This window comes from Pseudomonas muyukensis, from assembly GCF_019139535.1.
Lineage (GTDB): Bacteria > Pseudomonadota > Gammaproteobacteria > Pseudomonadales > Pseudomonadaceae > Aquipseudomonas > Aquipseudomonas muyukensis.
Map to the genome: position 1 here is coordinate 194,469 of NZ_CP077073.1, position 114,492 is coordinate 308,960.

Below are 114,492 nucleotides of genomic sequence, written 5' to 3' on the forward strand. Positions count from 1 at the left end.
TTAACTTTCTACAGGCCTGAGTTTTGCCAGGCCTTGTTTTCAGCCAAATACCGACCTACTAGTAGGGTGAGTACAGGACAATCCGCAGATGCCTATCCGTGACGTCAGCGAAGCCGAGTTCAATCGCGCGATGCACCTGCTGGGCATGCCTGCGCTGCTGTACGTCTGGGCCCCGTGGTGTGCGCCGTGTCGCCTGTTCTCGCCGATTTACCAACAGACCGTCACGCCGTTTCCGGGCGTTGCAGCGTTCAGGATCAACGCGGCCAGCGCCCCCCAGATACAGACGGCCCTGAACCTGGCAACGGTGCCTGCTGTGCTTGCCTTCAACCGAGACGGCAAGGAAACGGGCCGGTTCATAGGGCTCAAGAACGGCCAACAACTGCATGAATGGGTGCTGGCGCACCTGACCACGCCAGCCCCGCCTTCGCCACGCTGACGACCACCCACCCTCGATGAGTACTGCCATGACAACCTGGATAACACCGCTACTGGGCGGCTTGATGATCGGCACCGCGGCTGCCGCCTACCTGATTCTGTTTGGCCGGATCGCCGGGGTCTCGGGCATGCTGGCCGACGCCTTCGGCTTCGGCGCCGGCAACGATCGGCTGGCCTCGCGCTTGTTCCTGCTGGGCATGCTCGGCGCCAGCCTGCTGGTGCTGACGCTGCATCCGGTGACCCTGCCTGCGGACCTCGGCGCGTTCTGGCCAGGCGTGCTGCTGGCGGGGTTGCTGGTAGGTTTCGGCACCCGCCTCGGCTCGGGTTGCACCAGCGGCCATGGCATCTGTGGCCTGGGCCGCCTGTCACCGCGCTCGCTGGCGGCAACCGCCACCTTCATGCTCAGCGGTTTCATCACCGTCTACGTACTTCGCCACCTGCTCGGGGTATTGCCATGAAACGCCTACTGCCACTGGCCCTGGGTGCGCTGTTCGGTACCGGCCTGGTCATCTCCGACCTGATCAACCCAGCGCGGATTCTGGCCTTTTTGGATATCACCGGGGCTTGGGACCCGACCTTGCTGCTCGTCATGGTCGCGGCGCTGATCCCTTCGCTGCTGGCCTACCGTTACATTCGCGGCCGCGCCAAGCCGGTGCTGGGCGCGGCCTACTGCGTGCCGACTTCGCGGGTCGTCGACCGCAAGCTGATCATCGGGGCGTTGCTGTTCGGCATCGGCTGGGGCATCGCTGGTGTCTGCCCTGGGCCTGCGGTGGTCCTGCTCGGCACGGCGCAGCCGTTTGCGCTGCTGTTCTTCGCCGCCATGCTCGCAGGGGCGTTGCTGCATTACCTGGTGCTGGGCCGAGCGGCGCCACGCTGAGCACCCCCACAGCGCCTGCTGCCACTCGGACACAGCTATCAAGAGGTTATCCATGAACAACGAAACGCCGAGCCATCGCCCTACCTTCAGTTTCAGTGCAAACAGGACAACTGGCGCACATCGGGTACGCTACCGGGAAGGCACCAGCGTCGATCCGCAGGAATGCGTGTTGTGCGTACCGGTCGACCAGGCGACGGCGCCAGCACAGGCCACTGAGGTGCCGTGCGAACCCCATTCATGAACGATGCCACTCAAGACCAAGGACGATCACCCACAATGGACACCTTACACATCATCGGCAAGTTCAGAACGGCCCACGACGCTTACTTCAAACTGTTGCTGGACACCTACCCGACCAAGGCTCCGATCACCGACAGCTCCAAGCTCGGCGCCCCGCAATCCTGCACCTTGGCAACCGAGGTTCAGGCCTGCCTGGTCGCGCTGGGCCCAACGGCCCAGCAACGCATGCTGCGCCTGGGCTTCGACCTGCTGTATCCGTTCAACAACATTGTCGACCAGTACAACTGGCGCGCCAGCATCATCGCGCAGAACACCAACTTCACCACCTTCGCCTCCATCGCCATCCGCATCGATGCGGAACTTCAGCTCATCGAGAACGTCTTAGAATTCAGCCAGTTCAGTGACTACCAAGGCATACCAAGCGATCTTTTCGCCGAGTCCAAGGCGCGCTACACCTCGCCTGACGATGGCCTTGAAGCCACAGCCCCAACGGCGGATGGCGACCCCAAACGTATCCGCAACGATGCTGACAGCGAGGCAGTGAAGGGCCTGCAAAAGATCGAACGGCAGACCAACATCTTCTCCAACATCGCCAACGTAGCCACCACGGTCAAAACCCTGCTGGGCATCTGACGCCCGCCCTGGCAGGGCAAAGTGCCTTTAGGACACCCGTTCTATTTCGCCATCACTGCCCCCTTTCTAGAATCCCTCCATCGCTTCGGCACCGGGTCGGAGCCCAGTGATCGAGGGAACGTCACATGAACATCCAAGGACGCCTTGGGGCCCTGCTCGTTGCACCCATGCTGCTGGCACTCGCCGGCTGCGCGGCACCTGGGGGCTACAACCCGGGCACGCAGAACATGGCCAGCGGCAACTCACCGTGCACGCCCAGTGCAACCGACAACCTGATCTCCACTGGCCGCAGCCTGCTCAGCATCGCCAACTCCGTACTCGAGACCAAGCACAGCATGAACGGCACCTCCGCCACGTACGACCAGCGCATGCAACTGGCGGAGAACGCCCAGAAGGTCAACCAGGGCAACCAGATGCTCGACAACGTCGAGAGCATGACCGCCGGGCTGAAGTCGCCCTGCGCCACCGCGCAGACCAGCGCCGCGCGCTGACATCGCTGCAAACCCTCCTGATCGAACAGGCCGCGCTCATGCGCGGCCTTTTTCTTGGCGTTTTCCGCGAAAGCAGGCACATAGCCATATCCCTTGCTAGTGTGGTGTTTTGCAAATACGACCCAAATTGGCGCGTGATTTTTTGTGCTCAAGCAAGGCGTCGCGACGAGTCGTAGCCCAGCTACGGCGAGGAGCGACAACGCAGCATGAGCGCAAAAAGCACCGCGAATTAGGGTCGTTATTTGTGAAACACCACACTAGGATACCCCCGCAGCTCTGCCCCCTTTCTCCAGACGAAGGAAGCGTCATGCTCAACGCCGTATTGGCCGGCAAGAAAAAAGGCACCGGCCTGCACCATCAGATGCTCGACTTCGAGCGCAGCGAGGGTGCAGAGGACGTATTGACCGCTACCTTGTTCGAACGCCTGGCCTACTTGCCCGATGAACAGTTCTGCGCGGTATTCCAGGCGTTGCTGGGCGAGCCCTTTGGCCCGCTGCAAACCATCACGTTCTGGCCGTCCTGGCGCCTGCCCGAAGGCAGGCAGGTAGAACCCGACGTACTGCTCAGCGATGGCAATCGCACGCTGCTGGTCGAGGCCAAGCGCCATGACCATTTCGATCAACAGTCTCCCGCGCAGCTGGCTCGCGAGCTCAGGGCCGGCTGGCATGGCGGGGCACTGGAGGCCGACAGCATCCTGCTGACACTGGGAGGGCTCAAGGACAACTCGCAAGCTGGGCGCGCGCGGCTGCTCGAGCAGGTGCACGCCGAGCTGGCCGGCCAGCCACAGCAACCCTTCAGGCTGGTTTACCGTAGCTGGCAACAGATGTTCCAGGCACTCGAGCGCGCGCTCGACAGCTCGCTCAGCGGCAGCCAGCGCCTGTTGGAAGACCTTGCCAGGTGCTATGCCTGGCACAGCCTGAAAACCCACCCGGTGCAATGGCTCAATGCCCTGAAGCCGGTTCACATCGAAACGCCCACCGGCGCTTTCGCGGCATGGAGCCTGAAATGACCGAGTCCCTGGCAAACGCACTGGTCGATGTACGCCGTGCCTACCGCCTGCTGGCTGATTACCAGCAGCGCATGTTCGAGCTGCTCGCGTACCTGCGCGACAGCCTGGGTGCACAAGACTATTACCAGACCTACGTCCACTCGCTGCCACAGCGGGTCGCCGGGCTGGAAAACCTCAAGACCAGCGGCCTGCGCTACCTGCCTTTCCATGACATGTCGGTGCTCTGGCTACGCACCCCGCAGAACCAGCCTGAGCCATGGCACAACCACCGCAAGGGCGACCTGATGTTCGGTGTGTGGGTGCGCAGCGATACGGGGTATGACAAGCACACAGGCCAGTTCAGTGATCGTGCGGTCGAAGCGACCACGAGCGAATTGATGTTGTCGGTGGTGGTCTGCGATACACCTGCCGAAGGCAACTGGTACCGAGATGCCTGGCTGACCATCGACTACCCGGAGGATGGGCAAGTCAACGACCAGGGCAAACCCGGCTATCGCTGTTTCGCCCAGGCCATTGGCCTGGAGCGCTTGGCCGACAAGGCCGCGATCGATGCGGCGCTCCAGGCGTGGTGCCTGGCCGCCAGCCACAAGCTGGATGTGCAGATCACCACGTATCCGCAGCCAGCGGCCTGAAACCCTGCCATGAACGGCGCAGGCAGGCGACTGCGCCGCCACACCGCGTCTTGCCCTGGAGCGCAGGAGCTGGCTAGGCTAGCGACCCGACTGCCGAGACCCACCATGCCAGACTCCCGCGCCATCGCCCTCGACGAAATCGACCGCAAGCTGATCGCCCTGCTGCAGATCAACGCCCGCGAAAGCGTCGCCACCCTCGCCCGCCACCTGGGCATCGCCCGCACCACGGTCAACTCGCGCCTGGCGCGGCTGGAAAAGAGCAAGGTCATCACCGGCTACGGCGTTCGCCTGGGCCAGCGCCTGCTCGGCGGCGGCTTGCAGGCCTATGTGGGGATCAAGGCGCAACCGCGCTCGGGCAAGGACATCGTGCGCCGCCTGGGCGCGATGGGCCAGGTGCAGCAGTTGTGCGCGGTGAGCGGCGAATTCGACTACGTCGCCTGGCTGAGCAGCGACTCTCCGGAGCAACTGGACCAGTTGCTCGACCAGATCGGCAGCCTCGACGGCGTGGAGAAGACCACCACGTCGATCATCCTCAGCAGCAAGGTCGACCGCGGCCAGCCAGGCTGACCATCCCATGGCCCTGAACGACAGGGCCCGTAAGAAAAATCGCGATCAGCAGCGCCTACCGACGGCCATCACCCGGGTTCAGGGGCGCCAACCGGCGAACGCCCGGCAACTGCTGGTGATCCGCGACACATCCAGCAACCCTCCTCCCCGTCCCTGCCTTCCATCGACGTTTAGGCTCAGATCAGCCCGTGCACTTGACGCGCGAGCGACCTCATCACAAACTCTACGCAGATGACGTATAAAGCATGGATGCGCTATTCGTAGAACTACCGGCTTTCGAGCGCTATCGCAGCGATTACCTCGACGACGCCGACTTTCGCTTGTTGCAGCAGTTGCTGCTCCTGCAGCCCCATATCGGCGATGTCATCAAGGGCACAGGTGGCCTCAGGAAGATGCGTTTCGCCAATGCACTGCGCCAGAAGGGCAAGCGCGGCGGCATGCGCATCATCTACTACTGGTGGTCCGCCGGGCAGCAATTCTGGCTCTTCACGCTGTATGGCAAGGAGCTCCAGGACGACCTGACCACACAGCAGTGCCAAGCCCTGAAACAACTACTCGAGCGCGAATACCTGATGAGGACGACCCATGCCACGCAATATCTTCACTGAACTGACCGAAGGCTTCGAGGCGCTGTCCGAAGCGCGCGCCGGCAAACTGACCCTGCGTTCGCACAAGGTCGCTTTCCAGGCCTTGGCCCCCTTGGCACCCGACGAGCTCATCGGGTTGCGCCAGCGCCTCAACATGTCGCGTGCGGTGTTTGCCAGCTACCTGCGCACCAATGCCCGTACCCTGGAGAACTGGGAGCAAGGCCGCTCCAAACCCAACGCCCAGGCTGTCGCGCTGATTCGCCTGGTACAGAAATTCCCGGAAACCGTCGAGCACCTCGCCGCCCTGGGCTGATTCGTCACTTTTCCACCAATAGCAGTCATTACGACGAAACAACCTCCATAACGACGCCACTCTGCCTCTTAATTACGAACCCCGCGCTTCATAAAATGGCCACCAGGCATTTTCTATACTCAGGCTCCGCCCCTGCGCAGCCTCCCTGGCAAGGTCATTACATGAACAAGAACAACCGCCACCCCGCCGACGGCAAGAAACCCATCACCATCTTCGGCCCGGACTTCCCCTTCGCCTTCGACGACTGGCTGGAGCACCCAGCCGGCCTGGGCAGCATCCCCAAGGAGCGCCATGGCGAAGAGGTGGCGATCGTCGGTGGCGGCATCGCCGGGTTGGTGGCGGCCTACGAACTGATGAAGCTGGGCCTCAAGCCGGTGGTGTACGAAGCCTCCAAGCTCGGCGGCCGGCTGCGCTCGCAAGCCTTCAACGGCACCGACGGCATCGTCGCCGAACTGGGCGGCATGCGCTTTCCGGTGTCGTCCACGGCCTTCTACCATTACGTCGACAAACTGGGCCTGGAGACCAAACCCTTCCCCAACCCGCTGACCCCTGCCTCGGGCAGCACGGTGATCGACCTCGAAGGCCAGACCTACTACGCCGAAAAATCCGCCGACCTGCCGCCACTGTTCCACGAGGTGGCCGACGCCTGGGCCGACGCCCTGGAAAGCGGCGCGCAATTCGGCGATATCCAGCAGGCCATTCGCGACCGCGACGTGCCGCGCCTGAAAGACCTGTGGAACAAGCTGGTGCCGTTGTGGGACGACCGCACCTTCTACGATTTCGTCGCCACCTCGCGCTCGTTCGCCAAGCTCAGCTTCCAGCACCGCGAGGTGTTCGGCCAGGTGGGCTTCGGCACCGGTGGCTGGGACTCGGACTTCCCCAACTCGATGCTGGAAATCTTCCGTGTGGTGATGACCAACTGCGACGACCACCAGCACCTGGTGGTCGGCGGTGTCGAGCAGGTGCCCCAGGGCATCTGGCGCCATGTGCCGGAGCGATGCGCCCACTGGCCGGCCGGCACCAGCCTCAGCGGCCTGCATGGCGGCGCGCCACGCACCGGGGTCAAGCGCATCGCCCGCGCCACCGATGGTCGCCTGGCAGTCACCGACAACTACGGCGACGTGCGCCACTACGCAGCGGTGCTCACCACCTGCCAGAGCTGGCTGCTGACCACCCAGATCGACTGCGAGGAGTCGCTGTTCTCGCAGAAGATGTGGATGGCCCTGGACCGTACCCGCTACATGCAGTCGTCGAAGACCTTCGTCATGGTCGACCGGCCGTTCTGGAAGGACAAGGACCCGCAGACCGGCCGCGACCTGATGAGCATGACCCTCACCGATCGCCTGACCCGCGGCACCTACCTGTTCGACAACGGCGACGACAAGCCGGGGGTGATCTGCCTGTCCTACGCCTGGATGAGCGATGCCCTGAAGATGCTGCCGCATCCGACCGAAAAGCGCGTGCAACTGGCCCTCGACGCGTTGAAGAAGATCTACCCCAAGACCGATATCGCCGGGCATATCATCGGCGACCCTATCACCATCTCGTGGGAGGCCGACCCGCACTTCCTCGGCGCCTTCAAAGGCGCGCTGCCTGGCCACTATCGCTACAACCAACGGATGTACGCGCACTTCATGCAGGCCGACATGCCAGCCGAGCAGCGCGGCATCTTCATCGCCGGTGACGACGTGTCGTGGACCCCGGCCTGGGTGGAAGGCGCGGTGCAGACGTCGCTGAACGCGGTGTGGGGTATCATGAACCACTTCGGTGGCCAGACCCACCCGGACAACCCCGGCCCGGGCGACGTGTTCGACGAGATCGGGCCGATTGCCCTGGCCGACTGAGCGAAGGAGTAGCGCCATGCGCATCGCCCTGTTCCAGGGCACGCCCCAGCCCCTGGACGTGCCCGGCAATCTCGAGCGCCTGCAACGCCAGGCCCAGCTGGCCGCCGGGCGCGGCGCCCAGTTGCTGGTGTGCCCGGAGATGTTCCTCAGCGGCTACAACATCGGCCTCGACCAGGTGGCCCGCCTGGCCGAGCCCGCCGACGGCCCGGCGGCGCTGCGGGTGGTGGAAATCGCCCAGGCGCAGCGCATCGCCATCGTCTACGGCTATCCGGAGCGCGGCGATGACGGCGCGATCTACAACAGCGTGCAGTTGATCGACGCCCATGGCCGCAGCCTGTGCAACTACCGCAAGACCCACCTGTTCGGCGAACTGGACCGCTCGATGTTCAGCCCCGGCGCCAACCACTTCCCGGTGGTCGAGCTGGACGGTTGGCAGGTCGGCCTGCTGATCTGCTACGACATCGAGTTCCCGGAGAACGCCCGGCGCCTGGCCCTGGCCGGCGCCGAGCTGATCCTGGTGCCGACGGCGAACATGACCCCCTACGACTTCGTTTGCCAGGTGACCGTGCGCTCGCGGGCACAGGAGAACCAGTGCTACCTGGTGTATGCCAACTACTGCGGCAGCGAAGGGCAGATCCAGTATTGCGGCCAGAGCAGCATCGTCGGCCCGGACGGCAGCCTGCTGGCGATGGCCGGGCGCGAAGAGTGCCAGTTGCTGGCGGATCTGGAGCACGAGCGGGTAGTCGAGGGGCGCCTGGCGTTCCCCTACCTGGCGGACCTGCGCCGGGATCTGCATTAACAGCCATCCCTTGCAAGGTGTTGATAATTGGCGCTGGGCTTGGCGTTGCCGCTGTTTCGCGACACAAGGCCGCGCCTACAGACGACCACGTATCCCTGTAGGAGCGGCCTTGTGTCGCGAATGGGTCGCAAAGCGACCCCGGCAATCTTGAATTCCCAAAAATCGCAAGACTGGGCCAGACCAGACAACCTCGGCATTGCGCGCTAGCATGGCGTCATGTCCGACGCCATCCGCCACCTCACCCTCGCCAACGGCCTGCACCTGACGCTGCGCCACGCGCCACGCCTCAAACGTGCGGCGGCGGCGCTGCGCGTGCATGCCGGCAGCCACGACGCACCGCCGCGCTGGCCGGGCCTGGCGCACTTTCTCGAACACCTGTTCTTCCTGGGTACCGAGCGTTTCCCGCTGGACGACGGCCTGATGCGCTACGTGCAGGGCCTGGGCGGCCAGGTCAATGCCAGTACCCGCGAACGCACCACCGATTTCTTCTTCGAAGTGCCCCCAGCAGCGCTGGCCGGTGGGCTGGAGCGCCTGTGCCAGATGCTCGTCGAGCCGGACTTCGCCATTGAGCGCCAGGGTCGCGAGCGCGAGGTGATCCACGCCGAGTTCATCGCCTGGTCGCGCAACCCCGAGGCCCAACAACAGTTCGCCTTGCTCCAGTCGGTTGCCGCCAATCATCCGCTCAGGGCCTTCCACGCCGGCAACCGCTACAGCCTGCCGCTAAGGGATGCGGCCTTCCAACGCGCGCTGCAAGCGTTTCACCGATGCTTCTACCAAGGCAGCCGGATAACCCTGAGCCTGGCCGGCCCTCAACCGCTGGAAGCACTGGAAGCATTGGCCAGGCGCCTGGGCGCGCAGTTCGCCGCGGGCACCTCGGCAGGTAGGCCCGCACCGCCGCGGTTGCTCGACGACCCACTACGCTCGCCCAGCACCCAAGACCTGCTGTTTGCCCACGAACACCTCCCGGCACAAGCCGAGCAGGCCCTTGAGCTGCTGCTGGACCTGCTCAGCGATAGCCGCCCGGGTGGCTGGCTGGCCGAACTGCGCCAGCGCGGCTGGCTGCAGGACTGCAAGGCGCAACGCCTGTACAGCCATGCCGGCCAGCTGCTGTGGCACGTGCGCCTACAACTGACGGCCCAGGCCGATGCCGCGCAAGCCCAACAGCTGTTGTACAGCTGGCTCGGTTTCATCCGCCAGCAGGCTGGGCCACAGCTGCACGTCACCTTCGCGCAGTTGCAGCAACGCCGTGAGCAAGCGGCCAGCGCGCTGGATCTGGCCCGCCGCGACAGTGCCGGCCAGCCCTACCAAGCACTCACCCGACAAGGCCTGGCCGCGCTGGATGCACTACTGGCCGATCTACCGCAGGGCCCCGCCGGCCCCTGGCACCTGCCACCGGCCGAACCGCTGCTGGCGACCACGCCAGCGACGCGGCACGCCCCCTTGCCGCAAGGCCTGACGCTCAGCGATGCCCTGCCCGCTTCGCGCCAGTTCGCCACGCTCTACCTGCGCTGGCAGCTGCCCTCGGCGGCGCGCGTGCTGCAGGTGCTCGAACGCGCCCTGCAAGCGCTGCGCGAGCGTGCCGAACGCGCCGCAGTGCAACTGGACCTGGAGGCCAGTGGTGGCTACCTGCAACTGCGTATCGGCGGCTATCCGTTGGCGGTGGTGAACGCGGCGGCAGAAGCGCTCGAGCAGATCGGCACGCCAGCCCGCGAGCACTGGCAGGCCCCGGCAGCCCGCGAACCGGCGCTGATCCCGATCCGTGCCCTGCTCAAGGCCCTGCCGGGCGCCCTTGACCCGGCAGCCGCCCAAGGGCAGCCCGCCGGCGAGCTCGCCTCGCCCTGGCAGCACGCACGCTGGCAAGGCCTGGCCATCGGCTTCGACCAAGCCAGCCGCGACGCCCTCGGCGCGGCCCTGCAGGCCATCCCTGGGCAGCCCGGCGAGCCGCCAGCCAGGCGCCACTTCGCAGGGCGCCACTGGCATCAGGTGCACGCCCCGGGCAGTGAGCCGGCCCTGCTGCTGTTCTGCCCGCTGCCAGCGCCCCTGCAAGCGTGCGGCCGTCTGCTCGCCCACCTGCTGCAAGGGCCGGTATACCAACGGTTGCGGGTTGAACTGCAACTGGGCTATGCCGTGTTCAGCACCTTTCGCCAAATTGCCGGGCACGGCGGGTTGCTGTTCGGCGTGCAATCGCCGCAGGCCGGCCAGCGCGAGGTGCTTGGCCACCTGACCACGCTGCTGCAGGAGGGCGTGCAACTGGCCGCCGACAGCCGCCAGCAACTGGCCGAGCAGTTCAGCGAAGCGGCCATGGCCAATGCCGAGGTCGCGCACTGGGCCTGGCAGGCACATATGGCGACACAAAATCCGCAGCTGGCTTGCATGAGCGAGGCTATTCTGACTGTCGAACAGCACGACTTGGACGCGCTACTGCAGCAATTACTGGCAGCCGAACACGGCTGGCTGTGCCTGGCCAACGCCCCCGCCCCAGATGCTCATTGGCACTGAACGCGGCGCGGATTGTTACCAAGCCTGCAAGGGCGCATTTCGAATAATTAACCTTTCGGTACAAATTTTTCTTGTAAGATAGCGCAATCTCAGCCAATGGAACCTCTGCCCCCAGACGGTACCCAATGATGAGCTGACCCCCAAACCCATCCGGAAGGAGCAAGCCCATGTGGACCAAACCTGCTTACACTGACCTGCGTATCGGCTTCGAAGTGACCATGTACTTCGCCAACCGCTAAGCGGCAGCGCGACCAGACGCCTCGGCCCGCCGGGGCGTCGTCGTTTTCGAATCACCGTTTCCTGCTTCAGAGGGCGCCCATGTACATCCAGATTCTCGGCTCGGCCGCCGGCGGCGGTTTCCCCCAGTGGAACTGCAACTGCGCCAACTGCAAGGGCTACCGCGACGGCACGCTGCGCGCCAAAGCGCGTACCCAGTCGTCCATCGCCCTGTCCGACGACGGCGAGCACTGGATCCTGTGCAACGCCTCGCCAGACATCCGTGCCCAGTTGCAGGCCTTCGCGCCGATGCAACCGGCCCGCGCCCTGCGCGACAGCGGCATCGATGCCATCGTGCTGCTCGACAGCCAGATCGACCACACCACCGGCCTGCTCAGCCTGCGCGAGGGCTGCCCGCACAAGGTGTGGTGCACCGACATGGTCCACCAGGACCTGACCACGGGTTTTCCGTTGTTCAACATGCTCAGCCACTGGAACGGCGGCCTGCAGTGGCAGCGCATCGAACTCGAAGGCAGCTTCGTCATCGACGCCTGCCCGCACCTGCGCTTCACCCCCTTCCCACTGCGCAGCGCCGCGCCGCCTTACTCGCCGCACCGTTTCGACCCGCACCCGGGCGACAACCTTGGCCTGCTGGTCGAGGACAGCCGTACCGGCGGCAAGCTGTTCTATGCCCCGGGCCTGGGGCAGGTCGACGCCCAGCTGCTGGACATGATGCACGGCGCCGACTGCCTGCTGGTCGACGGCACGCTGTGGGAGGATGATGAAATGCAGCGGCGCGGCGTCGGCACCCGTACCGGCCGCGAGATGGGCCACCTGGCGCAGAACGGCCCGGGCGGCATGCTCGAGGTGCTCGAGGCGTTCCCGCGCCAGCGCAAGGTGCTTATCCACATCAACAACACCAACCCGATCCTCGATGAAGACTCCCCAGAGCGCGCCGAAGTGCAGCGTCGCGGCGTGGAAGTCGCCTTCGACGGCATGAGCATCGAGCTGTAAGGAGGCCGTGTGAGCGACGCAACGCCGATGTCCCCTGCCGAGTTCGAGCAGGCCCTGCGCGCCAAGGGCGCCTATTACCACATCCACCACCCGTACCACGTGGCGATGTACCAAGGCCGTGCCACCCGCGAGCAGATCCAGGGCTGGGTGGCCAACCGCTTCTACTACCAGGTCAACATCCCACTCAAGGACGCCGCGATCCTGGCCAACTGCCCGGACCGCGAGGTGCGCCGCGAGTGGATCCAGCGCCTGCTCGACCACGACGGCGCCCCCGGCGAGGACGGCGGTATCGAGGCCTGGCTGCGCCTGGGCCAGGCCGTGGGGCTGGACCCCGACCAGCTGCGCAGCCAGGAGCTGGTACTGCCGGGCGTGCGCTTCGCGGTCGACGCCTACGTCAACTTCGCCCGCCGCGCCAGCTGGCAGGAAGCGGCCAGCAGCTCGCTGACCGAGCTGTTCGCCCCGCAGATCCACCAGTCGCGCCTGGACAGCTGGCCGCAGCACTACCCGTGGATCGACCCGGCCGGCTACCAATACTTCCGCACCCGCCTGGGCCAGGCCCGCCGCGATGTGGAACACGGCCTGGCGATCACCTTGCAGCACTACACCACCCGCGAAGGCCAGCAACGCATGCTGGAGATCCTGCAGTTCAAGCTGGATATCCTGTGGAGCATGCTCGATGCCATGAGCATGGCCTATGAACTGAACCGCCCGCCGTACCACAGCGTTACCACCGAGCGGGCCTGGCACAAGGGGATCGCCCTATGAGTTTCGACCGTCAACAGGTGCCCGCCTGGCGCCCCGGCTACCGCTTCCAGTACGAGCCGGCACAGAAGGGCCATGTGCTGCTGTACCCCGAGGGCATGATCAAGCTCAACGACAGCGCCGGGCTGATCGGCGGCCTGGTCGATGGCCAGCGCTCGGTGGCGGCGATCATCGCCGAGCTGCAACAGCAATTCCCCGGTGTGCCCGAAGTCGCCGACGACATCGAGCAATTCATGGAGGTGGCCCGTGCCGAACACTGGATCACCCTCGCCTGAGGTGCCGGTCGGCCTGCCGCTGTGGCTGCTGGCCGAACTGACCTACCGCTGCCCGCTGCAGTGCCCGTACTGCTCCAACCCGCTGGACTTCGCCGAACAGGGCAAGGAGCTGAGCACCGCGCAGTGGTTCAAGGTCATGGCCCAAGCCCGCGAAATGGGCGCCGCGCAGATCGGCTTTTCCGGCGGCGAGCCGCTGGTGCGCCAGGACCTCGCCGAGCTGATCGGCGAGGCCCGGCGCCTGGGCTACTACACCAACCTGATCACCTCCGGCATCGGCCTGACCGAGCAGAAGATCGCCGCGTTCAAGCAGGCCGGGCTGGACCACATCCAGATCAGTTTCCAGGCCAGCGACGAGCAGGTGAACAACCTCCTGGCCGGCTCGAAGAAGGCCTTCGCGCAGAAGCTGGAGGTGGCCCGGGCAGTGAAGGCCCACGGCTACCCGATGGTGCTCAACTTCGTCACCCACCGGCACAACATCGACAAGATCGACCGCATCATCGAGCTGTGCATTGCCCTGCAAGCCGACTTCGTCGAGCTCGCCACCTGCCAGTTCTATGGCTGGGCACACCTCAATCGCCTGGGCCTGCTGCCGACCCGCACGCAGTTGCAGCGGGCCGAGCGCATTACCAACGAGTACCGGGAAAGACTCAAGGCCGAAGGCAGCCCGTGCAAGCTGATCTTCGTCACCCCGGACTACTACGAGGAGCGCCCCAAGGCCTGCATGAACGGCTGGGGCAGCCTGTTCCTGACCATCACCCCCGACGGCACCGCCCTGCCCTGCCATGGCGCGCGGCAGCTGCCGGTACAGTTCCCCAATGTGCGCGATCACGACCTGCGGCACATCTGGTACGACTCGTTCGGCTTCAACCGCTTCCGTGGCTATGACTGGATGCCCGAACCCTGCCGCTCGTGCGACGAGAAGCAAAAGGACTTCGGCGGCTGCCGTTGCCAGGCCTTCATGCTCACCGGCGATGCCAGCAAGGCCGACCCGGTGTGCGCCAAGTCACCGGACCATGGCATCATCCTCAAGGCCCGCGAGGAGGCCGAACACGCAACGCTGGAGATCGAACAGATGACCTTGCGCAACGCACGCAATTCCCATGTCATCGCCCGTGGCTGAGTTCAGCGCCGCCCAGGCGGTGGCCGCCGGCACCGACTTCGCCGAACTCAAGGTTGGCGCGCAGGGGCTGTTCTGGAACGAGTTCCGCCCCGCCGATGGCGCCTGCCGGCTCTGGCATTGGCGCGACCATCAGGCCCGCTGCCTGACCCCCGATGGCTTCAGTGTGCGCAGCCGGGTCTATGAATATGGCGGCGGCAGCTTCTGCCTGGCCGACCACGGCCTGGTGTTCGTCAACGAGCACGACCAGCAGGTCTACAGCCAGGCACTGGATGGTTCGGCGCCATGTGCCCTCACCGCTAACCCCGCCTGCCGCTATGGCGACGTGCAATGGCACGCCGGGCAGGTGCTGGCGGTGGAGGAAAGCCATGGCGAGCACGTTGTCCATCGGCTGGTCAGCCTGGCCGCGGGCTGCCGTGAAGTCCTCGCTGAGGGCGCCGACTTCTATGCCACGCCGACCCTGAGCGACAACGGCCGGCGCCTGGCCTGGGTCGAATGGGATCGCCCCGCGCAGCCATGGACCCGCACCCGCCTGATGTGTCGCGAGCGGGGCCCATCTGGCGATTGGGGGGCGCCACGCTGCATCGCCGGGCAGGACGAATCGCTGCAGCAACCGCGCTTCGATGCCGCAGGGCACCTGTACTGCCTGTCGGACCGCGACGGTTTCTGGCAGCCCTGGGGTGAGGTCGACGGACGCTGGCAAGCCTTGCCCGCCGCCAATGCCGACCATGCCGCCGCGCCCTGGCAACTGGGCCCGTGCACCTGGCTGGCGCTGGGCCCTGCCAGCTACCTGGCCAGCTGGTTCGAAGAAGGCTTCGGGCAACTGGGGCTGCGCACCGACAGCGGTGAAGTGCAGCGCTACGCCAGCGCCTACAGCCGCTTTCGCAGCCTGGCCCTGGATGCCGACCACCTCTACGCCATCGCCGCCTCGCCCATCAGCCCGCCGGCGGTCATCGCCATCGACCGGCGCAGCCACGAGGTCCGGGTGCTGGCGGGCGGCGCCGAGGTGTTGCCCGCCGAGCACATCAGCCAGCCACGGCCAATTCGCTATGCCAGCGGCGATGGCGTCGCCCACGGTTTCTTCTACCCAGCGATGACCGGCCGCGGCCCCGCGCCGCTGGTGGTGTTCATCCATGGCGGGCCGACCTCGGCCTGCTACCCGGTGCTCGACCCGCGCATCCAGTACTGGGCCCAGCGCGGCTTTGCCGTCGCCGACCTCAACTACCGGGGCAGCAGCGGCTATGGCCGCGCCTATCGCCAGGCCCTGCACCTGCGCTGGGGCGAGAGCGACGTGCAGGATGCCTGCGCGGCGGTGACCTACCTGGCCGAACAGGGGCTGGTCGACCCTCGCCAGGCATTCATTCGCGGTGGCAGCGCGGGCGGCTATACCACCCTCTGTGCGCTGGCCTTGCACAAGGTCTTCCGCGGCGGCGCCAGCCTGTATGGCGTCAGCGACCCGGTGGCCCTGGGGCAGGCGACCCACAAGTTCGAAGGGGATTATCTGGGCTGGCTGATCGGCGACCCGCTGCAGGATGCCGAACGCTACCGCCAGCGTACACCGCTGCTGCATGCCGGGCAGATCGAGGTACCGGTGATTTTCTTCCAGGGTGAACTGGACGCGGTGGTCGTGCCGGCGCAGACCCGCTCGATGCTCGCGGCCTTGCAGGCCAACGGCATTGCCGCCGAGGGGCATTTCTACCCAGGCGAGCGACATGGCTTTCGCCAGGCGGCCAACCTGGCCCATGCGCTCGAGCAGGAATGGAAGTTCTATTGCCGGGTCTTGGCCACAGAGCCTCTGTAGGCGCCACGGTGCATGGCACCGGCTGCGCCGGTGTTCGCCGGCAAGGCTTGCGGTATGCCTCGCCGCTGTGGGTCTTCAGCGCTTGGCGATGATGTACACCGCATGCACGATCCCGGGAATGTACCCCAGCAACGTCAGCAGGATATTCAACCAGAATGCCCCGCCGAACCCCACCTGGAGGAATACGCCCAGCGGCGGCAGGATAATGGCGATGATGATACGAATGAAGTCCATGCGAAACGCTCCATGAGGGTGTTTCAACACAGACTCGCCTCGCTTGGCAGAGGTTCCCCATGCCGCCCTCACCCTGCGCAACAGGCAAAAAAAACGCCCCGAGCCAAATATTTCAGGCCAGGGGCGATGCGCAGGAACGCGAGACGGTTCGTTGAAATTCTGTAGGCCGGTCAGGCCGGCATCTCCCGGCGGCTGTGCTGCTGGGCATGCAGCCGGGCAAAGGCGCGGGCCAGGCGCAGGAGCATCTCGTCGATGTTGCCTTGGCTCACGGTCAGCGCCGGCGAGAAGCGCACCACGTCGGCCTGTGGAGCATTGAGCAGCAGCCCTTCATGCAAGGCGGCCTCGACCAGCTCGGCGGCCATGCCTTCACGCATCTGCAAGGCCCAGAGCAGCCCTTGCCCGCGCACCTCGCCCTGGCCATAGCGCCCCGCCAGGCGGCTCAGGCCGTCACGCAGGTGCCGGCCCCTGTCCAGCACCTGGTCGAAGAAGCCCGGCTCCAACACCGTGTTCAGCACCGCCAGCCCGGCCGCGCTCATCAGCGCATTGCCATGGTGGCTGCCCGCCAGTTCGCCAGGCGCAGCGCAGCAGGCGCTGCCCCGCGCCAGCAGCGCTGCCAGTGGCACGCCGCCGCCCAGGCCCTTGCCCAGGGTGACGATGTCGGCGCGCACCCCGTAGGTCTGCTCGGCCAGCAAGGCGCCGCAACGCCCGATCCCGGTCTGCACCTCGTCGAGAATCAGCAGGATGCCCAGCTCCCGGCACAGCCGCTCGACACCCTTGAGGTAGTCGGCGCTGGCCGGGATCACCCCGGCTTCGCCCTGGATCGGTTCGAGCATGATCGCCACGGTGCGCGAGTCGACCGCGGCATGCAGCGCCGCCAGGTCGTTGAACGGCACCTTGCTGAACCCTGGCAGGCCTGGCTCGCAGCGGTTGCACGGCAGCGGGTCGGAGGCCGACAACGCCCCCAGGCTCCGGCCATGGCAGCCCTGGCTGGCGGTGATGATGTGGTAGGCGCCATTGCGGTGCAGTTGCCCCCATTTGCGCGCCAGCTTGATCGCCCCCTCGCAGGCCTCGGCACCGCTGTTGAGCAGGTAGGCCTGGTCGCTGCCGGTGCTCTGGCACAGTTGCTCGACCAGGCTCAACAGCGCGCGGCTGTGATAACCCGCGCCGGGGTTGATCAACGCCTGGGCCTGGTTGCCCAGTGCCTTGACCAGCACGCTCGGACTGTGGCCCAGGCTGTTGACCGCACAGCCCTGGGTAAAGTCCAGGTAGGCGTGCCCTTCGCTGTCCCACAACCACGAGCCCTGGCCACGCACGAACATCTGCGCCGCGCGCTCGGCGCTGGGCATCAGCCGCTCGCGGCTGGGCTGCGCGGTGGCCGGCGCCAGCGCCGGGGCACGCTTGGGCTCGGCCACGGCAGATGCCGAGCGGCGCAGGTTGAACAGGTTCATCGAGGCTCCAGCCAATCACGGTGTCAGGCGGCCAAGGCCCCGGTCGAACGCCGGAGGGTATATTTTGCCTTGCCTATCAAAAGTGTTTTTCATCCGAGGTAACAATCGCCTGGATAAGCGCTGTAACCCGTTGGAATACGGCGATAGACTAGGCCCCAAGCCGATCTGCGGCCATTTCGTTTTTCCAGCTTTTTCGATAAGTAATAGTTATGGATTTTCGCCAACTGCGTTACTTCGTCGCGGTCTACGAGGAAGGCCATGTCGGCCGCGCCGCCGAGCGCCTGTCGCTGTCCCAGCCGGCCCTGTCGCAACAGATCCGCCAGCTGGAGCACAGCCTCGACCTGAACCTGTTCGAGCGCAGCAACAAGCGCCTGCTGCCGACCCTTGCCGCCCACACCCTGTACAACCATGCCGGCCCCCTGCTCGAAGGTTTGCAGCGGGCCCACGAGGCCATGCGCAACTTCAAGGGGCAGTCGCTGCGCACCCTGGCCATCGGCGTGCTGCAAACCGTCCGGCCCAGCCTGGTGCCGCAGCTGCTGGAGCGGGTGCGCAAGGCCCAGCCGCACCTTGTGGTGCAGATCTACGAGCTGTCAGGTTCAGAGATCGAGCGGCGCCTGCTCAACGGCAGCCTGGACATCGGCATCAGCTACCTGCCACCGCGTCAACCTGGGCTGCACGGCCTGCTGCTGTACGAAGACGAACTGCAATTGGTGATCCCCAAGACCCATCCGCTGAAGGACTTCAAGAAAGTCTCGATCCGCCAGGCGGCGGAGCTGCCGCTGCTGATGCTCGGCGAGGAGTTCCAGATCCGCCAGATCTGGAAGGCGCAACTGGCCAACCAAGGCCGCCGGCCGCAGGTGCAGGCCGAGATGAACAACATGGCGGGGATCCTCGACAGCCTGGCGCATACCGCACTGGCCACCATCCTGCCGGGCCGCGCCAAGGATGCCGCCCAGGATGACCAGGAGCTGCTGTGGAAGCCATTGAGCGAACCGCGGGTGCCCTTGAAGGTTGGCCTGGTGTTCCGCGACGCCCAGCGCCAGCAGGCCTCGGTGGAGCTGTTGCGCACGCTGCTCGAGGAAGAGACCGAGACCCGGCCCCTGGGTGTCTCGCCGCTGGATGTGCTCGGCTGACAAATCACGCGCACAAAGAAAACCCCGCCGAAGCGGGGTTTCCCAGACTGTTTCCCTTTGACATCCCTATCGCCCCGCCTCCCTGGCAGGAAATCCTTGCGTGTCCCTGTTCTGTCCATTGCGCGTCCTGCGCTACGTCCATGTGACAAAGAGTAACCGTGGATCCAATCTTAGGAAAGAGGCGAAAAGTCACCACGTCATGTAAGACAAAGCTTACAAAAGAGGGGTATTCACAAACAGGCTTGCCCTGACGAAAAAGACCGCTCCCGCCGACGGATCGCAATCCTCGGCAAGAGCGGCCTGGGCCGAACCGGGCTGTCAGCCAGCCCGCAGAGGGCTTAGAACTGCGCGGCGTCCAGCAGGTAGAGCGACTCGCTGCCAGCCTTTACCGACGCGACCAGCGAATGCACCCGCGGCAACAGGCGGGCGAAGTAGAAGCGCGCCGTGCCCAGCTTGGCGCCGTAGAACTCGGTATCACCCTCGCCGGCCTTGGCCGTGCGGGCCATCAGTGCCCACATGTAGCCGTAGGCGACATAGCCGAACGCCTGCAGGTACTCGACCGACGCCGCGCCAATCTCGTTAGGGTTGCCCTTGGCCTGGTCCAGCAGCCAGGCGGTCAGCTCGTCGAGCTGGTCGAGGGAGGCCGCCAGCGGTTTGCTGAACTCACCCAGCTCGCCGCCTGCGCTGGCGATGAACTGGCGGATCTCGTCGGCGAACAGCTTGTAGTAGGCGCCACCGCTGGCCACCACCTTGCGCCCGACCAGGTCCAGGGCCTGGATGCCATTGGTGCCTTCGTAGATCTGGGTGATGCGCACATCACGCACCAGTTGCTCCTGGCCCCACTCGCGGATATAGCCATGGCCACCGAACACCTGCTGGCCGTGCACGGTGCACTCCAGGCCCAGGTCGGTGAGGAAGGCCTTGGCCACCGGGGTCAGCAGCGCCACCAGTTCTTCGCTGCGCTTGCGGGTGGCGGCATCCTCGCTGTACTTGGCACTGTCGAGCTGCATCGCCACGTAGGTGGAGAAGGCCCGGCCGCCCTCGATCAGCGCCTTCATGGTCAGCAGCATGCGGCGCACGTCCGGGTGGACGATGATCGGGTCGGCCACCTTGTCCTTGGCTTGCGGGCCGGTCGGGGCTCGGCTCTGCAGGCGGTCACGGGCGTACTCCACGGCGTTCTGGTAGGAACGCTCGGCCGAGGCCAGGCCCTGGATACCAACGCCCAGGCGCTCGTAGTTCATCATGGTGAACATCGCCGCCAGGCCTTTGTTCGGCTCGCCGACCAGGTAACCGACCGCTTCGTCGAAGTTCATCACGCAGGTGGCCGAGGCCTGGATGCCCATCTTGTGCTCGATCGAGCCGCAGGTGGCGGTGTTGCGCGCGCCCAGGCTACCGTCCTGGTTGACCAGCACCTTGGGCACCAGGAACAGCGAGATACCCTTCGGACCTGCCGGGGCATCCGGCAGCTTGGCCAGTACCAGGTGGATGATGTTCTCGGTGAGGTCGTGCTCGCCGCCGGTGATGAAGATCTTGGTGCCGCTGACCTTGTAGCTGCCATCGGCCTGGGGCTCGGCCTTGGTGCGGATGATGCCCAGGTCGGTGCCGGCGTGCGGCTCGGTCAGGCACATGGAACCGGCCCAGACGCCGGCGTACATGTTCGGCAGGTACTGCGCCTTCAGCGCCTCGCTGGCGTGGGCGTTGATCGACAGGCAAGCGCCGGCGGTGAGCATCGGGTACAGGCCGAACGACAGGCTCGAGGCGTTGACCATTTCCTCGACCTGGGCCGAGATCACCTTGGGCATGCCCATGCCGCCGAACTGCGGGTCGCCACCCACGCCGACCCAGCCGCCCTCGGCGTAGGTACGGTAGGCCTCGATGAAGCCGGCCGGGGTGCGCACCGCGCCATTGTCCCAGTGGCAGCCTTCTTCGTCGGCGGCGCGGCTCAGCGGGGCAATGGACTTGCCGGTGACCTTGCCGGCCTCTTCCAGTACCGCCATGGCCGTCTCGGCATCGACCACCTCGGCCAACCCCGGCAGTTGCGACCAGCGTGTGGCCACGTCGAAGACTTCATTGAGGACGAAGCGCATATCGCGCAGGGGCGCTTTATATTCAGCCATGACAACCTCTCGCTATCGGGGTCGGGGCGGCCCGTCGAGGGCCGCGGCACTGGGATGACCCGCAGTGTAACCGAACAACTTTTACGAGACATAGGGTCATCATGCGACTGAATAGTCAGGCATGGTCACACCCCAGTTCACGCCATGCGCACGGCCCCACGCCGCGATTGCTGGCCGAAGGTCATCACGCAGTTACGCCCGGCGCCCTTGGCGCTGTACAGGGCCTGGTCGGCGGACTTGAGCACTTCGTCGGGGTTGCGGTGCTCGACCTGGCGCTCGGCGACGCCAATGCTGATGGTCACCGACACCGTGGTATTGGCGCCGCCCCCGCGGCGCTGCCGGCCGGTGGAGTCGTCCTGGGGCCGGCTGTTCTGGTCGCGCAGCTGGATCGCGTAGTTGGCGATCATCTCCCGTATCGACTCCAGGTGCGGCAGGCATTCCTCGGCGGTCTTGCCGGCGAACACCAGGGCGAATTCCTCGCCGCCGTAACGGTAGGCGCGCCCCCCACCGGTGACCTTGGACAGGCGGCTGGCGACCAGGCGCAGCACCTGGTCGCCGACATCGTGACCATGGGTGTCGTTGAATTTCTTGAAATGGTCGACGTCGGTCATGGCGATCACGTAGTTGCGCCCCAGGCGCTGCATGCGCTCGTTCAGTGCCCGGCGCCCCGGCAACCCGGTCAGTTCGTCGCGGAACGCCATCTGGTAGGCCTCGTGGGACACCGCCGCGGCGATCATCAGCATCACCTGGCTGCACATGATGTTCAGGGTGAACGGCAGGATGAAGGTCTTGGGCAGCATCCAGAAGATGCCGACCAAACCGATGATCTGCGCCGCGTGCAGGGGCCGCGGCTCACGCAGGTATTGCACCACCAGCAGGACGAACACCGCCAGGAACAGCGGGTAGGCCAACTGGATCAGGCTCATCCACTGGCCATGCAGCGCCGGCCAGCGGATCTCGGCCAGCCAGGTCAGCAGCGCCTCGGGAAAACTCTGCTCCAGCGCCACCGCGACACTGCCCACGGCGAACAGCACGGCAAAGCGCGCCAGCAGGTCCTGGGCCAGGTGGGTGCGCTCCTGCCAGGCGCCATACAGCCCGAACAGGGCCGGCAGCAGCAGGCAGACCAGGTGAAAGATCACCGCGGCATCCTCGCGGACCCGGCCATTGTCACGGTAGAAGTCGGTCTGGGTGTCGAGCAGGAAATAGGCGATATACACCGCGACCATCAGGAACAGTTCGCGCTGGCGGCGGTATACGGCGCAGTAGGCGCCCCCGAGCAACAGCACCAAGGTGGGCAGAACGTTGAACAGCGATGTGAAGAAGACGCTGAGGTCCCTCACATAGGCTGCCGCAAGCCCTGCCAGCAACAGAATCAGCGAAGGCAGGAAGTGGCTTGCGCGTACAGCGGATAAACGAAACAAGGGTAATCTCCGACCCGGCAGATCAATAATGGCATTGTGCCCCTACTTCATCGGCAGTGCACATGAATAGATGAATACAGATGCCCGTTTTAACGGCAGATCAGGGGTGAAGCTTGAGACTTTCTCGTTACTGGATGCGACACCCAGTAGGAATCTTCCTGTTTACGCAATTCCTGTAGGAGCGGCCTCGTGTCGCGAACGGGCTGCAAAGCAGCCCCGGCGATCGTTGCAGCAACGCTGAAATCCTGGGCTGCTGCGCGGCCCTTTCGCGACGCAAGGCCGCGCCTACAGGGGTACGCGTGAAAGTGCGGGCAAAAAAAAACCGCCTGCCGGTGAGGGCAGGCGGTTTTTTGTACAACCGCTAAGGCTTAGCAGGACAGACCGAAGTCTTCTTCCTTCATCGCCATCAGGTTGTTGGCGCCCGACAGGATCGCCGCCACATGGCTGCGGGTGCGCGGCAGGATGCGCTGGAAGTAGAAGCGCGCGGTCTGCAGCTTGGCGGTGTAGAAGGCCTCTTCGCTGGTGCCGGCAGCCAGTTTCTCGGCGGCCAGGCGGGCGATGTCGGCCCAGAAGTAGGCCAGGCAGGCGTAGCCGGAGTACATCAGGTAGTCCACCGAGGCGGCACCGACTTCCTCGCGATCCTTCATCGCCGCCATGCCGATCTTCATGGTCAGCTCGCCCCACTCCTTGTTGATCGCGGCCAGCGGCTCGACGAACTCCTTGGTGGCCTCGTTGCCTTCCTGCCCCTGGCAGAACTTGTGGACGATCTTGGTGAAGCCCTTGAGCGCCTCGCCCTGGGTCATCAGCACCTTGCGCCCGAGCAGGTCGAGGGCCTGGATGCCGGTGGTGCCTTCGTACAGCATGGAGATACGGCTGTCGCGCACGTTCTGCTCCATGCCCCATTCGGCGATGAAGCCGTGGCCGCCGTAGATCTGCACGCCGTGGTTGGCAGACTCGAAACCGACTTCGGTCATGAACGCCTTGGCGATCGGGGTGAGGAAGGCCAGCAGGGCATCGGCCTTCTTGCGCTCTTCTTCATCCTGGCTGTACTTGACGATGTCCACCTGCTTGGCGGTGAAGTACACCATCGCGCGGTTGCCTTCGGCGAAGGCCTTCATGGTCAGCAGCATGCGCCGCACGTCCGGGTGGACGATGATCGGGTCGGCTGCCTTGTCCGGTGCTTTCGGGCCGGTCAGCGAACGCATCTGCAGGCGGTCGCGGGCGTACTTCAGGCCGCCCTGGAACGCCACTTCGGCGTGGGCCAGGCCTTGCAGCGCAGTACCCAGGCGAGCGGTGTTCATGAAGGTGAACATGCAGTTCAGGCCCTTGTTGGCTGGGCCGATCAGGTAGCCGGTGGCACTGTCGAAGTTCATCACGCAGGTGGCGTTGCCGTGGATGCCCATCTTGTGCTCGAGCGAACCGCAGCTCACGCCGTTGCGCTCACCCACGCCGCCCTCGGCGTTTGGCAGGAACTTGGGCACGATGAACAGCGAAATGCCTTTGGTGCCGGCCGGAGCATCGGGCAGGCGGGCCAGGACGATATGGACGATGTTATCGGCCATGTCGTGCTCACCGGCCGAGATGAAGATCTTGGTGCCGGACACTTTGTAGCTGCCGTCGGCCTGGGGTTCGGCCTTGGTCCGCAGCATGCCTAAGTCGGTGCCGCAGTGCGGCTCGGTCAGGCACATGGTGCCGGTCCATTCGCCGGACACCAGCTTGGTCAGGTAGGTCTCCTGCTGCTCGGGGGTGCCGTGCTCGGAGATGGTGTTCATCGCGCCATGGGACAGGCCTGGGTACATGCCCCACGACCAGTTCGACTCGCCAACCATTTCGCTCAGGGCCAGGCCCAGCGACTCCGGCAGGCCCTGGCCACCATGCTCGACGTCATGGGCCAGGCTCGGCCAGCCGCCTTCGACGAACTGCTCGTAAGCTTCCTTGAAGCCGGTCGGGGTCTTCACCCCCGACTCGCTCCAGGTGCAGCCTTCGAGGTCGCCGACGCGGTTCAGCGGGGCCAGCACCTGCTCACAGAACTTCGCGCCTTCTTCCAGGATCGCGTCGACCATGTCCGGCGTGGCGTCCTGGCAGCCCGGCAGGCTCTGATAGTGCGCCTCATAGCCGAGCAGCTCGTCGCGGACGAAGCGGATATCACGCAAGGGGGCTTTGTAATCAGGCATTGCGATGAACCTCTGTGATGAGTTCGGTGGGGAGACCGCGGATACCGACCAGCTCTTGGCGGCTTTCGGTCAAACAGTTGTTTGAAACTTACGTTTAGGTGGCCTCGCTGTCAAGGAGGGCTAGCGGTGGCATTTATGCCGCCGAACATGACATTTACGCCAAGCACCCGCAAACGCATCGCGGGGCAGGCCCGCTCCCACGAATGGAAGCGGGCTTGCCCCGCGATGTGTACCGTAAAGGTCGGTGGATCAGGCGTAGGTATCGATGAAACGACCGAGCATTTCGTCCGAGGCCTTGGCGACTTTGGCGCCCAGTTCGACTTCGTGCTTGCCCAGGGCCAGTTGCACGGTACTGGTGGCCAGGTCCATCTGCTGGCTGCGGACGACGCCACGCAGGCGTTCGGCCTGGAACTCGGTGGATTGCCCGCTGGTGCCACGCTCGACGGCGTTGCTGGCGATCTGCTGGGCCGCCTGGTCGACGCGGTTCTGGCCGTTCTGGATGGCGCCAAGGCCCGCGTAGAAGGCGGAGCCTGCATTGATTTCCATGTCGTTACTCCGTGACGCTGGAGGGTGAACAGGGCTTATTAAAGCAGTAGATCGGCAAAAAGGCCCGTTTAAATCGCTAATAGCCTAGTGCCAGCCAATAGACGGCGCCGATTTGCCCCACGCCATCCACCGCGGCGCCTGGTTCGCCAGCAAGGCTGGCGCCTACGGGAAGTAGCAGGCAACCGCGTCAATCCAGCAGGTCCAGTTGCAGGTGCTCGGCCACCGCATCGGCGCTCGCCTTATTCAGCCAGGGCACCCGCCCCAGGCACGGCGCCGGCAGACGCTCGGCCAGGCTGGACAGGTTCTCCTCCAGGCGCGCTGTCCGTGGGTCGACGATGTTCGCCACCCAGCCCGCCAGCTGCAGGCCGTCGCGGGCGATGGCCTCGGCACTGAGCAAGGCATGGTTGATACACCCCAGGCGTACCCCAACCACCAGGATTACCGGCAGTTTCAGGGCAATCGCCAGGTCCGACAGGTTGGCATGGGCCGAAAGCGGCACGCGCCAGCCGCCCGCGCCTTCCACCAGGGTGAAATCGGCCTGCTGGTCGAGCACATGACGCATGGCCTTGAGCAACACCGGGACCTCCAGCACCACCCCCGCCTCGCGGGCAGCCACATGTGGCGCGATCGCCGGCTCGAAGGCAAACGGGTTGACCTCTTCATAGGGCAGCTTGAGCGAACTCGCGTCGATCAGCGCCAGGGCATCGCTGTTGCGCAGCCCTTTAGGCGTCACCGCGCAGCCGGACGCCACCGGCTTGGCCGCCAGGGTGCTCAGGTTCTGCAGGCGCGCCGCATGCAGCAGGCCGGCGGCAATGGTGGTCTTGCCAACGTCGGTGTCGGTACCGGCGATGAAATACGCCTGGCTCATCTCACAGCCCCTGTGCCATGGGTTTGCGCAACACACCATAGACCACCTGGTAGGTGGCCGGCAGCCCCTGGGGTTGGCGGAACTGTTCATAGGCCTGCAGCAGCCCGTGCATGCGCGCGCGCCCGGTCAGCCCCGTCGGACGCCCGGGGTTGAGGTTGTGCGCGCCGAGCGCTTTGAGCTCGTGGGTCAGGCTGCGCACGTCCGGGTAGTGCAGCACATGGGCGCGACGCTCCAGCTCGAGCAACGCCAGGCCGCTGTCGCCGCACAGGCGCTGGTAATCCTCGAAACGGCGGAAGCGGTTGACGTGGACCCGGCCATCGACCGCCTGCCAGCTGGCCCGCAATTCGTCGAGGGTGCCCACGCACAGGCTGCTGAAGGCCAACACGCCACCCGGGCGCAGCACCCGCCGCGCCTCGCCCAGCACGCTGGCGAACTGGTCGCACCACTGCACCGCCAGGCTGCTGAACAGCAAGTCGACACTGCCATCGCGCAGCGGCAGGCGCTCGGCGTCGCCAGCCAGGTGATGCTGCGCGCCACCCTGTTCACGGGCATGGCGCAACATGCCCTCGGCGATGTCCACCGCCACCCCGTGCGCGCCGGCGAAACGCTCGGCCAACACCCGGCTGAAATGGCCGGTGCCGCTACCCAGGTCGAGCCAGCGCGTCGGCGCCAACTGGGCGGGCAGTTTTTCCAGCAGTGCCACGCCCACCGCGCGCTGCAACGCCGCGACACTGTCGTAGCTGGCCGCCGCGCGGGAAAAGGAAGCCGCCACCTGGCGCTTGTCCGGCAGGGCGCCGGGCAGGGTTGGCTGGGAAAGGTCAGTCATCGCCACTCTCATGCAGGAAACTCTTGATGCCCGCCGCCAGTTCCTGGGGATATTCCAGCAGGAAGGCGTGGGAACTGTCTTCGACCAGGCCGACTTCCACGTCGGGCAACAGGTCGCTGAGGGCCTTGGCCGCTTCCACCGGCACCAGCGCGTCACTGCCGGCGAACAGGTGCAGCTGCGGGCCGCCGTATTGCTCCAGGGCGGTACGGGTGTCCAGCTTGGCCAGCACTTCAAGCCCGCTGGCCAGGTACAACGGATCGGTGTCCGGCACGCCGACGCCGAGTTGGCGCAGCAAGGTGCGCGGCTGCAACGCACCGTCGCTGCACAGAGTACGGAAGCGCTTGAGGGTCACCTGGGGATGGCTGCGACAGCCGTCGAGGAAGGTGCCGAAGGTGTCCGGCGCCATGCCGTGCGGCCAATCTGGCCGTGCGACAAAACAGGGGTTGCTCGCCAGCGTGAGCAAGCCGCAGCAATGATCGCCGCGCTTGTGCGCCAGGGCGCTGGCGAGCATGCCGCCCAGTGACCAGCCACCCAGCCAGACATCGTTGGGCAGTTTGCGGTCGAGGTGCTCGACCCAGGCCTGCGGCTCACGGTCGGCCAGCTCCGGTAGCGGCATCAGCTCGACCTGCAGGCGTGGGTCCTGGGCCCGCAGGCTGGCGGCCAACGGTTCGAGGGAGGCGCAGCCCAGCCCCCAGCCGGGCAAGAGGATCAGTCGGTTACGCATCGGCGGACTCCAGCTGTGGATAACACTCGGCCAATGCATTCAACAATAGCTGGACCTGAGCCTCGCTGTGGGCCGCGCTCAGGGTTACCCGCAGCCGCGCGCTGCCAGCGGGCACGGTCGGCGGGCGGATCGCGGTGACCAGCAACCCGCGCTCGCGCAACATGCGCGACAACGCCATGGCCCGGCCGGCATCGCCGACCAGGATCGGCTGGATTGCCGTGTGGCTGTCCATCAGGGTCAGGCCGATCTGCTCGGCGCCCTCGCGGAACTGGCCAATCAACGCAGCCAGGTGCTCACGCCGCCAGCTTTCGCGGCGCAGCAAGGCCAGGGCCTTGAGCGTGGCACAGGCCAGGGCCGGGGGTTGGCTGGTGGTGTAGATGTAAGGCCGGGCAAACTGCACCAGCGCCTCGATCAGCGCTTCGCTACCGGCGACGAAGGCGCCTGAAGTGCCACAGGCCTTGCCGAGCGTGCCGATCAGCACCGGCACATCCTCAAGGCCCAGGCCGTGGTGCTCGACCAGGCCACCGCCGTTGGCGCCAAGCGTGCCCAGGCCGTGGGCGTCGTCGACCATCAGCCAGGCGCCGCGCGCGCGCGCCACCTTGGCCAGGGCCGGCAGGTCGGCGCAATCGCCATCCATGCTGAACACGCCATCGGTGACGACCAGGGTATTGCCGCTGGCCTTGTCCAGGCGGCTGGCCAGGCTGGCCGGGTCGTTGTGCAGGTAGCGGCTGAAACGCGCGCCGCTGAGCAGCCCGCCATCGAGCAAGGAGGCATGGTTGAGGCGGTCTTGCAGCACCGTGTCGCCCTGCCCGACCAGCGCGGTGATGGCGCCGAGGTTGGCCATGTAGCCGGTGGAGAACAATAGCGCCCGCGGCCGCCCGGTCAGTTCGGCCAGCGCCTCTTCCACCTGGTGGTGCGGCGTGCTGTGGCCGATCACCAGGTGCGAGGCGCCACCGCCGACACCCCAGCGCTCGGCACCGTCGCGCCAGGCCTTGATCACCTCGGGGTGATTGGCCAGGCCCAGGTAGTCGTTGCTGCAGAAGGCCAGCAGCGGCTGGCCGTCGACCACCACCTCGGGCCCCTGCGGGGTTTCCAGCAGCGGTCGCTGGCGATACAGGTCGGCGGCGCGCCGTTCGGCCAGCCGCGCGGCGAGGTCGAAGGCCATGCTCAGGCCGAGGCTGCGTCGTAGAACAGCTCGCTGCTGCGCTGCTCGACCAGGGCCTGCTCGATGGCCGCCTGGTGCACTTCGTCGGCATGCTCCTCACGGGCTTCGGGCAGGATGCCAAGGCGGGCGAACAGTTGCATGTCCTTGTCGGCCTGCGGGTTGGCGGTGGTCAGCAGTTTCTCGCCATAGAAGATCGAGTTGGCCCCGGCCATGAACGCCAGTGCCTGCATCTGCTCGTTCATCTGCTCACGGCCGGCCGACAGCCGCACATGGGACTTGGGCATGAGGATACGGGCCACGGCCAGCATGCGGATGAAGTCGAACGGGTCGACATCTTGCTCCTCGGCCAGCGGCGTACCGGCAACCTTCACCAGCATGTTGATCGGCACCGACTCCGGGTGCTCGGGCAGGTTGGCCAGCTGGATCAACAGGCCGGCGCGGTCGTCCAGCGACTCGCCCATGCCGAGGATGCCGCCGGAGCAGATCTTCATCCCGGCATCGCGCACATAGGCCAGGGTCTGCAGGCGCTCGGCGTAGGTGCGGGTGGTGATGATGCTGGTGTAGAACTCCGGCGAGGTGTCGAGGTTGTGGTTGTAGTAGTCCAGGCCCGCCTGGGCCAGGGCCAGGGTCTGCTCCTGGTCGAGCTTGCCGAGGGTCATGCAGGTTTCCAGGCCCATGGCCTTGACCCCTTTGACCATCTCCAGCACGTAGGGCATGTCCTTGGCCGAGGGGTGCTTCCACGCCGCGCCCATGCAGAAGCGCGTGGAACCGATGGCCTTGGCCCGGGCAGCCTCCTCCAGCACCTTCTGCACTTCCATCAGCTTCTGTTTTTCCAGCCCGGTGTTGTAGTGGCCGGACTGCGGACAATATTTGCAATCTTCCGGGCAGGCGCCGGTCTTGATCGACAACAGGGTCGACACCTGTACACGGTTGGGGTCGAAGTGCGCGCGGTGCACGGTCTGGGCCTGGAACAGCAGGTCGTTGAACGGCTGCTGGAACAGCGCCTTGACCTCGGCCAGGGACCAGTCGTGACGTGTGGTTGCAATTGTACTGGCGCTCATCGGCGTTTCCTTAGCTAGGGTCTGACTGACGCCGGGAGAAGAAAACCTGCCAGCGCATCACGGATAGCTCGCATAGTCACGGAAGGCCCATGTACTGTCAACCAAACATAACAAACACGGTTTACAACTGTATAAATATCGATCAATCGTGTTTGCTGTGCGACGCGCCTGCCCAGCAGCCTTACCCGCTGTGCATGGACTGCGAACAGGAACTGCCCTGGCTGGGTGAGCACTGCCCCCGCTGCGCCCTGCCGCTGGCGCTCGGCGACCGCCCGTGCAACGGCTGTCGGCGCCGTCCACCGGGGTTTGGCCGGGTGGTCGCGCCGTGGCAATACGCCTTTCCGATCGACACCCTGATCAGCCGTTTCAAGCACAACAGCCAATGGCCGTTGGGGCGGCTGATGGCGCAACTGCTCGGCCATGCCCTGGAACATCGCTACAGCGAAGGCCTGCCACGCCCCGACGGGCTGCTGCCGGTGCCCCTGGCCCGGCGTCGACTGCGCCAGCGTGGCTTCAACCAGGCGGCGATGCTGGCGCGCTGGCTGGCCCGGCAACTGAACCTGCCCTGCACCGAACGCCTGCTCGAACGCTCGCGCGACACGCCAGCCCAGCAAGCCCTGGGGGCCAGAGCCCGGCGGCGCAACCTGCGCCAGGCCTTCGGCCTGCTGCCCGGCGCCGCTATCGAGGGCTTGCACCTGGCCGTGGTCGACGATGTGCTGACCACCGGCGCCACCGCGCAGGCCATCGCCCAGTTGCTGCGCAAGGCTGGCGCCCGACGCGTGGATATCTACTGCCTGGCCCGCACGCCCAGGCCGGGCCAGGCTTGACTTGGGCGCAGCCGGGCGGCAACGTCGCAGGACCCGAAGCAACCCCCGAAACCTGACCATGTCCCTGCCCGCCCTGCTCACCCAGCACATCGCCCGCCGTCCACAGCGCATCGCCCTGTTGCAGCATGTCGCCGAACAAGGCTCGATCACCCGCGCCGCCAAGGCCGCCGGCATCAGCTACAAGGCCGCCTGGGACGCCATCGACGAGCTCAACAACCTGGCCGCCCAGCCGCTGGTCGAGCGCAGCACCGGCGGGCGCGGCGGCGGTGGCGCGCGGCTGTCCGCCGAGGGCGCGCGGGTGCTGCGCCTGTATCAGCGCCTGCAGGCGTTGCAGGCGCAGGTGCTCGAGTCGGCCGAGGACAGCAGCGACTTCGACCTGCTGGGCCGCCTGATGCTGCGCACCAGTGCGCGCAATCAATTGCAAGGGCGCATCAGCGGCCTGCGCCGCGAAGGGCGGCATGACCGCATCAGCCTGGCGCTGGGCGGCGGGCTGGAGATCGAGGCGCTGATCACCCGCGGCAGCACCGAGCGCCTGGAGCTGACCCTGGGCGGCACGGTGGTGGCATTGCTCAAGGCCGGGTGGGTGCAGGTGCTGGGGGACGACGAGCCACCCGAGGCGGGCAGCAATTGCCTGCAGGCCGAGGTCGAAGAAGTGCTCGGTGGCGAGGACGCATCCTGCGAGGTACGCCTGGCGCTGGGCAACGGCCAGACCTTGTGCGCGCTCGCCGAGCAAGCGTGGCTGGCCGAGCATCGGATCGCCGCCGGCAGCGCGGTGCGCGCGCAGTTCCATCCCTCGTTCGTGTTATTGGGGGTGCCGGTTTAACCTGGGCGCTGGCTTGCCGGCGAAAGGGCTGTAACGCGGCCCCAGATCGGCGCCCTCGCCACCGACCGGCATGGGTTACCATGCGCCCACGCTGTCCCGTGCCTGGAGCTTCCATGTCCCACCCCTTCGACACCCTCACCCCCGACCTGGTCCTCGACGCCGTGGAAAGCCTCGGTTTTCTCAGCGATGCCCGGGTGCTGGCCCTCAACAGCTACGAGAACCGCGTCTACCAGGTAGGCATCGAAGGCGAACAACCGCTGATCGCCAAGTTCTACCGCCCCGGGCGCTGGAGCGATGCGGCCATTGTCGAAGAGCACGCCTTCAGCGCCGAGCTCACCGAGCACGAAGTGCCGGTGGTGGCGCCCATGCAACATGAGGGCCGCTCGCTGTTCGAACACGCGGGCTTTCGCTTCGCCCTGTTTCCACGCCTTGGCGGCCATGCGCCGGAGCCTGGCAACCTCGACCAGTTGTACCGCCTCGGCCAGTTGCTTGGCCGCCTGCATGCCATAGGCGCCACCCGGCCCTTCGTGCACCGTGAGCAGCTGACGGTGGACAACTTTGGCCACGCCTCGCTGAGCACCCTGCTGGACGGCAACTTCGTCCCCAGGGAACTGTTGCCCGCCTTCGAATCGGTGGCCCGCGACCTGCTCAAGCGCGTCGAGGAGCTCTACGCGCGCACGCCGCACCAGGTGATCCGCCTGCACGGCGACCTGCACCCAGGCAACCTGATGCACCGCGACGACCTCTACCACATGGTCGACCTCGACGACTGCCGCATGGGCCCGGCGGTGCAGGACCTGTGGATGATGCTGGCCGGCAGCCGCGAGGAGCGCCTGGGGCAACTGGCCGAACTGATCGACGGCTACAACGAGTTCCACGATTTCGACCCGCGCGAGCTGGCCCTGATCGAGCCGCTGCGCGCCCTGCGCCAGCTGCACTACAGCGCCTGGCTGGCACGCCGCTGGGACGACCCGGCGTTCCCGCCGAGCTTCCCCTGGTTCGGCCAGCCACGCTACTGGGGCGACCAGATCCTCGCCCTGCGCGAGCAGCTCGCCGCCCTGGATGAAGAGCCGCTGAAATTGTTCTAGATCTGCGGCACGCGCTGTCTACAATAGGCGCCGCTTTATTTAGCTACCTAAGCAAGGATTCTGCATGCACGCCGCCAACCCGCGTCGCGGGTACATTCTGGGCCTCGGCGCCTACATCATCTGGGGCCTGTTCCCCTTGTACTTCAAAGCCATCCAGAGCGTCCCGGCGGTGGAGATCATCGTCCACCGGGTGCTCTGGTCGGCATTGTTCGGCTCGCTGCTGCTACTGGTGTGGAAACACCCCGGCTGGTGGCGCGAGCTGCGCGAGAACCCGCGACGCCTGGCGATCCTGGCGCTCAGTGGTACGTTGATCGCCGGCAACTGGCTGACCTACGTGTGGGCGGTGAACAACGGCCGCATGCTCGAGGCCAGCCTGGGGTACTACATCAACCCGCTGATCAACGTGCTGCTGGGCATGCTGCTGCTCGGCGAACGCCTGCGTCGCCTGCAATGGCTGGCCGTGGGCCTGGCGGCGCTGGGCGTGGCGCAACAGGTGTGGCAGGTGGGCAGCCTGCCCTGGGTGTCGCTGGCTCTGGCGCTGTCGTTCGGCTTCTATGGCCTGATCCGCAAGCAGGCGCCGGTGCAGGCATTGCCCGGGCTGGTGGTGGAGACCTGGATGCTGGTGCCGCTGGCCATCGGCTGGCTGTTGCTGCATCCGAGCGCCAACAGCGCCAATGCCGAGTTCTTCAGCAGCAGCGAAGCGTTGTGGTTGATCGCCGCCGGCCCGGTCACCCTGGTACCGCTGGTGTGCTTCAACGCTGCCGCTCGCCACTTGCCCTACACCACCCTGGGCTTCCTGCAGTACCTGGCGCCGACCCTGGTACTGTTGCAGGCGGTACTGCTGTTCGACGAACACCTGACCTCCAGCAACCTGCTGGCGTTCGCCTGCATCTGGGCGGGGCTGGCGGTGTATAGCGTGGATGCCTGGTTGTCGCTGCGCAAGCGTGCCTGATCAGTTTTTGATCAAACCCATGCAGGCCACGCACTACGTGGCCTGTAGCAAGGTCTCCAGAGGTTATCCACACCCTCGTCCCCGTGCTTTGTGCACAAGCTGCTGATTTTTGGGTGTTTTTTGAGCAAATCTGTGTAGCAGGCAGTTTGCCTGGGCTGGAGCGGTGAACCCCCAGGTTATCCACAGGGCCTTCCCCGTGATATCGGGATAACCGCAGGGGGCCGCTTCGCGACACAAGGCCGCTCCTACAAAGGAACGCGTAGTCCTTGTAGGAGCGGCCTTGTGTCGCGAAAGGGCCGCAAAGCGGCCCCGGCAATCTTTGATCAGTCCTCTGCCCGCAACTGCAACTCCACCATCAAGTCATCGGCAAGGTTTTCCAATCGCTGCTGCAACTCATCCAGCGGCAAGGTCAACGGCAACGCCAACAGCGCATCAGCATGAAACAACGGCTCGCTGCTCATCGGCGCCGGGCGCACCTCTGTGGAAAACCGCTCGACGTTCACCCCAAGCTCTGCCAGCAGCCGGGTGATATCACGGACGATGCCCGGCCGGTCGTTGCCCACCAGTTCCATGGCAATCGGCTTCCAGGTGCAGGATGGCTCGATGCCGCTTTCGGCGATGAGTACCCGAATGCCGTGGTCACCCAGCTTGTGCAGCGACTCGACCAGCTCGGCGTAGTTCTCCGCCGGTACCGCCACCCGCAGGATCCCGGCAAACTGCCCGGCCATGCGCGACATGCGGCTTTCCAGCCAGTTGCCATTGTGATCGGCGATGCACTGGGCGATGCGTTCGACCTGCCCGGCCTTGTCGGGGGCGATCACGGTGAGTACGAGATGGTCCACGGGCCACTCCTTCTACTATGCTCGGGGCCGTGGCGAACGGCCATGAATCGGGATCGCATCAGTATAGGCAAGGCGCGGCAACCTGCCGCAGGACAGTCCACCGGAGTAATCGTGTACTGTTTCAAGATTTATCTGGAACAATCCACCTGTTTTTTGCGAACATACGTTCTCCCAGCGTGACCCTATGCGACTCATCGGTCGCGAAACGGCGCTTTTAGTCTGTGGTTTACCTGCCTGCTGCTTCATGTAGTATGCATCGACGCGGACTACAAAACGTCGTTTGGATGTCTGCCAAGGCGCCTGTGAAAATACGCCAACTGCCCGCCGGCCCGTCTGGCGAGCCGCACCCAGCCGCGCTCACCACGAGGGCATGCACTGGTGCCGTGTTTAGAGAAGCGCTACAGGCTTAATACAGAAGAGCGAAAGCGAAATAGCTGAGCAGAGGTGAGGCAAGCAATGACTGGATACGTTCAAGTCGGTGGCCTTCAGGTCGCCAAGGCCCTGTACGACTTCGTCAACCACGAAGCAATCCCTGGAACCGGTATCGAAGCCGATAAGTTCTGGGCCGGGGCGGCAGAGATCATTAACGACCTCGCTCCAAAGAACAAAGCCCTGCTCGCCAAGCGCGACGAGCTGCAAGCCAAGATCGACGCCTGGCACCAGGCACGCAAGGGCCAGGCCCACGACGCCGCAGCCTACAAGCGCTTCCTCCAGGAAATCGGCTACCTGCTGCCACAAGCCGACGATTTCCAGGCCAGCACGCAGAACGTCGATGAAGAAATCGCCGTGATGGCCGGCCCGCAGCTGGTGGTGCCGGTGATGAACGCCCGCTTCGCCCTGAACGCCGCCAACGCCCGCTGGGGCTCGCTGTACGACGCCCTCTACGGCACCGACGCCATCAGCGACGAAGGTGGCGCCGAAAAAGGCCAGGGCTACAACAAGGTGCGTGGCGACAAGGTCATTGCCTTCGCCCGCGCCTTCCTCGACGAAGCCGCGCCCCTGGCTGCCGGCTCCCACGTCGACTCCACCGGCTACCGCATCGAAGCCGGCAAGTTGGTGGTTGCCCTCAAAGGCGGCAGCAACAGCGGCCTGCGCGACGACGCCCAGCTGATCGGCTTCCATGGCGACGCCAAAGCGCCGACCGCGGTGCTGCTCAAGCACAACGGCCTGCACTTCGAGATCCAGGTCGATGCCAGCACCCCGGTCGGTAGCACCGACGCCGCCGGCGTGAAGGACATCCTCATGGAGTCGGCGCTGACCACCATCATGGACTGCGAAGACTCGGTCGCCGCGGTCGATGCCGACGACAAGGTCATCGTCTACCGCAACTGGCTGGGCCTGATGAAGGGCGACCTGGCCGAAAGCGTGAGCAAGGGCGGCAAGACCTTCACCCGCACCATGAACCCAGACCGCGAATACGCCGCGCCCAACGGCGGCAGCGTGACCCTGCATGGTCGCTCGTTGCTGTTCGTGCGCAACGTGGGCCACCTGATGACCAACCCGGCGATCCTCGACGCCCAGGGCAACGAGATCCCCGAGGGCATCCAGGACGGCCTGTTCACCAACCTGATCGCCCTGCACAACCTCAACGGCAACACCAGCCGCAAGAACACCCGCAGCGGCAGCGTGTACATCGTCAAGCCGAAGATGCACGGCCCCGAGGAAGTGGCGTTCGCCGCCGAGATCTTCAGCCGCGTCGAAGACCTGCTGGGCATGCCACGCAACACCGTCAAGGTCGGCATCATGGACGAGGAGCGCCGCACCACGGTCAATCTCAAGGCCTGCATCAAGGCCGCCGCCGAGCGCGTGGCGTTCATCAACACCGGTTTCCTCGACCGCACCGGCGACGAGATCCACACCTCCATGGAAGCCGGCGCCGTGGTGCGCAAGGGCGCCATGAAGAACGAGAAGTGGATCGGCGCCTACGAGAACAACAACGTCGACGTCGGCCTTGCCACCGGCCTGCAGGGCCGCGCGCAGATCGGCAAGGGCATGTGGGCCATGCCGGACCTGATGGCCGCCATGCTCGAGCAGAAGATCGCCCACCCGCTGGCGGGTGCCAACACCGCCTGGGTACCGTCGCCGACCGCCGCCACCCTGCACGCCCTGCACTACCACAAGGTCGACGTGCAGGCCCGTCAGCGCGAGCTGGCCAGCCGCACCCCGGCTTCGGTCGACGACATCCTGAGCATTCCGCTGGCGGCCAACACCAATTGGTCGGCCGACGAGATCCGCAACGAGCTGGACAACAACGCCCAGGGCATCCTCGGCTATGTGGTGCGCTGGATCGACCAGGGCGTGGGTTGCTCGAAAGTGCCGGACATCAACGATGTCGGCCTGATGGAAGACCGCGCCACCCTGCGCATCTCGGCGCAGTTGCTGGCCAACTGGCTGCGCCACGGCGTGGTCACCCAGGACCAGGTGCTGGAAAGCCTCAAGCGCATGGCCGCGGTGGTCGACAAGCAGAACGCCGGCGATGCCCTGTACCGGCCGATGGCGCCAAACTTCGATGACAACATCGCGTTCCAGGCGGCCATCGAGCTGGTGATCGAAGGCGCCAAGCAGCCGAACGGCTACACCGAGCCCGTGCTGCACCGCCGCCGTCGCGAGTTCAAGGCGCGTAACGGGCTGTAAACAGCCAGCAACGCATCGCGGGGCAAGCCCGCTCCCACGCCTCTCCAGCGTGGGAGCGGGCTTGCCCCGCGATCGTTTTCAGCCCTGATCCATTCTCAACTCACGTCGCACCAGCTCCAGGAGCTTCCCCAGGTCCACCGGCTTGAGCAGGAAATCCACCACCCCCAGGTGCATCACGTCCACCGCCTCCTTCACATCGGTGTCGCCCGACACCACGATGATCGACAGCGCCGCCCGCTCCGACTCACGCACCTGACGGATCAGCTCCAGGCCATCGGCCGGCTGCATGCGCAGGTCGGTGATCATCAGCGCGATACGCGGCTCGTAATGCAGCTTGAGCATGGCCTCCTGCGCCCCATCGGCGGTCATGCAGGCAATGCCCCGACTCTTCAGGTACAGGCTCAACGCCTCGCTGCTCACCGGGTTGTCGTCGACCACCAGCACCACCGGCCTTGGCCCGGCAGGGGCAGTCACCCCGGCCAGCGCCTCGCGCTCGGCGTCACTCAGGATGTCGTCATGCTCAGCCATGGCCACTCTCGTCAAAAAAATCTCGGTCGCAGCTTAGGACCGCAAAAGTTGCGCTACCCGGTTCGCCTTTCGTCGGGTCCTTGACAGTGCCCGCCCTAGACTTACGTCCAATGGGCACCACATGACGGCCAGCCGACCATGGAGGCCGAGAACAACAAAGCCGAGCTCTATATATAGATATATATAGTTCGGCGTAGCGATACGGTCAGCTTCATGAGCAAAAAGGACGCCTACACCCAGGCAGGCAGGACCGCGGTACTGCAGAACATCCAGGGCACCCTGCAATTTCTGCAACGGTTCCCACCGTTCAACCAGATGGAACACAGCCACCTGGCCTACCTGGTGGAACAGTGCCAGCTGCGCTTCTACGCGGGCGGCGAAAGCATCATCAAGCCCGCCGACGGGCCGGTGGAGCACTTCTACATCGTCAAGCAGGGCCGGGTGGTCGGCGAACGCCACCACGTGACCAAGCCGGGTACCGAGACCACCTTCGAGATCACCAGTGGCGAGTGCTTCCCCCTGGCCGCGCTGCTGGGCGAACGGGCGACCCGCACCGAGCATTTGGCCGGTGAGGACACCTTCTGCCTGCAACTGAACAAGGCGGCGTTCATCCGGCTGTTCTCGATGTCCGACGTGTTCCGCGACTTCGCCTTGCGCGGCGTCAGCAGCCTGCTCGACCAGGTCAACCAGCAAGTGCGCCAGCGCGCGGTGGAAACCCTCGGCACCCAGTACTCGCTGAATACCCCGCTGGGCGAGCTGGCCCTGCGCCATCCCGTGGTCTGCGCAGCCGACACCCCGCTGCGCGAGGCCGTGCACCTGATGCACGAGCAGCAGGTCGGCAGCATCGTCATCGTCGACCCGCAGCGCTACCCCACCGGCATCTTCACCCTGCGCGACCTGCGCCAGGTGGTGGCGGACCCAGGCGCCGAGCTGACAGCGCCGATCGAACGCTACATGACACCCCGGCCGTTCCACCTCAGCCCCCAGGCCAGCGCCTTCGACGCCGCCATGGCGATGACCGAGCGGCACATCGCCCACGTCTGCCTGGTGGAAAACCAGCGCCTGTGCGGGGTGATCTCCGAGCGCGACCTGTTTTCCCTGCAGCGGGTCGACCTGGTGCACCTGGCGCGCACCATCCGCCATGCCCCACGCCTGGACAGCCTGGTGGCGCTGCGCGGCGAGATCGGCCAACTGGTCGAGCGCATGCTCGCCCACGGCGCCTCCTCCACGCAGATCACCCAGATCATCACCCTGCTCAACGACCACACCGTGTGCCGGGTGATCGAGTTGGCCATCGCCGAGCGCGGCGACCCGGGCGTGCCGTTCAGCTGGCTGTGCTTCGGCAGCGAAGGCCGCCGCGAACAGACCCTGCACACCGACCAGGACAACGGCATTCTGTTCGAGGCCCGCGACCCCGCCGAGGCCGAGGCGATCCGCGCCAGGCTGCTGCCGCTGGCCCAATACATCAACCACAACCTGGCGCAGTGCGGCTTCACCCTGTGCAAGGGCAACGTGATGGCCGGCAACCCTGAACTGTGCCTGTCGCGTGGCGAATGGGCGCGGCGCTTCGCCGGTTTCGTGCGCGAGGCCAGCCCGGAAAACCTGCTGGGCTCGAGCATCTATTTCGACCTGCGCGTGGTCTGGGGTGACGAACAAGGCTGCGAGCAACTGCGCCAGGCCCTGCTCGAGCAAGTTGCCGACAACCGCCTGTTCCAGCGCATGATGGCCGACAACGCCCTGCGCCAGCGCCCACCGGTGGGGCGCCTGCGCGAGTTCGTGCTGACTCGCCAGGGCGACGACAAGGCCGCCACCCTCGACCTCAAGGTCCAGGGCCTGACACCCTTCGTCGACGGCGCCCGGCTGCTGGCCCTGGCCAACGGCATTGGCGCCTGCAACACCCTTGAACGCCTGCGCCAGCTGGTCGCCAAGGGCGTCATCGAGGCGCTGGATGGCGCCGCCTATGAAGAGGCCTACCACTTCATCCAGCAGACCCGCATGCAACAGCACCAGCGCCAGACCCGCGACAACCTGGCGTACTCCAACCGGCTCGACCCTGACAGCCTCAACCACCTGGACCGGCGCATCCTGCGCGAGTCCCTGCGCCAGGCCCAACGCCTGCAAAGCAGCCTGGCCCTGCGGTACCAGCTGTGAAGCTGTTCGCCTGGCTGCGCCCGCCCATGCCCGAGCTGAGCGCACCGCTGTGCCAGCGCCTGGCCCGCTTGCCGCGCCCGGCACCGGCGGCGGTGTGCTCGCTGCGCGAACAGCGCTGGGTGGTGCTCGACCTGGAGACCAGCGGCCTGAACCCCAACCGCGACCAGGTCCTGTCGATTGGCGCAGTGGCCATCGAGGACGGCGCCATCGACCTGGGCCGCCCGTTCGAACGTACCCTGCGCCGCCCTGAACAGAAGACCAACGCCAGCGTGCTGATCCACGGCCTGGGCCCTAGCGCCCTGGCCGCCGGCTGCGACCCGGCCGAGGCACTCCTGGAATTGCTGGAATTCATCGGCGACAGCCCGGTGCTGGCGTTCCATGCGCCGTTCGACCAGCGCATGCTCGAACGCGCCGTGAAAAGCAGCCTGGGCCTGCGCCTGCAGCATCCATTTCTGGATGTCGCCGAACTGGCGCCGATGCTCAACCCCGACACCGTTCTGCGCGAAGCCGGGCTGGACGACTGGATCGCCCGTTTCGGTCTTGAAGTGCAAGCCCGCCACCATGCCAGCGCCGACGCCCAGGTAACTGCCGAGCTGGCATTGATTCTGTTCAGCCAGGCCCGTCGCCAGCAGTTGGACAGCCCGTTGCAATTGCGTCAGCGGCTCGGCCAGTGGCAGCGACGCAAGGTGCAGCACCATGGTCTGTGAATCATGCATCGCCCAGCAGGGACTGCACCTGGCCTGAAGAGCAAGGCAAAACGTTTGCGCGTGCAGCCCCTGCCATGCTGGCAATCCGATAAGCGTCAATTGCGCCGCCACCCCCGCCTCTGCCACAATCGCGAATAATTATCGTTAGTTAACGTATATTTTTCCGGGGGGCGTTCCTTGACGTCTGCGCACAGTCCACATGCCGAGCTGGTCGGGTCGCTGTATCGCGACCATCGCGCCTGGCTGCTCGCCTGGCTGCAGCGCAGCACCGCCTGTCGCCAGCGCGCCGAGGACCTGAGCCAGGACACGTTCGTGCGCCTGCTGGGCCGCGACCAGCTGGACACTCCCCGTGAACCCCGGGCATTCCTGGCCGCCGTGGCCAAGGGCCTGTTGTTCGACCACTTTCGCCGCGCCGCCCTCGAGCAGGCCTACCTGGCGGAACTGGCGCGGGTAGCCGAAGCCGAACAACCCTCCCCGGAACTCCAGCACCTGATCCTCGAGGACCTCAAGGCCATCGACCGCTTGCTCGGCAAGCTGTCGAGCAAGGCCCGCGCGGCCTTCCTGTACAACCGCCTGGACGGCCTCGGCCACGCCGAGATCGCCGAGCGCCTGGGGGTGTCGGTGTCCCGCGTGCGCCAGTACCTCGCCCAGGGCCTGCGCCAGTGCTACATCGCCCTGTACGGGGAACCGACATGAGCCATGCCCCGGTGTCCAGCGAGGTGCTGGAAGCGGCGATCGCCTGGAAGCTGTGCCTGGATGAAGGTAGCGGTACCCCGGATGAGCGCAACGACTTCATGCGCTGGCATGCCGCCCATGAGGAACACGCCCGCGCCTGGCGCCAGCTAGGCGCCCTCGATCAACGCGTGCAGGCCGCCGCCGGCCCGGTGCGGCATACCCTGTTGCAGTCGCGCGCGGGCCTGCGCCAGCGCCTGGGCGGGCTCGGCGGTGGCCTGGCCGGCCTGGTGCTGCTGGGCGGGTTGCTGCTCGGTGCCGGGGTCCCGACCTTGGCACCGACCTACTGGTTGGCCGACCAGCGCACCGGCACCGGCGAAATGCGCACCCTGCGCCTGGAAGACGGCACCTTGCTGAGCCTGAACACCCAGACGGCGGTGGACATCGACTTCCAGGGCGAGCAGCGGCTGATCGTGCTGCACCAGGGCGAAATCTCGGTCGAGACGGGCCATGAAGACACCCGGCCGCTGCTGGTACGCACCGACGAAGGCCGCCTGAGGCCGTTGGGCACGCGCTTTTTGGTCAAGCGCGAAGACCAGGGCACCCGCCTGGAGGTGCTGCAGGCCTCGGTCGCGGCCAAACCGCAGAACAGCGGCGATGAACAAGTGCTGCGCGAGGGCCAGCAAGTGTTGATGAGCGCCGACGGCCTGGGCCGGGTTGCCCCGGTGGCGCCGGGCAGCGATGCCTGGACCCGCGGCATGCTGGTTGTGGACAACGTGCGCCTGGCCGAGCTGCTGGCCACCCTTGGCCAGTACCGCAGCGGCCACCTGGGCGTCGCCGACGAGGTGGCCGACCTGCGCGTGAGCGGCAGCTTCCCGCTGACCGACACCGACCTGGCCCTGGCCTCGCTGCTGCCGGCGCTGCCAGTGAAGATCGAACGGCACACGCCGTGGTGGGTGACCGTCACCGCCCGATAGGCCCACGCCCAACTGGCCTTTGTAGACGCTGGCTTGCCGGCTCGCAAAGGCTTGTGCAAATCAGTCGCATTTTTTTTCACGTCCCCCTGTCACTTTCCCACTCTCGCTCGGCAAGGAAGCAGTCAGCACTATTTCGTCGAGGAGCCGCTGCATGTCCCGTGCCGTTGATGCTTTGCTTCGCCCCAGCCTGATGGCCCTGGCCATCGGCCTGGCCGCCCCGTTGGCCAGCCCTGCCCTGTTCGCCGCCGAGCAGGCTGCGCCGCGGGCCTACAACCTGCCCAGCGGCCCGCTGGCCAGCACCCTCAACCAGATCGCCAGCCAGGCCGGCATTGCCCTGGCCATTGACCCGAACCTGGTCCAGGGCCGCGCCTCGGCCCCCGTCAACGGCCAGTACGATGCCCTCGGCGCCATGCAGGCAGCCCTGCGCGGCACCGGCCTGCAATTGCAGCAGGGCAGCGCCGGCAGCTACAGCCTGGTGGCCGTCTCTGGGGGCACCCTGGCGCTGCCGGAAACCAATATCAACGCCAACAGCAGCTATGAAAGCGCCTGGGGACCGGTCGAGGGCTATACCGCCAAACGCACAGCCGCCGGTACCAAGACCGACACCGCACTGGTCGAAGTCCCACGCTCCATTTCCGTCGCCACCCGCCAGCAGATGAGCGACCGCGGCGTGCACAGCCTGGATGACGCGGTGAAGTACATGCCGGGTATCGTCTCGGCCAGTTTCGGCAGCGACACCCGCTATGACTGGATGCGTGTACGCGGCTTCGAGCCGACCCAGTTCCTCGACGGCCTGCCCCTGCCCCGCGGCGTGTATGCCACCCCGAAACCTGAAACCTGGAACCTCGACCGCCTTGCGCTGCTGCGTGGCCCGGCCTCGTCGGTGTATGGCCAGACCCCGCCCGGAGGCCTGCTGGACATGGTCAGCCGCCGCCCCCAGGCTGAGAGCAGCCACGAGATCCAACTGCAGTACGGCAGCGACAACCACCGCCAGATCAACTTCGCCAGCACCGGCAAGATCGATGAGCAAGGTCAGTTTCTCTATGGCATCAGCGGTGTCGTACGCGACAGCGGTACGCAGATCGACCATATCGAGAACAAGCGCTACAACATCGCCCCAAGCCTGAGCTGGAACATCGACGAAGACACTTCGCTGACATTCCTCAGCCAGTTCACCCGTGACGACACCGGCGCCACCAGCCAGTTCTACCCCATACAAGGCACCAAGATCGACATGCCATTCGGCAAGATCTCCCGCCACAAGAACCTTGGCGATCCGGACTACGAGTTCTACGACCGCACTTACTACGCCCTGGGTTATGCCTTCGAGCATCGTTTCAACGATGTCTGGCAATTCCGCCAGAACCTGCGCTACACCAAGACAGAGTTGTCATTCCAAACGATCACCGTCGGCAGCTACTACCAGCCAAACGGCCCCGTGGACAACGAGGGCAATGCCAGCCGCATGTCGACCAATGTCGACGAGGACATCAGCCAGTTCGCCCTCGACAACAACTTCCAGGCCGACTTCACTACCGCTGACATCAGCCACACCGTGCTGATCGGCCTGGATCACCAGCGCACCGACTCCGACTTCCTCTCCATCTATGGCTTCGGGCTGCCGACAACGAACGTCAATAATCCGGTTTACGGCTTGCCGATCACCCGACCGCCCCGTTCCTCGGCTTACCTGGACTACAACCAGAAAACCGTCCAGACCGGGCTCTACATCCAGGACCAGATGGCACTCGACAAATGGCGCCTGACCCTGGGCGGGCGCGAGGACTGGGTACACACTGGCACCACCTTCCACAACCTGGGTGATGCCACCAGCACCCAACGCGACAAGCAGTTCAGCGGCAACGCGGCGCTCAGCTACGTGTTCGACTCAGGCTTCGTCCCCTACCTGTCCTACGCCGAGTCATTCCAGCCAAGCAGCGGCTCTGAAGCCAGCCCTGAAAAGTCGTTCAAGCCCACCGAAGGCAAGCAGTGGGAACTGGGTATCAAGTACCAACCCCCTGGTTCCAACACGTTGTTGTCCGCCGCTGTGTATGACCTCACCCAGAAAAACGTGACCGTCACCAACAACGTGGGTGGAAAGCCCGTCTCCAGCCAGACGGGTGAAGTGAAAGTCCACGGCCTGGAGCTTGAGGCGGTCTCGGACGTCACCGACAACCTCAAGGTGATCGCCGCCTACACCCTGGCCAAGTCCGAAGTCCAGAAAGGGCAGTACAAAGGCAACCGCCTGCAACAGATGCCCAACCAGCAGGCCTCCTTGTGGGCCGACTACACCTGGCATACCGGTGTGCTTGACGGCTTCGGCATTGGCTTGGGCGCACGTTACACCGGCAATCGCTACGGTGACGAAGCCAATACCTGGCTCGGCAAGAGCAAGGCCTACACGGTGTTCGACGCCGCCGTGCACTACGACCTGGGGCGCCTGGACAACAGCCTCAAGGGCGCCTCGGTGGCGATCAACGCCAGCAACCTGCTGAACAAGGACTATCTGTCCACCTGCGACGGCTACTACTGCTACTACGGCGACCAGCGCAGTGTTGTCGCCAGCGCCACCTACAAGTTCTGAGTGACCTAAGCCCTCAGGTGCCCCACCCGCTCCCAGCATGGGCGCGGGCAGGGCCCCCGAGGGCGCAAGGAGCCGTGATGAAAAGCCAAACCATCCGCCGCTGGTCGACGATCCACACCTGGAGCAGCCTGGTGTGCACGCTGTTCCTGCTGCTGCTGGCACTGACCGGCCTGCCGCTGATCTTCCACCACGAACTGGAACACCTGCTGGGCGACGCCCCCGAATTGCGCGAGATGCCCGCCGGCACCCCGCACCTGGACCTGCAGCAACTGGTGCTCAAGGCCGAGCAACACCGCCCCGGCGAGGTGATGCAGTACTTCGGCTACGAAGAGGACGAACCCAACGGCGTGGTGGCGATCATGGCCGCCACCGCCGGCACCCACCCCGACCAGTCGCACACCTTCATGCTCGACGCCCGCACCGGCGAGGCCGTGGCCATGCCGGCGGCCAACGGCGGCTTGATGATGACCTTCCTGCGCCTGCACGTGGACATGTTCGTCGGCCTGCCCGGCAAGTTGCTGCTGGCGTTCATGGGCGTGCTGTTCGTCGTCGCGATCGTCTCCGGCACCGTGCTTTACGCCCCCTTCATGCGCCGCTTGAAGTTCGCCACGGTGCGCCACGACAAGTCCACGCGCCTGCGCTGGCTCGACCTGCACAACCTGATCGGCGTGGTCACCCTGACCTGGGCCCTGGTGGTCGGTGTCACCGGAGTGATCAGTGCCCTGTCGGACCTGGTGATCGCCGCCTGGCGCAACGACAGCCTGGCGGCCATGGTCGCCCCCTACCGCGATGCCCCGCCGCTCACCGAGCGCGCGCCAGCCACCAGGCTGCTGGCGATCGCCGAACAGGCGGCGCCCGGCATGCGCCCGGACTTCATCGCCTTCCCTGGCACGCGCTTCTCCAGTGAACACCATTACGCGGTGTTCATGAACGGGGCCACGCACCTGAGCGCGCACCTGTTCACGCCCGTGCTGATCGACGCCCGCACCCTCGAGGTGACCGCCGTCGGCGATCGCCCCTGGTACATGGATGCCATGGGCCTGTCGCAGCCCTTGCACTTCGGCGACTACGGCGGCCGGCCGATGCAGATCCTCTGGGCGCTGCTCGATGTGCTGACCATCGTCGTGCTGTGCAGCGGGCTGTACCTGTGGTGGGGCAAGCAGCGCAAGCCGCGGGAGGCGCAGGCATGAGCCACAGATCGCAATCGACCCGCAGGATCTTCGCCTGGCCGCTGGCGGTCGCCCTGCTCAGCGCTGTCGGGCTGTTCGCCGCGCTGCTCGGCGATGGGCTCTGGGACAGCCTGTCGTGGCTGGGCCTGGGCGCGTCCGCGCTGCTTGGGCTGAGCGGTTTCTGGCCGCGCCGACAGCGATAGCCGATTACCGCCGCGGCCCTTGCCAGAGCGGGCATGGTGGGCACCTGATTGCCAAGGAGCCCCACCATGACCCCGCTCGAACGCCTCGAAGCCCTGGACGCGCGCATCGCCACGCTGCAACAAGGGCAGCCCGTCCTGGCCCGCCACCTTCCCCAGCAACGGCAACGCCAGCAGTTCTTCAGCGACCTGGCCGGTTTCTGGCACACCAAGCCGAGCGGTGGCACGAGCCGAAAACAGCAGTTGGCCCGGCTTCGCCAGGCGCAACTGCAAGCCGAGCTCGAACTGCGCCTGGCCGACGGCACGCTCGACGATAGCGACGAGTTCCTGCTGCGTACCTGCCTGACGTACCCGCTGCCATGGCAACGGCAACCCTCGGGCCAGGCACGCGCCGAGGTCTTTCGCCCGTGGTTCTCCACGCAAACCCCGAATCGCCGTTGTCGCCTGCCCGGCACGCTGGTCATCGTCGCGGCTGCGCCTGGGCGCGAGGCCGTTCCAGGCCAGACCACGGGCAAGGCCCTGCTCTGTAGCCTGCCCCACGGGGTGGAAGCCTTCGCCAGCCTCGCCGACCTGCATGTCGAGCTGTGCGAGCGGCTCGACGACCCGCTGCAGTCCCAGGCCCTGCTCGGGTTGGTGAATCGCCCGGAAGACCTGACGACCATTGGCCAAGCCGACCGCTTGCGCTACCAGTGGTATGCCGACGATCCCTTCGAGTACCAGGCGCTGGCCCTGATCGACCAGCAACAGGCAACACTCAATCGCCTCTGGGATATGCCGGGGTCACCCTCCGCCAGCCACCTCGAAGCGGCGCTGGACCTCACGCCCAGCATCGGGAGCGCACAACCCTTGGCCACCCGCTACGCGCTGCTGTTGGAAAAACACCTGCCCGACTGGCTGCGCGAGGCATCCACGCAACAGCTCGCGCATGTCATGCAGACGTTGCAGGAGCTGGCCGGAGCCATCGCCCAAGCCAGCGCGCCAGGCATCCTGACGCTGGAGCAGTTCCTGCAACGCGACAGCCTGTTGCCCTGGGTCCGGGCACGCCTGGGCGAAGGCTTGCGCTGGAACCCCGGCATCGACATCCCGCCAGAACAGATCAGGGTCAGCGTCACCCTGGCCCGGCGTATCGGGCCATTGGTCAATCCGCTGATCCCATCGGCCTACATTGTCGTCACCAGCCGGCCCCAGGCCGGCAAAACCATCGAGATGGTCCCGGTGACCTACACCCTCGAACAACTTGCCCTGCTCAATATCGCCTGGTTCGACAGCGACTACTGGATCACTGCCCGGGTACACAGGGATGATGGCGAAGCCATCGAGGCACTGACACCGACCAGGGTCAGGCAACTGGTGCGCAACCTCGACGCCGGCACCCGCTACAACCGCTTCCTGCGCCAGCACCTGCTGGACTCGGAACAGGCGCATGCCCGGATCAACCGCGCCCGCATGCACGCCGAGGCCGCCAAGGCGCGCTATGCCGGGCATTTCCTCGCGGATACCCACGGCCAAGGCTATGCATGGGCACGGGCGCTGATCGAGCACCCCGAGCAGCGCCAGCGCCTGACCGATGACGGGCAGCGAATCTGCGTGCGGCAACTGCTCATCCACAGCCACACCGTGCACGGCCTGCTGCTGCTCAATGCCGAAACAGCCACCAGCACGCGCGTGGTGGTCTACGCCCCCGATGCACCGGACCGCCGCCCCTGGCGCGAATATCGCACCACCCGTGAACTGCTCAGGGAGCTGCGCGCTAACGCCAAGTTGCGCGACTATGTGGTGCAGCGCATGCCGCTGGCCAATCCGGACAAGATCGACAAACTGTTGCGAAAAGGCCGTTTGGCGCCCCATGTGCAGCGCCCCGTCATCCAGGGCAACCTGTTCCACCAGGTGTACCGCGCGGAGGTGCGCAGCCTGATGGCGCAAACCGATGCCAGCACCCGCAGCAACCGCGAACTACTGGGGGGCTTCGGGCTGGACACCTTGCGCATCCTGCTCGACCTGCTCAGCCTGGTGCTGCCCTACCCTGGCATGGCCGCCCTGGCGCTCGGGCGCCTGAGCATTTCCGTGCTCGACGGCGTGCAGGCCCTGGGCCAAGACAACCCTGACGAGGCCTTGCACCACGCCTTCGCGGCACTCAGCCACTCACTGGATGCCATCAACAATGTCGTCGCAGGCCTGAGCCCTTCGCCCGGCGGACTCAAGGGTTTTTCCGGCTCGACCCTGATGCGCCGCGTGTTCAGGGGGCTGCCGCCACCTCGGCCACTGACGCTGCCGCCCTCCTACTCGGTGCCCGTGGAGGTCAGCAAGTTGCGCTATCGGATAGACGGTGTTCACGGCGAAGGCGTGTTCGAGAGAATCGGCGCTAACGCCGGCCTGACCCAGTACTACGTCCGTGACGGCCAAGGCCGCTACTACCATGTCAGTTTCGATGGTCAGCGCTGGCGCGCCACCGACCCCAGGCAACCCGACGCCTACATCAAGCAACCGCTCAAGCGCCTGCAGGACGGGACCTGGGTGATCGATTCGCCGGTGCTGTGGCACGACGGGCTACCCGATGTGCGCCAACTGCTGGATGACAGCCAACGGGTGACGCCGCTAACGGGGCTGGCGGTGGCCGCAGAGCCTGGGCTGTTCGATGCCGAGGGCATGCTGTATCTGCACGTCAACGGCAGGCAGCTACCCGTTCGCAGGCATCTACTGGCCGGGCACTTCCACTTGCAGATGCCCGAGGGCGCGCCAGGTGCCGTGCAGGCCTGGGCGGTGCTGCGCAAGGTGGAGGGCGCCTGGCGAATCCGTATCCGCCAGGCCGGGCGCAGCAGTGACTGGCTGGCGTTGGCCTAAGCCTAAGTCCGGCGACGTGCGGGATGGCACCGGCTTCGCCGATGTTCGCCGGCAAGGCCGGCGCCTACACGGCTGCAGCCTGCCTCGGCCGCATAGGAGCCAGCCTTGCTGGCGCACCAGACGACGCGGTCGATGCCACGGCCCTGGCTCCAGCGCTCATCACTCGGCCAGGCGCGGCAACACCTCATCCAGCCGTCGGTGCAGGGCGCTGCCGCTGGGCCAGTTACGCAGCAAGCGTGCCCGGTCACGGGCAAACGCAGGGGCAAAGCTCAACTGCGTTGCGTGCTGGCACATGGCATCGAGGTCGATCAGCGACCACTGGCCGTCCTGCCAGAACAAGTTGTGGCCCTTGAAATCACCGTGGCTGATGCGTTCACGGATCAGTTGCTGCATCACCCGCACCAGGGCATCGACCTGTGCATCGGGCGCTTGGCCATCGTCGACGAAGGGGGCGAAGCAGGCGATCAGGTCCGGCCCATCGGCATATTCGGTGAGCAGATAGGCGCGGCTGCGCAGGCCCAGGGTGCGTTGCTCAAGCACCGCCAAGGGCTTGGGCGTGGCGATGTCGAGAAACGCCAGGCGATGGCCCTCGATCCACGAGTGCCAGGCCCGGCTGGGGCGCCAGAAGCGCTTGAACCAGTGCGCGGTATTCTTGATGTTGTAGCGCTTGAGCACCAACCTGCGCCCGCCGACCTCGATACGCGCCACGCTGGCCGCGCCGCCGGTCTTGTACAGGTGGCCCTGGTCGATCAACGCATCGGCCTGTTCCAACACCGGCAACAGCGCCTGCGCTTGGTCGCGACGCACGGCACGCAGGCCGGACAGGCTGCGCTCGACGCTGAACAGCGTGCATTCGCGACCGGCTTTGTCCAGGTAATCCTTCAGGCGCCAGGCACGCACCTTGTCCACCTGCTTCTGCAAGGCTTCCAGCGGCAGCGCGTGCTCGGCGTTGGCGAGGATGTAATGCACCAGCGCCTCTTCCATGAACGGCTCCAGGCGCTTGGGCAACTGGGCGAAAAACACGCCGAGGTTTTCCAGCACACGCTGGCGCGACAACTGCTGACCGGGCGTCTCGGCCTTGATGCCGGCACCATCGATCAGGTACAGCTGGCCGTCCTGGCGCAGCAGGTTGTCCAGGTGCAGATCCTCCTGCCACAGGCCCTTGGCATGCATCCGGGCCACGGCGCTCAGCGCCTCGCCGAGCACTACGTGCTGCTCGTCGGCGAGCATTGGCAGGTGTTCGACAGCAGCCCAGGCATCGCCCAGGCTTTCGGCATGGTCGAGGTACTCGAACAATAGCCAGCCGCCCTCGCCGTCCTTGAGGCCATCGGCCAGCAGGCGCGGGGTAGTCAGGCCTTGATCGGCGAGCAAGCGGGCGCCGTCCAGTTCACGCTGGAAGTGCCGGGCGGCGTTGCCACCGACCAGCAGCTTGGCCAGCACCTTGGTGCCCCGCCAGATCCCGGCACCGACATAGCGTTGCCCCGGCAGCACCCGCAGCAGGCTGAGCAGTTGCAGGTCGGCCGCGCCCGCGGCGTCGGCGAGGGTGACGGTCAGCGGCAGCGCCGGGCTGCGCCCGGCGTGCTTGAGTTCGGACAAACGCATCAGCGGGCCTCTTTATGGCGACGACGTTGCAGCAGACGTTGCAACCAGTTATCGACCTGCGCACTGTCCGCCGGCTGCGCCAGGTAAGCCCCCAGCAAGACCCGCACATCCGCCTCGCCCCAGGCATCTGCCCGGCGCAGCAGCGGCTCGAGGTCCTTGAGGCGGTCGCGCATGCCGAACAGCAGGGGGCGGGTCTTTTCCAGGTCGATCAGCTGGGCCTGCCAACCTTCGCGGCGCTCACGCAGGAAAATGTGCTTGGGGTAGAAGCAGCCATGCAACTGGCCGGCGCCGTGCAGGGTCCGGGCCAGCTGGCCACAGGCCTTTAGAATGCCGCTACGCTGGGCCTCGGCCAGCTGTGACCACTGTGCCAGCAGGTGCTCCAGGTCGGTCCACTCATCCAGCGCCCGGGTCATGAGGATCGCGCGGTGCTCGCCCGCCTGCTTGCGCTCCCCGTAGAACACCGCCTGCAAGGCCGGTATGGCGAGCTTCTGGTAGCGGCTGATATTGCGAAACTCACGGGCGAAGGTCGGCTCGCCGAAGGGCCGGTACAAGCTGCGGGTCAGGTAGCCGCTCTGGCGCTTGAGGTAGTAGCCCTTGCCTTCGAGCTCCAGGCGGAACACGCAGCTCCAGCCGCCACGGCCGGTGTTGGGTTCGTCCACGGCTTGCAGTTGCAGCGCCCACAGCGCCTCGAAGTCGCCCAGGCCATGGCGTTGCAGCAGCGCCTGGTCGGCGCTGGCCAGGTAGTCGGTCATTCCCTTCCCTCGAAAAAGCTCAGCACCTGGCGGATCCGCTTCTTGTCACGGCCGTTGAGGCGCGGGCGCTGGCGATACTCCAGGTAGAACCGCAGCCGCTGGGTGGCCGACAGGTGATATTTGGCGACCTTGTCCAGGCACGCCAGGTCCTTGATCAAGCGATGTCGCAGCATGAAGCCACGCCAGAAGTCGCCGGTCGGGCAATCGATGAAGAATAGCGTGCCTTGGTCGTCCACCAGCAGGTTGCGCCATTTCAGATCGTTGTGGGCGAAGTGGTGCTCGTGCATCACCCGAGTATGGCGGGCCAGTTGCCGGCTGATGCTGTCGACCCAGGCGCGATCGCGCAGCAAAGGATCGTTGCGATCGGCCAGGGCCGAGAGGTCTTCGGTGCGCGGCAACTCGCGCGTGATCAGCGCGCCACGGCCAAAGGCCAGGCCATTGCGTTCCAGGCCCCAAGCCACCACTTCGGCGGTGGGGATGCCCCACTTGGCGAACAGCTTGAGGTTCTGCCATTCGGCCTTGACCCGTGGCCGCCCCAGGTAGCGACGCATGGCTTTACCGGCACCGGTGTAGCGCTTGACGTAGAAAGTGACGCCATCACGCTCGATGCGCACCACCTCGCTCAACGGGTCCCAGGTCAGGCGCTCGCCCTCGATGGCGAACACCGCGTCGATGCTGCCGAACTCGGCAGCCAGGTGCGCGTATTCCGGCGCCAGGTTCCAGCTCGCCATCAGAGTGCATCCCCATAGCGTTGCTTGCGGTCGTAGAGTTTCTGCGCCTTGCGCTCGAGCCAGGCGAGCAGCGCCGCCTCCTCCTTGAGCACCTGGCGCAGCGGGCGCTGGAAGTAGCCGCGCAAGAAGCGCAGCTTGTCGCGGCGCGTAAGGCCGATGTCCAGGGCCGAGAAATACAGGGCGGCCAGGTCCTTGTCGCGCCAGCGCCGGGTGATGCTCGCCCGGGTCTGGGCGCGGTGCAGGTCGATCACCGACAGCTTGAAGTCATCCGCGCTCACCGGGCGGTCGGTGTGCAGCAAAAAGTGGCAGATATAGCAGTCGCGGTGGTTGACCCCAGCGCGGTGCATGCCGCCGGTCATCTTCGCCACCTCGGCGATCAAGGCACGCTTGAGGCGCGGCTCGGGCGGCTGCTTGACCCAGTCGAGGCTGAAGTCTTCCAGGCTGATGGTCGGTGCCAGCTCTTCGGTGACGATGAACGAATGCTGGGTCGCCGGGTTGCTGCCACGCTCGCCGTAGGCCACCGCGGTCATGGTCGGCACGCCCACTTGGTGCAGACGCTGGATGGCCCGCCACTCCTGGCCGGCACCCAATACCGGCAGCTTGGCGCTGAACAGGTTCTTGAAGATCTCGCCCCAGCCGATGCCGCGGTGGATCTTGACGAAGAAGCCCGCGCCGTCGACTTCGGTGCGCAACGTGCGGCGGCCTTCCAGCTCGCGATAGACCTCGCCTTGCAACTGCTCGACGGCCTCGAATGGATCGCGTTCGGCCCACAGGCGCTTGAACGGCTCGGCCAGCATCAGTTTCATGGGCGCTCCTGGGCCAGGATCACGTCGGCGGCATGCTGCGGCATGCTGTACAGGTCGGCGCTGTCGGCGAAGGCCACGCCATTGCGCGACCAGGCCGCGCGGGCCTCGCGGTCTTCAAGCATGCGTTGCAGGTAGCGGTTGAGCTGCTCCTGCTCGAACGGCTCGTCCAGCACCATGCCACTGTCGGCCTCGGCGATGTAGTGGGCATAGCCACAGACCTTGGACACCAGCACCGGCAGCCCGGCGACCAGCGCCTCGAGCAGCACGGTGCCGGTGTTTTCGTTGTAGGCCGGGTGGATCAGCAGGTCGGCACCGAGCAGGAAACGCGGGATGTCGCTGCGGCCCTTGAGGAACTGCACCTGGTCACCCAGGCCGAGCGCCGTGCTCTGCACCTGGAACAGCTTGGGATCGTCCTGGCCGATGACCATCAGCCGGGTGCGCTTGCGCAGCGCCGACGGCAGCGCGGCCAGGGCCTTGAGGCTGCGGTCCACGCCCTTGGTCTTGAAGCCCGAGCCAATCTGCACCAGCAGCAGCTCGTCGTCGGCCAGGCCGAACTCGCGGCGGAACTCGGCGCGGATCGCCTCGGCATCGGCCGGGCGCCGACGGTCCTGGGATATCCCCGGTGGCAGCAGGTGGAAGCGCGCTTCGGGGGTGCCGTAGTGCTTGATGAACAGCGGCTGCTGCACCTCGGAGATCATCAGGATCTCGGTGCGTGCGTCCTTGGCGAACACTGCCCGCTCGTACTCGGCGAAGTGCCGGTAACGGCCCCAACGGCGGTACAGGCCGCCGCGCAGGGTCTGGGCCTTGTCCTCGAAGCAGCCGTCGGCGGCGAAATACACGTCCAGGCCCGGCATCTTGTTGAAGCCGATCAGGCGGTCGACCGGGCGCTTGGCCAGGTCTGCTTCCATCCAGGCGCTGAGTTTCTCGTTACGGCGGTGGTTGAACAGCGCCTTGACCGGCGCCACCAGCACCTCGAAGCCCGGCGGAATGTCGCCTTCCCAGATCAGCGTGTACACACGGATCTGATGGCCCCGTTTCTGGCACTCGAGGGCGATGCGCATGAAATCACGCTGCAGCCCGCCAAAGGGGAAATACTTGTAGAGCACAAAAGCCAGTTGCATCAACGAACATCCTCAGCCAGCAGCAGCGCGCTCAAGCGGCCCGCCACATGCTCGGGATTCAGGCGAGTGAAGCACAGCGGCCACTCGCGTTTGAGATCGAACCGGCGCAGGTCCTCGGCGCTCGGTTTGTAGGTGCACTTCTTCTGCAGGCACGGGGCGCAGGGGAAGTCGCTCGCCTGGTGGATCTGGGCGCGTCCGTAGGCACCGGTCAAACCAGGGTTGGTGGGGCCGAACAGGGAGATGGTCGGCACATCCAGGGCGGCGGCCAGGTGTCCGAGGCCGGTGTCCACCGCCACGCAGGCCTTGGCTGCCGCGAGCACGCGGGCCACCCCGGCCAGGTTCAATTTGGGCAGTACCTGGCAATTGTTCAAGCCCTGGGCAATACGCTCGGCACGGGCCTTCTCCGCCGGGTTGCCCCATGGCAGCATCACCTGCAGCCGACGCCGGCCCATGCGCTCGGCCAGTTCGCGCCAGTAGGCCTCGGGCCAGTGCTTGGTGGCCCAGGTGGTGCCGTGCAGGAATACCACGTAGGGCGCCGCGGGTGGCAGCTGCAGGCGGTTCAGGTCCAGGCCGTATTGGCCCAGGCCTTCCGGCAGGTCGTAGGCCAGGGCCAGGGCGAACAGCTGGCGCACGCGCTCGACGGCATGCTGGCCGACCGCGACCGACAGCCGCCGGTCATAAAAGCGGCTGGCCAGGCCTTCACGCGCCGAATAGCGGTCCAGGCCGGCCACCGGCGCCTTCACGTAGCGGGTCAGCCAGGCCGACTTGACCAGGCCCTGGGCGTCGATCACCAGGTCGTACTTGCGCGCGCGCAGGCGTTGCTTGAAGGCCTTCCACTCACCACTCCTGAGGGTCTGCCAGAGGTTCTTGCGCCAACGGCGGATCGCCACCGGGATCACCTGGTCGACCGCTGGATGCCAGCTGGGGAGCTCGGCGAAGCCCTCTTCCACCACCCAGTCGAAACGAATGCCGGGAATGGCGTGGGCGGCGTCGGTAAGTGCCGGAAGGGTATGGATGACGTCGCCCAGCGACGATGTCTTGATGATCAGGACCCGCACTCAGTCGACCTCGGCCACGGTATCGATCAGGTTCGGCCCACCCAGGCTGTGCAGCGCGGCGATGACTTTCGCCGGCTCCAGCAACCGCAGGCAGTTGTAGTGGCCGAACCGGCAGGTGCGCTCGAAGCACGGGCTGCACTCAATGCCGGTGCGCACCACCTCGACCTGCTCGGCCAATGGCGGGGTGAAACCCGGCGAAGTGGAGCCGTACACCGCCACCAGCGGGCGGTTGAGGGCCGCGGCCACGTGCATCAGGCCAGAGTCGTTGGAAACCACCGCGCTGGCGCAGGACATCAGGTCGATGGCCTCGGCCAGCGAGGTCTCGCCGGCCAGGTTGCTGGACTCTTCGCGCAGGCCCGGGATCAGCCGGTCGCGGATCTGCTCGCCGACCGGGTGATCGTTCTTCGAACCGAACAGCCAGACCTGCCAGCCCTGGCGGATCATGGCATCGGCCACCTCGGCGTAGTGCTCGGCGGGCCAGCGCTTGGCCTCGCCGAACTCGGCACCGGGGCACAGCGCCAGCACCGGGCGGTCCAGGGCCAGGCCGAACTTGGCCAGGGCCGCGTCGCGGCTGGCGGCTTCGATGCGCAGGCTCGGCCGCGGGTATGGCTGCGCCAGCTCGGCACCCGGGGCGTAGGCCAGGGCCATGAAGCGTTCGATCATCAGCGGGTAGCGCGCCTTGTCCAGCTTGCGCACGTCGTTGAGCAGCAGGTAGCGCATCTCGCCACGCCAGCCGGTGCGCTTGGGGATGCCGGCAAAGTACGGCACCAGCGCCGACTTGAGCGAGTTGGGCAGCAGGATCGCCTGGTCGTACTGGCCGGCCAGGGACTTGCCGATGCGCCGACGGGTGGCCAGCTCCAGGGCGCCATGGCCGAGCGGGAAGCTCAAGGCCTGGCGCACTTCGGGCATGCGCTCGAGGATCGGCCGGCTCCACTCGGGGGCCAGCACATCGATCACGCAGTCGGGGTGCTGTTGCTTCAGGCACTGGAACAGGGTCTGCGCCATCACCATGTCGCCGACCCAGCTGGGGCCAATGATCAGTATTCTCATGCTTTATCCAGAAACATTCGGGGAGGCTGCAGGCTGCACTACAACCTGGCCTCCCCTCTTTATATTCAGGCTATGTGGCGGACAGTGTACCACCGAGGACGGATTGCGCCCTGTTCGCCGGCAAGCCGGCTCCTACCGGGTGCGAGTGCCTCGTAGGAGCCGGCTTGCCGGCGAACGACCCTCAAGTCAGCCCTAGCTGCCCCCAGATCCGCCGCACTTCACGACGCTCATCGACAAACTGCGCGGCATCGATCACCCCGGCCTGCTTCTGCAACGCCTGGCGGTGCGACGCCGAGCGGAACGCCTTGTACACCTCGCGCAGCAACACCGCGTCGGCGGCAGGCATCAGCGCGGCCTGCTCCAGCTCTTCGAGGATGCGGATGTTGTCGGTCCAGCGCAGTATCGCCGGATGCGCGTGGGACCACGCCAAAGCGGCGTATTGCACCATAAATTCGATATCGACGATACCGCCGGCATCCTGCTTGATATCGAACGGCTGGCCGGCCTCGAAGGCGTTGCCGGCGGTGCCGGCAGCGGTGCCCTTGGTCCCGAGGTTGTCGCGCATCTTGGCGCGCATCTCGCTCACTTCGGCGCGCAGCTTGTCGAGGTCGCGCGCCTGGCCCAGCACCTGCGCCCGCACGCCTTCGAAGGCCGTCGCCACCTGTGGGCAGCCCACCAGCACCCGGGCGCGCACCAGGGCCTGGTGTTCCCAGGTCCAGGCCTCGTTCTGCTGGTAGCGCTCGAAGGCGCCCAGCGAGCTGACCAGCAACCCCGAGGCCCCCGACGGACGCAGGCGCATGTCGACGTCATACAGCTGTCCGGAGTTGGTCTGGGTGGTCAGCAAATGGATGATGCGCTGGCCCAGGCGGGTGAAGAACTGCGCGCTATCGATGGGCTTGGCGCCATCGGTCTCGGCGTTCGGGTCGCCATCGTGGATGAACACCAGGTCGAGGTCGGAGCCATGGCCCAGCTCGATGCCGCCAACCTTGCCGTAACCGACGATGATGAAGCCCGGGTCGCACAGGCTGCCGTCACTGCGCCTGGGTTGGCCATGGCGCGCCACGGTCTGGCGCCAGGCCAGGGCCAGCACCTGGTCGAGGATCGCCTCGGCCAGCCAGGTCAGGTAGTCGCTGACCTTCATCAACGGCAGGTTGCCGCTGATCTCGGACGCCGCCACCCGCAGGCTGTGGGCCAGCTTGAAGTGGCGCAGGGCCTCCATTTGCTGCTCGAGGTCGTCCTCGGGGATGCGCATCAGGCGCTCGCGCAGTTCGGCGGCCAGCTCCGGGGCCAACGGCGGGCTGAACAGCCGGCCTTCGTTGAGCAGCTCGTCGAGCAGCAGCGGGTAGCGGGCCATCTGCTCGGCGATCCAGGGGCTGGCGGCACACAGGGTCAGCAAGCGGCGCAAGGCCCCGGGGTTCTCGGTCAGCAGCACCAGGTAGGCCGAGCGCCGCGCCACCGCCTCGACCAGCGGCAGCACGCGCTCGAGCACCAGGTCGGGGTTGTCGTGTTCCACGGCTTGGGCCAGCAGGCGCGGAATGAAGGCATCCAGCCGCTCACGGCCGATACGCTGCATCGAGCGCAAGGTCGGGCTGACGCGCAAGGCGTTGAGCCGGCGCAAGGCCTCGACGGGCTGGCGGAAACCGGCCTCTTCCAGCTGACGCCCGGCAGCCTCTTCATCCTGGGCCTGCTCCCACAACGGCGACCATTCGCCGCCGACCACCAGCTCGCCCTCGGCGTCGTCCTCGTCCGGGTCGGCGATCACCTGGCGGAAGTGCCAGTCGACCCGCCCGCGCCAGTGCATCAATTGCTCGTGGAAATTGTTCCAGTCGGCATAGCCCAACATGAAGGCGATGCGCGCACGGTCGCCCTCGTCGTCCGGCAGCATCTGGGTCTGGCGATCGGCGATGGCCTGGATCGCGTGCTCGGTGTAGCGCAGGAACTCATAGCCCTCGCGCAGCTCGGCCACCACCGCCGGCGGCAGGTAACCCTGCCCTTCCAGGGTGCCCAGCACCTTCAGCAGCGGCCGCTGTTGCAGGCTCAGGTCACGCCCGCCATGGATCAGCTGGAACGCCTGGGCGATGAACTCCACCTCACGGATGCCTCCGGCGCCCAGCTTGATGTTCTCGGCCATGCCCTTGCGCCGCACTTCCTGCTGGATCAGCTGCTTCATGGTGCGCAGCGCCTCGATGGCGGAGAAGTCCAGGTAACGGCGGTAGACGAACGGACGCAGCATGTCCTGCAACTGGGCACCGGCGGCCTGGTCCCCGGCCACCACCCGCGCCTTGATCATCGCGTAGCGTTCCCAGTCGCGCCCCTGGTCCTGGTAGTACTGCTCCAGGGCATTGAAGCTGAGCACCAGCGCGCCGGCCGAGCCGTAGGGGCGCAGGCGCATGTCGACGCGGAACACGAAGCCATCGACGGTGACCGGGTCGAGCGCCTTGATCAGCCGCTGGCCCAGGCGGGTGAAGAACTCCTGGTTGTCCAGCGAACGCTTCACGCCCTCGGTTTCCCCGCCTTCGGGAAAGGCGAAGATCAGGTCGATGTCCGACGACAGGTTCAGCTCCACCGCCCCCAGCTTGCCCATGCCCAGCACCACCAGCTGCTGCGGCTGGCCGCTGCGGTTGCCGATGGGCGTGCCGAACTGCTGGCAATGACGCGGGTACAGCCATTGATAGGCTTCGTCGATGCTGGCGTCGGCCAGGTCGGACAGGTCGCGGCAGGTCTCGGCCAGCGCCGCCTGGCGGGTCAGGTCGCGCCAGATGATGCGCACCTGCTGGCGATTGCGCTCGCGGCGCAGGTTGCGCGCCAGCTCGTCTTCACCCTGCGCGGCCTGGGCGGCGGCATGGATCCGCGCGCGCAGCTCGCCTGGGGCGAAGGCCCGGCCCATCTCGCCCGTGCCCAGCAGGTCGAACAGCATCGCCGGATCGCGCTGGGCCTGGGCCAGCACGAAATCACTGGCGGCGGCTACCTGGTCGAACTGCTGGCGCTGCTCGGCGCTCCACGCGCTGGTAGTCAGACCAGGATGGGCGGCCAGGGCGTCCGCCAGGAATTGTCGATTGCGGGCGACCAGCGGTTGGAGAGCGGCAGGCAGATCGAGCGGCAAAGGCAGGCGCATGGTCTATCCTTGATCGGCGTGAATGAGAGGGGTTGAGGGGGTCAAGCGCAGGCTGGACCACGGTTGGACTGTCGTACAAAAGTTGGAAATAGCTGAAACAGCTAGAAGATTGGCAAAAAACATCAGGATTTACCCATTAGCAACACAGCGCCAACCAACATGAACGTTTTTCCTCACAACCCAGGGTGCGACCAAACGTCGCATTTGTGTAGTTTTACTACTACCCTCGCCGTGCGAAAGCATGAAATGCGAATCCATTTGTAGTAAAACTACACCGCGCCGGATGACTGTCCGGTAATCCAAGAATTCACGACGTCTGCCCATAAGGCCAGTCGCAAACTCAGGCCATCGATTCTGGTGGCCTTTCCGCCCTGGAGCAAGCCATGCAAGACCTCGATCCAATCGAAACCCAGGAATGGCTGGATGCCCTGGAGTCGGTCCTCGACAAAGAAGGCGAAGACCGCGCTCATTACCTGATGACCCGCATGGGCGAGCTGGCCACCCGCAGTGGCTCCCAGCTGCCGTACGCAATCACCACGCCATACCGCAACACCATCCCTGTCACCCACGAAGCACGCATGCCTGGCGACCTGTTCATGGAACGCCGCATTCGCTCGATGGTGCGTTGGAACGCGCTGGCCATGGTGATGCGCACCAACCTGAAGGACTCGGACCTGGGCGGCCACATCTCCAGCTTCGCCTCCAGTGCCACCCTGTACGACATCGGCTTCAACTACTTCTTCCAGGCCCCGACCGACGAACACGGCGGCGACCTGGTGTTCTTCCAGGGCCACGCATCGCCAGGCGTCTACGCCCGCGCCTTCATGGAAGGCCGCATCAACGAAGAGCAGATGAACAACTTCCGCCAGGAAGTCGACGGCAACGGCCTGTCTTCGTACCCGCACCCATGGCTGATGCCTGACTTCTGGCAGTTCCCGACCGTGTCGATGGGCCTGGGCCCGATCCAGGCCATCTACCAGGCACGCTTCATGAAGTACCTGGAAGCGCGCGGCTTCATCCCGGCCGGCAAGCAGAAAGTCTGGTGCTTCATGGGCGACGGCGAGTGCGACGAGCCGGAATCCCTGGGCGCGATCGCCCTGGCCGGCCGCGAGAAGCTGGACAACCTGATCTTCGTCATCAACTGCAACCTGCAGCGCCTCGACGGCCCGGTTCGCGGCAACGGCAAGATCATCCAGGAACTCGAAGGCGTGTTCCGTGGCGGTGGCTGGAACGTCAACAAGGTGGTCTGGGGTCGCTTCTGGGACCCACTGCTGGCCAAGGATACCAACGGTGCCCTGCAGCGCCGCATGGACGAAGTCATCGACGGCGAGTACCAGAACTACAAGGCCAAGGACGGCGCGTACGTCCGTGAGAACTTCTTCAACACCCCAGAGCTCAAGGCCATGGTCGAAGACCTGTCCGACGACGAGATCTGGAAGCTCAACCGTGGCGGCCACGACCCGTACAAGGTCTACGCGGCCTACCACCAGGCGGTGAACCACAAAGAGCAGCCGACCGTCATCCTGGCCAAGACCATCAAGGGTTACGGTACCGGTGCCGGCGAAGCCAAGAACACCGCGCACAACACCAAGAAGGTCGACGTCGAAAGCCTGCGTCACTTCCGTGACCGCTTCGACATCCCGGTCAAGGATGCCGACCTGGAGAACCTGCCGTTCTTCAAGCCCGAGGAAGGTTCCGCCGAAGCCAAGTACCTGGCCGAGCGCCGTGCTGCCCTGGGCGGTTTCGTGCCGCAGCGCCGGGCCAAGAGCTTCAGCGTGCCGACCCCGCCGCTGGAAACCCTGAAAGCGATCCTGGACGGCTCGGGCGACCGCGAAATCTCCACCACCATGGCCTTCGTGCGCATCCTGGCGCAGCTGGTCAAGGACAAGGACATCGGCCAGCGCATCGTCCCGATCATCCCGGACGAGGCCCGTACCTTCGGTATGGAAGGCATGTTCCGCCAGCTGGGCATCTACTCGTCGGTCGGCCAGCTCTACGAGCCAGTCGACAAAGACCAGGTGATGTTCTACCGCGAGGACAAGAAGGGCCAGATCCTCGAGGAAGGCATCAACGAAGCCGGCGCCATGTCGTCGTTCATCGCTGCCGGCACCTCGTACAGCTGCCACAACCAGCCGATGCTGCCGTTCTACATCTTCTACTCGATGTTCGGTTTCCAGCGCATCGGCGACCTGGCCTGGGCCGCTGGCGACAGCCGCACCCGTGGTTTCCTGATCGGCGGTACCGCCGGCCGTACCACCCTCAACGGTGAAGGCCTGCAGCACGAAGACGGTCACAGCCACATGATGGCGGGCACCATCCCGAACTGCCGCACCTACGATCCGACCTACGGCTACGAGCTGGCGGTGATCATCCAGGACGGCATGAAGAAGATGACCGAAGAGCAACAGGACATCTTCTACTACATCACCGTGATGAACGAGTCGTACCAGCAGCCCGCCATGCCGGCCGGTGTCGAGGACGGCATCATCAAGGGCATGTACCTGCTCGAGGAAGACACCCGCGAAGCCGCGCACCACGTACAGCTGATGGGCTCCGGCACCATCCTGCGCGAAGTCCGGGAAGCTGCGAAGATCCTGCGTGAAGAGTTCAACGTCGGCGCCGACGTGTGGAGCGTCACCAGCTTCAACGAACTGCGTCGCGACGGCCTGGCCGTGGAACGCGCCAACCGCCTCAAGCCTGGCCAGAAGCCACAGCAGACCTACGTCGAGCAGTGCCTGAACGGTCGCAAGGGCCCGGTCATCGCCTCCACCGACTACATGAAGCTGTTCGCTGAGCAGATTCGCCAGTGGGTGCCGAGCAAAGAGTTCAAGGTCCTGGGTACCGACGGTTACGGTCGCAGCGACAGCCGCAAGAAGCTGCGTCACTTCTTCGAAGTCGACCGCCACTTCGTGGTGCTGGCTGCCCTGGAAGCCCTGGCTGACCGTGGCGAGATCGAACCCAAGGTTGTGGCTGACGCCATCGTCAAGTTCGGCATCGACCCGGACAAGCGCAACCCACTGGACTGCTGAGGAGTATTTTTAAGTGAGCGAACTCATTCGCGTACCTGACATCGGCAGCGGTGAAGGTGAAATCATCGAGCTGTTCGTCAAGGTCGGTGACCGTATCGAGGCTGACCAGAGCCTGCTGACCCTGGAGTCCGACAAGGCCTCCATGGAGATCCCGGCACCCAAGGCCGGTGTGGTCAAGGAACTGAAGGTCAAGCTGGGCGACCGCCTGAAAGAAGGCGACGAGCTGCTGGTGCTGGAAGTCGAGGGCGCCGCTGCGGCGTCCGAGGCTCCGGCCGCGGCGGCCCCGGCTGCTGCTCCAGCGCCCGCCGCTGAAGCCGCCGCCCCGGCCCCTGCTGCAGCCGCAGCTCCGGCTGCCGCCAGCGTGCAGGACATCCACGTGCCGGATATCGGCTCGTCGGGCAAGGCCAAGATCATCGAAGTGCTGGTCAAGGTCGGCGACACCGTCGAAGCCGACCAGTCGCTGATTACCCTGGAGTCCGACAAGGCCTCCATGGAGATCCCGTCGCCTAGCGCTGGCGTGATCGAAGCCGTGCTGTGCAAGCTGGAAGACGAAGTCGGCACCGGCGACCTGATCTTCAAGATCAAAGCCGCTGGCGCTGCCCCTGCTGCTGCTCCAGCACCCGCCGCCGCTGCTCCGGCCAAGGCTGAGGCTGCTCCAGCCGCCGCGCCTGCCGCTGCTGCTCCGGCTGCCGCCCCTGCACCGGTCGCCACCGCGCCGGCCGCCGGCAGCAACGCCAAGGTTCACGCAGGTCCAGCCGTTCGCCAGTTGGCCCGTGAGTTCGGTGTCGACCTGGGCGCGGTTGCCGCGACCGGCCCGCACGGCCGCATCCTCAAGGAAGACGTGCAGGTCTACGTCAAGGCCATGATGCAAAAGGCCAAGGAAGCGCCGGCCGCCGGTGCTACCGGTGGCGCTGGCATCCCGCCGATCCCGGCCGTGGACTTCAGCAAGTTCGGTGAAGTGGAAGAAGTGGCCCTGACCCGCCTGATGCAGGTCGGTGCCGCCAACCTGCACCGCAGCTGGCTGAACGTGCCGCACGTGACCCAGTTCGACTCCGCCGACATCACCGAGCTGGAAGCCTTCCGCGTGGCGCAGAAGGCCGTCGCTGAAAAGGCTGGGGTCAAGCTGACCGTACTGCCGCTGCTGCTCAAGGCCTGCGCCTTCCTGCTCAAGGAACTGCCGGACTTCAACAGCTCGCTGGCGCCAAGCGGCAAGGCGATCATCCGCAAGAAGTACGTGCACATCGGCTTCGCCGTGGACACCCCGGACGGCCTGCTGGTCCCGGTGATCAAGAACGTCGACCAGAAGAGCCTGCTGCAACTGGCTGCCGAAGCCGCCGCACTGGCCGAGAAGGCACGCACCAAGAAGCTGTCGGCCGACGACATGCAGGGCGCCTGCTTCACCATCTCCAGCCTCGGCCACATTGGCGGCACCGGCTTCACGCCGATCGTCAACGCGCCTGAGGTGGCGATCCTCGGCGTGTCCAAGGCCACCATGCAACCGGTCTGGGACGGCAAGGCCTTCCAGCCCAAGCTGATGCTGCCGCTGTCGCTGTCCTACGATCACCGAGTGATCAACGGCGCCGCCGCCGCGCGCTTCACCAAGCGCCTGGGCGACGTGCTGGGCGATATCCGCACCATGCTGCTGTAAACCGCTGTTTGCCTGCCCCTCTGTCGAGGGGCAGGTACCCTTTCGAGCTGCCACGCTCGTACCTCAACCCCGCCACTTTGGCGGGGCTTTTTTTGCCTGCATGAATGCCACGACCCTGCAGAAGCCAGCTTGCTGGCGAACAGGTGCATGGTTCGCCAGCAAGCTGGCTCCTACAGATTTCATGCAACTGGCCGACAACCTGTTCACAGCATCCCCCATGGCTGCTTGCCAGCCCACGGGACATGATGCAACCTTGCCCGATACGCCGGTTTCACGCCGCGCCCCAGTTCAAGCGAGTCTTCGATGAAAAGCCAACCCGATGCCGCCAGCCGTGTGGCGGCCGAGGTCGTCACGCAGCTCCCCGTGCCCTCGCGGCTCGGCATGCTGCGTTTCGAACGGCTCAACGAAGCCAGCTGGGCCATGCTTTACCTCGACCCTGCCTGCGAACGCCAATTCGGCCTGCCCGCCGCCGAGCTGTGTGCCCTGATCGGCTCGCCCTATGCCAGCCTGATGGAGCCCGAGGCACGCTACAAGCTGCACGACGAGATCCAGCTGCAACTGAGCCAGCGCGGCTACTACCGGGTGCGCTACACCCTGCACGCCCACCCGGCGCCGCTGCGCCTGCTGGAGGTCGGCGAAAGCTACAAGCAGCACAACCGCCAGTTGCTGCGCGGCTACCTGACCGTGTTCGACCAGCAGGTCGATACCCCGGACCTCGACACCCACGACCTGGAGTCGCGCAACAACCGCCTGCAACTGGCCCTGCAACTGAACCAGCGGGCCCAACAGGAACAGCTCGAGCACCTGGAGCGGGTGCGCGCCCAGCAAGACCTGATCCTGCGCCTGGCCCGCCAGCGCTACAGCATCGGCAACTCGCTGATCGAGGCTGCCGAACTGATCACCCAGTGCGCCTGCGAGATCTACAACGTCGACTGCGCCAGCATCTGGTACCTGCACGAGCAGCGTCTGCAGCCGATCATCGCCTGGTACCGCCGCGACCAGCAGCACCGCATGCCCGAGGCGATCGACGCCAGCCAGTTCCCCGACTACCTCGAGGCGCTGCACGCCAGCCGTGCCATCGACGCCCACAACGCCAGCCACGACCCGCGCACCCGCGAGATGGCCGAATCGCTGTACGCCAGCGACGACAATGCCATGCTCGACGCCAGCATCCGCATCGACGGCCAGGTGGTCGGCGTGCTGTGCCTGGAGCAGACCGGCCGCGCCCGGGCCTGGCAGTCGGATGAAATCGCCTTCGCCGGCGAGCTGGCCGACCAGTTCGCCCAGGTGATCAACAATCACAACCGGCGCACCGCCGCCAGCGCCCTGCACCTGTTCCAGCGCGCCGTGGAACAGAGCGCCAGCGCCTTCCTGCTGGTCAATCGCGACGGCGTGGTGGAGTACGTCAACCCAAGTTTCACCGCCATCACCCAGTACAGCACCGAAGAGGTCCAAGGCCACCACCTGGGCGAGCTGCCGGCGCTGGAAAACCTCAGCGAGCTGCTGTTCGACTCGCCCTCGAGCCTGGCCATGGGCAACAGCTGGCAGGGTGAATTCAAGAGCCGGCGCAAGAACCTCGAACCCTACTGGGGCCAGCTGTCGATCTCCAAGGTGTACGGCGACAACCGCGAACTGACGCACTACATCGGCATCTACGAGGACGTCACCCAGAGCAAGCTGGCCCAGCAGCGCATCGAGCGCCTGGCCTACACCGACAACCTGACCAACCTGGGCAACCGCCCGGCGTTCATCCGCAACCTCGACGAGCGCTTCGCCCGCGACAGCGACAGCCCGATCTGCCTGCTGCTGGTGGACATCGACAACTTCAAGCGGATCAACGACAGCCTCGGCCACCAGACCGGCGACAAGCTGCTGGTCAGCCTGGCCCGGCGCTTGCGCAACAGCCTGAGCAATGGCGGCAGCCTGGCGCGCTTTGCCAGCAACGAGTTCGCCGTGCTGCTCGACGACACCCACCTGGAGGACGGCCAGGGCGTCGCCCACCAGCTGCTGCGCACCCTCGACAAGCCGATGTTCGTCGACAACCAGCTGATCAACGTCACCGCCTCGGTCGGCCTGGCCTGCGCGCCTCTGCATGGCGCCGACCCGGCGACCCTGATGAAGAACGCCGGCCTGGCTCTGCACAAGGCCAAGGCCAACGGCAAGCACCAGGTCCAGGTGTTCACCGAGGTGCTCAACGCCGAGGCCAGCTACAAGCTGTTCGTCGAAAACAACCTGCGCCGCGCGCTGACCCAGAACGAACTGGAAGTGTTCTACCAGCCCAAGCTGTGCCTGCGCAGCGGCCGCCTGCTCGGGCTGGAGGCGCTGCTGCGCTGGAACCACCCCGAGCGCGGCATGATTCGCCCCGACCAGTTCATCAGCGTGGCCGAGGAAACCGGCCTGATCATCCCCATCGGCAAGTGGGTGGTGCGCCAGGCCTGCCGCATGAGCCAGCAGCTGCGCGAGGCGGGCCTGGGCAACCTGCACGTGGCCATCAACCTGTCGCCCAAGCAGTTCTCCGACCCGGAGCTGGTCGCCTCGATCGGCACCATCCTCAAGGAGGAGGCGCTGCCGCCGCACCTGCTGGAGCTGGAGCTGACCGAAGGCCTGCTGCTGGAAGCCACCGAGGACACCCACCGCCAGCTCGACGAGCTCAAGACCCTGGGCCTGACCCTGGCCATGGACGATTTCGGCACCGGCTATTCGTCGCTGAGCTACCTGAAGAAATTCCCGATCGACATCATCAAGATCGACCGCAGCTTCATCAACGAGATCCCCGACAACCAGGACGACATGGAGATCACCTCGGCGGTGGTGGCCATGGCCCACAACCTCAAACTCAAGGTGGTGGCCGAAGGGATCGAGACACCCGAGCAGCTGGCGTTCCTGCGCCGCCACCGCTGCGATGTCGGCCAGGGCTACCTGTTCGACCGGCCGATTCCGGGGCGTGAGCTGAGCGAGAAACTGCGCCGCTATCCGCGCGGGCCGATGGACTGACAGCGGCACAAACCTCGGGCACTATAGACACCATTCGGCCCCATTCGCCGGCAAGCCGGCTCCTACGTAGGAGCCGGCTTGCCGGCGAATGGCCCACCCCTATCCAACTGGAAAACTCAGAGGAACGGCCATGGTCCTGCGTTCGGAAATCCTGGTGAACAAAAACGTGCTGCCCACCGCGGAACAGGCCCTGCCTGGCCGCGAAACCCCGATGACCCTGCCCGAGTTCCACTACGTGTTCGAAGGCACCCCGCTGCTCGGCCCGTTCTTCGAAGGCGACATCGACTTCGCCATCTTCGGCCTGGGTTGCTTCTGGGGCGCCGAGCGCCGCTTCTGGCAGCGTGAAGGCGTGGTCAGCACCGTGGTCGGCTATGCCGGCGGCTTCACCCCCAACCCCACCTACGAGGAAGTCTGCTCGGGCCTGACCGGCCACACCGAGGTGGTGCTGGTGGTGTTCGACAAGAACAAGGTCAGTTACCGCGAGTTGCTGGCGATGTTCTGGGAGCTGCACAACCCGACCCAGGGCATGCGCCAGGGCAACGACGTCGGCACCCAGTACCGCTCGGCGATCTACTGCACCTCGCCACAGCAACTGGACGAAGCCAACGCGAGCAAGGCCACCTTCCAGGCCGAGCTGAGCAAAGCCGGCTTCGGCCAGATCACCACCGAAATCGCCCAGGCACCGACCGTGTACTTCGCCGAGGCCTACCACCAGCAGTACCTGGCCAAGAACCCGGACGGCTACTGCGGCATCGGCGGCACCGGCGTGTGCCTGCCGCCCAGCCTGCAGGGTAACTGAGCCATGATCCTGTTCCATTCACCGCTGTCGCCGTTCGTGCGCAAGGTCATGATCGTGCTGCACGAGACCGGCCAACGGGAGCGCGTCAGCCTGCAGGGCGTGAACATCAGCCCGGTGAATGGTGACGCGCAGCTCAACCAGGAAAACCCGATCGGCAAGATTCCGGCCCTGCGCCTGGACGATGGCAGCGTGCTGCATGACAGCCGGGTGATCTGCGAGTACCTCGACAGCCAGCATGTCGGCCTGCCGCTGGTACCCCGCGAGGGCTCGATGCGCTGGCGGCGCCTGACCCTGGCGTCCCAGGCCGACGCAATCATGGACGCGGCGGTGGCCACGCGCTACGAGACCTTCCTGCGCCCGGCGGACAAGCAGTGGGACGGCTGGGTCGAGGCGCAAGGCGAGAAGATCCGCCGCGGGCTGGCGAACCTGGAACAGGAGCACCTGGCAGAGATCATCTCCGGGTTCGATATCGCCTCGATCGGCGTGGCCTGCGCCCTGGGCTACCTGGATCTGCGCCAGCCAGCGTTCGCCTGGCGGGCGCTGTACCCAGGGCTGGCCACCTGGTTCGCCCAGGTCAGCCAGCGGCCGTCGATGCTGGCCACCGCTCCGGTAGCCTGAACCACCGCTGGCGAGGGCTTCGCCCTCGTTTCGCGACATAAGGCCGCTCCCACAGGGTTTCGCGAGCGTCTGTGGGAGCGGCCTTGCGTCGCGAAAGGGCTGCAAAGCAGCCCCAGAGTTCACCTCGCTATCACAGGAAATAGCTGGCCAATCCTCACGGCCAACCAATGCCCAAGCTCCCTGTCCTCCCTCATGCCATCCTCCCTACCCGCGACCAGTCCAGCCGCCGGGTCAGCACCATGAACACCCCAAGCAGGCCAAAGCACAGCAGCGAGCCCATCAGCAGCGCGTAGTCCTCGGCGCTCAGCAACCCATAAAGCATCGCGTACAACGCCGCCAGCCCCGCCGCAAAGCCAACTCCACGGCCCAGGCTGCGCAGCACATGCGCCAGGTAGAAGCCGATCAGCAGCACGCAGGCCGAGGCCGACAACCCATAGGCCAGGGCGAAGCCCAGGTGCTCGGACAGCGACAGCAACAGCAGGTAGAAAAACGCCAGCGCCACGCCCACCAGGATGTACTGCACCGGATGCACGCTCAGGTGCTTCAACACCTCGAACAGGAAGAAGCCGGCAAAGGTCAGGGCGATGAACAGCAACGCGTACTTGATCGCCCGTTCGCTCTTGAGGTACTGGTCCACCGGGTCGACGAAGCTCACTCCAAAGGTCGGGCCGGTGAAGTCCGCGCACTGCTGGGCGCCGACGCACTGGCGCAGGGCATCTTCCAGGTTGGTGGCGAAGAACGAGGTCTGCCAGTGGGCGCTGAAGCCCTGGTCATCGATGGCCCGGCGGCTGGGCAGGTAGCTGCCGATAAAGCTTGGGTGCGGCCAGTTAGCGCGCATGTCCACGCTGCTGCTGCGGCCCACCGGCAGCACATGCAACTGGCCGGTGCCCTGCAAGGCCAGGTCGAAGCCGTAGGCGAACTCGCGGGCCTGCTGGCCATCGAGCTGCGGCAGGCCGACATGCACGCCGCCACGCAGCCAGTCCAGGCCGGTGCCGGCCTCGAACGGCAGGCGCTGCTCGTCGAAGGTCAGCTCCAGGCCATTCTCGATACCACGGATATCGCTGATGCCGACCGCCAGGTACGGCTTGTCGAAGCGGTAGTCCTGGTAATCCTTGTCGATGCCCCAGCGCTCAGGCAGCTTGAAGCGCCCGCTGATCCGGCTCTTGGCATGGAACAGGCGCGCCTGGTAGATGCCGCGGGCGCGCAGTTCGGTGTCGACGCCGACATCGGCCTCGAAGGTTTCCGGCAGAAAATACAGGTTGCCCGTGACCGTGCTGGTTTCCTGCACGCTCTGGCCGTCCTTGTCGATCCAGCGCCGCTCGTACTTGCGGTACGGCACCACCAGCAAGGGACCGGTGATCTGCTGGTCGAAGCTGGAGCTCTGGGCGATGTCGCGCAACACGCCGTCGCGCAGCGCCTGGCGCTCATCGATCAGGCCGCCGATCATCAGCAGGGGGATCAGCAACAGCAGGATCAGCACGGCAATCAGGCCGAGCTTGAAACCGAGGGTCTTGTTCATGGGTAGGGCTCCGTTTGCGATGGCGGCAGTGTCTGCCTGGCACATGGAGCCTTCAGGGAGGGAATGTGGAGATTGTGTGGAGAATCGGCCCGCCGCGCCGCCCAGCGCCGGCAAGCCGGCGCCTGGCTTGGGCGTGGGTCAAGCGAGCCGCCGCGCCGGCAGCCAGAGCCGCACCCGTACCCCGTCATCGACGTTGTCCACGGCCAATGCCCCACCATGCAGCTGCATCACCTCGGCCACGAAGTTCAGCCCCAGCCCGGTGCTCTTGCGCCCGGTCGCGGGCCTTGGCAGCGAATAGAATCGCTCGCTCACCCGCTCCAACGCATAGTCGGGAATGGCCGGCCCCTGGTTGAACAGGCTCAGCGCCACCCGCGCGCCTGCAGGCTCCAGGGCAAAGGCCAACACGCCTTGCCGCGGGGTGAAGTCCAGGGCGTTGTCCAGCAGGTTGGCCAGGGCCTGGCGCATCAGGAACGGGTCGCACAGCAGCCTGGCGCTGGTCGGTATGGCCTGGCGCACCCGTACCCCTGCCGCCTCGATACGCGCGCCCTGGGCCAGCAGCAGCTCCTCCACCAGCCCCGCCAGCGGCACCTGCTGCTGGTCCTCCAACGCCTGCATCTGTTCGACCCGGGCCAGGTTGAGCAGGCGCTCGATCATCTGCTGCAAGCGCTCGCTTTCGCGTTCGATATTGCCGGCGAAACGCGCCCGCTGCGCATCCGCCATCTCGCCCTGCAACAGCTCGGAGGCGCCGCGTATCGCCGCCAGCGGGCTTTTCAGCTCATGGGTGAGGGTGTGCACATAGCGCTCGACATAGGCCTTGCCCTCCAATTGCGTGCGCATGCGTTCCACCGCCGTGGCCAGTTGCAGCAGTTCGCCGCCCTTGTAGTGCGGCAAGGCGGCGCGCTCGCCGGCGCTGACCGCCTGGGCGTAGTGGGTGAGCCGGCGCAGCGAGCGGGTCAGCCACCATGACAGCGCCGCGCCGACCAGCAAGCCGAGCACGATCAGGCCCAGGCCCAGGCTCAGCAGGCGCTGCTCGGAGCGGTCGATGTAGGGTTGCAGCGAACTGTTGGGCTTGGCCACCGTGACCACGCCGATGACCCGGCCCTGATCGAGGATCGGTGCCGCCACATGCATCACCGAGGTGCTCTCGTCGTCCGGGTCGCTGCGGGTCGAGCGCGCGCCGTACTGGCCGCGCAGGGTCAGGTAGACATCGTTCCAGCGCGAGTAGTCCTTGCCCAGGTCCTGGCCGGTGGAGTCGAGCAGTACCCTGCCATTGGCGTCGGTCACATAGATGCGGTGGCTGACCTGGTTCTTCGCCAGCCCCCAGATCTGCGCGCTGGGGCGGCGTTCGCCATAGGCCTTGAGCACCTGGGCCAGGCGGCTCTGGCCCAGGGTGCCGCGCTTGACGTCATCGCGCAGGATCTCCGCCAGCAGGTTGGCGGTGTCCACCAGGGTCTCCTCGGACGACTGGCGCACCACCGGGCGAATCTGCTCGCGCACGGTGTTGAGCAGGAAATAGCCCGCCAGCCCGACGAACAGGAAGTACACCAGGAAGATCCGGATCCCCAGGCGCATCAGGCGTGTTCCGGGCTGTAGCTGTAGCCCAGGCCGCGGTGGGTCTGGATCGGCTCGGCGTCGGCGGCCACCTGGCGCAGCTTGGCGCGCAGGCTCTTGATATGGCTGTCGATGGTGCGCTCGTAGCCCACGTCCGAGGCCACGCCCAGGCCATCGAGCAACTGCTCGCGGCTGAACACCCGCCGCGGCTGTTCGAGCAGGCTTTGCAGCAGGCGGAACTCGTGGCGGGTCAGGGCCAGCGGCTGGTTGCGATAGACGATGCGCATGGCCAGGGTGTCGAGCTGGAACGGCGCCGCCGGTTCGAGCGGCTCGGGCCGCGGTGCCATGCGCTTGAGGATCGCCCGCACCCGCGCGGCCACCTCACGGGGGCTGAACGGCTTGATCACGTAATCGTCGGCGCCGATTTCCAGGCCCAGCACCCGATCGATCTCGGCATCGCGGGCGCTGAGGAACATCACCGGCACTTCGCTGAAGCGGCGCAACTGGCGGCAGGTTTCGAAGCCGCTGATATCGGGCAGGCCGATGTCGAGGATCACCAGGTCGGCCGGGCGCAGGCGCTGCTGCTCGACGGCGGCGCTGCCCAGGCTCACCCACTCGGTGCTGTGGCCATCGGCCTGCAGGGCAAAGATCAGGGTGTCGGCAATGGCGGATTCGTCTTCGACGATGAGGATATGGGGCATCTGAGCGGCAAGCCTCGAGCTACAAGCTGCAAGTGAAAGCGAATCGCGGCAACTTACACCGATCCGCCGTTTCTTGCAGCTTGTCGCTCAATGCGTGCAGCTGCTGCATCAGCAGCCGGGGTTGCCCGCCGTGAACTTCTCGCGCGGATCCACCGCCGCCTTGAACTTGCGCAGGGCCTTGGAGCCGATCAACAGCGGGTAGCGGAAGTTGCTGCGGTCGACCAGGTTGACCTCCACGGTGCGCTTTACATCGCCCAGGCACATTTGCAGGTCGATCACCGGGCGGTGCGAGAGCGCTGGCGCCTCTTCCTCGTCTTCTTCATCGGCGCGGTTCTTGATTTTGCTGATGCGCGACACTTCGTGCTCGTAGACCTTGTCGCTGGCGCCTTCGGTGGCCAGGCGGAAGCGCACCCACTCATTGCCGTCGCGGCTGAACATCTCGATGTCCTTGGCCGACAACGAGGCCGTCCAGGCGCCTGTGTCCATCTTGGCTTTGAGGGTCTGGCCGATTTCCGGCAGCTTGATGTTCTCGTATCGACCGTAGATCGTCGGTTCGGCGGCCATGACCGGCAGCGCCACAAGGGACAGCAGGGCAAGCAGGGATTTCACAGGCGAGGCTTCCTTGAGAGGGGTCAGTGCTTAGACTGCATGAGCAGGATAGGTTCGTTACCACAAGGTAAACAACACAATGTGAAACATTTGTCCCAGTTAATGGGCCTACGACGTTTGGCGTAGGCCGCTGCCCTGCTTATCATTGCCAACCGTTCACCTCACACAACAAGAGTTCCCTTATGCGTCGCCTGCTGACCGGCATCCTCACCCTCACCCTGCTGCTGCTCAACACCCTGGTGCTGATCGGCCCGCTGCTGGTCTTCGCCCTGCTCAAGCTGGTTCTGCCCGGCCGGGGCCGCGACTATGCCTCGGCGGCGGTGATGTGGATCGCCGAAACCTGGTCGGAAATCGACAAGGCCATCTTCGCCCTGTGCATCCCCACCCAGTGGGACATCCGTGGCGTCGACAAACTGCGCCAGGACACCTCCTACCTGTGCGTCAGCAACCACCAGACCTGGGTCGACATCCCCGCGCTGATCGAAAGCCTCAACCGCCGGGTGCCGTTCTTCAAGTTCTTCCTCAAGAAGGAACTGATCTGGGTGCCGCTGCTGGGCCTGGCCTGGTGGGCGCTGGACTACCCGTTCATGAAGCGCTACAGCAAGGCCTTCCTCGACAAGCACCCTGAGCTCAAGGGCACCGACCTGGAAATCACCAAGGCTGCCTGCGAGCTGTTCAAGCGCCAGCCGGTGACCGTGGTCAACTACCTCGAAGGCACCCGCTTCACCGAGGCCAAGCGCGCGCAGCAGCAATCGCCCTACCGCCACCTGCTCAAGCCCAAGGCCGGCGGCGTGGCCTTCGTCTTGGCGGCGCTGGGCGAGCAACTGGACGCGCTGCTGGACGTGACCATCGTCTATCCCGGTGACCAGGCGCCGGGGTTCTGGGCGCTGCTCAACGGCAGCATCAGCCGGGTGATCATCGACATCCGCGTGCGCGAGCTGGACCCGGCGCTGTGCGCGGGCGATTACGAGAACGACCCGGCGTTCCGCCAGGCCGTGCAGGCGTGGGTCAACCAGCTGTGGCTGGACAAGGACCAGCGTATCGAGCAGCTGCGCGCCGAGATGCGCTGAAGCCACACGCGGCCCCTGTGGGAGCAGCCTTGCGGCCCTTTCGCGACACAAGGCCGCTCCTACAATGTCCGCGTCAGGCTTTTATACCGAAGGCTGGCTCAACGGCGCAGGGGTGTTCCACAAGCTCCCCAGGTTCTGCAGCAACGACCCGGCAATCCCCTGCTGCCCCAGGTATTGCAGGATCAGCGGCGCAAACTGGCCAATCATGCCGGTGTCCATGCCCAGCGCCTTGAACGCATTGTCCAGGTCGCCGCGGTTCTCCACCTGATTGCCCAGGGCGTTGCTCAACGCCGGGGCGGTCTTGTCGTTACCCAGAAACTGCCCCAGGCCACTCAGGCCGCCCAGGCCATTGGCCCCGGACAAGAGGTCCAGGCCCGGCACGGCCTTGCTCAGCTGGCCATAGTCGTCGCTGCTCAGGTTGTTACGCGCCAGCCCCAACATCGCCCCGGCACCGCCCACGGCCTGCTCGGGGGTGATCTTCAACTCGCTGCCCAAGGTATTGAGCAGGTTGGCCTGGGCCGCGGGTGCCTGGACCTGGCCGCTGTGCTGCGGGGTCTGCGCGGCGGACACCGCGTTGGCGACATCGCTCAGGTTAAAGGCGAACACCGGGCTCGCGGCCAGGGTCATCAGGGTTGCCAGGGTGAGTGCTTTCATCGGGAGGGACCTCGGTCGGCCGGAATGGCCGGGAAACGAGGCATATGACTGGCGCGCCGAAGCTTTGTTCCGGGCCGGCCATCGCTCGGCAAGCCGCCACCGCCAGGAGGTGGCTTGCCGGCGAACGCGCTTAGGCGGCGCTGAAGGTCCTGTGCGGGTCGATGACGAATTTCTTCGGCACGCCGGCATCGAACTCACCATAGCCTTCCGGCGCCTGGTCGAGGCTGATCACCTGCACCCCCACCACTTCGGCGATGTTGATACGGTCCCACATGATCGCCTGCATCAGCTGGCGGTTGTACTTCATGGTCGGGGTCTGGCCGGTGTGGAAGCTGTGCGACTTGGCCCAACCCAGGCCGAAGCGGATGCTCAGCGCGCCGATCTTGGCGGCGGCATCGACCGCACCCGGGTCTTCGGTCACGTACAGGCCTGGGATGCCGATCTTGCCGGCGACACGGGTCACCTGCATCAGCGAGTTGAGCACGGTGGCCGGGGCCTCGTGCTTGGCGCCTTCATGGCCATGGCCACGGGCCTCGAAACCGACCGCGTCAACGGCGCAGTCGACTTCCGGCTCGCCGAGGATGTCGACGATCTGCTCGTGCAGCGGCGTGTCCTTGGACAGGTCGACCACTTCGAAACCCTGGGCCTTGGCGTGGGCCAGGCGGGCCGGGTTGAGGTCGCCGACGATCACGCAGGCGGCGCCCAGCAGGCGGGCGGACGCGGCGGCGGCCAGGCCGACCGGGCCGGCCCCGGCGACATACACGGTGCTGCCTGGGCCAACACCCGCGGTGACGGCACCGTGGTAGCCGGTGGGCAGGATATCCGACAGGCAGGTCAGGTCGCGGATCTTGGCCATGGCCTTGTCGCGGTCGGGCAGTTTCAGCAGGTTGAAGTCGGCATACGGCACCAGCACGTACTCGGCCTGGCCGCCCGTCCAGTCGCCCATGTCGACGTAGCCATAGGCGCCACCGGCGCGGGCCGGGTTGACGGTAAGGCACACACCGGTGTGCATCTCCTTGCACGAACGGCAGCGGCCGCAGGCCACGTTGAACGGCACCGAGACCAGGTCGCCGATTTTCAGGCGCTCGACGTCACGCCCCATCTCGACGATTTCACCGGTGATCTCGTGGCCCAGCACCAGGCCGACCTGGGCGGTGGTGCGGCCGCGGACCATGTGCTGGTCGGAGCCGCAGATGTTGGTGGAGACCACCTTGAGGATGACACCGTGCTCGATCTTCTTGCCGCGCGGGTCCTGCATCTTGGGGTAGTCGATCTTCTGCACCTCGACCTTGCCCGCGCCGAGATACACCACTCCACGGTTACCAGACATGCTCTTACCTCGCTTGATTTGTATTTATGCAGCGGTGGTGGAAAGCGCCGCCGATTCCGTGGGCGGCCTGTGTTACTGGAATGAGGGGGATTGTGGGCTGGATGGGCGGTGGGGCGGTGACTGGATGCGACAGGGGGATGTCTTTTTGCGGCAGGCAAAAACTGGGGCCGCTTTGCGGCCCTTTCGCGACACAAGGCCGCTCCTACAGGACTGTGCGATCCCCTGTAGGAGCGGCCTTGTGTCGCCAAAGGGCTGCGCAGCAGCCCCGGCACTCGATCAGAGAACGACAGTGCGATTGGCGTTGAGGAACACCCGCCGCTCGATGTGATAACCCACCGCCCGCGCCAGGGTCAGGCACTCGATATCCCGCCCCTTGGCAATCAGGTCCTCGGGGTAGTGGCCATGGTCCACCACCTCGACGCCCTGGGCGATGATCGGCCCTTCGTCCAGGTCGTTGTTGATGTAGTGCGCCGTGGCGCCGACCATCTTCACGCCCTTGTTGTAGGCCTGGTGATACGGCTTGGCGCCCTTGAACCCCGGCAGCAACGAGTGGTGGATGTTGATCGCCCAGCCATCCAGGCGCCGGCACAGCTCCGGCGACAGCACCTGCATGTAGCGGGCAAGAATGACCAGCTCGGCACCACTCTGCTCGATCACCTGCAACACCTTGCGCTCCTGGGCCGGCTTGTCGTTGGGATCGAGGGCGAAGTGGTAGTAGGGAATCTTGTGCCAGTGCGCCAGGGGCTCGAGGTCGGGGTGGTTGGACACCACCGCGACCACCTCCATGGCCAGCTGGCCGATGCGCTGGCGGTACAGCAGGTCGTTCAGGCAGTGGTCGGCCTTGGACACCATGATCACCACCTTGGGCCGATGGTTGGGCGCGGTCAGCTCGAAGGCCATGCCGAAGGCTTCGCTGCGCTCGGCCAGGCCTGCGCGAAAACCGTCTTCGTCGAAAGCGTCCGGGGCGCGGAACTCCACGCGAATGAAGAACCGCCCCGACAGCCGGTCGTCGAAGGAATGGTGCTCGGTGACATAGCAGCGCTGCTCGTACAGGTGACGCGTCACCACATCGACCGTGCCGAGCATGCTCGGGCAGTCGGCGGTGAGAATCCAGGTGTCCGGTGCCCGACTCATGGTGCTGCTCCTTAGGCTTCGATGGCCAGGCCGTACTCGGCCGACGCGTCCTGCAGCCACAGCCACCAGTAGTCGGAGAAGCTGCGGCGAATCATCAGTTCCCAGGTGTCCTCGGCGGTGCGGCGGATCACCAGTTGCGACTTGGCGAACACCGTGCCGACGGCCTTGCCCACCGGGAAGTTGTTCGGGTGCACATCATAGCTGGTGGATTTCATCAGCACATCGCGCACGTTGGGGCCGCGCAGTTCGAGCAGGGTCTGCCCGCCACTGACGTTGACCACCTGGACATGCTGGCCGTCGAGGGCGTCGCGCAGCTTCTGCTCGACGGCGAACTCCTGGCCGCCGGGGACGATCAGCAGGTACTCGTCAGGGCCCATCCACTGCAGCGACATCTCGCCGTTGGCAACCACGGTCAGGGCCACCGGCAGTTCCAGGCCCAGGGCCTTGTGCACGGCGCCAGCGAAGGCAGGATCATGGCCATCGCCACGCAGGGTCAGGTGGCCGAGGAATTTCTTTTCGCGCAGGGTCACGCCTGCGTTCTTGCGGCCCTTGCCGACCAGGCTGGCCAGGTCGGCGTGGTGCAGCGGCGACTGGGCCTTGGCGTCGGAGCCGGGGTTTTGCTGGAAGACGTTGATAGCGCTCATGTGTTACCTGCCTTGAATTCTTGTTCGTCGATACGACGCAACGGTGTGGCCGGCAAGCCGGCGCCTACAAGCACTGCGTCGAACCCGTAGGAGCCGGCTTGCCGGCGAAGGGCCTGGCCAGCCCCCACAGGGCCGGATTCAAACGTTCTGCCGCTCACCCTTCGGATCGAAGAACACCGAAGACACGATCTCGGCTTCGATCACGCTGCCGTCGGCCTGCGGCGAATACACCCGCTCGCCCAGGCGCTTGAGGCCACCCTTGACCACGCCCATGGCGAACGAATAGCCCAGGGAGTTGGCCGCATAGCTGGAAGTGACGTGGCCGACCATGTCCATCGGGATCGGCTGCTTGGGGTCGAATACCAGCTGGGCGCCCTCGGGCAGCCAGACGTTCGGGTCCACGGGCTTCAGGCCCACCAGCTGCTTGCGGTTCTCGCGGGTGGTGTCCTCGCGGTTCATGCCGCGCAGGCCGATCCACGAGAAGGCCTTGTTGCGGCCCACGCACCAGCTCATGTTGAGGTCGTCCGGGGTCATCGAGCCGTCGGTGTCCTGGCCGACGATGATGAAGCCCTTCTCGGCGCGCAGTACGTGCATGGTCTCGGTGCCGTAGGGGGTCAGGTTGTACTTTTTACCCGCCTCGACGATCTGCTCCAGCACGCCCATGGCGTAGTTGGCCTGCACGTTGATCTCGTACGACAGCTCGCCGGTGAACGAGATGCGGAACACCCGCGCCGGCACGCCGCCGACCACGCCTTCCTTCCAGCTCATGAACGGGAAGCCGTCCTTGTCCAGGTCGATGTCGCTGACCTCGGCCAGCAGCTTGCGGCTGTTGGGGCCCGACAGGGTCATGGTCGCCCAGTGGTCGGTAACCGAGGTGAAGTACACCTTCATCTCTGGCCACTCGGTCTGGTGGTACAGCTCCAGCCATTGCAGCACGCGGGCGGCACCGCCGGTGGTGGTGGTCATGATGAAGTGGTTGTCGCCGACGCAGGCGGTGACGCCGTCGTCGAAGACCATGCCATCTTCCTTGCACATCAGGCCGTAGCGGGCCTTGCCCACATCGAGCTTGGTCCAGGCGTTGGTGTAGATGCGGTTGAGGAACTCACGGGCATCCGGGCCCTGGATGTCGATCTTGCCCAGGGTCGAGGCGTCCAGCAGGCCGACGCTGTCACGCACCGCCTTGCATTCGCGGGCCACGGCGCTGTGGATATCTTCGCCCGGCTTGGGGAAGTACCACGGGCGCTTCCACTGGCCGACGTCCTCGAACTCGGCGCCGTTCTTGACGTGCCAGGCATGCAGCGCGGTGAAGCGCACCGGCTCGAACAGGTGGCCGCAGTGCCGGCCCGCCACCGCGCCGAAGGTCACCGGCGTGTAGTTGGGGCGGAACATGGTGGTGCCCATTTCCGGGATGCCTATCCCCAGCGAACGGGCGGCGATGGCCAGGCCGTTGATGTTGCCCAGCTTGCCCTGGTCGGTGCCGAAGCCCAGCGCGGTGTAGCGCTTGACGTGCTCGACCGACTCGAAGCCTTCGCGGGTGGCCAGCTCGATGGCGGCGGCGGTGACGTCGTTCTGCTGGTCGACGAACTGCTTGGGCGCACGGGCGGTGCCTTTGTCGTGGGGCACCTGGAACAAGGCCACGGTGGCCTCTTCCTTGCGCGCCAGGGTTTTCGGCAGCGTGCCGACGCTGGCCTTGAAGCCGGCCTCGGTGGCGGCGCGCGCACCGCCTTCGAAGCCGTCGGCGATCACATCGCCCAGGGCATAGACGCCATTCACGCCACCGACGCACACGCGCTTCTGCGGCGCATCGCCGGGCACGAAGCCAAGGATGTCTTCACGCCACACCGGGCGGCCGCCCAGGTGCGAAGCCAGGTGCACCACCGGGCTGTAGCCGCCGGAGGTGGCGATCAGGTCGCACTCGAGGGTTTCACCGGGGCTGGTGACCTTGTGCGCCTGCACATCGATGGCCGCCACCCGGGCGCCAGTCACGTGCTTGCTGCCCTTGGCCTCGATCACCGCGCTGGAGGTGAGGATGCGGATGCCCTTGGCGCGGGCCTCTTCGACCAGCGAGCCGCGTGGGTTGTGGCGGGCATCGGCGATGGCCACCACTTGCAGGCCAGCATCGTGCCAGTCCAGCGCGGCGCGGTAGGCGTGGTCGTTGTTGGTCGACAGCACCAGCTTGCGGCCCGGGGCCACGCCATAGCGGCGCACATAGGTGGACACGGCGCCGGCCAGCATGTTGCCCGGCAGGTCGTTGTTGCCGTACACCAGCGGCCGCTCGTGGGCGCCGGCGGCCAGCACCACCCGGTTGGCACGCACGCGGTGCACGCGCTGGCGTACCTGGCCAATGGGCGCGCGGTCGCCCAGGTGGTCGGTGAGGCGCTCGTGGATGGTCAGGAAGTTGTGGTCGTGGTAGCCGTTGACCGTACTGCGCGCCAGCAAGGTGACTTCCGGCAGAGTTTCCAGCTCGGCCACCACGGCATTGACCCAATCGGCGGCCGGCTTGCCGTCGAGGGTCTCGCGGCTGTCGAGCAAGGTGCCGCCGAATTCTTCCTGCTCATCGGCGAGGATCACCCGCGCACCGCTGCGCGCAGCAGCCAGCGCCGCCGCCAGGCCGGCAGGGCCGGCGCCGACGATCAGCACGTCGCAGTGCTGGTTCATGTAGTCGTAGCTGTCCGGGTCGTTCTGCAGCGGCGCGCGACCGAGGCCTGCGGCCTTGCGGATGTACTTCTCGTAGGTCATCCAGAACGACTTGGGATACATGAAGGTCTTGTAGTAGAACCCGGGCGGCATCATGCTGCCGCCGACCTTGCCGATGATGCCCATCATGTCGTTGTTGACGTTCGGCCAGCCGTTGGTGCTGGTGGCGACCAGGCCGGCGTACAACGCCTGCTGGGTGGCGCGCACGTTGGGGATCTGGGTGGCTTCGCTGGCGCCGATCTGCAGGATCGCGTTCGGCTCCTCGGTGCCGGCGGCGATGATCCCGCGCGGGCGCGAATACTTGAAGCTGCGCCCGACGATATCCACGCCGTTGGCCAGCAGCGCGGCGGCCAGGGTGTCGCCGGCATAGCCCTGGTAGGTCTTGCCGTTGAAGCTGAAGTTCAGCACCTTGCTGCGGTCGATACGGCCGCCACTGGCGAGGCGATAGGTCTGGCTCATACTTTTTCCCCTTGGCCCTTGGCGGTCGCTGGCGCGGTGCTCTGTTTCGAGGCGGCGGTCACCTGCGGCTTTTCGCCGATCTTGTAGGTTTCCAGCACCTCGTAGGTCACCGTGTCACGGGTGACGTTGAAGTACTGGCGGCAGCCGGCAACGTGGTCCCACAGCTCGTGGTGGATACCGCGCGGGTTGTCGCGGAAGAACATGTAGGTGCCCCACTCCTCGTCGGAGCAGGCGTTCGGGTCCAGCGGGCGGGCGATGTGGGCCTGGCCAGACGCGTGGAACTCTTCCTCGGAGCGCAGCTCGCCGCAGTGGGGACAGAAGATTTGCAACATGACGGTTGTCTCCGGGTCAGTGGGCGACGGCAGCGGCGCCGTGTTCGTCGATCAGCGCACCGTTGTAGAAACGGTCGATGGAGAAAGGCGCGGCCAGCGGGTGCATCTCGCCCTTGGCCAGGCTCGCGGCGAACACGTTGCCCGAACCCGGGGTGGCCTTGAAGCCGCCGGTGCCCCAGCCGCAGTTGAAGAACATGTTCTTCACCGGGGTCTTGGAAATGATCGGGCAGGCGTCGGGGGTGGTGTCGACGATGCCGCCCCATTGGCGGTTCATGCGCACCCGGGAGAGGATCGGGAACATCTCGACGATCGCCTGCAAGGTGTGTTCGATGATCGGGTAGGAGCCGCGCTGGCCGTAGCCGACCCAGCCGTCGATACCGGCACCGATCACCAGGTCGCCCTTATCGGACTGGCTGATATAGCCGTGCACGGCGTTGGACATGATCACGCTGTCGATGATCGGCTTGATCGGCTCCGACACCAGGGCTTGCAGAGGGTGCGACTCCAGCGGCAGGCGGAAACCGGCCAGCTTGGCCATGTGTCCGGAATTACCGGCGGTGACCACGCCGACGCGCTTGGCGCCGATGAAGCCCTTGTTGGTCTCGACGCCGATCACCGCGCCGTTCTCTTTGCGGAAACCGATCACCTCGGTCTGCTGGATCAGGTCCACGCCCAGGGCGTCGGCGGCGCGGGCGAAGCCCCAGGCCACGGCATCGTGGCGGGCCACGCCGCCACGGCGCTGCACGGTGGCGCCAAGGATCGGGTAGCGGGTGTTCTTCGAGCAATCCAGGTAGGGGATCTCGGCCGCCACCTGCTCGGTGCGAATCAGCTCGCCGTCCACGCCGTTGAGGCGGTTGGCATTGACCCGGCGCTCGGAGTCGCGGATGTCCTGCAGGGTGTGGCACAGGTTGTAGACGCCGCGCTGGGAGAACATCACGTTGTAGTTGATGTCCTGCGAGAGCCCTTCCCACAGCTTCATGGCGTGCTCGTACAGGTGCGCCGACTCGTCCCACAGGTAGTTGGAACGCACGATGGTGGTGTTGCGCGCGGTGTTGCCGCCGCCCAGGTAGCCTTTCTCGATCACCGCCACGTTGGTGATGCCGTGCTCCTTGGCCAGGTAGTAGGCGGTGGCCAGGCCATGGCCGCCACCACCGACGATGACCACGTCGTAGACCTTCTTCGGCGTTGGCGTGCGCCACATGCGCTGCCAGTTCTCGTGGTGGCTGAGGGAGTGCTTGAAGAGGCCGAAGCCTGAATAACGTTGCATGGTGTTCTGCTCCACTCAGCGGTAGACCGGGAAGTCGGCGCACAGCGCGGCGACGTTCTTGGCCACATCGGCCTCGACATCGGCGTCGCCCAGGTTGTCCAGCACATCGCAGATCCAGCCGGCCAGCGCCACGCATTGGGCGACCTTGAAGCCACGGGTGGTGACGGCCGGGGTGCCGATGCGCAGGCCCGAGGTGACGAACGGCGACTGCGGGTCGTTGGGCACGGCGTTCTTGTTGACGGTGATATGGGCGCGGCCCAGGGCGGCGTCGGCGTCCTTGCCGGTCAGGCCCTGGCGAATCAGGCTGACCAGGAACAGGTGGTTGTCGGTGCCGCCGGAAACCACGTCGTAACCCCGCTCGATGAACACCTGGGCCATGGCCTGGGCGTTTTCGATGACTTGTTTCTGGTAGCTCTTGAACCCAGGCTCCAGCGCTTCCTTGAAGCACACCGCCTTGGCGGCGATCACGTGCATCAACGGGCCGCCCTGGGCACCCGGGAACACCGCGGCGTTGAGCTTCTTCTCGATCTCTTCGTTGGCCTTGGCCAGGATCAGGCCGCCACGTGGACCGCGCAGGGTCTTGTGGGTGGTGGTGGTGACCACGTCGGCGAATGGAATAGGGTTGGGGTACAGGCCAGCGGCAACCAGGCCGGCAACGTGGGCCATGTCGACGAACAGCAGCGCACCGACCTTGTCGGCGATCTGGCGAAAACGTGGGAAATCGAGGGTTTTCGAGTAGGCCGAGAAACCGGCGACGATCATCTTCGGCTTGTGCTCGACGGCCAGGCGCTCGACTTCGTCGTAGTCGATCAGGCCGGTATTGGTGTCGATACCGTATTGAACGGCGTTGTACAGCTTGCCCGAGGACGACACCTTGGCGCCGTGGGTCAGGTGGCCGCCGTGGGCCAGGCTCATGCCCAGGATGGTGTCGCCGGCTTGCAGCAGAGCCAGGTACACGGCGCCGTTGGCCGAGGAGCCGGAGTGCGGCTGGACGTTGGCATAGTCGGCACCGAACAGCTGCTTGGCGCGCTCGATGGCCAGCGCCTCGACCTTGTCGACGTGCTCGCAGCCACCGTAGTAGCGCTTGCCCGGGTAGCCCTCGGCGTACTTGTTGGTCAGGCCGCTGCCTTGGGCCTGCATCACGCGCTTGCTGGTGTAGTTCTCCGAGGCGATCAGCTCGATGTGATCTTCCTGGCGCTGCTCTTCGGCATTCATCGCCGCCAGCAGTGCGTCGTCGTAACCCTGGATCTGGTCTTGCTTGCTGAACATCGTGTATCTCCCGGCAGCGATCGTTTCTTGTCTAGTGAGGGTCTTCTCACCCTTTGCGCCGATGGTATGACCGGGCCGGGGGGCACAGATGCCTGCGCGCGCCTTGCAATGGCGCGTTTACGACATTCGCCTTCACGCGTCGCACGGGCCTGCAGGAGCCAGCCTTGCTGGCGAACCGCTTTGGCTGCCAGAGCAAGGCTGGCTCCTGCCGGTCAGCGTCGTGGCCTGTATAGGCAACCGCCAAATCGATGGTTTAGAGTGCGTGCCTGCGTCGTAAAAAGGACAGGCGTCATGACCAACAACAACCAGCAATTCGCCAGCGACAACTATTCCGGTATCTGCCCCGAAGCCTGGGCTGCGATGGAAAAGGCCAACCAGGGCCACGAACGCGCCTACGGCGACGACCAGTGGACCGAACGCGCCGCCGAGTACTTCCGCAAGCTGTTCGAGACCGACTGCGAGGTGTTCTTCGCCTTCAACGGCACCGCCGCCAACTCCCTGGCCCTGGCCTCGCTGTGCCAGAGCTACCACAGCGTGATCTGCTCCGAGACCGCCCACGTCGAGACCGACGAATGCGGCGCGCCGGAGTTCTTCTCCAACGGCTCCAAACTGCTCACCGCGCCCAGCGTCAACGGCAAGCTGACGCCGCAATCGATCCGCGAAGTGGCGCTCAAGCGCCAGGACATCCACTACCCCAAGCCACGGGTGGTCACCCTCACCCAGGCCACTGAAGTGGGCAGCGTGTACCGCCCCGACGAGCTCAAGGCGATCAGCGCCACCTGCAAGGAACTGGGCCTGAACCTGCACATGGACGGCGCGCGCTTCAGCAACGCCTGCGCGTTCCTCGCCTGTTCGCCGGCCGAGCTGACCTGGAAGGCCGGCGTCGACGTGCTGTGCTTCGGCGGCACCAAGAACGGCATGGCGGTGGGCGAGGCGATCCTGTTCTTCAACCGCGACCTGGCCGAGGACTTCGACTACCGCTGCAAGCAGGCCGGGCAACTGGCGTCGAAGATGCGCTTTTTGTCGGCGCCGTGGGTCGGGCTGCTGGAAGACGGCGCCTGGCTGCGCCATGGCCAGCACGCCAACCACTGCGCGCAGTTGCTGGCGTCGTTGGTGAAGGGCCTGCCGGACGTGGAGCTGATGTTCCCGGTGGAGGCCAACGGGGTGTTCCTGCAGATGCCGGAGCATGCGCTGGAGGCCTTGCGCAACAAGGGCTGGCGTTTCTACACCTTCATTGGCAGCGGCGGCGCGCGGTTCATGTGCTCGTGGGATACACAAGAAGCCCGGGTGCGCGAACTGGCGGCGGATATCCGCGCCATCGTCGGCAGCTGATCCAATGCTGGGAGGGCTTTGCCCTCCTTTCGCGACACAAGGCCGCGCCTACACAAACACACCGCCCCCTGTAGGAGCGGCCTTGTGTCGCGAAAGGGCCGCAACGCGGCCCCAGCGGCCTAAAGCCTGAACCCACCCATCTGCCGCGCCAGGTCATCGGCCAGGCCACGCAATGCCTGGCACTCCTCGCGACACCCCTGCACTTCGCTGGCCGTCAGCCGCGCCAGGTCGGAAATCCCTTGCACGTTGCGGTTGATCTCCTCGGTCACCGCCGACTGCTCTTCGGTCGCCGTAGCCACCTGCTCGTTCATGCCGCTGATGCGCTCGACCTGGTCGGTGATCGCCCCCAGCGAAGCCCCGGTGCGCTGGCTCGACTCGACCCCGTTGCCAGTCGCCTCGCGCCCGGCCTGCATCGATGCCACCGCGGTACCTGCACCCTGTTTGAGGCGCTGGATCATCTGCTGCACTTCGTCGGTGGAAAGCTGGGTACGCCGCGCCAGGGTACGCACCTCATCGGCAACCACGGCGAAACCACGCCCCATCTCGCCGGCCCGAGCGGCCTCGATGGCGGCATTGAGCGCCAGCAGGTTGGTTTGTTCGGAAATGCTGCGGATCACCGCCAGCACTTCATCGATCGAGGCGACTTCGTCGGCCAGTTGCGCGACTGCCTCGGCGGCGCGGCCGATTTCCCCGGACATGCCTTCGATATTGTCGACCGAGCGTCGCACCACCTCCCGCGCCTGCAACGCCTCGTCGCGCGCCGCCTGCGAAACGTGGGCGGCGGAGCCGGCGTTGCGGGCGATGTCCTGCACGGTCAGGCCCATTTCATGCACGGCGGTGGCGACCATCTCGGTCATTTCCTGCTGGCGGCCCGAGCGCTCGGCGGTGTTGTCCACCACCTGGGTCACCTGTTCCACCGACAGGTGCAGGCGCTCGGTGGTGCGCAGCACCTCGCCGATCAGCGCGCGCTGGCTGTCGAGGAAGCGGTTGAAGCCACGCGCCAGGTCACCCAGCTCGTCCTGGCGCGCATCGTCCAGGCGGTGGCTGAGGTCGCCCGCGCCACTGCCAATCTGCACTAGCGCCGCGGTAACCTGGCGGATCGGCCGCACCAGGCCACGGGCCAGCAGCACCACCAGCAACAGCGAAAGCAGCGCCACCGCGCCGCCGATCAGGCAGGTCTGCCAGATCGCCTGGCGCGCCTGGGCATAGATTTCGGCCTCGGGGACCTCAGCCACCAGGGTCCAGTTGAGGTCGCGCAAGGGCAAGCCCAGGGCCAGGTAGTCCTCGCCATCACGCTGGAAACGGCTACTGCGCAGGCCTTCACCCGCGCTCAGCACGGCCTTTGCCGCCGCGGCGTCCAACTGTTCGGCCAGTTGCCGCCTGCCGCTGTACTGCTGGTCGGGATGGACCTGGATCAAGCCATCGTTGCGTACCAGGAACACCTTGCCGTGCGCGCCGAAGCTGAAGTCGTGGATCAGTTTCGACAGCTCGGTCATGCGCAGGCCCATGCCGGCCACGCCCACCAACTGGCCGGCCTTTTCCACGCGGTAGTCGATGAACAGCGCCAGCTCACCGGTAGCACCGTCGATATCGATGTTGATCAGGCGCTCGGCGCCGCTGTCGATGTAGCCGTAGAACCACTGGTCCTTGGGGTTGGCGCGGCTGAGGGTGCGATCCAGGCCTTTCTCGTTGTAGTAGTGGCCGCTGCCGGTGGAGACGAACAGGGTGGTGAAGGCGCGATTGCGCTGCTTGGCGGTGTCGAGGTATTCGATGAAGCGCGGCAGTTCGGCGGGGGCTTCGCCTGCGGCCAGCCAGTCGCGCAGCAGGGTGTTGCCGGCGATGTCCGCCGCAGCCACCAAGGGCTGGCCGAGCATGCGCTCGATATCGTTGCGTATGGCTTCGATGCTCGCCGGCAGCGCCGTGTCGAGCAGGTAGCGCTCGGTGAGGCGGTTGAGCGCCACCGTATAGATCGCCACCACCACCAGGATGCTCGCCAGCAGGGCGGCGCCCATGCTCGCGATCAATTGCCACTGGATGCTTCGCCGCCAGATACGCATGCCCTTGCTCCCCGATAATTATTGTTTTTCGGGAAGTGTATACACTTAAGTATCCAGTTATTCCAGTGATCCGCGACAAGGCTTGGCGCGCCCAACGCTCCAGCAGGCAGGCCGAAAACAGCGTAGGAGCCGGCTTGCCGGCGAACACCGGCACAGCCGGTGCCATTCACCGCGGCGCCTGGTTCGCCAGCAAGGCTCCTACGGTTTAGCCGCGCGCAGGCGCGTCAGACGTCGGAGACGGCCTTGCTGATGGCATCGACCGTGGCGTCGATCTGCGCCTGGGTACGCTCGAGGGTCTGGGCGTGCTCGCGCTGCAGCTCGATCTGCTTGGAGCACAGGTTCAAGGCCGCCAGCACCAGCAGCTTGTCGCCGATCAGGGTCGGGTAGTTGCGCTTGGTTTCAGCCAGGGCAACGTTGAGCATGCGCACGGCCTGGGAGAGAGTTTCCTCCTGGCCTTCAGGCGCCTTGAGCGAATAGTCGTTGCCCAGGATCGACACGACGTTGACCGGCTGCGCTTGCAGTCTCATGCGTTCACGACACCCGCGCTGGCGCGCTCGACCAGGGCCTGGATGCGGGCGGCGGTGGCGCCGTGCTTCTCTTCCTGTTCCATCAGGGACAACTGCAGGCTGTCGTTCTCTTCCTTGGCCTGGGCCAATTCCTGGCTGAGGCTGGTGTTCTGTTCGCTCAGCTGGGCGTTTTTATGCATCAGGTCGCTGACCAGTTGCTCGAGTTGATTCAGGGAAGTTTCCAACATGCGTCTATCTCGGGTTGTTGCAGAGGGCGCACACGATAAGGAAAAACCTGCGCCCCCGCCATTAAATATAGGATTCAGGAAGTGTTTACCCGGTCAGGTTGACAGGCCAACCCCTACCTTGTTCCGACCTGGGTCAACCGCTGGTCAGGAAAATAGATAGCTGGCTCACAATTTCATCATTTCGGCCTCAAGACTCGGCGGTCACGACCGATAGCTCGGCAGGTCACTCTTAGTCGCATGGATCGCGGCACCTCATCTGCCTTGGAAACCGCCTCCATGTCCCTACGCAATATGAATATCGCGCCCCGCGCGTTGCTCGGTTTCGCCGTGATCGGCGTGCTGATGCTCGGCCTGGGTATTTTCTCGCTGATCCAGATGGGCAACATCCGCCAGGCTGGCGTGACCATCGAGCAAGTCAGCGTGCCCAGCATCAAGACCCTCGACGAACTGACCGCGCTGAACCTGCGCCTGCGCACCCTCTCCTACCGCCTGCTGCTCAACCGCGAGCCGGCCACCCAGCAGGAGACCCTGCGCCTGCTCGACGAGCGCAACGCGCAGATCGACAAGGCCCGCCGGGCCTATGAGCCGTTGGTCACCGCCGCCGACGAGAAAGCCGCGTTCGACCAGTACGGCCAGTTGCTCAATCAATACCGCCAGCTCGAGGCGCGCATGCGCAGCCTGAGCCAGGCCGGCGACCTGGACGCCCTGCGCGGCCTGCTCAACAGCGACCTGCTGGCCAACTCCGAGCAGATCAACAAGGTGATGGACACCCTGGTGCGCATCAACACCGACCAGACCGCCGACACCAACGCCGCCGCCGCCAGCCAGTACGCCGGCGCCTTCGCCCTGGTGATCGGCCTGCTGATCGCCGCCACCGTGCTGACCCTGCTGTTCGCCTTCCTGCTGACCCGCAGCATCGTCAAGCCCATCGAGGAAGCGCTCAAGGCCGCCGAGCAGATCGCCGAAGGCGACCTCACCCATACCATTCGCCCCGATGGCACCGACGAAGCCGCGCGCCTGCTGCAGGCCATGGCCAAGATGCAGGACAAGCTGCGCGACACCCTGCAGCTGATCGCCGGCTCCGCCACCCAGCTGGCCTCCGCCGCCGAGGAGCTGAACAGCGTCACCGACGAAAGCGCCCGTGGCCTGCAGCAGCAGAACAACGAGATCGAGCAGGCCGCCACCGCCGTCACCGAGATGACCAGCGCCGTGGAAGAAGTGGCACGCAATGCCGTGAGCACCTCCGAGGCCTCCGGCGAGGCCAGCCGCTCGGCCGGTGATGGCCGCGACCTGGTGATGGAGACCGTGGGCGCCATCGAGCGCATGAGCGGCGACGTGCAGGCCACCGCCAAGCTGATCAGCCAGCTGGCCGAGCAGTCCCGCGACATTGGCAAGGTGCTCGACGTGATCCGTGGCCTGGCCGACCAGACCAACCTGCTGGCGCTCAACGCCGCGATCGAGGCCGCCCGCGCCGGTGAAGCCGGCCGTGGCTTCGCCGTGGTCGCCGATGAAGTACGCGCCCTGGCCCACCGCACCCAGCAGTCTACCAGCGAGATCGAGCGGATGATCGGCAGCATCCAGGGCGGCACCGAGCAGGCCGTGGACTCGATGCGCACCAGCACCGAACGCGCCGAATCGACCCTGAACATCGCCCGTGGGGCGGGCCTGGCGCTGGACACCATCGCCGGCGCGGTGGCGCAGATCAACGAGCGCAACCTGGTGATCGCCAGCGCCGCCGAGGAGCAGGCCCAGGTGGCCCGCGAGGTGGACCGCAACCTGGTGAACATCAACGACCTGTCGGTGCAGAGCGCCACTGGGGCGCATCAGACCAGCGCGGCAAGCGCCGAGCTGTCGCGCCTGGCAGTGGACCTCAGCGGCCTGGTGGCGCGCTTTCGCACCTGAAAATGCTGGGGCCGCCTTGCGGCCCACCGCGGCTAAAGGCCGCTCCTACCAGGGAACGCGTATCCCTGTAGGAGCGGCCTTGTGTCGCGATGGGCCGCAAAGCGGCCCCCGACACGCTCGGATCAATACTCGATCCGCACATCCCCCTTCGGCACGCTGCAGCACGACAGGATGTAGCCCTCGGCCTCATCCTCCTCGGTAATCCCGCCGTTGTGCTCCATCTCCACCTCGCCGCCGAGCTTGAGCACCTTGCAGGTGCCGCAGATGCCCATGCCGCAGGCCTTGGGGATCATCAGCCCGACCTTGGCCGCCGCCGCATGCACGGTCTCGCCCGGGGCCACGCGAATGCTCTTGTCGCTGCCGACGAACTCCACCAGGTTGAGGTCGGCCACGTCCAGTTCCGGCGCATCGGCCGCCGCTTCGGCGTGCTCCACCGCATCGGCCTTGGCCTCCGGCGGCGTCGCGCCGAACGACTCCTCGTGGTAGTTCTTCATGTCGAAGCCGACCGCCTCGAGCATGCGCTTGACCGCGTTCATGTAGGGGGTCGGGCCACAGCAGAAGATCACCCGGTCCATGTAGTCTGGCGCGATCAGCTCCATCAGGCGCTGGTTGAGGTAACCGCGATAGCCTGCCCAAGGCTCGCCCAGGCCGTGCTTCTCGCAAACGATGTGCAGGCTGAAGTTGGGGATGCGCGAGGCCATCTGCTCCAGTTCGCGGTGGAAGATGATGTCTTTCGGCGAGCGCGCGCTGTGCACGAACACCATGTCGACGTTGGCGTTGGTGTCGTAGAACCAGCGCGCCATGGACATCACCGGGGTGATACCGACGCCACCGGACAGGTACAGCACCTTGCCCGCCGGGAAATCGATGGCATTGAACAGCCCCACCGGCCCGTGCACCGGCAGCTCGGCGCCTTCGTGCATGGTGTCGTGGAGGAAGTTCGATACCAACCCGCCCGGCACCCGCTTGACCGTGATCGAGAAGCTGTAGGGCACCGACGGCGAGCTGGAGATGGTGTAAGAGCGCATCACCGGCTTGCCTTCGATCTCCAGCTCCAGGGTGACGAACTGCCCGGGCTTGAAGAAGAACATGATCGGCTGGTCGGCCATGAAGCAGAAGGTGCGCACGTCCCAGGTCTCCTGGATGACCTTGACGCAGCGCACGATGTGGCGGCCATTGGCCCAGGTCTGGGTGGTGACCGGATTGAGGAAGGTATCGGACATGTTCATCTCCAGCAGCCGACTGTCGGCCTTTCTTATGGCTCCGATAATGCGCATCCCGCCGCCGCCGTACATTCCCATCCGCGACATCGGCGTGCTTATCGCGACCAGCCCCGCACTACAGGGGCTGGCGCGTCGGAATTCGATTCGGCCATGTCGCCCATGGACATGGTCGTTTCAGTGCCCGAACGCACACTCCTCGGCAAAACCAACTGCTGTTTTCATACGCAGACAGCCTTGCGGCACAACAACAACGATTAGCCACCTTTTGCTGGCCGCACGCGGCCCCGAGGACCACACGATGGACGTCACCGCAACCCTGAGCCTGGGCGATCCACTGGAACCTGCACGCAAGGCCACCGCCGAGATGCTGCAGACCCGCGAGCGCACCTACTCGCTGCCGCAGCCGTTCTATTGCGACGAGCGCCTGTTCCAGATCGACCTGCAGGAGATCTTCCACAAGGAATGGCTGATCGCCGGCCTGGTGTGCGAGATCCCGGCCAAGGGCAACTACATCACCCTGCAGATCGGCAAGAACCCGATCATCGTGGTGCGTGGCGCCGAGGGCAAGGTGCATGCCTTCCACAACGTCTGCCGCCACCGCGGCTCGCGGCTGTGCGTCAGCGAGAAAGGCAAGGTGGCCAAGCTGGTCTGCCCTTACCACCAGTGGACCTACGAGCTCGACGGCCGCCTGCTGTTCGCCGGCACCGAGATGGGCGTCGACTTCGACATGAACCAGTACGGCCTGAAGCCGGTGAACGTGAAGGTGGCCGGTGGCTATATCTTCATCAGCCTGGCCGAGAACCCGCCGGCCATCGACGAGTTCCTCGCCACCCTGGACCACTACATGGAGCCGTACGACATGGAGAACACCAAGGTGGCGGTGCAGACCACCTTGATGGAAAAGGCCAACTGGAAACTGGTGCTGGAGAACAACCGCGAGTGCTACCACTGCAACGGCTCGCACCCCGAATTGCTCAAGACCTTGCTGGAATGGGACGACACCAATGACCCGCGCGCCAGCCAGGAATTCAAGGACCACGTCGCCGCCTCGGCCGCGGCCTGGGAAGCCGAGAAGATTCCCTACCTGCACAAGAGCCATGGCTTGCGTAACCGCATCGTGCGCATGCCGCTGCTCAAGGGCACCGTGTCGATGACCATGGACGGCAAGGTGGCGTGCAAGAAGCTGATGGGCCGGATCAAGAACCCGGACCTGGGCTCGATGCGCATCCTGCACCTGCCGCATTCGTGGAACCACTGCATGGGCGACCACATGATCGTGTTCACCGTGTGGCCGATCAGCGCGCAGGAGACCATGGTCACCACCAAGTGGCTGGTGCACAAGGATGCGGTGGAGGGGGTGGATTACAACCCCGAGGACATGCGCAAGGTGTGGGACGCCACCAACGACCAGGACCGTCGCCTGGCCGAGGAGAACCAGCGCGGGATCAACTCCACGGCGTACCAGCCCGGGCCCTATTCGAAGACCTACGAGTTCGGCGTGGTGAATTTCATCGATTGGTACAGCCAGCGGTTGCTGAACAACCTTGGCGCGGAGCCGGCGGCTTATCTCAAGGAGATCAAGGCGCAGTAACGGCGTTAAACGCCTTCGCCAGCAACGCTGGCTCCTACATGGAACGCGTACGCCTGTAGGAGCCAGCGTTGCTGGCGAACCGCCCTATGATCCACGCACAAGCTTCGCCAGCAACGCTGGCTCCTACAGGTTACATCCGGCGGCAAACTGTTCGACGCTACACGCCCCCTCCCGCCTAGACTCTCCCAATAGCCAAGGGAGATCACGGATGAACCTCGCACACGCCCACCATCTGCGAAAAGGCCGCTACTCCAAAGCCGGGCGAGTCTACATCGTCACCACGGTGGTAACAGGCAGAGAGCCCTTGTTCCAGGACTTCCAACTTGCCCGCACCCTAGTCGCGCAACTGCGTCATGCCCATGACCAACAATGGGTGTCCAGCCTCTGTTGGGTGATCATGCCAGACCACCTGCACTGGCTGATCGAACTGCGCCAGATTGGCCTTTCCAATCTGATGCGCAGGGTCAAATCCAGAAGCTCGCGATTCATCAACGCAGCTGCAAATCGCCAAGGCCGCCTGTGGCAAAAGAACTTCCACGACCATGCCCTGCGCAAGGAACACGACCTGCGCGCCACCGCCCGCTACATCGTCGCCAACCCACTACGCGCCGGACTCGTCACAACCCTGCGCCATTACCCACACTGGGATGCCATATGGCTTTGATCAAAAAACGATCAAACCCGTGTAGCCCGCAAGCTGCAAGGCCGCGCGCCATGCACAAACACTTTATCCACAGGACCGCCAACAGCAATTGTGGAAACTATCGCCAAGGGTGATTGATCAAATATTGATCAAAATGGTACAGCCCTCTGATTTAAAGGGCTGCGGGGGTAGCCGAACACCTTTTCCACAGGGTCGCCAACAGACTTTGTGAACGAATAGCCTGGACTCGCCAAAAATCTGTGGATAAGCCCTTAACCACCCGTAAACCTTTAACTTTCGGCAAAACCGGGAGCAATTGATCATTTTTTGATCAAGACGACGCAGCCCAATGAAATCGCGGCATACAGAACTAACCGAACATATTATCCACAGAGCGACCAACAGCGATTGTGAGTAATCTCAGCCCCCAGTCACCAGGCCAAATAAAAAAGCCACGGACAATGCCGTGGCGAGTATTGAACAAAAATTGATCAAACCTTTGCAGCCACCGAGAATAAAGGCCTACAGCAACAGGCAAACACTTTATCCACAGAGCGGCCAACAGTTTTTGGGCAAAACCGCTCAGCGCAGCACCCCCTCCTCCACCAGCAGCTTGAGGATCGCCTCGGCACCTTCCTGTGGCGAAACATCCTTGAGCACCTTGCCACCGCCACCACTGGCCTTCGCCGTCGCCGCCTTCATGCGGTCGGCGCCACTCTTGGCCTTGATCACCTTCAGCCGCTTGGGCCGGGGCCGCGCCGGCTGCAAGGCCTCCGCGCCCAGTACCGGGTCGTCCACCACCACCACGTTGCGCGCCGCCAGCACACCCCGGCGCGCCGGGCCGAACGCGCTTTGCCGAGGCTTGGGCGCAGCGTTATCCACAGTCGCCAACAACGGCAAGCGCACTTTCAGGCGACGACGCTGGCCCCGTGGCAAGGCCTGCAACACCTGGGCGGTGCCATTGTCGATGGATTCCACCTCAGCCAGGCCCACCACCAGCGGCCAGCCGAGCTTCTCGGCCAGCAGGAACGGCAGCATGCCCGAGCCCTCGCCCGTTTCGGCCTGGCTGCCGGCCAGCACCAGCTGGGCCCCGGCATCGCGCAGGTAGTCGCCGAGCACGCCCAGCACGTCGGCGCCAGCAGGCTGCTCGAGCACATCCAGGTGCGCCAGGCCCATCCCCAGGTAACCCCGCAGCGCCTCCTCACGCGGGTCGCCGGCATGCACCACCTGCAAGTTATCCCCAGCCAGCTGCAAGCCCAGCTCCACCGCCCGGGCATCCTGCTCGGCGCGGCGCGCACGGCCGGAGCTGGGGTGGGCGCCAATGGAAACCAGGCTGATGACTTTCGTACTCATGCTCGCGCCCCTATGCCGCGTCGCGCTGGCCGCCGCTGCGGAAGTTGTCCACAGCCTCGATCAGTGCCTGGAGAATCGCCGAGCTGTCGCCAATCACCGACAGGTCGGCCCGTTTGATCATGTCGCAACCTGGGTCCAGGTTGATCGCCACCACTTTGTCGCAGGCGCCGATGCCTTGCAGGTGCTGGATAGCGCCGGAGATACCCACAGCCACATAGACCCGCGCCGTGACCCAGGTGCCGGTGGCGCCCACCTGGCGGTTGCGCGGCATGAAGCCATCGTCCACCGCCACCCGCGAGGCCCCTTCGGTGGCACCGAGTGCCGCAGTGGCCTTGTGATACAGGTCCCAGTCCTTGACGCCGTTGCCGCCGGAGACGATGAACTCGGCCTCGGCCATGGCGATGGTCGCCGGATCCACGGCCACCGAACCGAGGTCTTCGATGCGCGACAGGCTGCGCGCCACGCCTGTGGACAACTCCACCGGCAGCGCTTCGTGACAGGTTTCGCTGACCGGCTCGGCGCATTCCGCCGCGCCCAGGATCAGGCGTGGCACGGCGCGTTGCAGGTCCTGCTGGCCGGCACCGGCGCGGCCGATGCACTGGCCGTCCTTGATCTGCCACACCCGCGTCGCCGGGCGTTCGCCCAGGGCCGCGCCGAGGCGCCGACCCAGCTCGCCGCCACCGGCGCGGCTGTCGGGCAGCAGCCAGTGGCGTGGAGTGAACTGGTTATCCACAGCGCGCAGGCCCTGCACCAACTGCTCCGGTGCATAACCCTCGAAGGCCTCACCTTCGATGACCAGCAGGCGGTCGACACCGGCTGTGGAAAAGTTGTTTTCCTTGTGCTCGCCGAACACCACCGCCAGCACCGCGCCGTCGCTGCCGGCCAGGCCATGGGCCAGGCCGAGCAAGTCGCGGTCGTGGCTGCTCAGGCGGCCGCCGACCATGTCCGGCACCACGGCGATGTAGAACGCCGGTGCTGGCACCTGGTGCAACGGCAACTGCACTTCGACCGCCGCCGTGCGCCGCCCGCCGACACCGGTGCCCTGCTGGGCGCCGCTGCGGTCGATGCGCTTGAGGCCGGCCGGGCCGATGAAGCCGGCGGCGAGCGCATGGGGGTTCTTGCGGATCAGGCCATTGGGGCCCATCCAGCGGGTCTGTTGCGTCTGCATCGCCGCGTGCAGCGGATGCAGGCGGTTACGGGCGATCCACTCGGCGCGTGGGTCGCGGCGGATGACGTCGCTCATCAGTGCACCTCCGCAGGTTCACGTTTGACCGTTGGCGACTTTGCGGCCGACGGGGTTTGCTCTTCGATCAGCACATCGGCCACCAGCTCGGCGAGGTCCTTGATCTGCGGGCGCGGTTCGACCACGCCTTCGAGCATCGCGGTGCACTGCGGGCAACCCACGGCCACCAGTTCGGCCTCGGTCTCGCGGATGTCGTCCATGCGCATGTCCGGGATCCGCTGTTTGCCAGGGATGTCGGTGATCGGCGCACCGCCGCCACCGCCGCAGCAGCGGGAACGGAATCCCGAGCGCTGCATCTCGCGCACTTCGATGCCCAGCGCCTTGAGCACGGCGCGCGGGGCTTCGTACTCGCCGTTGTAACGGCCCAGGTAGCACGGGTCGTGGTAGGTGACGCTGCCACCCTTGTGCTGGCCGAGATTGAGTTTCTTCGCTTCGATCAGTTCGGCGATGTAGGTGCTGTGGTGCTGCACCTGGTACTCACCACCCAGCGCGCCGTACTCGTTCTTCAGCACATGGAAGCTGTGCGGATCGCAGGTGACGATGCGCTGGAACTTGTACTTGGCCAGGGTCTGGATATTGCGCTTGGCCAGGTGCTGGAAGGTCGCTTCATCACCCAGTCGCCGTGCCACGTCACCGCTGTCGCGCTCTTCCAGGCCGAGCACGGCAAAGTCGACGCCGGAGGCCTTGAGCACTTTGACGAACGAGCGCAGGGTGCGCTGGTTGCGCATGTCGAAGGCACCATCGCCGACCCAGAACAGCACATCGGTGGCTTTGACCTGCGCCAGCAGTTGCAGGTTGAGGTCGGCCGCCCAGTTCATCCGCCCACCGGGAGCGAAGCCGCCGGGGTTGTCGGTGGCGATCAGGTTGTCCAGCACCTCGGCGCCCTTGTTCGGCGTCGCGCCCTTTTCCAGGGTGAGGTGGCGGCGCATGTCGACGATGGCATCGACGTGCTCGATCATCATCGGGCATTCCTCGACGCAAGCCCGGCAGGTGGTGCACGACCACAGGGTTTCGGCATCGACCAGGCCATTGACGATCGGCTGGTGCGGGTGACCGCCGTGTTCGCCGAGCGGCTTGCCAGGGTAGGGGCTGCCAGCGAACTGCGCATCGGTGCCGCCGGCCAGGCCGATGACCATGTCCTGGATGAGCTTTTTCGGGTTCAGCGGCTGGCCGGCGGCGAAGGCCGGGCACATGGCCTCGCACTTGCCGCACTGCACGCAGGCGTCGAAGCCGAGCAATTGGTTCCAGGTGAAGTCCACTGGTTTTTCCACGCCCAGCAGAGCGTTCGGGTCTTCCAGGTCCAGCGGCTTGAGGCCGGTGGAGCGCCCCCCGCCGAAGCGCTCGGCGCGGCGGTGCCAGGCCAGGTGCAGGGCGCCGGCGAAGGCGTGTTTCATCGGCCCGCCCCAGGTCATGCCGAAGAACAGCTCGGACACGCCCCACAGCACGCCGACGCCCAGCACGGCCACCAATACCCAACCGCCGGTGCCTTCCGGCAGGATGCCCGCCACCGGCAGCGTGGCGATGAAGAAGCTCGCCGCGAACATCAGCAGGCTTTTCGGCAGGCGCATCCACGGGCCCTTGGACAGGCGCGCAGGAGGGTTGAGCCGCCGTTTGAAGACGAACAACGCGCCAGTGAACATGATCAGCGTGGCGACCAGCAAGGCATAGCCAAGGATCTTGCTGTGCAGGCCCAAGCCGTGCACCACGATCGCCAGCACGGCTGACAACACGAAGCCGCCAGCGGTGGCCACGTGGGTCTTGGACATGTACTTGTCGCGCTCGACCACGTGGTGCAGGTCCACCAGGTAGCGCCGCGGCATGGCCAGCAGGCCGCCGAGCAGGTCGACCTTGCTTGGCCGCCCACGCCGCCACATGCGCACCCGGCGCAGGGCGCCAAGCACCGCCAGCGCAAGGGCGGTGAACAGCAGGATGGGTAGAAGGGTGTTCAACATGGGAAGCTCCCACAACAGCTGGATTCTTGCGCCACTCCCAAGAGCGGCGCGGACCCCTGTAGGAGCGGCCTTGCGTCGCGAAAGGGTCGCCGAAGCGGCCCCAGCATTCTCAGCGCTGATGAATTGCTGGGGCCGCTGCGCAGCCCTTTCGCGACGCAAGGCCGCTCCTACAGGGGGGCCAGTCCCGCCTCTAGCGAGGCGGTGCGATCAGAAATCCTTGCACAGGCGCAAGGCGTCGTAGATCGCCGCATGCACGTTGCGCTGGGCCACGCAGTCGCCGATGCGGTACAGCAGGTAGCCCTCGCCCGGCTGGCTGAGGATCGGCTGCGCCTTGATGGCAAACAGCGCCTCCACGTCGATCTGGCCCTTGTTGCGCGAACCGTCCTTCAGCGCGTAGTACAGCTGCTCGTCAGGGCGCACGCCGTTCTCCACCACCACCTGGTCGACCACCCGCTCTTCCTTGGCGCCGGTGTACTCGTTCTCGAGCACCGCCACCAGCTTGTCACCCTCGCGGTAGACCTTCTCCAGCATCATGTCGCCGGTCATGATCACTTCCTTGGGGTACATGCTGCGGTAGTAGGTCGGGAAGGTGGTGCCGCCCATGGCCACGCCCGGCTTGATGTCGTCGGTGACGATCTCGACCTGGCTGCCCTTGTCGGCGATGAAGTCGGCCACCGACATGCCGGTGAACTCGCAGATGGTGTCGTACACCAGCACGTTCTTGCCCGGCGCGACCTTGCCGTCGAGCACGTCCCAGCTGCTGACCACCAGCCCTTCGGCGGCGCCCCAGTGCTCGTTCTGCTCGAGGAACGAATGCCCGCCCACGGCCAGCACGATGATGTCCGGGCGCAGGTCCTGGATGGTCGCCACGTCGGCGGCGGTGCCCAGGCGCAGGTCGACCTTCAGCCGCGCCAGCTCCAGCTGGTACCAGCGGGTGATACCGGCAATCTGGTCGCGCTGCGGCGCCTTGGCGGCGATGGTGATCTGCCCGCCGATTTGCTCTTTCTTCTCGAACAGGGTCACGTCGTGGCCACGCTCGGCCGCCACCCGGGCCGCTTCCATGCCGGCGGGGCCGGCGCCAACCACCACCACCTTGCGCTTGGCACCGGTGCTCTTCTCGATGATGTGCGGCACGCCCATGTATTCACGGGAAGTCGCGGCGTTCTGGATGCACAGCACATCCAGGCCCTGGTACTGGCGGTCGATGCAGTAGTTGGCACCGACGCACTGCTTGATCTGGTCGATCTGGCCCATCTTGATCTTGGCGATCAGGTGCGGGTCGGCCATGTGCGCGCGGGTCATGCCGACCATGTCGACATAGCCGCCTTCGAGGATGCGCGTGGCCTGGTTCGGGTCCTTGATGTTCTGCGCGTGCAGCACCGGGACCTTGACCACTTCCTTGATGCCGGCCGCCAGGTGCAGGAACGGCTCCGGCGGGTAGCTCATGTTGGGGATGACGTTGGCCAGGGTGTTGTGGGTGTCGCAACCCGAGCCGACCACGCCGATGAAGTCGATCATGCCGGTGGCGTCGTAATAGGCGGCGATCTGCTTCATGTCCTCGTGGCTGAGGCCGTCGGGGTGGAATTCGTCGCCGCAGATGCGCATGCCCACGCAGAAGTCGTCACCGACCTCGGCGCGCACGGCCTTCAATACTTCCAGGCCGAACTTCATGCGGCCTTCGAAGGTGCCGCCCCATTCGTCGGTACGCTTGTTGACCCGCGGGCTCCAGAACTGGTCGATCATGTGCTGGTGCACCGCCGACAGCTCGACGCCGTCCAGGCCGCCTTCCTTGGCACGCCGCGCCGCTTGCGCGTAATTGCCGATCACCCGCCAGATCTCTTCCACCTCGATGGTCTTGCAGGTGGCGCGGTGCACCGGTTCGCGGATGCCCGACGGCGACATCAAGGTCGGCCAGTTGAAACCGTCCCAGCGCGAGCGGCGGCCCATGTGGGTAATCTGGATCATGATCTTGGCGCCATGCTTGTGCATGGCGTCGGCCAGGTTCTGGAAGTGCGGGATGATGCGGTCGGTGGCCAGGTTGACCGACGACCACCACTCCTGCGGGCTGTCGATGGCCACCACCGACGAGCCGCCGCAGATGGCCAGGCCGATGCCGCCCTTGGCCTTCTCTTCGTAGTACTTCACGTAGCGGTCGGTGGTCATGCCGCCGTCGGTGGCATAGACCTCGGCGTGCGCGGTGCTGAGCACGCGGTTGCGGATGGTCAGCTTGCCGATCTGGATCGGCTGGAACATTGCTTCGAAGGCCATGACGCTATCTCCGGCTTACAACGGCTTTGTAACGAACAGGCCATCTTCGTGGCCTTCTTCCGACCCGCCGTAGACCTGTTCGGCCACGGTGCGGATCTTGCTGCCGCGGGCAGCGAGAATCTGGTCCATGGCACCGGCGAACCAGCCGGTGAACATGTAGTCGACCTTGCGCCCGCACTTGCCATACACGTACACGAACGCCGAGTGCTTGAGCTTGACGCTGCAGGTGCCTTTATCCAGGTCGATGTCCTGGATCTGGAACAGGCCCCAGCCACGCTGGCTCAGGCGCTTCATGTAGTGCTCGAACACCGCCACGCCTTCCAGGCCATGGCACTCGGCCTCTTTCTCGCACCAGTGCCAGGCAGACTTGTAGCCGGCCTTGTAGAGGATCTCGGCATACTTGTCGGCACCCAGGACTTCCTCGATACCCATGTGGTTGTTGACGAAGAAATGCCGCGGCACATAGAGCATCGGCAGGGCGTCGCTGGTCCAGACACCGGTCTCGCTGTCGACTTCGATTGGCAATTGCGGGGCGATCTTGGCCATGGAAACTCAACTCCATAAAATTTTTGGATTCGATCAAAAGCCACTTTGGCTTTTGCTTTTATAAAAAGCCGCAGTGAGTGCTGTTGGGGCCGTAGCGAGCGCGTCGAGCGCAAGGAAGGGCCGAAGCGAAAAGCGAGACAGTGCCGAGGCACGGCGAGCTTTTCGTGAGGGCCTGACGCAGCGATCGGCGTGCGCAGTAGGCCCCAGCAGTGCTCACTCGCCCCAGACGTCCTTTAGGACATTGACCCAGTTTTCGCCCATGATCTTGCGCACCACGCGCTCGGAATGGCCGCGCTTGAGCAGCGTCTCGGTGAGGTTGGGGAACTCGCCGACGGTGCGGATACCCAGCGGGTTGATGATCTTGCCGAAGTTGGTCAGGCGCCGGGCGTAGCCCTTGTCGTGAGTGAGGTACTCGAAGAAGTCCTGGCCGTGGCCCTGGGTGAAGTCGGTACCGATACCGATGGCGTCTTCACCGACGATGTTCATGGTGTACTCGATGGCTTCGGCGTAGTCGTCGATGGTCGAGTCGATGCCCTTGGCCAAAAACGGCGCGAACATGGTCACGCCGACGAAGCCGCCGTGGTCGGCGATGAACTTAAGCTCCGCGTCGGACTTGTTGCGCGGGTGTTCTTTCAGGCCTGAAGGCAGGCAGTGGGAGTAGCAGACCGGCTTCTTCGACTCGAGGATGACTTCCTCGGAAGTCTTGGAGCCCACATGCGAGAGGTCGCACATGATGCCGACGCGGTTCATCTCGGCGACGATCTCGCGGCCGAAGCCCGACAGGCCGCCGTCACGCTCGTAGCAACCGGTGCCGACCAGGTTCTGGGTGTTGTAGCACATCTGCACGATGCCCACGCCGAGCTGCTTGAACACGTCGACGTAGGCGATCTGGTCTTCGAACGCATGGGCGTTCTGGAAGCCGAAGAGGATGCCGGTCTTGCCCAGCTCCTTGGCCTTGCGGATGTCGGCGGTGGTACGCACCGGCATCACCAGGTCGCTGTTGTCGCGGATCAGCTTCTGGCTGGCGGCGATGTTGTCGACAGTGGCCTTGAAGCCCTCCCACACCGAGACCGTGCAGTTGGCCGCAGTCAGCCCGCCTTTGCGCATGTCCTCGAACAGCTCGCGGTTCCATTTGGCAATGATCAGGCCATCGATGACGATGCTGTCGGCGTGAAGTTCGGCTGGGCTCATCAGGCTGTCCCCTTTTATTGAAGTTTGCCCGCGCCGAACCTTGTGCCGGCGCTTTGGGGCCAGCATATGCCTGCCGCCCGCGGCGCCCCGATGCAAAAACGACAGGGGGTTTGCCGAAAGCGTCAAGGGCCGCCACGGCAGGCTCTGGCCCGCCCCGGGCAGATGAGAGTAAGTCTCGTCTGCTGGTGCTGTAAGGCTTTGATGAACTTTTCACCAGGGAGCTATCGCCAGGGCCGAGGCTGAGCGAGAATCCCAGCGTTTCGTTAGCCTGATCAGGAGAAAACGGATGAAAGCAATGGCATGGCTGGTCTTGTTGGCCGTGGCCGGCGGCGCCCACGCCGCCGAGGAAGACAGCACGCCCTGCGACAACGTCGAGACCGACCAGCAGGGCTACGCGTGCGCCGCCTACAACAAGCAGACCGCCGAGCGCGAGCTGAAGGCAGCCTACGACGACCTGATCCAGCGCATCCGCGACCAGTACGCCGATGACAGCGACAAGGCCGCGGCGCTGAGCGCCAAGATGGACGCCGCGGAAAAACTCTGGGGGCAATTGCGCGATGCCGACTGCAAGGTCGAGACCTATGCCGAGAAACCCGGCAGCAAGGCCTTCGAAGCGGCCTGGAACACCTGTGTGGCGCAGCGTAGCGATGAGCGCTCGGAGTACTTGCAGTCGATCGGGCAGCAGTAAGGCGTCAGGCCAAATTCCCGTAGGAGCCAGCCTTGCTGGCGAACCAAGCGCCGCGGTGGATGGCACCGGCCATGCCGGTGTTCGCCGGCACGCCGGCTCCTACAGGGGTAGGCAATCAGGCCTCTGCCGATTTCAGCTCGACCACATGGGTCTTGTTGAAATGCCCGTCCATGCTCACCTCGTCCACCAGCAACTGCTGCGCCGGCCAATCGAAGGTCAGGCGCAGGTAAGTGCCTGCATTCAGGGCACCGGTCTTAAAGTTGGGCACACGACCAAAGCTGTCGTGGTGCAAGCCAAGGTTCCAGTGGGTATGGCCGGTGAACACCGCCGCCACACCATGCTTCTCCAGCAACTTGGGAAACTCATGGTAGCGGATGCTCTTGTCCTGCCAGTCTTCGGACATGTGCATGTTGACGATCACCGTCTCGCCCTTGGCCTGGGCCTCTTCCAACTGCCGTTCCAGCCAATCCAGCGAGCGGTTGATGGCGAAATGGCGCTTGGGCTTGAATGACCAGCCACCGCCGGTGCTCCATTGCCGCTCATAGGTCGGTTCGTTGTTGAGCTGGATGATACGCACGCGCCCCACGGTCACCGAGTAGGACAGCGACCCCTCATGGGTGTCGTTTTCATAGCGGTAATCGAAGGCGTTGACCGGCCCCATGGCCTGGACCCAGGCAATCTGGTCGCAGACCGCATCGCGGGCGCAGCCGTTGTTGCCGCAGTTGTTCACATTGTTGTCGTAGTCATGGTTGCCCAACCCAGGCAGCATCAGCGGCCCGCCCACGCCAACCGCCATCTTGCGGAACATCTTCTGCACCGCGCTGCGTTCGCCGCCATGGCCGTACTCGGTGATATCGCCATTGATCACCACCGGCACGTGGTAGGGCTCGGCACGCTCGCGGGCAATCGCCTCATAGACCGGCTCGGTCTTGTGCCAGCCGGAAGAGTCGGTTTCTTCCAGGTACTCGTCGAAACGCTGGCTCATGTAGCGAAAGGCCTGCGGGTCGGAGGCGATGATCATTTTCTGCCGGCCTTGAGGGTAATCCACCAGTTGGTTCCAGCCGGGCTGGTAATAATCCTCGTAGGTGTCGGTCCTGGTGTCCTCGCAGCCCTGCACCGCCGCATTGGCGTGCCCGGCTGCGAGCAGCGAAGCGAGTGCCAAGGCCAGGCAGCCGTTTTTTGGGATATGTATTGCAGGAAACATCTCGGCATTCCTTGTTCGTTCAATGGACTGCCTACGCTAAAGATGAATGCCTCCGACAATAATCGGGAAACAGATCCTACTCACGAGCAGCGCTCGCCTGACGATCCTGGCGCGGACAGCGCGCGAACCGTGCCCGATAGCAGCGAGTGAAGTACGACGCCGACTCGAAGCCACAGGCCAACGACACCTCGAGCACGCTCATGTCGGTCTGGTGCAGCAACTGCCGCGCCTTGTCCAGGCGCAGGCGCAGGTAGAAGCCTGTGGGGGTGTCGTCCAGGTGCAGGCGAAACAGCCGCTCCAACTGGCGCCGGGTCACCTGCACCGCATCGGCCAGCACCTGGGTGTTGAGTGGCTGCTCGGTGTTGCGCTCCATCTCGCCGATCACCTTCACCAGCTTCTTGTTGCTGATCCGGTAACGGCTGGCGATCTGCATGCGCTGATGGTCCTGGCGCGGGCGAATGCGGCCGAGCACGAACTGCTCGGACACCTGTACCGCCAGCTCGCTGCCATGGGCCTGGGCGATCAGGTCGAGCATCAGGTCGATCGAGGCGGTGCCACCTGCGCAGGTGATGCGTCGGCGATCGATCTCGAACAGTTCCTGGGTCACCTGCAGCCGTGGATAGCGCTCCTTGAACGCATCCAGCGCCTCCCAGTGCAGGGTCGCGCGGTAACCGTCGAGCAGGCCGGCCTCGGCCAGCACGACCGGGCCGGTATCGATACCGCCCAACGTCACCCCTTCATGGTCGAGCCGGCGCAGCGCCTGCTGCAAGCGCGGCCCAAAGCAGGCCAGCGGCTCGAAGCCGGCGACGATCAGCAGCACCGCGCCCGACTCGCCGCTGCCCAGCGCAGCGTCGGCGTTCACCGACATGCCGTTGCTGGCCAATACCGCGCCGCCATCCAGGCTCAATACCCGCCAGCGGTACGACGGGCCCTTGAACCGGTTGGCCACCCGCAGCGGCTCCAGGGCGCTGATGAAACCCATTGCCGAAAAGCCGGGCAACAGCAGGAAATGAATCAATTGCGCCATTGCATGCTCCAGGGTTGAAGGGGGTCGCCTGCGTGCAAGTGTTGGTCGCCAGGGTGCGATTTTCCACCCTGGCAGCAGGGTAGCGTGTTCACACGGTGCGAGGGTTCGAAAAACGCACCGACCCACAATAAAAAACGCCCTGCCGATGGAGAGCCACCATGCATCGCTTGATCCGCCGCAGCCTGACCACCCTTGCCCTGAGCAGCATCGCTGCAACCCCGCTTTTCGCCGCCGAGCCTGCGGCCTGCAAAAATGTGCGCCTGGGCGTGGTCAACTGGACCGACGTCATTGCCACCAGTGCCATGGCCCAGGTGCTGCTCGACGGCCTGGGCTACCAGACCAAGCAGACCAGCGCCTCGCAACAGATCATCTTCGCCGGTATCCGCGACAAGCGCCTGGACCTGTTCCTGGGCTACTGGAACCCGATCATGACCCAGACCATCACCCCGTTCGTCGAGGCCAAGCAGGTCAAGGTCCTCGACAAGCCCAGCCTGGAAGACGCCCGCGCCACCCTGGCGGTGCCCAAGTACCTGGCCGACAAGGGCCTGAAGAACTTCGCCGATATCCACAGGTTCGAGAAGGAACTGGGCGGCAAGATCTATGGCATCGAACCCGGCTCCGGCGCCAACACCCAGATCAAGGCGATGATCGCCAAGAACCAGTTCGGCCTGGGCAAGTTCCAGCTGGTCGAGTCCAGCGAGGCCGGCATGCTCGCCGCGGTAGACCGCGCGGTGCGGCGCCAGGAAGCGGTGGTGTTCTTCGGCTGGGCGCCGCACCCGATGAACGTGAACATCGACATGGTCTACCTGGGCGACAGCCAGGACGCCCTGGGCCCCGACGAAGGCCGCGCCACGGTGTGGACCGTGACCGCGCCGGACTACGCCCAGCGCTGCCCCAATGCCAGTCGGCTGCTGGCCAACCTGAGCTTCAGCGCCGAGGACGAGAGCCGGATGATGCAGCCGCTGCTCGATCACAAGGATGCCCTGGAGTCCGCCCGCCAGTGGCTCAAGGACCACCCCGAGGACCAGGCCCGCTGGCTTGAAGGGGTCACGACCTTCGACGGCAAACCCGCCGCGGACAACCTCAAGCTCAGCGCCAACTGACAGATCGCATCGCGGATGAATCCGCACCTACAGGCGGCAGCCCCCCCCTGCAGGAGCCGATGCACCCGCGAAAAGCCCACACACGATTCCAGAAGGAACCACCATGAACCACGACGTCATCATCACCTGCGCCCTCACCGGCGCCGGCGACACGGTCGCCAAGAGCCACCTGGTCCCGGTCACTCCCAAGCAGATCGCCGAATCCGCCGTCGAGGCCGCCAAGGCCGGCGCCACCGTGGTCCACTGCCACGTCCGTGACCCGCAAACCGGCCGCTTCAGCCGCGACGTCAAGCTCTACCGCGAGGTCATGGAGCGCATCCGCGAAGCCGACGTCGACATCATCGTCAACCTCACCGCCGGCATGGGCGGCGACCTGGAGATCGGCCCGGGCGAGTCGCCGATGGCATTCGGCCCAGGCACCGACCTGATCGGCCCGCTGGAGCGCCTGGCCCATGTCGAAGCCCTGCTGCCGGAAATCTGCACCCTGGACTGCGGCACCCTCAACTTTGGCGATGGCAACGCCATCTATGTCTCCACCCCGGCGCAATTGCGGGCCGGCGCCAAGCGCATCACCGAGCTGGGGGTGAAGGCCGAGCTGGAAATCTTCGACACCGGCCACCTGTGGTTCGCCAAGCAGATGATCAAGGAAGGCCTGCTCGAAGACCCGCTGTTCCAGCTGTGCCTGGGCATCCCGTGGGGCGCCCCGGCCGACACCAGCACCATGAAGGCCATGGTCGACAACCTGCCAGCCAACGTCACCTGGGCCGGCTTCGGCATCGGCCGCATGCAGATGCCAATGGCCGCACAGGCCGTGCTGCTTGGCGGCAACGTGCGGGTCGGCCTGGAAGACAACCTGTACCTGGACCGTGGCGTGCTGGCCAGTAACGGCCAGCTGGTGGAACGCGCCGCCGAAATCATCACCCGCATGGGCGCTCGCGTGCTGACCCCGGCCGAAGGCCGGGAAAAGATGAACCTCAAGCGCCGCTAACCCCTGTAGGAGCCGGCTTTGCCGGCGAACACCGGCAAAGCCGGTGCCAGCCACCGCTTATTCAGATGCCCTGGAGTTCGACATGCCTTTCATCACCGACATCAAGACCTTCGCCGCCCTGGGTAGCGGCGTGATCGGCAGCGGCTGGGTCGCGCGCGCCCTGGCCCACGGCCTGGACGTGGTCGCCTGGGACCCGGCGCCCGGCGCCGAAGCCGCCCTGCGCAAACGCATCGCCAACGCCTGGCCAGCCCTGCATAAACAGGGCCTGGCGCCCGGCGCCGCGCAGGAGCGCCTGACCTTCGTCGCCACCCTCGAGCAGTGCGTGCGCGACGCCGACTTCATCCAGGAAAGCGCCCCCGAACGCCTCGACCTCAAGCTCGACCTGCACGCGAAGATCAGCGCCGCGGCCAAGCCCAATGCGATCATCGGCTCCAGCACCTCGGGGCTGCTGCCCAGCGAGTTCTACGAGTCGGCCAGCCACCCCGAGCGTTGCCTGGTCGGCCACCCGTTCAACCCGGTTTACCTGCTGCCGCTGGTGGAGATCGTCGGCGGCAATCGTACCGCCCCAGAGGCCATCGAAGCGGCAAAAACCATCTACAGCGCCCTGGGCATGCGCCCGCTGCATGTGCGCAAGGAAGTCCCCGGCTTCATTGCCGACCGCCTGCTCGAAGCGCTCTGGCGCGAAGCCCTGCACCTGGTCAACGACGGGGTCGCCAGCACCGGCGAGATCGACGATGCGATCCGCTTCGGCGCCGGCTTGCGCTGGTCGTTCATGGGCACCTTCCTCACCTATACCCTGGCCGGTGGCGACGCCGGCATGCGCCACTTCATGGCCCAGTTCGGCCCGGCGCTGAAGCTGCCCTGGACCTACCTGCCGGCACCGGAGCTGACCGACAAGCTGATCGACGATGTGGTCGAAGGGACTGCCGAGCAACTGGGCGAGCGCAGCATCGCCGCGCTGGAGCGCTATCGTGACGACACCCTGCTGGCGGTGCTGGAGGCGGTACGCGCCAGCAAGGCCAGCCATGGCATGGCCTTCGGCGAATAAGGAGACGAGGATGCCCGCACTGACCACCTACCGCACCCGGGTGCTGCCGGACTGGGTCGACTACAACGGCCACCTGCGCGACGCCTACTACCTGCTGATCTTCAGCTACGCCACCGATGCGCTGATGGAGCGCATCGGCCTGGATGCCGATGCACGGGGCCAGAGCGGGCATTCGCTGTTCACCCTGGAGGCGCACATCAACTACCTGCACGAGGTGAAGCTCGATACCGAGGTGTGGGTGCAGACGCAGATCATCGGCTTCGACCGCAAGCGCCTGCACCTGTACCACAGCCTGCACCGGGCGGGGTTCGACGAGGCCTTGGCGGCCAGTGAGCAGATGCTGCTGCATGTGGATCTGGCCGGGCCGCGCTCGGCGCCGTTCGGGCAAAGCAGTGGGCAATTGCTGCAGGCATTGGCGCGCGACCAGGGTGATCTGCCAGCCCCTCGATTCGTCGGGCGCACCTTGCAACTGCCGGAACACTCCAGGTAAGTGCAGCGGTGGATGGCAGCGGCCATGCCGGTGTTCGCCAGCAGCGCTGGCTCCTGCGCTTGCCCACAAAAAAATAACCCCGGAAAGCCGTGAGCATCCGGGGCCAAGAGCGAGCAACATCCACTGGGCGCGCGGGAGGGTGACCAAACCCTCGGTGCCGTGAATGACCTCAGTGTGCGGCCTTCCCCGCCCCTCGATTTAGCCGTAAACGACCTGTTCTTAGCCAAAGCGGCCATGGTGACAATCTGCCCTTGCCGGGCTGCCCCTGGCGGTCACAGAATCGGTCGCAAACAACACAAGCGAAGGACAACAGCCATGATGCATGCAGATCTGATCGACCAGGACGACCTGCTGGGCCAATTGCGCTCGCGGGGTTTCGATATTCCGGCCGGCGCCAGTGCCGAGCAGGCCTGCGAGGTGGTGGTGCGGGGCCTGACCGAGCCCAACGCGCGGGCACTCAAGGGCATGGTGGAGCAGATGTACACCGGCAGCGCGACGATCCTGCCGGCGGTGCGCCAGGCCATCGACAAGCAGTTGCTGCCGGCGCTGGCGCAGTTCAACAGGCGCGGCTGAAGGGCGAGTTTCCGCTACAGGCGCACGCTGGCAAAGGTCGACTCGTTGCGCGCCTGGCTCAGCGCCGCCATCGGCCCGCTGTGCGGCGACAGGGCCATGGCCTGGGGAATCGGCATCATCGCCACCTGCTGGGTGGTGTTCGAGCCCACCCGCTCGTCACGTGGCGGAATGCCGAAATACTCGCGGTAGCACTTGGAGAAGTGCGGCGTGGAGACGAACCCGCACACCGACGCCACCTCGATGATCGACATCGGCGTCTGCTTGAGCAGTTGCCGCGCGCGGATCAGGCGCAGCTTCAGGTAATAGCGCGATGGCGAGCAGTGCAGGTACTTCTGGAACAGGCGCTCGAGCTGGCGCCGCGATACCGCCACGTACACCGCCAGTTCGTCGAGGTCGATCGGTTCCTCGAGGTTGGCCTCCATCAGCGCGACGATTTCCTGCAACTTCGGCTGGTTGGTGCCAAGCATGTGCTTGAGCGGCACGCGCTGGTGGTCCTGCTCGTTGCGGATGCGTTCGTAGACGAACATCTCGGAGATCGCCGCCGACAGCTCGCGGCCATGATCGCGGCTGATCAGGTGCAGCATCATGTCCAGCGGCGCGGTGCCACCGGAGCTGGTGAAGCGGTTGCGGTCGAGGGTGAACAGACGGGTGCTCATGTTCACCCGTGGATAAGCCTCCTGCATCGCCGCCAGGCATTCCCAGTGCACGCTGCAATCGAAGCCATCGAGCAGGCCGGCGCAAGCCAGCGCCCAGCTGCCGGTACACACCGCGCCCAGGCGGCGCGACTGGCGAGCCTGGGCTTGCAGCCAGGTGACATGCTCGCGGGTGACGGTGCGCTGGATGCCTACGCCGCCACAGACGATCACGGTGTCGATCGGCGGGGCGCTGTGCATGGCGGCGTCAGGGGTGATCTGCAAGCCGTCGCTGGCCCACACCTGGCCACCGTCGACGGTCAAGGTATGCCAGCGGTACAGCTCGCGGCCGGACAGCTGGTTGGCCATGCGCAGCGGCTCGACCGCCGAGGCCAGGGAAATCAGGGTGAAGTTGTCCAGCAGGAGAAAGCCGATGGACTGGGGTGCTGTGCGGTTCTGGGTTGGGTTCCCGGAGGTGTACGACGTCATCGCGATTTCTCCTCACACAATGCAGGGTGTGCTTCAGGCGAGCACGGGTTTCTTGTTAGCGCCCCCGTTCGGATGCAAGGGCTTTGTCAATCTCGACGCAAACGCCGTGCCTGAAATTGAACGGCCATCCAAAAAAACCCAAAAACGACGTCATCCTGTTGCCGCAAGAGCCTTTTTCATCGAGTCGGTGTTGCCACGCAAAACGGCGCGCCAGCGCCTTTGCGTTTTACTGCTGAGCAGTTCGGTAGCACTTGTGGGAAGGTTGCCCAGAAGCGACAGACTTGAGTGTCACCGACAACGACGCTACTGGTAACGACAGCCGACGGTCGGTCGTTGGCACCGCTGCGCCAGAATGTGGCGCCACGGTCATGGATGGGCCAGGACAGCGCATCAGCATTCGATGACGCTGACCGCCAGGCCGCCCCGGGAGGTCTCCTTGTACTTGTCGTGCATGTCGGCGCCGGTGTCGCGCATGGTGCGGATCACCTGGTCGAGGGAGATGAAGTGCTCGCCATCGCCGCGCAAGGCCATCTGCACGGCGTTGATCGCCTTCACCGCGGCGATGGCATTGCGCTCGATGCAGGGCACCTGGACCAGCCCGCCGACCGGGTCGCAGGTGAGCCCCAGGTTGTGCTCCAGGGCGATCTCGGCGGCGTTCTCCAGTTGCGCCGGGGTGGCCCCGAGCACCTGGGCCAGGCCCGCGGCGGCCATGGCGCAGGCCGAGCCGACCTCGCCCTGGCAGCCAACCTCGGCGCCGGAGATCGACGCATTCTTCTTGCACAGGATGCCCACCGCCGCCGCGCCCAGGAAGAAGTCCACCACGTTGGACTCGTCCACCGCATCGGAGAAGCGCATGTAGTAGTGCAGCACCGCCGGGATGATCCCCGCCGCGCCATTGGTGGGCGCGGTGACCATGCGCCCGCCGGCGGCATTCTCTTCGTTGACCGCCAGGGCGAACAGGTTGACCCACTCCATGGCGCTCATGGTCGAGCCGATCACGTTGGGCTTGCCCAGCTCCTGCAGGCTGCGGTGCAGACGGGCGGCGCGGCGCCGTACATTGAGCCCGCCGGGCAGGATGCCCTCGTGCCTGAGGCCGTTGTTCACGCATTCCTGCATGGCCTGCCAGAGCTTGAGCAGGCCGGCGCGGATCTCTTCCTCGCTGCGCCAGACCCTCTCATTGGCCAGCATCAATTGCGACACGCTCAGGTCGTTTTGCCGGCACAGGCGCAGCAGTTCGGCGGCGCTGTTGAAATCGTAGGGCAGCACGGTCTGGTCGGCATCCAGCACGCCGCTGGCGGCCTGCGCGGCATCGACCACGAAGCCGCCGCCCACCGAGTAGTAGGTGTCGCGGTGCAGCTCGCCGCCCTGGCCTTGGGCAATCAGGGTCATGGCGTTGGGGTGATACGGCAGGTTCTCGTCCAGCAGCAGCATGTCGCGGGCCCAGACAAACTCGATGGGCAGGCGGTTGTCGAGCTTGAGCACGTTGGTTTCGCGCAGGTCGGCGATGCGTGGGGTGATCTGCGACGGGTCGATGGCGTCGGGCCATTCGCCCATCAGGCCCATGATCGTGGCGTTGTCGGTGCCATGGCCGACGCCGGTGGCCGACAGCGAGCCATACAGGCGCACTTCGATGCGCCGCACCTGCTCCAGCTCGCCGCGTTGGCGCAGCCCCTGGACGAACAGCGCGGCGGCGCGCATGGGGCCGACGGTGTGCGAGCTGGAAGGCCCGACACCGATCTTGAACAGGTCGAACACGCTGATGGCCATTGTCGGATCACCTCTTGCTGGGCTTGTCTGGACGCGCCATACGACACCTTGCGCAACTGCTAGGCTGAATCGTCGAGCCGCCTTGGAATGCTCGCATCATCGGGCTTTTGCCCAGCCCCTCGCCGTCTGCAACCGACGTACTTTTGTCCACCAGCGCCGCTGCTGATCCGCTGCTGCGCGCGCCGTTTTCCGGTGGCCGGATGCCGCAAAAACCCGGGGGTGGGGGTGGAAAAACCCAGTTGCGACATCGTCCGTACTGGATGCGACCCGTCCTGTACTGGATACGACGCCACCAGTAGGCGATTGCCCGACGCTGGAGGATTATCGAAAGCGACTCGTATTGCACGGCCTCGCATCCTGCCCTCTGCAGGCCTGGCCGATCGGCGCCCCAGCACGCACCGACGGCCCCCGCGAACCCGAAGATAAAATCACAGGAGTCCACCTATGAAAGCTTCACCCTCGCTGTTGCTGGCCGCGTTGCTGTCCACCCCACTGCTGGCCCAGGCCGCAGAACCAGAGCAGTGCCAGACGGTGCGCTTCTCCGACGTCGGCTGGACCGACATCACCGTCACCACGGCCATGACCAGCGTCGTGCTCGAGGCCCTGGGCTACAAGACCCACACCAACATGATCTCGGTGCCGGTGACCTACAAGTCGCTGGCTGGCGGCAAGGACCTCGACGTGTTCCTCGGCAACTGGATGCCGACCATGGAGAACGACATCAAGCAGTACCGCGACGCCGGTACCGTCGAGACCGTGCGCGCCAACCTGGAAAACGCCAAGTACACCCTGGCGGTGCCCCAGGCCCTCTACGACCAGGGCCTCAAGGACTTTGCCGACATCGTCAAGTTCAAGGACAAGCTCGGCGGCAAGATCTACGGCATCGAGCCGGGCAACGACGGCAACCGCACCATCCAGAGCATGATCGACAAGGACGCCTTCGGCCTGAAGAGCGCCGGCTTCAAGCTGGTGCAGTCCAGCGAGGCGGGCATGCTGTCGCAGGTCGACCGGGCGCAGAAGCGTGGCGAGGCGGTGGTGTTCCTGGGCTGGGAACCGCACCCGATGAACAAGCGCTTCAAGATGCAGTACCTGTCCGGCGGCGATGACTTCTTCGGCCCCGAGTTCGGCAAGGCGACCGTGCTGACCAACACCCGCAAGGGCTACGTGCAGGAGTGCAGCAACGTTGGCCAGTTGCTGAAGAACCTGTCGTTCACCCTCGACATGGAAAGCACGCTGATGGGCAATGTCCTGGACGACAAGATCAAAGCCGACGCGGCCGCCAAGGCGTGGCTGAAGAACAACCCGCAAGTGCTCGACACCTGGCTGGCCGGGGTGACGACCGTTGATGGCAAACCGGGGCTGGAGGCGGTCAAGGCCAAGCTGTCGCAATAACAACGAAATTCGCAGTAGCAACAAGCACTACCGCGGGGCGGAACCGTGCCGCCCCGAACTGATTTCAATCTTTGCAGGTGGAAGCTCGCTATCATGCTTATCGATCAGAAAATACCCCTGGGGCAGTACATCGCCTCGTTCGTCGAATGGTTGACCCAGAACGGCGCCAGCTATTTCGACGCCATCGCCCAAGGCCTGGAATTCATGATCCATGGCGTCACCAGTGCCCTGACCTGGTTCAACCCGTTCGTGCTCGTCGCCCTGTTCGCCGCCCTGGCCCACCTGATCCAGCGCAAGTGGGCGCTCACCGTGTTCGTCGCCCTGTCGTTCCTGCTGATCCTCAACCTGGGCTACTGGCAGGAAACCATGGAAACCCTGGCGCAGGTGACCTTCGCCACGGTGGTGTGCGTGGTCATCGGCGTGCCGCTGGGCATCGCCGCCGCGCACAAGCCGATGTTCTATACCGCCATGCGCCCGGTGCTGGACCTGATGCAGACCGTGCCTACCTTCGTCTACCTGATCCCCACCCTGACCCTGTTCGGCCTGGGCGTGGTACCGGGGCTGATCTCCACCGTGGTGTTCGCCATCGCCGCGCCCATCCGCCTCACCTACCTGGGGATCTGCGACGTGCCCCAGGAGCTGCTGGACGCCGGCAAGGCCTTCGGCTGCTCGCGCCGCCAGTTGCTGACCCGCATCGAACTGCCCCACGCCATGCCGAGCATCGCCGCCGGGGTCACCCAGTGCATCATGCTGTCGCTGTCGATGGTGGTGATCGCCGCCCTGGTTGGCGCCGACGGCCTCGGCAAGCCGGTGGTCAACGCACTGAACACCGCGGATATCTCCCTGGGCTTCGAAGCAGGCCTGGCCATCGTGCTGCTGGCGATCATGCTCGACCGTATCTGCAAGCAACCGGAGCTGCCGGTAAGGGGTGAGGCATGAGCATCATTCGTTTCGAAGACGTCGACGTCATTTTCTCCAGCAAGCCGCGCGAGGCGCTGGCGCTGCTCGACCAGGGCCAGACCCGCGAGCAGATTCTCAAGCAGACCGGGCTGGTGGTCGGCGTCGAAAAAGCCAACCTGGACATCAACAAGGGCGAGATCTGCGTGCTGATGGGCCTGTCCGGCTCGGGCAAGTCGAGCCTGCTGCGCTGCATCAACGGCCTGAACACGGTGAGCCGCGGCAAGCTGTTCGTCGAGCATGAAGGCAAGCACATCGACATCGCCCATTGCACCCCGGCAGAGCTGAAGATGATGCGCACCCAGCGCATCGCCATGGTGTTCCAGAAATTCGCCCTGATGCCCTGGCTGACGGTGCGCGAGAACATCAGCTTCGGCCTGGAGATGCAGGGCCGCCCGGAAAAGGAACGGCGCAAGCTGGTCGACGAAAAGCTCGAGCTGGTCGGCCTGACCCAGTGGCGCAATAAAAAGCCCGATGAACTGTCCGGTGGCATGCAGCAGCGCGTGGGCCTGGCCCGGGCGCTGGCGATGGACGCCGACATCCTGCTGATGGACGAGCCGTTCTCGGCCCTCGACCCGCTGATCCGCCAGGGCCTGCAGGACGAGCTGCTGGCCCTGCAAAGCAAGCTGAGCAAGACCATCGTGTTCGTCAGCCACGACCTCGACGAGGCCCTCAAGCTGGGCAGCCGCATCGCCAT

The 114,492-nt window shown here is 65.5% G+C and carries 99 protein-coding genes and 3 pseudogenes (2 of these 102 running past the window's edge); 54 read left to right on the plus strand and 48 right to left on the minus strand.

What is annotated here, in order from left to right; translation table 11 throughout:
• From KSS95_RS00980 to KSS95_RS01075, 20 genes are all read left to right on the plus strand, one after another.
• On the plus strand, positions 1-20 hold the end of the coding sequence (locus KSS95_RS00980; protein WP_217850786.1) for a TetR/AcrR family transcriptional regulator. Its footprint begins 562 nt before the window's first position; only the last 20 of its 582 coding nucleotides appear in the window; the start codon falls outside the window, past its left edge; it ends in the stop codon at positions 18-20.
• Positions 21-88: 68 nt separating this feature from the next.
• Positions 89-436, plus strand: a complete 348-nt coding sequence (locus tag KSS95_RS00985; protein WP_217850788.1) for a thioredoxin family protein — start codon at positions 89-91, stop codon at positions 434-436.
• Positions 437-464: 28 nt separating this feature from the next.
• Positions 465-893, plus strand: a complete 429-nt coding sequence (locus KSS95_RS00990; RefSeq protein ID WP_217850796.1) for a YeeE/YedE family protein — start codon at positions 465-467, stop codon at positions 891-893.
• Positions 890-1,312: a DUF6691 family protein gene (locus KSS95_RS00995; protein ID WP_217850798.1), complete on the plus strand. Its 423-nt coding sequence runs from the start codon at positions 890-892 to the stop codon at positions 1,310-1,312. The genes KSS95_RS00990 and KSS95_RS00995 overlap by 4 nt, the downstream gene beginning before the upstream one ends.
• A 237-nt stretch (positions 1,313-1,549) precedes the next feature.
• Positions 1,550-2,185, plus strand: a complete 636-nt coding sequence (locus KSS95_RS01000; RefSeq protein WP_217850799.1) for a hypothetical protein — start codon at positions 1,550-1,552, stop codon at positions 2,183-2,185.
• Between the two features lie 125 nt (positions 2,186-2,310).
• On the plus strand, positions 2,311-2,676 hold the full coding sequence (locus KSS95_RS01005) for a hypothetical protein (protein WP_217850801.1): 366 nt from the start codon (positions 2,311-2,313) through the stop codon (positions 2,674-2,676).
• Positions 2,677-2,983: 307 nt separating this feature from the next.
• Positions 2,984-3,685 (plus strand): F-box domain-containing protein, encoded by a 702-nt coding sequence (locus KSS95_RS01010; RefSeq protein ID WP_217850803.1) that lies wholly within the window; start codon positions 2,984-2,986, stop codon positions 3,683-3,685.
• Positions 3,682-4,317 (plus strand): PM0109 family protein, encoded by a 636-nt coding sequence (locus KSS95_RS01015; protein ID WP_225935549.1) that lies wholly within the window; start codon positions 3,682-3,684, stop codon positions 4,315-4,317. Before KSS95_RS01010 ends, KSS95_RS01015 begins: the two co-directional genes overlap by 4 nt.
• Before the next feature lie 105 nt (positions 4,318-4,422).
• Positions 4,423-4,884, plus strand: coding sequence for an Lrp/AsnC family transcriptional regulator (locus KSS95_RS01020; protein WP_217850805.1), 462 nt, complete (start codon positions 4,423-4,425; stop codon positions 4,882-4,884).
• A 245-nt stretch (positions 4,885-5,129) separates the two neighbouring features.
• Positions 5,130-5,492, plus strand: a complete 363-nt coding sequence (locus KSS95_RS01025) for a toxin (RefSeq protein WP_217850807.1) — start codon at positions 5,130-5,132, stop codon at positions 5,490-5,492.
• A complete protein-coding gene (locus tag KSS95_RS01030; protein WP_217850809.1) occupies positions 5,470-5,784 on the plus strand; it encodes a helix-turn-helix domain-containing protein in 315 nt (104 codons plus the stop codon). Before KSS95_RS01025 ends, KSS95_RS01030 begins: the two co-directional genes overlap by 23 nt.
• A 161-nt stretch (positions 5,785-5,945) precedes the next feature.
• On the plus strand, positions 5,946-7,628 hold the full coding sequence (locus KSS95_RS01035; RefSeq protein ID WP_217850811.1) for a flavin monoamine oxidase family protein: 1,683 nt from the start codon (positions 5,946-5,948) through the stop codon (positions 7,626-7,628).
• A 16-nt stretch (positions 7,629-7,644) separates the two neighbouring features.
• Complete coding sequence (locus tag KSS95_RS01040) at positions 7,645-8,427, plus strand: carbon-nitrogen hydrolase family protein (RefSeq protein ID WP_217850812.1); 783 nt, start codon at positions 7,645-7,647, stop codon at positions 8,425-8,427.
• Positions 8,428-8,643: 216 nt separating this feature from the next.
• On the plus strand, positions 8,644-10,926 hold the full coding sequence (gene pqqF, locus KSS95_RS01045) for a pyrroloquinoline quinone biosynthesis protein PqqF (RefSeq protein ID WP_217850814.1): 2,283 nt from the start codon (positions 8,644-8,646) through the stop codon (positions 10,924-10,926).
• A 167-nt stretch (positions 10,927-11,093) separates the two neighbouring features.
• A complete protein-coding gene (gene pqqA / locus KSS95_RS01050) occupies positions 11,094-11,165 on the plus strand; it encodes a pyrroloquinoline quinone precursor peptide PqqA (protein WP_003243383.1) in 72 nt (23 codons plus the stop codon).
• A 79-nt stretch (positions 11,166-11,244) separates the two neighbouring features.
• Entirely contained in the window at positions 11,245-12,156 is a 912-nt protein-coding gene (pqqB, locus tag KSS95_RS01055; RefSeq protein WP_217850816.1) for a pyrroloquinoline quinone biosynthesis protein PqqB, read from the plus strand.
• A 27-nt stretch (positions 12,157-12,183) separates the two neighbouring features.
• Positions 12,184-12,921: a pyrroloquinoline-quinone synthase PqqC gene (gene pqqC / locus KSS95_RS01060; RefSeq protein ID WP_217853912.1), complete on the plus strand. Its 738-nt coding sequence runs from the start codon at positions 12,184-12,186 to the stop codon at positions 12,919-12,921.
• Positions 12,918-13,193, plus strand: coding sequence for a pyrroloquinoline quinone biosynthesis peptide chaperone PqqD (gene pqqD, locus KSS95_RS01065; protein WP_217850818.1), 276 nt, complete (start codon positions 12,918-12,920; stop codon positions 13,191-13,193). Before pqqC ends, pqqD begins: the two co-directional genes overlap by 4 nt.
• Positions 13,165-14,313 (plus strand): pyrroloquinoline quinone biosynthesis protein PqqE, encoded by a 1,149-nt coding sequence (pqqE, locus tag KSS95_RS01070; RefSeq protein ID WP_217850820.1) that lies wholly within the window; start codon positions 13,165-13,167, stop codon positions 14,311-14,313. Before pqqD ends, pqqE begins: the two co-directional genes overlap by 29 nt.
• Positions 14,294-16,111: an alpha/beta hydrolase family protein gene (locus KSS95_RS01075; RefSeq protein ID WP_217850822.1), complete on the plus strand. Its 1,818-nt coding sequence runs from the start codon at positions 14,294-14,296 to the stop codon at positions 16,109-16,111. The genes pqqE and KSS95_RS01075 overlap by 20 nt, the downstream gene beginning before the upstream one ends.
• A 75-nt stretch (positions 16,112-16,186) precedes the next feature.
• Here KSS95_RS01075 and KSS95_RS01080 read toward each other — a convergent pair whose 3' ends face one another.
• Positions 16,187-16,345: a YqaE/Pmp3 family membrane protein gene (locus KSS95_RS01080; RefSeq protein ID WP_009681539.1), complete on the minus strand. Its 159-nt coding sequence runs from the start codon at positions 16,343-16,345 to the stop codon at positions 16,187-16,189.
• Positions 16,346-16,515: 170 nt separating this feature from the next.
• Positions 16,516-17,793: an aspartate aminotransferase family protein gene (locus tag KSS95_RS01085; RefSeq protein WP_217850824.1), complete on the minus strand. Its 1,278-nt coding sequence runs from the start codon at positions 17,791-17,793 to the stop codon at positions 16,516-16,518.
• A 209-nt stretch (positions 17,794-18,002) separates the two neighbouring features.
• On the opposite strand from KSS95_RS01085, the gene KSS95_RS01090 reads away from it, so the two are divergent.
• Positions 18,003-18,926, plus strand: a complete 924-nt coding sequence (locus KSS95_RS01090; RefSeq protein ID WP_217850826.1) for a LysR family transcriptional regulator — start codon at positions 18,003-18,005, stop codon at positions 18,924-18,926.
• A 338-nt stretch (positions 18,927-19,264) separates the two neighbouring features.
• Here the strand turns inward: KSS95_RS01090 and KSS95_RS01095 are convergent, their stop codons facing one another.
• The 9 genes from KSS95_RS01095 to bioB all read right to left on the minus strand — a co-directional run bounded on the left by KSS95_RS01095 (position 19,265) and on the right by bioB (position 29,828).
• Positions 19,265-21,043: an acyl-CoA dehydrogenase C-terminal domain-containing protein gene (locus KSS95_RS01095; protein ID WP_217850828.1), complete on the minus strand. Its 1,779-nt coding sequence runs from the start codon at positions 21,041-21,043 to the stop codon at positions 19,265-19,267.
• A gap of 137 nt (positions 21,044-21,180) precedes the next feature.
• On the minus strand, positions 21,181-22,464 hold the full coding sequence (locus KSS95_RS01100) for a GGDEF domain-containing protein (protein ID WP_217850830.1): 1,284 nt from the start codon (positions 22,462-22,464) through the stop codon (positions 21,181-21,183).
• 368 nt (positions 22,465-22,832) lie between these two features.
• Complete coding sequence (locus tag KSS95_RS01105) at positions 22,833-24,638, minus strand: phenylacyl-CoA dehydrogenase (RefSeq protein WP_217850832.1); 1,806 nt, start codon at positions 24,636-24,638, stop codon at positions 22,833-22,835.
• A gap of 249 nt (positions 24,639-24,887) precedes the next feature.
• Complete coding sequence (locus KSS95_RS01110) at positions 24,888-25,184, minus strand: pyrroloquinoline quinone biosynthesis protein PqqE (protein WP_217850833.1); 297 nt, start codon at positions 25,182-25,184, stop codon at positions 24,888-24,890.
• 187 nt (positions 25,185-25,371) lie between these two features.
• Positions 25,372-26,052, minus strand: coding sequence for a dethiobiotin synthase (bioD, locus tag KSS95_RS01115; protein WP_217850835.1), 681 nt, complete (start codon positions 26,050-26,052; stop codon positions 25,372-25,374).
• Between the two features lies 1 nt (position 26,053).
• Positions 26,054-26,878, minus strand: a complete 825-nt coding sequence (gene bioC, locus KSS95_RS01120) for a malonyl-ACP O-methyltransferase BioC (RefSeq protein WP_217850837.1) — start codon at positions 26,876-26,878, stop codon at positions 26,054-26,056.
• Positions 26,871-27,602 carry an alpha/beta fold hydrolase gene (locus KSS95_RS01125; protein ID WP_217850839.1) on the minus strand — a complete coding sequence of 244 codons (732 nt, stop codon included), beginning with the start codon at positions 27,600-27,602 and terminating at the stop codon, positions 26,871-26,873. Before KSS95_RS01125 ends, bioC begins: the two co-directional genes overlap by 8 nt.
• Positions 27,595-28,767 carry an 8-amino-7-oxononanoate synthase gene (bioF, locus tag KSS95_RS01130; RefSeq protein ID WP_217850841.1) on the minus strand — a complete coding sequence of 391 codons (1,173 nt, stop codon included), beginning with the start codon at positions 28,765-28,767 and terminating at the stop codon, positions 27,595-27,597. The genes KSS95_RS01125 and bioF overlap by 8 nt, the downstream gene beginning before the upstream one ends.
• Before the next feature lie 2 nt (positions 28,768-28,769).
• Positions 28,770-29,828, minus strand: coding sequence for a biotin synthase BioB (bioB, locus tag KSS95_RS01135; protein ID WP_217850843.1), 1,059 nt, complete (start codon positions 29,826-29,828; stop codon positions 28,770-28,772).
• Positions 29,829-29,917: 89 nt separating this feature from the next.
• Here bioB and KSS95_RS01140 point away from each other — a divergent pair, with 89 nt between their 5' ends.
• The 4 genes from KSS95_RS01140 (at position 29,918) to rarD (ending at position 33,518) form a co-directional block, all read left to right on the plus strand.
• Positions 29,918-30,655 (plus strand): ComFC family protein, encoded by a 738-nt coding sequence (locus KSS95_RS01140; RefSeq protein ID WP_217850845.1) that lies wholly within the window; start codon positions 29,918-29,920, stop codon positions 30,653-30,655.
• Between the two features lie 58 nt (positions 30,656-30,713).
• Positions 30,714-31,478 carry a TOBE domain-containing protein gene (locus tag KSS95_RS01145; protein ID WP_217850846.1) on the plus strand — a complete coding sequence of 255 codons (765 nt, stop codon included), beginning with the start codon at positions 30,714-30,716 and terminating at the stop codon, positions 31,476-31,478.
• Between the two features lie 113 nt (positions 31,479-31,591).
• A complete protein-coding gene (locus KSS95_RS01150; RefSeq protein WP_217850848.1) occupies positions 31,592-32,566 on the plus strand; it encodes a serine/threonine protein kinase in 975 nt (324 codons plus the stop codon).
• Between the two features lie 64 nt (positions 32,567-32,630).
• The gene (rarD, locus tag KSS95_RS01155; protein ID WP_217850849.1) at positions 32,631-33,518 is read left to right on the plus strand and encodes an EamA family transporter RarD; all 888 of its coding nucleotides are present in this window, start codon (positions 32,631-32,633) and stop codon (positions 33,516-33,518) included.
• Between the two features lie 323 nt (positions 33,519-33,841).
• Here rarD and KSS95_RS01160 read toward each other — a convergent pair whose 3' ends face one another.
• The gene (locus KSS95_RS01160; protein WP_217850851.1) at positions 33,842-34,360 is read right to left on the minus strand and encodes a glycine cleavage system transcriptional repressor; all 519 of its coding nucleotides are present in this window, start codon (positions 34,358-34,360) and stop codon (positions 33,842-33,844) included.
• A gap of 456 nt (positions 34,361-34,816) precedes the next feature.
• Here KSS95_RS01160 and KSS95_RS01165 point away from each other — a divergent pair, with 456 nt between their 5' ends.
• A complete protein-coding gene (locus KSS95_RS01165) occupies positions 34,817-36,994 on the plus strand; it encodes a malate synthase G (RefSeq protein WP_217850852.1) in 2,178 nt (725 codons plus the stop codon).
• 78 nt (positions 36,995-37,072) lie between these two features.
• Here KSS95_RS01165 and KSS95_RS01170 read toward each other — a convergent pair.
• Positions 37,073-37,643: pseudogene (locus KSS95_RS01170) on the minus strand (response regulator).
• Positions 37,644-37,735: 92 nt separating this feature from the next.
• Between KSS95_RS01170 and KSS95_RS01175 the strand changes: the two are divergent.
• The 8 genes from KSS95_RS01175 to KSS95_RS01210 all read left to right on the plus strand — a co-directional run bounded on the left by KSS95_RS01175 (position 37,736) and on the right by KSS95_RS01210 (position 48,823).
• Positions 37,736-39,673 carry a DUF294 nucleotidyltransferase-like domain-containing protein gene (locus KSS95_RS01175; protein ID WP_217850861.1) on the plus strand — a complete coding sequence of 646 codons (1,938 nt, stop codon included), beginning with the start codon at positions 37,736-37,738 and terminating at the stop codon, positions 39,671-39,673.
• Positions 39,670-40,380, plus strand: a complete 711-nt coding sequence (locus KSS95_RS01180) for a 3'-5' exonuclease (RefSeq protein WP_217850868.1) — start codon at positions 39,670-39,672, stop codon at positions 40,378-40,380. Before KSS95_RS01175 ends, KSS95_RS01180 begins: the two co-directional genes overlap by 4 nt.
• Positions 40,381-40,557: 177 nt before the next feature.
• Complete coding sequence (locus KSS95_RS01185) at positions 40,558-41,076, plus strand: RNA polymerase sigma factor (RefSeq protein ID WP_217850870.1); 519 nt, start codon at positions 40,558-40,560, stop codon at positions 41,074-41,076.
• Positions 41,073-42,029 carry a FecR domain-containing protein gene (locus tag KSS95_RS01190; RefSeq protein ID WP_217850871.1) on the plus strand — a complete coding sequence of 319 codons (957 nt, stop codon included), beginning with the start codon at positions 41,073-41,075 and terminating at the stop codon, positions 42,027-42,029. The genes KSS95_RS01185 and KSS95_RS01190 overlap by 4 nt, the downstream gene beginning before the upstream one ends.
• 151 nt (positions 42,030-42,180) lie before the next feature.
• On the plus strand, positions 42,181-44,613 hold the full coding sequence (locus tag KSS95_RS01195) for a TonB-dependent siderophore receptor (RefSeq protein WP_217850873.1): 2,433 nt from the start codon (positions 42,181-42,183) through the stop codon (positions 44,611-44,613).
• Positions 44,614-44,690: 77 nt separating this feature from the next.
• Entirely contained in the window at positions 44,691-45,803 is a 1,113-nt protein-coding gene (locus KSS95_RS01200; protein WP_217850875.1) for a PepSY-associated TM helix domain-containing protein, read from the plus strand.
• Entirely contained in the window at positions 45,800-45,985 is a 186-nt protein-coding gene (locus KSS95_RS01205; protein WP_217850877.1) for a hypothetical protein, read from the plus strand. Before KSS95_RS01200 ends, KSS95_RS01205 begins: the two co-directional genes overlap by 4 nt.
• 66 nt (positions 45,986-46,051) lie before the next feature.
• Positions 46,052-48,823 (plus strand): dermonecrotic toxin domain-containing protein, encoded by a 2,772-nt coding sequence (locus tag KSS95_RS01210; RefSeq protein WP_217850879.1) that lies wholly within the window; start codon positions 46,052-46,054, stop codon positions 48,821-48,823.
• A 159-nt stretch (positions 48,824-48,982) separates the two neighbouring features.
• On the opposite strand, the gene KSS95_RS01215 is transcribed toward KSS95_RS01210, so the two are convergent.
• The 8 genes from KSS95_RS01215 to glnE form a co-directional block, all read right to left on the minus strand.
• Positions 48,983-50,425 (minus strand): lipopolysaccharide kinase InaA family protein, encoded by a 1,443-nt coding sequence (locus tag KSS95_RS01215; protein ID WP_217850880.1) that lies wholly within the window; start codon positions 50,423-50,425, stop codon positions 48,983-48,985.
• Positions 50,425-51,177 (minus strand): lipopolysaccharide kinase InaA family protein, encoded by a 753-nt coding sequence (locus tag KSS95_RS01220; RefSeq protein WP_217850882.1) that lies wholly within the window; start codon positions 51,175-51,177, stop codon positions 50,425-50,427. Before KSS95_RS01220 ends, KSS95_RS01215 begins: the two co-directional genes overlap by 1 nt.
• Complete coding sequence (locus KSS95_RS01225) at positions 51,174-51,908, minus strand: lipopolysaccharide kinase InaA family protein (RefSeq protein WP_217850884.1); 735 nt, start codon at positions 51,906-51,908, stop codon at positions 51,174-51,176. Before KSS95_RS01225 ends, KSS95_RS01220 begins: the two co-directional genes overlap by 4 nt.
• A complete protein-coding gene (gene rfaP / locus KSS95_RS01230) occupies positions 51,908-52,714 on the minus strand; it encodes a lipopolysaccharide core heptose(I) kinase RfaP (protein ID WP_217850886.1) in 807 nt (268 codons plus the stop codon). Before rfaP ends, KSS95_RS01225 begins: the two co-directional genes overlap by 1 nt.
• Positions 52,711-53,835 (minus strand): glycosyltransferase family 4 protein, encoded by a 1,125-nt coding sequence (locus KSS95_RS01235; protein WP_217850888.1) that lies wholly within the window; start codon positions 53,833-53,835, stop codon positions 52,711-52,713. The genes rfaP and KSS95_RS01235 overlap by 4 nt, the downstream gene beginning before the upstream one ends.
• Positions 53,835-54,893, minus strand: a complete 1,059-nt coding sequence (waaC, locus tag KSS95_RS01240) for a lipopolysaccharide heptosyltransferase I (protein ID WP_217850889.1) — start codon at positions 54,891-54,893, stop codon at positions 53,835-53,837. The genes KSS95_RS01235 and waaC overlap by 1 nt, the downstream gene beginning before the upstream one ends.
• Positions 54,894-55,943 (minus strand): lipopolysaccharide heptosyltransferase II, encoded by a 1,050-nt coding sequence (gene waaF / locus KSS95_RS01245; protein WP_217850897.1) that lies wholly within the window; start codon positions 55,941-55,943, stop codon positions 54,894-54,896.
• 181 nt (positions 55,944-56,124) lie between these two features.
• Positions 56,125-59,058, minus strand: a complete 2,934-nt coding sequence (glnE, locus tag KSS95_RS01250) for a bifunctional [glutamate--ammonia ligase]-adenylyl-L-tyrosine phosphorylase/[glutamate--ammonia-ligase] adenylyltransferase (RefSeq protein WP_217850899.1) — start codon at positions 59,056-59,058, stop codon at positions 56,125-56,127.
• Positions 59,059-59,441: 383 nt separating this feature from the next.
• Here glnE and aceE point away from each other — a divergent pair, with 383 nt between their 5' ends.
• The 5 genes from aceE to KSS95_RS01275 all read left to right on the plus strand — a co-directional run bounded on the left by aceE (position 59,442) and on the right by KSS95_RS01275 (position 68,146).
• A complete protein-coding gene (aceE, locus tag KSS95_RS01255; protein ID WP_217850901.1) occupies positions 59,442-62,087 on the plus strand; it encodes a pyruvate dehydrogenase (acetyl-transferring), homodimeric type in 2,646 nt (881 codons plus the stop codon).
• A gap of 13 nt (positions 62,088-62,100) precedes the next feature.
• Complete coding sequence (gene aceF, locus KSS95_RS01260) at positions 62,101-63,735, plus strand: dihydrolipoyllysine-residue acetyltransferase (RefSeq protein WP_217850903.1); 1,635 nt, start codon at positions 62,101-62,103, stop codon at positions 63,733-63,735.
• Between the two features lie 303 nt (positions 63,736-64,038).
• Positions 64,039-66,729 carry a putative bifunctional diguanylate cyclase/phosphodiesterase gene (locus KSS95_RS01265; protein ID WP_217850904.1) on the plus strand — a complete coding sequence of 897 codons (2,691 nt, stop codon included), beginning with the start codon at positions 64,039-64,041 and terminating at the stop codon, positions 66,727-66,729.
• 130 nt (positions 66,730-66,859) lie between these two features.
• Positions 66,860-67,528, plus strand: a complete 669-nt coding sequence (msrA, locus tag KSS95_RS01270) for a peptide-methionine (S)-S-oxide reductase MsrA (RefSeq protein ID WP_217850906.1) — start codon at positions 66,860-66,862, stop codon at positions 67,526-67,528.
• Positions 67,529-67,531: 3 nt separating this feature from the next.
• A complete protein-coding gene (locus tag KSS95_RS01275; RefSeq protein WP_217850908.1) occupies positions 67,532-68,146 on the plus strand; it encodes a glutathione S-transferase in 615 nt (204 codons plus the stop codon).
• Between the two features lie 190 nt (positions 68,147-68,336).
• Here KSS95_RS01275 and creD read toward each other — a convergent pair whose 3' ends face one another.
• The 4 genes from creD to rloA2 all read right to left on the minus strand — a co-directional run bounded on the left by creD (position 68,337) and on the right by rloA2 (position 72,526).
• Positions 68,337-69,665 (minus strand): cell envelope integrity protein CreD, encoded by a 1,329-nt coding sequence (gene creD / locus KSS95_RS01280; protein WP_217850910.1) that lies wholly within the window; start codon positions 69,663-69,665, stop codon positions 68,337-68,339.
• A gap of 138 nt (positions 69,666-69,803) precedes the next feature.
• Positions 69,804-71,237: a two-component system sensor histidine kinase CreC gene (gene creC / locus KSS95_RS01285; RefSeq protein WP_217850912.1), complete on the minus strand. Its 1,434-nt coding sequence runs from the start codon at positions 71,235-71,237 to the stop codon at positions 69,804-69,806.
• The gene (creB, locus tag KSS95_RS01290) at positions 71,237-71,917 is read right to left on the minus strand and encodes a two-component system response regulator CreB (RefSeq protein WP_217850914.1); all 681 of its coding nucleotides are present in this window, start codon (positions 71,915-71,917) and stop codon (positions 71,237-71,239) included. Before creB ends, creC begins: the two co-directional genes overlap by 1 nt.
• 108 nt (positions 71,918-72,025) lie before the next feature.
• A complete protein-coding gene (rloA2, locus tag KSS95_RS01295; RefSeq protein WP_217850916.1) occupies positions 72,026-72,526 on the minus strand; it encodes a retropepsin-like aspartic peptidase RloA2 in 501 nt (166 codons plus the stop codon).
• A gap of 182 nt (positions 72,527-72,708) precedes the next feature.
• Between rloA2 and yihG the strand changes: the two genes are divergently transcribed.
• Positions 72,709-73,596 (plus strand): 1-acylglycerol-3-phosphate O-acyltransferase, YihG family, encoded by an 888-nt coding sequence (yihG, locus tag KSS95_RS01300; RefSeq protein ID WP_217850918.1) that lies wholly within the window; start codon positions 72,709-72,711, stop codon positions 73,594-73,596.
• Positions 73,597-73,677: 81 nt separating this feature from the next.
• Here the strand turns inward: yihG and KSS95_RS01305 are convergent, their stop codons facing one another.
• The 8 genes from KSS95_RS01305 to KSS95_RS01340 all read right to left on the minus strand — a co-directional run bounded on the left by KSS95_RS01305 (position 73,678) and on the right by KSS95_RS01340 (position 83,382).
• On the minus strand, positions 73,678-74,250 hold the full coding sequence (locus KSS95_RS01305) for a DUF2780 domain-containing protein (protein ID WP_217850920.1): 573 nt from the start codon (positions 74,248-74,250) through the stop codon (positions 73,678-73,680).
• A 130-nt stretch (positions 74,251-74,380) separates the two neighbouring features.
• The gene (gene fdhA, locus KSS95_RS01310; RefSeq protein WP_134689878.1) at positions 74,381-75,580 is read right to left on the minus strand and encodes a formaldehyde dehydrogenase, glutathione-independent; all 1,200 of its coding nucleotides are present in this window, start codon (positions 75,578-75,580) and stop codon (positions 74,381-74,383) included.
• A gap of 276 nt (positions 75,581-75,856) precedes the next feature.
• Positions 75,857-76,714, minus strand: coding sequence for a formyltetrahydrofolate deformylase (gene purU, locus KSS95_RS01315; protein WP_217850921.1), 858 nt, complete (start codon positions 76,712-76,714; stop codon positions 75,857-75,859).
• An 11-nt stretch (positions 76,715-76,725) separates the two neighbouring features.
• Positions 76,726-77,358 carry a sarcosine oxidase subunit gamma gene (locus tag KSS95_RS01320; RefSeq protein ID WP_217850923.1) on the minus strand — a complete coding sequence of 211 codons (633 nt, stop codon included), beginning with the start codon at positions 77,356-77,358 and terminating at the stop codon, positions 76,726-76,728.
• A 138-nt stretch (positions 77,359-77,496) separates the two neighbouring features.
• Complete coding sequence (locus KSS95_RS01325) at positions 77,497-80,514, minus strand: sarcosine oxidase subunit alpha (protein WP_217850925.1); 3,018 nt, start codon at positions 80,512-80,514, stop codon at positions 77,497-77,499.
• Positions 80,511-80,846, minus strand: a complete 336-nt coding sequence (locus tag KSS95_RS01330) for a sarcosine oxidase subunit delta (protein ID WP_217850927.1) — start codon at positions 80,844-80,846, stop codon at positions 80,511-80,513. The genes KSS95_RS01325 and KSS95_RS01330 overlap by 4 nt, the downstream gene beginning before the upstream one ends.
• Before the next feature lie 16 nt (positions 80,847-80,862).
• Positions 80,863-82,113 carry a sarcosine oxidase subunit beta family protein gene (locus KSS95_RS01335; protein ID WP_134689883.1) on the minus strand — a complete coding sequence of 417 codons (1,251 nt, stop codon included), beginning with the start codon at positions 82,111-82,113 and terminating at the stop codon, positions 80,863-80,865.
• A 15-nt stretch (positions 82,114-82,128) separates the two neighbouring features.
• Entirely contained in the window at positions 82,129-83,382 is a 1,254-nt protein-coding gene (locus tag KSS95_RS01340; RefSeq protein ID WP_217850929.1) for a serine hydroxymethyltransferase, read from the minus strand.
• Between the two features lie 291 nt (positions 83,383-83,673).
• Between KSS95_RS01340 and KSS95_RS01345 the strand changes: the two genes are divergently transcribed.
• Positions 83,674-84,714, plus strand: coding sequence for a threonine aldolase family protein (locus KSS95_RS01345; protein ID WP_217850930.1), 1,041 nt, complete (start codon positions 83,674-83,676; stop codon positions 84,712-84,714).
• 119 nt (positions 84,715-84,833) lie between these two features.
• On the opposite strand, the gene KSS95_RS24725 is transcribed toward KSS95_RS01345, so the two are convergent.
• From KSS95_RS24725 to KSS95_RS01360, 4 genes and pseudogenes are all read right to left on the minus strand, one after another.
• Positions 84,834-85,571 (minus strand): methyl-accepting chemotaxis protein, encoded by a 738-nt coding sequence (locus KSS95_RS24725; protein ID WP_437179594.1) that lies wholly within the window; start codon positions 85,569-85,571, stop codon positions 84,834-84,836.
• 126 nt (positions 85,572-85,697) lie between these two features.
• A pseudogene (locus KSS95_RS24730) lies at positions 85,698-86,771 on the minus strand (HAMP domain-containing protein); the annotation flags it as partial.
• A 224-nt stretch (positions 86,772-86,995) separates the two neighbouring features.
• Positions 86,996-87,298, minus strand: coding sequence for a cell division protein ZapA (locus tag KSS95_RS01355; RefSeq protein ID WP_134689887.1), 303 nt, complete (start codon positions 87,296-87,298; stop codon positions 86,996-86,998).
• Positions 87,295-87,525 (minus strand): hypothetical protein, encoded by a 231-nt coding sequence (locus KSS95_RS01360; protein ID WP_134689888.1) that lies wholly within the window; start codon positions 87,523-87,525, stop codon positions 87,295-87,297. The genes KSS95_RS01355 and KSS95_RS01360 overlap by 4 nt, the downstream gene beginning before the upstream one ends.
• Positions 87,526-87,816: 291 nt before the next feature.
• Here KSS95_RS01360 and KSS95_RS24735 point away from each other — a divergent pair.
• Both KSS95_RS24735 and KSS95_RS24740 read left to right on the plus strand, forming a co-directional pair.
• Positions 87,817-88,572: pseudogene (locus tag KSS95_RS24735) on the plus strand (MCP four helix bundle domain-containing protein); the annotation flags it as partial.
• A complete protein-coding gene (locus tag KSS95_RS24740) occupies positions 88,564-89,427 on the plus strand; it encodes a methyl-accepting chemotaxis protein (RefSeq protein WP_437179595.1) in 864 nt (287 codons plus the stop codon). The pseudogene KSS95_RS24735 and the gene KSS95_RS24740, both read left to right, overlap by 9 nt.
• Positions 89,428-89,549: 122 nt before the next feature.
• Here the strand turns inward: KSS95_RS24740 and gbcB are convergent, their stop codons facing one another.
• On the minus strand, positions 89,550-90,650 hold the full coding sequence (gene gbcB / locus KSS95_RS01370; RefSeq protein ID WP_217850936.1) for a glycine betaine monooxygenase reductase subunit: 1,101 nt from the start codon (positions 90,648-90,650) through the stop codon (positions 89,550-89,552).
• 298 nt (positions 90,651-90,948) lie between these two features.
• On the opposite strand from gbcB, the gene gbca reads away from it, so the two are divergent.
• Entirely contained in the window at positions 90,949-92,241 is a 1,293-nt protein-coding gene (gene gbca, locus KSS95_RS01375; protein WP_217850955.1) for a glycine betaine monooxygenase oxygenase subunit, read from the plus strand.
• Between the two features lie 208 nt (positions 92,242-92,449).
• Positions 92,450-92,905: an REP-associated tyrosine transposase gene (locus KSS95_RS01380; RefSeq protein WP_217850965.1), complete on the plus strand. Its 456-nt coding sequence runs from the start codon at positions 92,450-92,452 to the stop codon at positions 92,903-92,905.
• A gap of 561 nt (positions 92,906-93,466) precedes the next feature.
• Here KSS95_RS01380 and etfB read toward each other — a convergent pair.
• From etfB to KSS95_RS01410, 6 genes are all read right to left on the minus strand, one after another.
• Positions 93,467-94,237 (minus strand): electron transfer flavoprotein subunit beta, encoded by a 771-nt coding sequence (etfB, locus tag KSS95_RS01385; protein WP_217850967.1) that lies wholly within the window; start codon positions 94,235-94,237, stop codon positions 93,467-93,469.
• A gap of 10 nt (positions 94,238-94,247) precedes the next feature.
• On the minus strand, positions 94,248-95,480 hold the full coding sequence (gene etfA, locus KSS95_RS01390) for an electron transfer flavoprotein subunit alpha (protein ID WP_217850969.1): 1,233 nt from the start codon (positions 95,478-95,480) through the stop codon (positions 94,248-94,250).
• Positions 95,480-97,432 carry a dimethylglycine demethylation protein DgcB gene (gene dgcB / locus KSS95_RS01395; protein ID WP_217850971.1) on the minus strand — a complete coding sequence of 651 codons (1,953 nt, stop codon included), beginning with the start codon at positions 97,430-97,432 and terminating at the stop codon, positions 95,480-95,482. The genes etfA and dgcB overlap by 1 nt, the downstream gene beginning before the upstream one ends.
• 207 nt (positions 97,433-97,639) lie before the next feature.
• On the minus strand, positions 97,640-99,700 hold the full coding sequence (gene dgcA, locus KSS95_RS01400) for a dimethylglycine demethylation protein DgcA (RefSeq protein ID WP_217850973.1): 2,061 nt from the start codon (positions 99,698-99,700) through the stop codon (positions 97,640-97,642).
• A gap of 15 nt (positions 99,701-99,715) precedes the next feature.
• The gene (locus tag KSS95_RS01405; protein WP_217850974.1) at positions 99,716-100,246 is read right to left on the minus strand and encodes a DUF5943 domain-containing protein; all 531 of its coding nucleotides are present in this window, start codon (positions 100,244-100,246) and stop codon (positions 99,716-99,718) included.
• Between the two features lie 213 nt (positions 100,247-100,459).
• Complete coding sequence (locus tag KSS95_RS01410) at positions 100,460-101,437, minus strand: dipeptidase (RefSeq protein WP_016392223.1); 978 nt, start codon at positions 101,435-101,437, stop codon at positions 100,460-100,462.
• 286 nt (positions 101,438-101,723) lie between these two features.
• On the opposite strand from KSS95_RS01410, the gene KSS95_RS01415 reads away from it, so the two are divergent.
• Positions 101,724-102,125 (plus strand): lysozyme inhibitor LprI family protein, encoded by a 402-nt coding sequence (locus KSS95_RS01415; RefSeq protein ID WP_217850976.1) that lies wholly within the window; start codon positions 101,724-101,726, stop codon positions 102,123-102,125.
• Between the two features lie 115 nt (positions 102,126-102,240).
• Here KSS95_RS01415 and KSS95_RS01420 read toward each other — a convergent pair whose 3' ends face one another.
• Both KSS95_RS01420 and KSS95_RS01425 read right to left on the minus strand, forming a co-directional pair.
• Positions 102,241-103,329, minus strand: a complete 1,089-nt coding sequence (locus tag KSS95_RS01420) for a metallophosphoesterase family protein (RefSeq protein ID WP_217850978.1) — start codon at positions 103,327-103,329, stop codon at positions 102,241-102,243.
• Between the two features lie 76 nt (positions 103,330-103,405).
• Positions 103,406-104,356: a GlxA family transcriptional regulator gene (locus KSS95_RS01425; RefSeq protein WP_217850980.1), complete on the minus strand. Its 951-nt coding sequence runs from the start codon at positions 104,354-104,356 to the stop codon at positions 103,406-103,408.
• A 158-nt stretch (positions 104,357-104,514) separates the two neighbouring features.
• Here KSS95_RS01425 and choX point away from each other — a divergent pair, with 158 nt between their 5' ends.
• The 5 genes from choX (at position 104,515) to KSS95_RS01450 (ending at position 108,558) form a co-directional block, all read left to right on the plus strand.
• Positions 104,515-105,459, plus strand: coding sequence for a choline ABC transporter substrate-binding protein (gene choX / locus KSS95_RS01430; protein WP_217850989.1), 945 nt, complete (start codon positions 104,515-104,517; stop codon positions 105,457-105,459).
• A 103-nt stretch (positions 105,460-105,562) separates the two neighbouring features.
• Positions 105,563-106,447 carry a 3-dehydrocarnitine:acetyl-CoA trimethylamine transferase CdhC gene (cdhC, locus tag KSS95_RS01435; protein WP_217850990.1) on the plus strand — a complete coding sequence of 295 codons (885 nt, stop codon included), beginning with the start codon at positions 105,563-105,565 and terminating at the stop codon, positions 106,445-106,447.
• An 82-nt stretch (positions 106,448-106,529) separates the two neighbouring features.
• The gene (locus KSS95_RS01440) at positions 106,530-107,495 is read left to right on the plus strand and encodes an L-carnitine dehydrogenase (protein ID WP_217850992.1); all 966 of its coding nucleotides are present in this window, start codon (positions 106,530-106,532) and stop codon (positions 107,493-107,495) included.
• A gap of 10 nt (positions 107,496-107,505) precedes the next feature.
• Positions 107,506-107,985 (plus strand): thioesterase family protein, encoded by a 480-nt coding sequence (locus KSS95_RS01445; protein WP_217850994.1) that lies wholly within the window; start codon positions 107,506-107,508, stop codon positions 107,983-107,985.
• 315 nt (positions 107,986-108,300) lie between these two features.
• Positions 108,301-108,558 (plus strand): hypothetical protein, encoded by a 258-nt coding sequence (locus tag KSS95_RS01450; protein ID WP_217850996.1) that lies wholly within the window; start codon positions 108,301-108,303, stop codon positions 108,556-108,558.
• Positions 108,559-108,572: 14 nt separating this feature from the next.
• Here the strand turns inward: KSS95_RS01450 and gbdR are convergent, their stop codons facing one another.
• The gene (gene gbdR / locus KSS95_RS01455; protein WP_186653694.1) at positions 108,573-109,679 is read right to left on the minus strand and encodes a choline metabolism transcriptional regulator GbdR; all 1,107 of its coding nucleotides are present in this window, start codon (positions 109,677-109,679) and stop codon (positions 108,573-108,575) included.
• A gap of 390 nt (positions 109,680-110,069) precedes the next feature.
• Positions 110,070-111,446, minus strand: a complete 1,377-nt coding sequence (locus KSS95_RS01460) for an L-serine ammonia-lyase (RefSeq protein ID WP_217850999.1) — start codon at positions 111,444-111,446, stop codon at positions 110,070-110,072.
• A 444-nt stretch (positions 111,447-111,890) separates the two neighbouring features.
• Here KSS95_RS01460 and KSS95_RS01465 point away from each other — a divergent pair, with 444 nt between their 5' ends.
• The 3 genes from KSS95_RS01465 to choV form a co-directional block, all read left to right on the plus strand.
• Entirely contained in the window at positions 111,891-112,838 is a 948-nt protein-coding gene (locus tag KSS95_RS01465) for a choline ABC transporter substrate-binding protein (protein ID WP_217851001.1), read from the plus strand.
• A 90-nt stretch (positions 112,839-112,928) separates the two neighbouring features.
• A complete protein-coding gene (choW, locus tag KSS95_RS01470) occupies positions 112,929-113,777 on the plus strand; it encodes a choline ABC transporter permease subunit (RefSeq protein WP_217853913.1) in 849 nt (282 codons plus the stop codon).
• A protein-coding gene (choV, locus tag KSS95_RS01475) for a choline ABC transporter ATP-binding protein (protein ID WP_186653708.1) crosses the window boundary here: on the plus strand, positions 113,774-114,492 show its 5' portion. The gene runs 460 nt beyond the window's last position; 719 of the gene's 1,179 nt are visible here — the first part of the coding sequence; it begins with the start codon at positions 113,774-113,776; its stop codon lies off the right edge, out of view. The genes choW and choV overlap by 4 nt, the downstream gene beginning before the upstream one ends.

What these genes read in the sequence shown, in the direction of transcription:
- creC (WP_217850912.1), bottom strand. Translation starts at nt 71,237, where the DNA reads ATGCGCCTGGGGATCCGGATCTTCCTGGTGTACTTCCTGTTCGTCGGG.
- KSS95_RS01405 (WP_217850974.1), bottom strand. Translation starts at nt 100,246, where the DNA reads ATGGCCAAGATCGCCCCGCAATTGCCAATCGAAGTCGACAGCGAGACC.
- KSS95_RS01025 (WP_217850807.1), top strand. Translation starts at nt 5,130, where the DNA reads ATGGATGCGCTATTCGTAGAACTACCGGCTTTCGAGCGCTATCGCAGC.
- pqqC (WP_217853912.1), top strand. Translation starts at nt 12,184, where the DNA reads ATGTCCCCTGCCGAGTTCGAGCAGGCCCTGCGCGCCAAGGGCGCCTAT.
- KSS95_RS01010 (WP_217850803.1), top strand. Translation starts at nt 2,984, where the DNA reads ATGCTCAACGCCGTATTGGCCGGCAAGAAAAAAGGCACCGGCCTGCAC.
- KSS95_RS01035 (WP_217850811.1), top strand. Translation starts at nt 5,946, where the DNA reads ATGAACAAGAACAACCGCCACCCCGCCGACGGCAAGAAACCCATCACC.
- KSS95_RS01145 (WP_217850846.1), top strand. Translation starts at nt 30,714, where the DNA reads ATGTCCCTGCCCGCCCTGCTCACCCAGCACATCGCCCGCCGTCCACAG.
- creD (WP_217850910.1), bottom strand. Translation starts at nt 69,665, where the DNA reads ATGAACAAGACCCTCGGTTTCAAGCTCGGCCTGATTGCCGTGCTGATC.
- KSS95_RS01360 (WP_134689888.1), bottom strand. Translation starts at nt 87,525, where the DNA reads ATGTTGGAAACTTCCCTGAATCAACTCGAGCAACTGGTCAGCGACCTG.
- KSS95_RS01465 (WP_217851001.1), top strand. Translation starts at nt 111,891, where the DNA reads ATGAAAGCTTCACCCTCGCTGTTGCTGGCCGCGTTGCTGTCCACCCCA.
- cdhC (WP_217850990.1), top strand. Translation starts at nt 105,563, where the DNA reads ATGAACCACGACGTCATCATCACCTGCGCCCTCACCGGCGCCGGCGAC.
- dgcB (WP_217850971.1), bottom strand. Translation starts at nt 97,432, where the DNA reads ATGTTGAACACCCTTCTACCCATCCTGCTGTTCACCGCCCTTGCGCTG.
- KSS95_RS01195 (WP_217850873.1), top strand. Translation starts at nt 42,181, where the DNA reads ATGTCCCGTGCCGTTGATGCTTTGCTTCGCCCCAGCCTGATGGCCCTG.
- rarD (WP_217850849.1), top strand. Translation starts at nt 32,631, where the DNA reads ATGCACGCCGCCAACCCGCGTCGCGGGTACATTCTGGGCCTCGGCGCC.
- KSS95_RS01210 (WP_217850879.1), top strand. Translation starts at nt 46,052, where the DNA reads ATGACCCCGCTCGAACGCCTCGAAGCCCTGGACGCGCGCATCGCCACG.
- choX (WP_217850989.1), top strand. Translation starts at nt 104,515, where the DNA reads ATGCATCGCTTGATCCGCCGCAGCCTGACCACCCTTGCCCTGAGCAGC.
- KSS95_RS24725 (WP_437179594.1), bottom strand. Translation starts at nt 85,571, where the DNA reads ATGACCGAGATGGTCGCCACCGCCGTGCATGAAATGGGCCTGACCGTG.
- KSS95_RS01190 (WP_217850871.1), top strand. Translation starts at nt 41,073, where the DNA reads ATGAGCCATGCCCCGGTGTCCAGCGAGGTGCTGGAAGCGGCGATCGCC.
- glnE (WP_217850899.1), bottom strand. Translation starts at nt 59,058, where the DNA reads ATGCGCCTGCCTTTGCCGCTCGATCTGCCTGCCGCTCTCCAACCGCTG.
- KSS95_RS01040 (WP_217850812.1), top strand. Translation starts at nt 7,645, where the DNA reads ATGCGCATCGCCCTGTTCCAGGGCACGCCCCAGCCCCTGGACGTGCCC.
- KSS95_RS01125 (WP_217850839.1), bottom strand. Translation starts at nt 27,602, where the DNA reads ATGCGTAACCGACTGATCCTCTTGCCCGGCTGGGGGCTGGGCTGCGCC.
- KSS95_RS01450 (WP_217850996.1), top strand. Translation starts at nt 108,301, where the DNA reads ATGATGCATGCAGATCTGATCGACCAGGACGACCTGCTGGGCCAATTG.
- bioF (WP_217850841.1), bottom strand. Translation starts at nt 28,767, where the DNA reads ATGGCCTTCGACCTCGCCGCGCGGCTGGCCGAACGGCGCGCCGCCGAC.
- purU (WP_217850921.1), bottom strand. Translation starts at nt 76,714, where the DNA reads ATGAGTCGGGCACCGGACACCTGGATTCTCACCGCCGACTGCCCGAGC.
- KSS95_RS01000 (WP_217850799.1), top strand. Translation starts at nt 1,550, where the DNA reads ATGAACGATGCCACTCAAGACCAAGGACGATCACCCACAATGGACACC.
- KSS95_RS01165 (WP_217850852.1), top strand. Translation starts at nt 34,817, where the DNA reads ATGACTGGATACGTTCAAGTCGGTGGCCTTCAGGTCGCCAAGGCCCTG.
- KSS95_RS01140 (WP_217850845.1), top strand. Translation starts at nt 29,918, where the DNA reads ATGTACTGTCAACCAAACATAACAAACACGGTTTACAACTGTATAAAT.
- KSS95_RS01440 (WP_217850992.1), top strand. Translation starts at nt 106,530, where the DNA reads ATGCCTTTCATCACCGACATCAAGACCTTCGCCGCCCTGGGTAGCGGC.
- gbdR (WP_186653694.1), bottom strand. Translation starts at nt 109,679, where the DNA reads ATGACGTCGTACACCTCCGGGAACCCAACCCAGAACCGCACAGCACCC.
- KSS95_RS01015 (WP_225935549.1), top strand. Translation starts at nt 3,682, where the DNA reads ATGACCGAGTCCCTGGCAAACGCACTGGTCGATGTACGCCGTGCCTAC.
- KSS95_RS01460 (WP_217850999.1), bottom strand. Translation starts at nt 111,446, where the DNA reads ATGGCCATCAGCGTGTTCGACCTGTTCAAGATCGGTGTCGGGCCTTCC.
- aceE (WP_217850901.1), top strand. Translation starts at nt 59,442, where the DNA reads ATGCAAGACCTCGATCCAATCGAAACCCAGGAATGGCTGGATGCCCTG.
- KSS95_RS01020 (WP_217850805.1), top strand. Translation starts at nt 4,423, where the DNA reads ATGCCAGACTCCCGCGCCATCGCCCTCGACGAAATCGACCGCAAGCTG.
- KSS95_RS01345 (WP_217850930.1), top strand. Translation starts at nt 83,674, where the DNA reads ATGACCAACAACAACCAGCAATTCGCCAGCGACAACTATTCCGGTATC.
- KSS95_RS01235 (WP_217850888.1), bottom strand. Translation starts at nt 53,835, where the DNA reads ATGCAACTGGCTTTTGTGCTCTACAAGTATTTCCCCTTTGGCGGGCTG.
- pqqF (WP_217850814.1), top strand. Translation starts at nt 8,644, where the DNA reads ATGTCCGACGCCATCCGCCACCTCACCCTCGCCAACGGCCTGCACCTG.
- KSS95_RS00995 (WP_217850798.1), top strand. Translation starts at nt 890, where the DNA reads ATGAAACGCCTACTGCCACTGGCCCTGGGTGCGCTGTTCGGTACCGGC.
- KSS95_RS01105 (WP_217850832.1), bottom strand. Translation starts at nt 24,638, where the DNA reads ATGCCTGATTACAAAGCCCCCTTGCGTGATATCCGCTTCGTCCGCGAC.
- KSS95_RS01320 (WP_217850923.1), bottom strand. Translation starts at nt 77,358, where the DNA reads ATGAGCGCTATCAACGTCTTCCAGCAAAACCCCGGCTCCGACGCCAAG.
- KSS95_RS01445 (WP_217850994.1), top strand. Translation starts at nt 107,506, where the DNA reads ATGCCCGCACTGACCACCTACCGCACCCGGGTGCTGCCGGACTGGGTC.
- bioD (WP_217850835.1), bottom strand. Translation starts at nt 26,052, where the DNA reads ATGAGCCAGGCGTATTTCATCGCCGGTACCGACACCGACGTTGGCAAG.
- KSS95_RS01265 (WP_217850904.1), top strand. Translation starts at nt 64,039, where the DNA reads ATGAAAAGCCAACCCGATGCCGCCAGCCGTGTGGCGGCCGAGGTCGTC.
- KSS95_RS00985 (WP_217850788.1), top strand. Translation starts at nt 89, where the DNA reads ATGCCTATCCGTGACGTCAGCGAAGCCGAGTTCAATCGCGCGATGCAC.
- gbcB (WP_217850936.1), bottom strand. Translation starts at nt 90,650, where the DNA reads ATGTCCGATACCTTCCTCAATCCGGTCACCACCCAGACCTGGGCCAAT.
- rfaP (WP_217850886.1), bottom strand. Translation starts at nt 52,714, where the DNA reads ATGAAACTGATGCTGGCCGAGCCGTTCAAGCGCCTGTGGGCCGAACGC.
- msrA (WP_217850906.1), top strand. Translation starts at nt 66,860, where the DNA reads ATGGTCCTGCGTTCGGAAATCCTGGTGAACAAAAACGTGCTGCCCACC.
- KSS95_RS01200 (WP_217850875.1), top strand. Translation starts at nt 44,691, where the DNA reads ATGAAAAGCCAAACCATCCGCCGCTGGTCGACGATCCACACCTGGAGC.
- KSS95_RS01215 (WP_217850880.1), bottom strand. Translation starts at nt 50,425, where the DNA reads ATGCGTTTGTCCGAACTCAAGCACGCCGGGCGCAGCCCGGCGCTGCCG.
- bioB (WP_217850843.1), bottom strand. Translation starts at nt 29,828, where the DNA reads ATGAGCGCCAGTACAATTGCAACCACACGTCACGACTGGTCCCTGGCC.
- KSS95_RS01080 (WP_009681539.1), bottom strand. Translation starts at nt 16,345, where the DNA reads ATGGACTTCATTCGTATCATCATCGCCATTATCCTGCCGCCGCTGGGC.
- KSS95_RS01275 (WP_217850908.1), top strand. Translation starts at nt 67,532, where the DNA reads ATGATCCTGTTCCATTCACCGCTGTCGCCGTTCGTGCGCAAGGTCATG.
- etfB (WP_217850967.1), bottom strand. Translation starts at nt 94,237, where the DNA reads ATGAGTACGAAAGTCATCAGCCTGGTTTCCATTGGCGCCCACCCCAGC.
- KSS95_RS01220 (WP_217850882.1), bottom strand. Translation starts at nt 51,177, where the DNA reads ATGACCGACTACCTGGCCAGCGCCGACCAGGCGCTGCTGCAACGCCAT.
- KSS95_RS00990 (WP_217850796.1), top strand. Translation starts at nt 465, where the DNA reads ATGACAACCTGGATAACACCGCTACTGGGCGGCTTGATGATCGGCACC.
- KSS95_RS01090 (WP_217850826.1), top strand. Translation starts at nt 18,003, where the DNA reads ATGGATTTTCGCCAACTGCGTTACTTCGTCGCGGTCTACGAGGAAGGC.
- gbca (WP_217850955.1), top strand. Translation starts at nt 90,949, where the DNA reads ATGGACGTCACCGCAACCCTGAGCCTGGGCGATCCACTGGAACCTGCA.
- KSS95_RS01110 (WP_217850833.1), bottom strand. Translation starts at nt 25,184, where the DNA reads ATGGAAATCAATGCAGGCTCCGCCTTCTACGCGGGCCTTGGCGCCATC.
- KSS95_RS01095 (WP_217850828.1), bottom strand. Translation starts at nt 21,043, where the DNA reads ATGGCTGAATATAAAGCGCCCCTGCGCGATATGCGCTTCGTCCTCAAT.
- pqqD (WP_217850818.1), top strand. Translation starts at nt 12,918, where the DNA reads ATGAGTTTCGACCGTCAACAGGTGCCCGCCTGGCGCCCCGGCTACCGC.
- KSS95_RS01175 (WP_217850861.1), top strand. Translation starts at nt 37,736, where the DNA reads ATGAGCAAAAAGGACGCCTACACCCAGGCAGGCAGGACCGCGGTACTG.
- KSS95_RS01340 (WP_217850929.1), bottom strand. Translation starts at nt 83,382, where the DNA reads ATGTTCAGCAAGCAAGACCAGATCCAGGGTTACGACGACGCACTGCTG.
- KSS95_RS01335 (WP_134689883.1), bottom strand. Translation starts at nt 82,113, where the DNA reads ATGCAACGTTATTCAGGCTTCGGCCTCTTCAAGCACTCCCTCAGCCAC.
- KSS95_RS01305 (WP_217850920.1), bottom strand. Translation starts at nt 74,250, where the DNA reads ATGAAAGCACTCACCCTGGCAACCCTGATGACCCTGGCCGCGAGCCCG.
- KSS95_RS01225 (WP_217850884.1), bottom strand. Translation starts at nt 51,908, where the DNA reads ATGGCGAGCTGGAACCTGGCGCCGGAATACGCGCACCTGGCTGCCGAG.
- KSS95_RS01005 (WP_217850801.1), top strand. Translation starts at nt 2,311, where the DNA reads ATGAACATCCAAGGACGCCTTGGGGCCCTGCTCGTTGCACCCATGCTG.
- etfA (WP_217850969.1), bottom strand. Translation starts at nt 95,480, where the DNA reads ATGAGCGACGTCATCCGCCGCGACCCACGCGCCGAGTGGATCGCCCGT.
- KSS95_RS01425 (WP_217850980.1), bottom strand. Translation starts at nt 104,356, where the DNA reads ATGGCGCAATTGATTCATTTCCTGCTGTTGCCCGGCTTTTCGGCAATG.
- pqqB (WP_217850816.1), top strand. Translation starts at nt 11,245, where the DNA reads ATGTACATCCAGATTCTCGGCTCGGCCGCCGGCGGCGGTTTCCCCCAG.
- KSS95_RS24740 (WP_437179595.1), top strand. Translation starts at nt 88,564, where the DNA reads ATGCAGGACAAGCTGCGCGACACCCTGCAGCTGATCGCCGGCTCCGCC.
- KSS95_RS01205 (WP_217850877.1), top strand. Translation starts at nt 45,800, where the DNA reads ATGAGCCACAGATCGCAATCGACCCGCAGGATCTTCGCCTGGCCGCTG.
- KSS95_RS01420 (WP_217850978.1), bottom strand. Translation starts at nt 103,329, where the DNA reads ATGTTTCCTGCAATACATATCCCAAAAAACGGCTGCCTGGCCTTGGCA.
- KSS95_RS01380 (WP_217850965.1), top strand. Translation starts at nt 92,450, where the DNA reads ATGAACCTCGCACACGCCCACCATCTGCGAAAAGGCCGCTACTCCAAA.
- KSS95_RS01415 (WP_217850976.1), top strand. Translation starts at nt 101,724, where the DNA reads ATGAAAGCAATGGCATGGCTGGTCTTGTTGGCCGTGGCCGGCGGCGCC.
- bioC (WP_217850837.1), bottom strand. Translation starts at nt 26,878, where the DNA reads ATGACTGACCTTTCCCAGCCAACCCTGCCCGGCGCCCTGCCGGACAAG.
- KSS95_RS01325 (WP_217850925.1), bottom strand. Translation starts at nt 80,514, where the DNA reads ATGAGCCAGACCTATCGCCTCGCCAGTGGCGGCCGTATCGACCGCAGC.
- KSS95_RS01410 (WP_016392223.1), bottom strand. Translation starts at nt 101,437, where the DNA reads ATGAGCCCAGCCGAACTTCACGCCGACAGCATCGTCATCGATGGCCTG.
- fdhA (WP_134689878.1), bottom strand. Translation starts at nt 75,580, where the DNA reads ATGTCTGGTAACCGTGGAGTGGTGTATCTCGGCGCGGGCAAGGTCGAG.
- creB (WP_217850914.1), bottom strand. Translation starts at nt 71,917, where the DNA reads ATGCCCCATATCCTCATCGTCGAAGACGAATCCGCCATTGCCGACACC.
- yihG (WP_217850918.1), top strand. Translation starts at nt 72,709, where the DNA reads ATGCGTCGCCTGCTGACCGGCATCCTCACCCTCACCCTGCTGCTGCTC.
- KSS95_RS01085 (WP_217850824.1), bottom strand. Translation starts at nt 17,793, where the DNA reads ATGAACCTGTTCAACCTGCGCCGCTCGGCATCTGCCGTGGCCGAGCCC.
- KSS95_RS01030 (WP_217850809.1), top strand. Translation starts at nt 5,470, where the DNA reads ATGCCACGCAATATCTTCACTGAACTGACCGAAGGCTTCGAGGCGCTG.
- KSS95_RS01075 (WP_217850822.1), top strand. Translation starts at nt 14,294, where the DNA reads ATGTCATCGCCCGTGGCTGAGTTCAGCGCCGCCCAGGCGGTGGCCGCC.
- KSS95_RS01355 (WP_134689887.1), bottom strand. Translation starts at nt 87,298, where the DNA reads ATGAGACTGCAAGCGCAGCCGGTCAACGTCGTGTCGATCCTGGGCAAC.
- KSS95_RS01150 (WP_217850848.1), top strand. Translation starts at nt 31,592, where the DNA reads ATGTCCCACCCCTTCGACACCCTCACCCCCGACCTGGTCCTCGACGCC.
- dgcA (WP_217850973.1), bottom strand. Translation starts at nt 99,700, where the DNA reads ATGGCCTTCGAAGCAATGTTCCAGCCGATCCAGATCGGCAAGCTGACC.
- waaF (WP_217850897.1), bottom strand. Translation starts at nt 55,943, where the DNA reads ATGAGAATACTGATCATTGGCCCCAGCTGGGTCGGCGACATGGTGATG.
- KSS95_RS01330 (WP_217850927.1), bottom strand. Translation starts at nt 80,846, where the DNA reads ATGTTGCAAATCTTCTGTCCCCACTGCGGCGAGCTGCGCTCCGAGGAA.